Raw genomic sequence first — 114,228 nt, forward strand, 5'->3', positions numbered from 1 at the left:
GATTGGCAGGTAGTCAGGGCTAGTGCAACGGAACGCCGCACGGCCTTCCAAGTGTTGCGGATCCAGGGCGCTGGCATCCAGGCGCTCCACCAGATCCAGGGAAATTTCTTCCAGCATCTGCAGATTGCCGGCGTGCTCCGCCGCGGTAGGGGTCAGGTCGTCGCTCTTGAAGTCGAAACTGGCGCCCAAGGTGTGCTCGCCCAGCCGTACCGGGGCCACGTAGCCTTCGGCGCAGACCACGGTGCGCAGGCTCTGGCTGCGGGCGGTCTGTGGCAGACGAGTGATTTGCCCGCGAATGCGCTTGAGGGGCAAATCGGCGGCGGGTTCGAAGCGCTTGATCTCGGCGGCGCTGGCGAGGATCACTACCGGCGCGCTGGCCAGGCAACGTTCGCCGTCCCAGGCCTGCCATTGGCCGTCGACGCGGCGCAATTGCAACACTTCATGATGGGGCTGCACGTCAATCATCGGCCCCGAGGCCTGCCAGCGACACAACGCTGGCGGATGCACCCAGCCACCTTCGGGATAAAACAAGCCGCCACACGCCAGGCCGATGCCGGAGCGTGCCTCGGCGTGTGGCTGATCGAGTGAATGCAGCAAGTCTTCTGGAAACGCCGCGGCCAGTTGCGCCTGGCGCTCGGCTTCCTTGGGGTTGAAGGCCAGTTGCAAGACCCCGCAAGCGTCCCAGTCTACGCCGCGTTGCAGATGCTCCAGCATGCGCCGGGTGTAGCCGAAACCGCTGAGGATCATTTGTGACAACGCCGTACCGTGGGCGGAAAGCTTGAGGTACAGCACGCCCTGCGGGTTGCCGGACGCTTCCTCGGCCAATCCGGCGTGACGCTCCAGCAGCGTCACTTGCCAGCCACGGGCCGCGAGGCTCGCGGCGCTGGCACAGCCGGCCAGGCCGCCGCCGATCACCAGCGCCCGGCGCTCGCCAGTCAGCGCCGTGGGGCGGGCGTACCAAGGTTTTGCCGGGGCCGGCACGGGAAGCAGGTCCGGCCAGCCGAGAAACACGCCGCGCAGGATTTCCCATTTGTGCCCGATACCAGGCGTGCGCTTCATCTTGAAGCCCGCCGCGTTCAGCAGTCGCCGCACCCAACCGGTGCTGGTGAAGGTGCTGATGGTCGCGCCGGGTGCCGCCAGCCGCGCCAATTCAGCGAACAGTTCGGCGGTCCACATCTCGGGGTTCTTCGCTGGCGCGAAACCGTCCAGGAACCAGGCGTCGATCTGCGCGTCCAGTTGCGGCAACTGCGCCAGGGCATCGCCGATCAACAAGGTCAGCGTCACTCGCCCACCTGCCAAAGTCAGACGCTGGAACCCCTGGTGGATCGCCACGTACTGCTCAAGCAATTGATCCGCCTGCTGCTTGAGTAGCGGCCACAGCGCCAGTGCCCGGCGCAGATCCTGCGGGCTCAAGGGGTATTTCTCGACACTGACAAAATGCAGCCGCGCCCCAACCGGAGCGCACTGTTCGAACAACTGCCAGGCGCAGAGAAAATTCAACCCGGTGCCAAATCCGGTTTCACCGATGACCAGCCGCCCGTCATCCGGTAGCGCGGCAAAGCGCTCGGCCAGGTTGTTCTGCTCAAGGAACACATAACGAGTTTCTTCCAGGCCCGATTGATCGGAAAAATACACGTCGTTGAACACCCGCGAACGCGGGCGACCCTGGTCATCCCAGTCGAGTTGGGCGTGGTGCTGAATGGGTGTCATGGCAGGCTCGGTGAAAACTGGGAGGGCATTCTAGCCCATTGGTATCGGCTTGCTTGACCCATCGCAATGGAGCGTGCGTCTGGATGGAATCTGCTGCCCAGGGTCGCGTCCAATCCGCTAGTCTTGCCCCAATCCCTGGAAGGAGCTGTCCATGTTCGAATCCGCTGAAATCGGCCACGCCATCGATAAAGACACCTTTGAGGCCGAAGTGCCGGCCTTGCGTGAAGCGTTGCTTGAGGCTCAATTCGAGTTGCAGCAGCAAGGTCGGTTCCCGGTCATTGTGCTGATCAATGGCATCGAAGGCGCGGGCAAGGGCGAGACGGTGAAGTTGCTCAACGAGTGGATGGACCCGCGGCTGATCGAAGTGCGCACCTTCGACCAGCAGACCGACGAGGAGCTGGCGCGGCCCCCCGTCTGGCGTTATTGGCGGATGCTGCCAGCGAAGGGGCGCATGGGGATTTTTTTCGGGAACTGGTACAGCCAGATGTTGCAGGCGAGGGTCCATGACCAGATCAAGGACCCCCGGCTCGACCAGGCGATCAACGCCGCCGAGCGCCTGGAAAAAATGCTTTGCGACGAAGGCGCGCTGATCTTCAAGTTCTGGTTCCATCTGTCCAAGAAGCAGATGAAAGCCCGACTCAAGGGGCTCAAGGACGATCCGCTGCACAGCTGGCGCATCAGCCCGCTGGATTGGCAACAGTCCCAGACCTATGACAAGTTCGTCAAATACGGCGAGCGAGTGCTGCGCCGTACCAGCCGCGATTACGCGCCGTGGCATGTGATCGAAGGCATGGATTCCTGTTATCGCAGCCTCACGGTCGGGCGGATCTTGCTCGAAGGGTTGCGCCAGGCCTTGGGCCGATCGAAGATCAAGGCGGAAAAGGTCAACGTGGCGCCGCTGCCTGCGCTGGACAGCCAAATCACGCTGTTAGACAGCCTGGACATGACCCTGCGCCTGGACAAGGCCGATTACGAAGAGCAACTGATCACCGAGCAGGCGCGGTTTTCCGGCCTGCTGCGGGACAAACGCATGCGTCAGCATGCCCTGGTGGCGGTGTTCGAAGGCAACGATGCGGCGGGCAAGGGCGGGGCGATCCGGCGGGTCGCGGCGGCGCTCGATCCGCGCCAATACAGCATCATACCGATTGCCGCGCCCACCGAAGAAGAGCGCGCCCACCCCTACATGTGGCGGTTCTGGCGGCATATTCCGGCACGGGGCAAGTTCACTGTGTTCGACCGTTCCTGGTATGGCCGGGTGCTGGTGGAGCGGGTCGAGGGGTTTTGCAGCCGGGCTGATTGGCTACGGGCTTACGGCGAGATCAACGATTTCGAGGAGCAGATAGCCGATGCCGGCGTGGTGGTGGTCAAGTTCTGGCTGGCCATCGACAAGGAGACCCAGCTGGAGCGTTTTCAGGAGCGCGAGGATATCCCGTTCAAGCGTTTCAAGATCACCGAGGATGACTGGCGTAACCGGGACAAGTGGGACGCTTACCGGGCAGCGGTGTGCGACATGGTGGACCGCACCAGCACCGAGATTTCTCCCTGGACCCTGGTGGAGGCCAACGACAAACGCTGGGCGCGGGTCAAGGTATTGCGCACCCTCAATGATGCGTTGGAGGCTGCGTTCGAGCGTACCGAGAAACAGGCGCGCAAAAAGAAGAGCAAGAAGTAGGCGATGGGGTTGCATACGCGGGGTGAATGATTGTCGCAGTCGCTTATGCAGTGGATCTATGCTCGATTCACACCTAACCGACTACAACAATGAGGTACAGCCATGCGTGAAGTGGTGATCGTCGACAGCGTACGGACCGGCCTGGCCAAGTCTTTTCGCGGCAAGTTCAACATGACCCGTCCGGACGACATGGCGGCTCACTGCGTCAACGCCTTGCTGGCACGCAATGACATCAACCCGGCGAGCGTCGAGGACTGTATCGTCGGCGCCGGCTCCAATGAAGGCGCCCAGGGCTACAACATCGGTCGTAACGTGGCGGTGCTCTCGCAGTTGGGCATCGGCACCGCCGGCATGACCCTCAACCGCTTCTGTTCCTCGGGTCTGCAAGCCATCGCCATCGCGGCCAACCAGATCGCCTCCGGTTGCAGCGACATCATCGTCGCCGGAGGCGTGGAGTCCATCAGCCTGACGATGAAAAGCGTCAACACTGACAACCTGATCAATCCGCTGCTCAAGGAGCAAGTGCCCGGGATCTATTTCCCCATGGGCCAGACCGCCGAGATCGTTGCTCGTCGCTATCAGGTCAGCCGCGAGGAGCAGGACCGTTACGCCTTGCAGAGCCAGCAGCGCACCGCCCAGGCCCAGGCGGCCGGGTTGTTTGACGACGAAATCGTGCCGATGGCGGTCAAGTACAAGGTCGAGGATAAGAACAGCGGTGCGGTGCAGATGCTCGATGGTGTGGTTGATCGCGACGACTGCAATCGCCCTGACACTACTTATGAAAGCCTGGCCGGCCTCAAACCGGTGTTCGCCGAAGACGGTTCGGTGACGGCGGGCAATTCATCACAGTTGTCCGACGGCGCCTCGATGACCTTGGTGATGAGCCTGGAAAGAGCCCTGGCGCTGGGGCTCAAGCCCAAGGCGTTTTTCCGCGGGTTTACCGTGGCCGGTTGCGAGCCGGACGAGATGGGCATCGGCCCGGTGTTTTCGGTGCCCAAGCTGCTCAAGGCCAAGGGCTTGCAGGTGGCTGATATCGACTTGTGGGAGCTCAACGAGGCTTTCGCTTCCCAGTGCCTGTACAGTCGCAACCGGCTGGAAATCGATCCCGAAAAATATAACGTCAACGGCGGTTCGATCTCCATCGGCCACCCGTTCGGCATGACCGGCTCGCGGCAAGTGGGGCATCTGGTGCGCGAGCTGCAACGGCGCAACCTGCGCTACGGCATCGTGACTATGTGCGTGGGCGGCGGGATGGGGGCGACGGGGTTGTTCGAGGCGGTGAGATAAGCGCGACTGCGTTGGTTGTATGACGCTTATGGCGTCAGAGGCTTTTGTGGCGAGGGAGCAAGCTCCCTCGCCACAGGTAATCCCTCGCTACAGGGGCTACCGATGAACCGCATTCAGCTGGCAACCTGAGTCAGCTGTCGCATCCGCCCGACATACGCTTCTATCTCCCGTTCTGCAGCCTCGCGGCTGGCGAACGGACCTTCCTGGGTGCCTTCGCGGGTATTGAAATAAAACTCACCGTTGACCCGGCAGATCCGGTCGCTGCGAAAAATCGTCGTGGGGGCGGGATCCTGGGCGCGTTTGCCAAGCATGGCGGGTCTCCAAAAAGGGCGGCGAGGTTGTCTCAAAATTGAGCATATGTGTTGTCCCTGATTTGCGCCCGGCGAGCCGATCGACGGCAGCGACCCATACAATCTCATGGGCGCCCCATGCCCAACTGTCCCTGTGTCGTGCAGCGATAGACGCCTAGAATGGCCGTTCATGTCTTGAGCTTTGAGGGTCGCATGCACATTTCGTCCGGTCGCTGGGTCTATGGCCTGTTCCTCGCCCTGTTGACCGCCCTGCTGTGGGGCATCCTGCCGATCAAGCTCAAGCAAGTGCTGCAAGTGATGGACCCGGTCACCGTGACCTGGTTTCGCCTGCTGGTGTCCGGCGGCTTGCTGTTCATCTACCTGGCGGCTACCCGGCGCCTGCCCAGTCGCAAGGTGCTTGGCCCCCGTGGCGGCTGGCTGGTGGCGATGGCGGTACTCGGGTTGGTGGGCAACTACGTGTTGTACCTGATGGGCCTGAACCGCTTGAGCCCCGGCACGGCACAGTTGGTGGTGCAGATGGGGCCGATCATGTTGCTGGTTGCCAGCCTGTTTGTGTTCAAGGAGCGGTTCAGCGTAGGGCAGGGCATTGGCCTGGCGGTGCTGTTGATCGGCTTCACGCTGTTTTTCAACCAGCGTCTGGGCGAGTTGCTGACCTCCCTGAGTGACTACACCGCCGGGGTCTTGATGGTCTTGCTGGCTTCGACGGTCTGGACCTTCTATGCCTTGGGCCAGAAGCAACTGTTGACGGTGTGGAATTCGTTGCAGGTGATGATGGTGATCTACCTGTTCTGTGCGTTGCTGCTCACGCCTTGGGTGCACCCGTTGGAGGCACTGCAATTGAGCCCTTTGCAAGGCTGGCTATTACTTGCCTGCTGCCTCAACACCCTGATTGCCTACGGTGCGTTTGCCGAGGCCTTGGCCCATTGGGAAGCCTCGCGAGTCAGCGCGACCTTGGCGATCACACCGCTGGTGACCTTCGCCGCAGTGGCGCTGGCCGCCTGGTGGTGGCCAGACTATGTACATGCCGAGCAGATCAATCTGCTGGGGTATGGCGGGGCGGTGCTGGTGGTGCTGGGATCGGCGCTGGTGGCGCTGGGGCCGTCGCTGATGGCCGGGCTCAGGGCCCGGCGTGAGCGGATGGCGGTAGGGCGTTAACAACACAGAGCGAGTGCCTGACACAAAGCTACTGTGGGAGCGAGCTTGCTCGCGATGGCGGCCTGGCAGTCGATGAAGATGTCGAGTCGACCGGCCCTATCGCGAGCAAGCTCGCGATGGCTGATGCTCAGTCCATACAAGACTCAGCCCTGGCTACCAGCCTCCAGCATATTCTCCGGCCTTACCCAGGCATCGAACTCTTCATCGGTCAGATACCCCAGTTGCAGCGCCGCTTCACGCAGGGTCAGCCCTTCGCCGTAGGCTTTCTTGGCGATTTCGGCGGACTTGTCGTAGCCGATGTGCGGGTTCAGCGCGGTCACCAGCATCAACCCGCGCTCCAGGTGCGCGGCCATCTGCTCGGCGTCCGGCTCGAGCCCGGCGACGCAGTGCTGCTGGAAGTTGCTGCAGCCATCGGCCAGCAGGCGGATCGATTGCAGCAGGTTGTGGATGATCACCGGTTTGAACACATTCAACTGCAAATGGCCCTGGCTGGCGGCGAAACCGATGGTCACGTCGTTGCCCATGACCTGGCAAGCCAGCATCGACAGGGCTTCGCACTGGGTCGGGTTGACCTTGCCGGGCATGATCGAACTGCCCGGTTCATTGGCCGGCAATTTCACCTCGGCGAACCCGGCCCGTGGCCCGGAGCCCAGCAGGCGCAGGTCGTTGGCGATTTTCATCAGGGTCACGGCGAGGGTTTTCAGCGCGCCGGACAGGGCGGTCAGGGGCTCATGGCCGGCCAACGCGGCGAACTTGTTCGGTGCGGTAACGAACGGCAGGCCGGAAAGTGCCGCCAGTTCAGCGGCGATGGCTTCGCCAAAACCATGGGGCGAATTGAGCCCGGTGCCCACCGCCGTGCCGCCCTGGGCCAGCTCGCAGACCGCCGGCAGCGCGGCGCGGATCGCCCGTTCGGCATAATCGAGTTGGGCAATGAAGGCCGACAGTTCCTGGCCAAACGTGATCGGCGTGGCATCCATCATGTGGGTGCGGCCGGTCTTGACCAACTTCATGTGGCGCGCCGCCAGTTCCGCCAGCCCGCCGGACAACTCGCCGATGGCCGGCAGCAATTGCTGCTGGACGGCCTGGACGGCGGCGATGTGCATGGCGGTCGGAAAACAGTCGTTGGAGCTCTGGGAGCGGTTGACGTGGTCGTTGGGGTGCACCGGGCTCTTGCCACCGCGCGGGTTGCCTGCCAGTTCATTGGCGCGTCCGGCGATCACCTCATTGACGTTCATGTTGCTCTGGGTTCCGCTGCCGGTCTGCCAGACCACCAACGGGAACTGGTCGTCGTGCTGGCCGTCGAGCACTTCGTCGGCGGCCTGTTCGATCAGGCGGGCGATGTCGGCGGGCAGGTCGCCATTGCGGTCATTGACTCGCGCGGCGGCTTTCTTGATCAGCGCCAGGGCGTGCAGCACCGACAGCGGCATGCGTTCGTTGCCGATGGCAAAGTTGATCATGGAGCGCTGCGTCTGGGCACCCCAGTAGGCGTCATCCGGGACTTCAACCTGGCCAAGGCTGTCGGTTTCGATACGGCTCATCGGGTCAAACTCCTGTAGGGCTGAATGCGCAGTTTAGGCCCTGATGGGCGGCACCAGTTCCCTCAATCTAGGGGTGGCCGGTCCGGTCCGTCAATCGGACCCGGCAAGCTTCGGGGTTGAGGCGCGGCGTTTTTTAGGCGCAGAATGGTCGCCCTTGGGGTTTTACCTCGCCAGCTATGAAAGGAAACTCGATGACCCGTCTTCGTGCCATCTGTACCGCAGTTGCTCTGGTGTGTGCCAGCGGCCCTGTTTTCGCCGATACCGCCAGCCACAACGCCAGTGCCGAAGCGTTCCTGACCCTGGCCCACGCTGACAAGCTGGGTACCCCGGTGTACATGCAAGTGCAGCAGATGTTCGCCCAGCGCTTTGAACAGACCAAGGCCCCGGAGTCGAAAAAAGCCACCCTGGAAACCTACCAGGCCAAGGCCAATGCCGCGCTGGACCAGGCCATCGGCTGGAACAAGCTCAAGCCGGACATGGTCAAGCTCTATACCAGCAACTTCAGCGAGTCTGAGCTCAAGGACCTGGTGGCCTTCTACCAGTCGCCACTGGGCAAGAAAGTCCTGGAGAAAATGCCGCAGCTGACCCAGCAATCGGCCCAGCTGACCCAGGCCAAGCTTGAAAGCGCGGTACCGGTGGTCAACAAGCTGCTGGCCGACATGACGGCCGAGCTTGAGCCAAAAGCCGCGGCCCCTGCCAAGAAAAAGCCGTAAGCGGAGCCAGGTATGAGCATGCAACAACGTATCGAATCGACCCTCGGGCTCTTGCAACCCGAGCACCTGCAAGTGCTGGATGAAAGCCACATGCACAGCCGTGGGCTGCAGACCCACTTCAAGGCCGTGGTGGTCAGCCAGCAGTTCGAGGGGCTCAATCGCGTCAAGCGTCACCAGAAGGTCTACGGCACGCTGGGCGAGCTGATGGGCGAATTCCATGCGTTGGCGCTGCACACCTACACCCCCGAAGAATGGGCACAGATCGACGCAGCCCCGGCTTCGCCGACCTGTGCCGGTGGCAGCAAGCACTGATTTGAGATGAGCGCTGTTTGTGGCAAGGACGCTTTTGTAGCGAGGGAGCTTGCTCCCGCTGGACCGCGAAGCGGTCCCCCTGGTACTGATCCAGACGCCGGCTTCGCCGCCGAGCGGGAGCAAGCTCCCTCGCCACAGTTGATCCGGCCACGGAGCGTGCTGCTCCTAAAGCCACAGTGTATTTGCTAGAATCCGCAACGCGCCGCTCACCCGGCGCGTTTTTTTTCGCATCCGGTTCACCCTTTACGAGGGTAGCCACCTGGAGAAATACCCATGACACAACCCATTGTCGTGGCGGCACTGTATAAGTTCGTCACCCTTGAAGATTACGTCGAGCTGCGTGAGCCCTTGCTCAAGGCCATGCTCGACAACGGCATCAAAGGCACGCTGCTGATCGCCGAAGAAGGCATCAACGGCACGGTCTCCGGCACCCGTGAAGGCATCGACGGTTTGCTGGCCTGGCTCAAGAACGATCCGCGCATGATCGACATCGACCACAAAGAGTCGTACTGCGATGACCAGCCGTTCTACCGCACCAAGGTCAAGCTCAAGAAAGAAATCGTCACCCTGGGCGTCGAAGGCGTGGACCCGAACAAGCAGGTCGGCACCTATGTCGAGCCGCAGGACTGGAACGCCCTGATCAGCGATCCGGAAGTGCTGTTGATCGACACCCGCAACGATTACGAAGTGTCCATCGGCACCTTTGAAGGCGCGATCGACCCCAAGACCACCAGTTTTCGCGAGTTCCCTGAGTACATCAAGGCCAACTTCGACCCGGCCAGGCACAAGAAAGTCGCGATGTTCTGCACCGGCGGCATTCGCTGTGAAAAAGCGTCCAGCTACATGCTCGGCCAGGGTTTCGACGAGGTCTATCACCTCAAGGGCGGCATCCTGAAATACCTCGAAGAGGTGCCTCAGGAAGAAACCAAATGGCGCGGCGACTGCTTTGTGTTCGATAACCGTGTGACTGTTCGCCACGACCTCAGCGAAGGCGACTACGATCAATGCCACGCCTGTCGTACTCCGGTCAGCGTCGAAGACCGCGCCTCGGAGCACTATGTGCCGGGCATCAGTTGCCCCCATTGCTGGGATAAGCTGAGCGAGAAGACCCGCCGCAGTGCCATTGACAGGCAAAAGCAGATCGAACTGGCCAAGGCCCGCAACATGCCGCACCCGATCGGTTACAACTACAAGCAGTCATCTTCCGAGGCTTGAACCATGGCGCCACGCCTGCTCTATGTGATGGACCCGATGTGTTCCTGGTGCTGGGGCTTTGCGCCGGTGGCCGAGGCGCTGGTCGGGCAGGCGCAGGCCGCCGGGGTGGAGTTGCACCTGGTGGTGGGCGGTTTGCGCACCGGCAGTGGTTCGGCCCTGGAGCCGACCACTCGGCGCTACATTCTGGAACACTGGCAGGCCGTCACCCAGGCCACCGGCCAGCCGTTCAAGCTGGAAGGGGCGTTGCCGGACGGTTTTGTCTACGACACCGAACCGGCCTGCCGGGCGGTGGTGACGGCCCGCAGCCTGGCGCCGGACCTGGCCTGGAACCTGGTAAAGCTGATCCAGCAGGCTTTTTATGTGCAAGGCCGCGACGTGACTCACGCCAGCATTCTGGTGGAGTTGGCCGAACAGGCCGGGCTGCCACGCATCGAGTTCGCCGCGGCATTCGACCGCGCCGATCAGCATGCTGCCACCGCCGCGGATTTCACCTGGGTGCAGGACTTGGGTATCGCCGGGTTTCCCACACTGTTGGCCGAACGTGACGGCCAACTGGCCTTGCTCACCAACGGCTACCAACCCCTGAGCCAATTGTCTCCCTTGCTGGGTCGCTGGCTGGAGCGCGCGGCCTGTGCCTGAGCTGTCGGATGATGCACCGGCGACGCGACACATCGATCGGCTGAGCTGGGCAGAAATCCGCAGGCTGGCCCTCAAGCACAAAAAAGCCCTGTGGATCGCCAACGGCGTCGCCGTGCTGGCGACGCTGTGTAGCGTACCCATCCCCTTGCTGTTGCCGCTGCTGGTGGACGAAGTGTTGCTGGGCCACGGCGACGCGGCCTTGAAGGTCATGAACCAGGCGCTGCCCACGGCTTGGCAGAGCGCTGCCGGCTATATCGGGCTGATGCTGCTGGTGACCCTGGTCCTGCGCTGTGGCGCATTGCTGTTCAACGTATTGCAGGCGCGACTGTTCGCCAGGTTGGCCAAGGACATCGTCTATCGCATTCGCATCCGCCTGATCGAACGTCTCAAGCGCATTTCCCTGGGCGAATACGAAAGCCTGGGCAGTGGCACCGTGGCTGCTCACCTGGTCACCGACCTGGACACCCTCGACAAATTCGTCGGTGAAACCCTCAGCCGCTTCCTGGTGGCGATGCTGACCCTGGTGGGTACCGCCGGCATTTTGCTGTGGATGCACTGGGAGCTGGCGCTGCTGATCCTGTTGTTCAACCCGCTGGTGATCTACGCCACGGTGCAGTTGGGCAAACGGGTCAAGCACCTCAAGAAGCTGGAGAACGACAGTACCTCGCGGTTTACCCAGGCCCTGACTGAAACCCTGGACGCTATCCAGGAAGTACGTGCCGGTAACCGGCAGGGCTTTTTCCTTGGGCGTTTGGGCGCGCGTGCCAAGGAGGTGCGCGACTACGCCGTGAGTTCACAGTGGAAAACCGATGCCTCTAACCGGGCCAGTGGTTTGTTGTTCCAGTTCGGTATCGATATTTTCCGTGCTGCGGCGATGCTCACCGTGCTGTTTTCCGACCTGTCCATTGGCCAGATGCTGGCGGTGTTCAGTTACCTGTGGTTCATGATCGGTCCGGTGGAGCAACTGCTCAATCTGCAATACGCCTTTTATGCCGCCGGTGGCGCGCTGTCGCGGATCAACGAATTGCTGGCCCGTGCCGACGAGCCGCAATACGCCGGCGGCGTCGACCCGTTCAAGGGGCGCGACACCGTGGGTATCGACATCCAGGGATTGAGCTTTGGTTATGGCGAGGAGCTGGTACTCAATCAGTTGAACCTGTCCATTCTGCCTGGCGAAAAGGTCGCCATCGTCGGAGCCAGCGGCGGTGGCAAGAGCACCCTGGTGCAGCTGTTATTGGGGCTCTACACGCCGCAGTCGGGCAGTATCCGTTTCGGCGGCGCCACGCAGCAGGAGATCGGCCTGGAGACCATTCGGGAAAACGTCGCGGTGGTGCTGCAACACCCGGCGTTGTTCAATGACACGGTGCGCGCCAACCTTTCCATGGGTCGTGAGTGCAGCGACGAGGCCTGTTGGCAAGCATTGGAAATTGCCCAGCTCGATGTCACCGTGCGGGCGTTGCCCCAGGGGTTGGAGAGCATTGTCGGGCGCTCCGGCGTGCGGCTCTCGGGCGGACAGCGTCAGCGGCTGGCCATCGCCCGCATGGTATTGGCCGACCCCCGGGTGGTGATTCTCGACGAAGCCACTTCGGCGCTGGATGCCGCCACTGAATACAACCTCCACCAGGCCCTGGCGCGGTTCCTGAGCGCACGCACCACGCTGATCATCGCCCACCGGTTGTCGGCCGTGAAACAAGCCGATCGGGTACTGGTATTTGACGGTGGTCAAATCGCAGAGGACGGTGATCATTTGCAGCTGATTGCCGAGGGTGGCTTGTACGCTCGACTTTATGGGCACTTGCAACAGATACAGCAGCCTTGAGTTTCCTAAGCTTTTCTGTGCTTAGTATCTGAAAAAACTCAGGGAAACGTCCCGACTTCCTGCGAATTTCCAGCCAAAGCCTGTCGATCCTTCATCCGGTCATTCGAAGGGTCGAAAACTAGCCTAGGCTGTGGAGTCAGGAGCGGTACTCTCGCGGATGTTCATCCGGCAGCGCCTGTGCAAGGGACCTCATGAAGCAAAAGCAGACTCTCGCATCACCACGGCTGCTGGGCATCGTCTGGCCCTTTATTGCCGTTGTGTTATTTCAAGCCTTGCTTGGAGGCGTCAGCCTTTACGTATTATCTGCGGTTCGCGGCTATGTGGCGGGGGAAAGTCTCTGGTCCAAGGGCCAGAAGGACGCCATTTATTACCTCAATCTCTATGCTGACAGCCGTGATGGGGCGATTTTCCACAAGTACCAGCGCGCCATCGCCGTACCCGAGGGCGGCCATGAGCTGCGGGTGGCGCTGGATCGCGAGCCGCCGGATCTGGAAGCGGCAAGGGTTGGCATCCTCAAGGGCGGCAATCACCCGGACGACGTTTCCAGCCTGATCTGGCTCTATCTGAATTTTCGTCACTTCAGTTACTTGGAAGAGGCCATCGATCTATGGACGGTGGGGGACGGTTATCTGATCGAACTGGATAACGTTGCCCGACAGATGCACAGCAGCATCACCGCGGGCGAGGCTTCGGAGGCCGATATCCGCGGCTGGAAAGCAAAGATTTTAGCGATCAACGATTCCGTTACCCCGGCCGCCAAGGCGTTCAGCGATGCGCTCGGCGAGGGCTCGCGTTTTATCTTGCGCCTGTTGCTGGTGACCAACTTCGCCACGGCGCTGGGGTTGATCGTCCTGGCGTTATTGCGTACCCATAAATTGCTGGCCCAGCGGCAGGTTTTTGCCAATGCGCTGCAACTGGAGAAGGAACGGGCGCAGATCACCCTGCAATCCATTGGTGATGGGGTGATCACCACCGACGTTGAAGGCGCCATTGCCTACATGAACCCCGCCGCCGAGGCGATGACCCACTGGAAAGCCGAACACGCGACGGGATTGCCCCTGGCCGCGCTGTTCAATCTGCTCGACGACAATGCCCAGACCGAGGGCCCGACCCTGATCGAGCACATTCTCAGTGGTCGGCTCAGTGGCGCCAGCGAACATTCCAAACTGATCCAGCGCCTGGATGGCAGCACGGTGTCGGTCACCCTGGTGGGGGCGCCGATCCGGCATGCAGGCAAAGTCAGTGGCGCCGTACTGGTGTTGCACGACATGACCCAGGAGCGCCAATACATCGCTAACCTGTCGTGGCAGGCGACCCATGACGCCCTGACGGGCCTGGCCAACCGTCGGGAGTTCGAATATCGCCTCGAGCAGGCTTTGCACAACCTTACTCGTCAGGTCGGGCGCCATGCCTTGATGTTTCTTGACCTGGACCAGTTCAAGTTGGTTAACGACACCTGCGGCCACGCGGCGGGTGACGAGTTGTTGCGGCATATCTGCGCCCTGTTGCAATCGGGCCTGCGGGAACATGACACCCTGGCCCGGCTGGGGGGCGATGAGTTCGGTATTTTGCTGGAGAATTGTTCGCCCGACGCGGCGGAGAAAATCGCCGAAGGGCTGCGCCAGACTGTGCAGAACCTGCATTTTGTCTGGAAGGGCCGGCCATTCGTGACCACGGTGAGCATTGGTCTGGTGCACATCGCCCAGAGTCCGACGACCCTGGAGGCGTCCCTGCGCGCCGCCGATATGGCCTGCTACATGGCCAAGGAGAAGGGCCGTAACCGGGTCCAGGTCTATCACGCTGACGACTCGGAGCTGTCCCTGCGTTTTGGCGAGATGGCCTGGGTTCAGCGCTTGCATATGGCCCTGGAGGAAAACCGTTTCTGTCTCTACGCCCAGGAAATCGCCGCGCTGGGCCCAGGCGATCATGGCGGTGGGCATATTGAAATCCTGTTGCGCCTGCATGACGAGGCCGGGCGGATGATCCTGCCGGACAGTTTTATTCCTGCGGCAGAACGCTATGGCCTGATGACGTCCCTGGATCGTTGGGTGGTGGAAAATGTCTTCAAGATCATCCGTCAGTGCCTGAATGAATCGCGACAGGCGCCCATGGCCATGTGTGCGATAAATCTGTCAGGTACTACTATCGGAGATCAGGCGTTTCTCGACTTTCTGCGTAAACAGTTCGCGGCCTACTCGATCCCACCAGAAATGATTTGTTTTGAAATTACCGAAACCAGCGCCATTTCCAATTTGGGTAGCGCGATCCGCTTTATCAATGAACTCAAGAGCTTGGGTTGTTATTTCTCGTTGGATGACTTTTGCGCCGGAATGTCTTCATTCGCTTACCTGAAACATTTACCTGTAGACTTCCTGAAGATCGATGGGAGTTTCGTAAAGGATATGCTGGACGACCCGATTAACCGTGCAATGGTCGAAGTGATCAATCACATCGGCCACGTCATGGGTAAGCGCACAATTGCCGAGTTTGTTGAGACCGCCCAGATCGAGCAGGCATTGCTGGAGATTGGTGTGGATTACGCTCAAGGGTATGTGATTGAACGCCCGCAATTGTTTACCTGTGACACGTTGCAATGTAGGCCGGCCCGACCTCAGCCGTTGTTGTTCAAGGCCCCCGGCACGTTCCGCTGAACCTCTTGTTGATCCGGAAAAATCACAATCAAAAGGAGCCCGACAGTGATCGACACATTCAACCGAACAGGCCCGCTCATGGACGCCATTAGCTATCCGAAATGGGCACAGCAGCTCATTACCGATTGCAGCGAGAGCAAACGCCGGGTTGTCGAACACGAGCTGTATCAGCGCATGCGTGACAATAAGCTCAGCGCCAAGACCATGCGCCACTACCTCATTGGTGGTTGGCCGGTCGTTGAACAGTTCGCTTTATACATGGCACAAAACCTCACCAAGACTCGCTTTGCCCGCCATCCCGGCGAGGACATGGCGCGTCGCTGGCTGATGCGCAACATCCGTGTCGAACTCAACCATGCCGATTACTGGGTCAACTGGAGCGCCGCCCATGGCGTAACCCTGGAAGATCTGCAAGCGCAGCAGGTGCCGCCCGAGCTCCATGCGTTGAGCCATTGGTGTTGGCACACCAGCTCCTCGGATTCGCTGATCGTGGCGATCGCCGCGACCAACTATGCCATCGAGGGTGCGACTGGAGAGTGGTCGGCGCTGGTGTGTTCCACCGGCGTCTACGCCTCGGCTTTCGCCGAGGAAGATCGCAAGCGCGCCATGAAATGGCTGAAGATGCATGCCCAGTACGACGACGCCCATCCTTGGGAAGCCCTGGAAATCATCTGCACCCTGGCAGGCATGAACCCAAGCAAAGCCCTGCAAATGGAGCTGCGCCAGGCCGTGTGCAAGAGCTACGACTACATGTACCTGTTCCTGGAGCGCTGCATGCAACTGGAACAGTCGGAGTCCGTGGGCAAATCTTCTTCCACCCGTGAGCGCCTGGCGCTGGCCGGGAGCTGATTTAATCCGCTTCGAATAAGCAAACCCAGATGGGAGCGAGTCAGCTCGCGAAGAGGCTAGCAGTCAACGGGAGAGGTTGATTGGCAGGTCGTCATCGCGAGCAGGCTCGCTCCCACAGTGAGTTCGCGGTTGTTTTCAGCCCGCCATCGCCAACCGATTACGTCCTTCGCGCTTGGCCACGTACAACGCGCTGTCGGCGCGCCGCAGCAGGCTTTCGGCAGATTCCCCCGGCAGCAGGGTTGCGCAACCCAGGCTGACTGTCAGTTCAATCCTTGTTCCGGCAGCGAAATAATCCTGCACCTGGGCGGCATAACGCAGTCGTTCACCGACCAGGGCTGCGGCATCGCGGCTGGTGTTGGAGAGCAGGATCAGGAACTCTTCACCGCCGAACCTGAACACCATGTCGACGTTGCGCAGTTGATGCTTGATCGACTCGGCAACGGATTTAAGCACCTCGTCGCCGACGCCGTGCCCATGGCTGTCGTTGATGCGCTTGAAATGATCGATGTCGAGCATCAGCAGCGACAAGGGTTGCAAGTGACGCCTGGCCATGTCGATTTCACGCACCAGGGTCTGGTCCATGGCAATGCGGTTACCCGTGCCGGTCAGCGGGTCGCGCAGGGCGCTCTGGGTGGCGGCCCGGTAAAGCAGGGCATTGCGCAGCGGGTACAGCAACGTCGAGAGCACCGACTCCAGGTCGCCCTGTTCCGCTTCGCTGAAGCGTTGGTTGCGGCGGAATACCAGCTCCCCCAGGTGTTCGCCTTCATGGCTGAGGGTGTAGCTGAGGCTGTGATGTCCGCGCTGACCGAATTCGAGACGCAGATCACTGGGCTTGTGCTGATAGGCCAATGCATCCAGGGGCACCAATCGCTGAACTTCCCGGAAAAACAGGCCCAGGATGCGTTGTGGCTCCAGGCTGGTCTGCAATTGTTGGCCCAGTTGCTGGCGCAATTGCGAAAGGCTGACCGAGCGTGCCACGAGCGGCGACGGCTGGCCGAAGCCCAGGCGCTGCAACTTGGCGCTGTCGAAGTCAATCGCGTTGATCTGGGTGGGCGTTTTCATTTGGCGTTAGCCCCTAAGCTAATCTGTCCTGCCGGGCTGGGTGATGCGGCTTTGGGCTGCGTGTCGTACTGGTCCTTCAGTCCCGTAGGACATCTGATCTGAGTTTAGTCCGCTTTCCCTGGCAGGCGTAAGACTCGTCTCAACGTCCGTTCCCCGCCGAACATGGCGTGTTTGAGGATATTTAGAGCGAAAGTCGTGCCATTCAGTTCATAAGAATAAAAAATCGATTGGAATCAATTGGTTGAGTCATGATCGGAAGTGTCGCGCAATCATTTTGGCGACGTGGACTTGGCGGTTCGCTTGGCTGGGTATCGAAGGCGCCCGCGTCGCGACGGGAAATCGTCGCGACGCGGGGGGGATTATTGCGCGTTGAAGGCTTGGCCGTTGACGCCGGTGCTGTCCGGTCCCATCAGGTACAAGTAGACCGGCATGATTGCTTCAGGCGTCGGGTTGTTGAGCGGGTTTTCCCCCGGATAAGCCTGGGCGCGCATGCTGGTGCGGGTGGCGCCGGGGTTGATGCTGTTGGCGCGCACCGCTGCGACGGTATCGACTTCGTCGGCCAAGGTTTGCATCAGCCCCTCGGTGGCGAACTTGGACACGCCATAAGCCCCCCAGTACGCCCGGCCCTTGCGGCCGACGCTGCTGGAGGTGAAGACCACGGACGCGTCCTGGGACAGCTTGAGCAGCGGCAGCAGGGTGCTGGTGAGCATGAACATGGCGTTGACGTTTACATGCATCACCCGCATGAAGTTCTCGCCGGACAATTGCTCAAGTGGCGTGCGTGGACCAATGATCGAGGCGTTGTGCAGCAGGCCGTCCAGATGACCGAATTCGCTTTCGATCATGGCCGCCAGCTCATCGTACTGATGGGGCAGGGCGGTTTCGAGGTTGAACGGAATCACCGCCGGTTGCGGATGGCCGGCCGCCTCGATTTCATCATAGACCTGGGTCAGGTTGGCTTCGGTCTTGCCCAGCAACAGCACAGTGGCGCCGTGGGCGGCGTAGGCTTTCGCTGCCGCGGCACCGATCCCGCGACCGGCGCCGGTGACCAGAATGACCCGGCCATTGAGCAGGTCGGGACGGGCGGAATACTCAAACATAAAAAACCTCAACAATTAAAGCAGCACAGTACCTGCGGCACAGGGCTGTCATGGCAAGTGAGCTTTTTGTGGCGAGGGAGCTTGCTCCCGCTGGACCGCGAAGCGGTCCCTGAGTCAGCGGGCGACGGCTTTGCCGTCGAGCGGGAGCAAGCTCCCTCGCCACAAGAGCGTTAGCGCCGATTCGGTCAGCTCAACAGCCGCACAGCGCGTTATCCAGCACTTTGCGCAGCGCCGAGGGGTGATCGATGACCACATCCGCGCCCCAGTGCCTGGGGTTGTCGTCCGGGTGGATGTAGCCGTAGGTCACCGCGCAGGTCTTGGTGCCGGCGCTGCGGCCAGACTCGATGTCCCGCAGGTCATCGCCGACGAACAGTACGCTGGCCGGGTCCAGGTCGAGCATCTTGCACGCCAGGGTCAGGGGCTCCGGATCGGGCTTGCTGTTTTTCACATGGTCAGGGCAGATCAGTACCTTCGAGCGCTCGGCCAGGCCCAACTGCTGCATGATCGGCTCGGCGAAGCGCACCGGTTTGTTGGTGACCACGCCCCAGATCAGGTTCGCCGCTTCAATATCGGCCAGCACCTCGGCCATGCCGTCGAACAGGTGACTGTGGACTGCGCAACCCTTGAGGTAGCGGTCGAGGAATTCCTGGCGCAGTTCCTCGAATCCCGGTGATTCCGGGTCCATGGAAAAGGTCACCGCGACCATCGCCCGGGCACCGCCGGAAATTTCGTCGCGAATGTGCTGCTCGTTCATGGCTGGCAAACCACGGTCGGCACGCATGGCCTGGCAGATGGCGATGAAGTCGGGCGCGGTGTCGAGCAACGTGCCGTCCATGTCAAAGAGAACCGCTTTGAGACGCATCGACTTATTCCTCGCGCAGGGTCTGGATCATGTAGTTGACGTCAACGTCGGCGGCCAGCTTGTAGTGCTTGGTCAGCGGGTTGTAGGTCAGGCCAATGATGTCCTTGACGGTCAGCCCGGCCATGCGGCTCCAGGCGCCCAGCTCGGAAGGCCGGATGAATTTCTTGAAGTCGTGGGTGCCACGTGGCAGCAGCTTCATGATGTATTCGGCGCCGATGATCGCGAACAGGTACGCCTTCGGGTTGCGGTTGATCGTGGAGAAGAACACCTGGCCGCCGGGCTTGACCATGCGAAAGCACGCGCGGATGACCGATGACGGGTCCGGCACGTGTTCGAGCATTTCCAGGCAGGTGACCACGTCGAACTGCTCGGGCATTTCTTCGGCGAGGGCTTCGGCGGTGGTCTGCCGGTATTCCACGCTGACGCCAGACTCCAACTGATGCAGTTGCGCAACCGCCAGTGGCGCCTCGCCCATGTCGATGCCCATCACCGTGGCGCCGCGCTGGGCCATGGCCTCGCTGAGGATGCCGCCGCCACAGCCGACGTCGAGGACCTTCTTGCCGGCCAGATTGACCCGCTCATCAATCCAGTTGACCCGCAGCGGGTTGATGTCGTGCAGCGGTTTGAATTCGCTTTCACGGTCCCACCAGCGATGGGCCAGGGCTTCGAATTTGGCGATTTCGGCGTGGTCAACGTTGCTCATGTGCAGATCCTCGAAAAACTTGAAAAATCGTGTACCCCGAGCCATGGCTCCAGGGGCATGGTTATTCGTTGTGGCCGCTGATGCGACGCCCCCAGGCCTGGGCCGAGGCGGTCAGTTGCGACTCGTCCAGGCGCGTCAGCCGGCCATCTTCGAGCAGCGGCTTGCCGGCCACCCACAGGTGTTTCACGCAGTCGCGGCCCGTGGCGTAGATCAGTTGCGACACGGGGTCATAGACTGGTTGCTGCGCCAAGCCCGACAGGTCGAAGGCCACCAGGTCGGCGGCCTTGCCGACTTCCAGTGAGCCCACCGTTGCCTCGATGCCCAGCGCCCGGGCGCCATTGAGCGTGGCCATGCGCAGCGCCCGGTGCGCGTCCAGGGCTGTGGCCGAACCGGCGACCGCCTTGGCCAGTAGCGCAGCGGTGCGCGTCTCGCCGAGCAAATCCAGGTCGTTGTTGCTCGCCGCCCCATCGGTGCCGACCGCCACATTGACCCCGGCTTGCCACAGGCGCTCCACTGGGCAGAAACCGCTGGCCAACTTCAGGTTCGATTCCGGGCAATGGATCACGCTGCAGTTGCTTTCTACCAGCAACGCCTGGTCTTCATCGCTGACCTGGGTCATGTGCACGGCCTGGAAGCGCGGCCCCAGGAGCCCCAGTCGGCCCAGGCGGGCCATGGGCCGCTCACCGGTGTTCTCCACAGCCTGCTGCACTTCGAAGGCGGTTTCGTGAACATGCATATGAATGGCCGCGTCCAGCTCTTCGGCGATCACGCGGATTTTCTCCAGGTTCTCGTCGCCCACGGTGTACGGCGCATGGGGGCCGAACGCAACTTTGATCCGTGGGTGGTGCTTGAGGTCGCCAAAAAGCTCGATGCCCTGACGAATGGCGTCGTCGGCGCTGGCGGCGCCTGGGATAGGGAAATCGAGGATTGGGATGGCGATTTGCGCGCGGATTCCGCTGTTATGCACGCGTTCACTGGCAACCTTGGGGTAGAAGTACATGTCAGAGAAACAGGTGATGCCGCCCTTGATCTGTTCGGCGATCGCCAGGTCGGTGCCATCGCGTACGAAGTCTTCATCGACCCATTTGGCTTCAGCTGGCCAGATGTGCTGTTCGAGCCAGGTCATCAGGGGCAGGTCGTCGGCCAGGCCACGGAACAAGGTCATCGCCGCATGGCCGTGGGCGTTGACCAGGCCCGGGCTGAGCAGCATGCCCGGCAACTCACGGACCTGGGCCGCGTCACACTTCAGGGCTTCTGCCCGTGGGCCGATGAACACGATGCAACCGTCGCGGATGCCCAGGCCGTGATCCTTGAGCACCACACCGGCGGGTTCGACAGGCACCAACCAGGTCGGCAGCAATAATAAGTCGAGCGCAACGGCAGGCTTGGGCATCGTGGAACGGTTCCATGGGTTATAAAGGATGGCGAAGTATACCCGAGCGTCTTCGCGGAGGGATCGCTATAATCGGCGGCTTTTGTTCATGAGTGCGGGGTGAAGGATGCGCGATCGACTGTTGGCTGCGGAGAAGGTGAAGGCCATCGATTGGCGGGATGGCGCCCTGTACCTGCTGGATCAGCGTATTTTGCCGTTCGAGGAAAACTGGATCGCCTGCACCAGCGCGGCCGGTGTGGCCGAGGCGATTCGCTCGATGGTGGTACGTGGCGCGCCGGCCATCGGTATCAGTGCGGCCTATGGTGTGGTGCTTGCGGCGCGAGCCAGGATGGCCGAGGGCGGTGACTGGCAAGCGGCGCTGGAAGCTGACTTTGCCTTGCTGGCCGATTCCCGGCCGACAGCGGTGAACCTGTTCTGGGCATTGGACCGCATGCGTGACCGACTGGGGCGCTTGAAAGAGCATGCCGAGCCGTTGGTTGCCCTTGAGGCCGAAGCTATCGCGATCCATGAAAGCGACCGTGAAGCCAACCTGACCATGGCCCAGCTCGGTGTTGACCTGATCCGCAAGCATCAGGGCAACGCCCAGGCCATCCTGACCCACTGCAACACCGGCGCCCTGGCCACCGGCGGCTTCGGCACGGCCCTGGGGGTGATTCGCGGTGCGTTCCTCGAAGGCATGGTCGAGCGCGTCTATGCCGACGAAACCCGGCCATGGCTCCAGGGCTCGCGCCTGACGGCGTGGGAGTTGGCCAACGAAGGCATCCCGGTGACCCTCAATGCCGATTCCGCTGCGGCCCACATCATGAAGACCAAAGGCGTGACCTGGGTGATCGTCGGCGCCGACCGCATCACCGCCAACGGCGACGTGGCGAACAAGATCGGTACTTATCAACTGGCGGTCTGCGCCATGCACCACGGCGTGCGCTTCATGGTGGTGGCGCCGAGCTCGACCATCGACATGAACCTGGCCAGCGGGGACGATATCCCGATTGAAGAGCGCGACGGACGCGAGCTGCTGGAAGTCGGCGGCAAGCGGGTCGGGGCGGATGTGGAGGCCTTCAACCCGGTGTTCGACGTCACCCCGGCGGACCTGATCGACGTCATCATTACCGAGAAGGGCATTGTCGAGCGGCCGGACACGGCGAAGATGGCGCAGTTGATGTGTCGCAAGCGGTTGCACTGACGATTTGTATTGCCTGGTCTATCGCCTTCGTGAGCAAGCCCGCTCCCACATGGTGACCGTGTCGTTCGTGTGATTGATGCACGACACAGGTCCAGTGTGGGAGCGAGCTTGCTCGCGAAGAGGCCCCAACAGTCAACAAATACCTTGCATTTACCCTTCCAATCTTCATTCACCCCGCCTCTAAGCCCCTCTCGTCCTCTATCAGCCTGTCACCGGTCAACTAACTATGCTCCATGCGCATCAGGGGGATAGGTGCGTGGCGGCTCTTGTGATAACATCCGGCGGTTTCCAGGGCTGCCTCGCGAGGTGGCCTTTACTGCGCAGATCCAAGGCATAACTCGTTGATTTGTCGTAAGTCGCTGCATGGCACTTGTTCTGCAGCGGCGAGCTTCGTTCGTCCCATCTGGATGTGACGAGGTTTCACCAGAAAAAGGAATCAGGCTTCTCATGGGCGAACTGGCCAAAGAAATCCTCCCGGTCAATATCGAAGACGAGCTGAAACAGTCCTACCTCGACTACGCAATGAGCGTAATCGTCGGGCGGGCGCTGCCGGATGCGCGCGATGGCTTGAAGCCCGTGCACCGGCGCGTGCTGTTCGCGATGAGCGAGCTGGGCAACGACTTCAACAAGCCGTACAAGAAATCCGCCCGTGTCGTCGGCGACGTGATCGGTAAGTATCACCCCCACGGTGACACCGCCGTGTACGACACCATCGTGCGGATGGCCCAGCCATTTTCCCTGCGCTACCTGTTGGTAGACGGCCAGGGCAACTTCGGTTCCGTGGACGGCGACAACGCCGCAGCCATGCGATACACCGAAGTGCGCATGACCAAGCTGGCCCACGAGCTGCTGGCCGACCTGCACAAGGAAACCGTGGACTGGGTGCCGAACTACGACGGCACCGAAATGATCCCGGCGGTCATGCCGACCCGTATCCCCAACCTGCTGGTCAACGGCTCCAGCGGTATCGCCGTGGGCATGGCGACCAACATCCCGCCGCACAACCTCGGTGAAGTCATCGACGGTTGCCTGGCCCTCATCGACAATCCCGAGCTGACGGTCGATGAGCTGATGCAATACATCCCCGGTCCGGACTTCCCGACCGCCGCGATCATCAACGGTCGTGCCGGCATCATCGAAGCCTACCGCACCGGCCGTGGCCGCATTTACATGCGCGCCCGTTCGACCATCGAAGACATCGACAAGGTCGGTGGTCGCCAGCAGATCGTTATCACCGAGCTGCCGTACCAGCTGAACAAGGCCCGCCTGATCGAGAAGATCGCCGAGCTGGTGAAAGAGAAGAAACTCGAAGGCATCACCGAGCTGCGTGACGAGTCCGACAAGGACGGTATGCGCGTCGTGATCGAGCTGCGCCGTGGCGAAGTGCCTGAGGTGATTCTCAACAACCTCTACGCCCAGACCCAGCTGCAAGCGGTGTTCGGTATCAACATCGTGGCGCTGATCGACGGCCGTCCGCGGATCCTGAACCTCAAGGACCTGCTGGAAGCCTTCGTGCGTCACCGTCGCGAAGTGGTCACCCGTCGCACCGTGTTCGAGCTGCGCAAGGCCCGCGAGCGTGGTCACATCCTCGAAGGCCAGGCCGTTGCCCTGTCGAACATCGACCCGGTCATCGCCCTGATCAAGGCCTCGCCAACGCCGTCGGAAGCCAAGGAAGCGCTGATCAGCACGCCTTGGGAGTCCTCCGCGGTGGTGGCGATGGTCGAGCGTGCCGGGGCCGATTCGTGCCGTCCGGAGAACCTCGATCCGCAATACGGCCTGCGCGAGGGCAAGTACTTCCTGTCCCCGGAACAGGCCCAGGCCATCCTGGAACTGCGTCTGCACCGCCTGACCGGCCTGGAGCACGAGAAACTGCTGGCCGAGTACCAGGAGATCCTCAACCAGATCGGCGAGCTGATCCGCATCCTCAACAGCGCCACGCGCCTGATGGAAGTGATCCGCGAAGAGCTGGAAGTGATCCGCGCCGAGTACGGCGACGTGCGCCGCACCGAGATTCTCGATGCGCGTCTGGACCTGACCCTGGGTGACATGATCCCGGAAGAAGAGCGCGTGGTGACCATTTCCCACGGTGGCTACGCCAAGACCCAGCCGCTGGCCGCCTACCAGGCCCAGCGTCGTGGCGGCAAAGGCAAGTCGGCGACTGGCGTCAAGGACGAGGACTACATCGCTCACCTGCTGGTCGCCAACAGCCACACCACGCTGTTGCTGTTCTCCAGCAAGGGCAAGGTGTACTGGCTGAAAACCTACGAAATCCCTGAAGCGTCCCGTGCGGCTCGCGGTCGTCCGTTGGTCAACCTGCTGCCGCTGGACAGTGATGAATACATCACCACCATGTTGCCGGTGGAGGAATACACCGAAGGTCACTTCATCTTCATGGCTACCGCCAAAGGCACCGTGAAGAAGACCCCGCTGGAATCCTTCAGTCGCCAGCGCAGCGTTGGCCTGATCGCTCTCGAATTGGACGAAGGCGATGTGCTGATTTCCGCCGCCATCACCGACGGCGAGCGAGAAGTCATGCTGTTCTCCGACGGCGGCAAGGTCACCCGCTTCAAGGAATCCGACGTCCGTGCCATGGGCCGTACCGCCCGCGGTGTGCGCGGCATGCGCCTGCCGGAAGGCCAGAAGCTGATTTCCATGCTGATCCCCGAAGAAGGCAGCCAGATCCTCACCGCTTCGGCGCGTGGTTATGGCAAGCGCACCGCTATCAGCGAGTTCCCTGAGTACAAGCGTGGCGGCCAGGGCGTGATCGCCATGGTCAGCAACGATCGTAACGGTCGTCTGGTTGGCGCTGTCCAGGTACTCGATGGTGAAGAGATCATGTTGATCTCCGACCAGGGCACCCTGGTGCGCACGCGAGTCGCCGAAGTGTCGAGCCTGGGGCGTAACACCCAGGGCGTGACGCTGATCAAGCTGGCCAGCGATGAAACGCTGGTAGGGCTTGAGCGGGTCCAGGAGCCATCGGAAGTCGAAGGCGAGGAACTGGAAGGCGAGGAAGGCGTGGCGTTCGACGGCACCCTCGGTGCCGATGTCGACGACATGACTGGCGACCAACCGCTCGACGCTGCTGCTGACGAAGAAGAACCGCAGGACTAAGCGGACGCGCAAGGGGGCGGATGAGAATTCGCCCCCTTGTTGTTTGTCCCGTTTGAAAATTTGCGACACTGCACGTCCTATCCTTTGTGGAAGTGGGCTTGCTCGCGAATGCGGTGTGTCAACCAGTCAGATGTCGACTGACACACCGCATTCGCGAGCAAGCCCGCTCCCACATGGATAGATGTGTTGAACAAGATTTATGTGACCACCAGATCAGAGCGAGATTGGATGTGAGCAAGAGAGCCTATAACTTCTGTGCCGGCCCGGCGGCGTTGCCTGAAGCGGTCCTGAAACGTGCCCAGGGTGAACTTCTCGACTGGCATGGCAAGGGCCTGTCCGTCATGGAAATGAGCCATCGCAGCGATGAGTTCGTGTCCATTGCCACCAAGGCCGAGCAGGACCTGCGTGATCTGCTGAACATCCCGTCCAATTACAAGGTGCTGTTCCTTCAGGGCGGCGCCAGCCAGCAGTTCGCCCAGGTTCCGCTGAACCTGCTGCCGGAAAGCGGCACGGCTGACTACATCGACACCGGCATCTGGTCGCAGAAAGCTATCGAAGAGGCCTCGCGCTACGGCCACGTCAACGTTGCCGCCACCGCCAAGCCCTACGACTACTTTGCCATTCCCGGTCAGAACGAGTGGAAGCTGTCCAAGGATGCGGCCTACGTTCACTACGCGCCGAACGAAACCATCGGTGGCCTGGAATTCAACTGGATTCCGGAAACTGGCGACGTGCCCTTGGTGGCCGATATGTCTTCGGACATCCTCTCGCGCCCTGTGGATATCTCCCGTTTCGGCATGATCTACGCCGGTGCCCAGAAGAACATCGGCCCGAGCGGCATCCTGGTCAGCATCATTCGTGAAGACCTGCTGGGGCGCGCCCGTTCCCTGTGCCCGACCATGCTCAACTACAAGGTCGCGGCCGACAACGGCTCGATGTACAACACCCCGCCGACCCTGGCCTGGTACCTGTCGGGCCTGGTGTTCGAATGGCTGAAAGAGCAGGGCGGTGTCGAAGCCATCGGCAAGCTCAATGAAGTGAAGCAGCGCACGCTGTACGACTTCATCGACGCCAGCGGCCTCTACAGCAACCCGATCAACAAAACCGATCGGTCGTGGATGAACGTGCCGTTCCGCCTGGCCGATGACCGTCTGGACAAGCCATTCCTGGCCGGCGCCGACGAGCGCGGTCTGCTGAACCTCAAGGGCCACCGTTCGGTCGGTGGCATGCGCGCCTCCATCTACAACGCCGTCGACATCAATGCGGTCAATGCGTTGATTGCCTACATGGCAGAGTTCGAGAAGGAACATGGCTAATGTCTGAGCAAGAACTCAAGGCGCTGCGCCTGCGCATCGACGCCCTGGACGAAAAAGTCCTGGAACTGATCAGTGAGCGCGCGCGCTGCGCCCAGGAAGTCGCCCGGGTGAAGATGGCCTCCCTGGCTGAAGGCGAAGTGCCGGTGTTCTATCGCCCTGAGCGTGAGGCGCAGGTGCTCAAGCGCGTCATGGAGCGCAATAAAGGGCCACTGGGCAATGAAGAAATGGCGCGGTTGTTCCGCGAGATCATGTCTTCGTGCCTGGCCCTTGAGCAACCGCTGAAAGTCGCCTACCTGGGGCCGGAAGGGACCTTCACCCAGGCCGCGGCCATGAAGCATTTTGGTCACGCGGTGATCAGCAAGCCAATGGCAGCCATCGACGAAGTCTTCCGTGAAGTGGCGGCCGGGGCTGTGAATTTCGGCGTGGTTCCGGTGGAGAACTCCACTGAAGGCGCCGTCAACCACACGTTGGACAGCTTCCTCGAGCACGACATGGTGATTTGTGGCGAAGTCGAGCTGCGCATCCACCATCACCTGCTGGTGGGCGACAACACCAAGACCGACAGCATCAGCCGGATCTATTCCCACGCCCAGTCCCTGGCCCAGTGCCGCAAGTGGCTGGACGCGCATTACCCGAACGTCGAGCGCGTGGCGGTATCGAGCAACGCCGAGGCGGCCAAGCGGGTCAAGGGTGAGTGGAACTCGGCGGCGATTGCCGGTGACATGGCGGCCGGCCTCTACGGCCTGACGCGCCTGGCCGAGAAGATCGAGGATCGTCCGGACAACTCCACGCGATTCCTGATGATCGGCAGCCAGGAAGTACCGCCGACCGGCGACGACAAGACGTCGATCATCGTCTCCATGAGCAACAAGCCCGGCGCGCTCCATGAACTGCTGGTGCCGTTCCACGACAACGGTATTGACCTGACCCGGATCGAGACCCGTCCGTCGCGCAGCGGTAAATGGACTTACGTGTTCTTCATCGATTTCGTCGGCCACCACCGCGATCCGTTGGTAAAAGGTGTGCTGGAAAAAATCAGTCAGGAAGCAGTGGCACTCAAAGTGCTGGGTTCCTACCCCAAGGCAGTTCTTTAAGGGCGGATAGCAAATGAGTGGCAACTTCCTCGCCCTGGCACAGCCAGGCGTGCAACAACTCTCGCCTTACGTTCCGGGCAAGCCTGTGGATGAGCTGGCTCGTGAGCTGGATCTGGACCCGGCCAGCATCGTCAAATTGGCCAGCAACGAAAACCCGCTGGGCGCGAGCCCCAAGGCGCTGGCGGCGATCCGCGATGAGCTGGCTGAGCTGACCCGTTACCCTGATGGCAACGGTTTCTCGCTCAAGAGTCTGCTGGCCGAGCGCTGTGGCGTGGAGCTGAACCAGGTGACCCTGGGCAACGGTTCCAATGACATCCTCGAGCTGGTGGCGCGGGCCTATCTGGCACCGGGCCTCAATGCGGTGTTCAGCGAGCACGCGTTTGCGGTCTACCCGATCGCGACCCAGGCCGTCGGTGCCGACGCCCATGTGGTTCCGGCCAAGAATTGGGGGCACGATCTGCCGGCCATGCTGGCTGCCATCGACGCCAACACCCGTGTGGTCTTCATTGCCAACCCGAACAATCCGACTGGCACTTGGTTCGACGCCCAAGCGTTGGACGATTTCCTGCAGGATGTGCCCGAGCACGTGCTGGTGGTGCTGGATGAGGCCTACATCGAATACGCCGAAGGCAGCGACTTGCCCGATGGCTTGGACTTCCTCGCGGCCTACCCGAACCTGCTGGTCTCGCGCACCTTCTCCAAGGCCTATGGCCTGGCCTCGCTGCGAGTCGGCTACGGCCTGTCCACCGCTGTGGTGGCCGATGTGCTGAATCGCGTGCGCCAGCCGTTCAACGTCAATAGCTTCGCCTTGGCCGCTGCCTGCGCCGCCTTGCAGGATGACGCCTATCTGGCCGAAAGCCGTCGTTTGAACGAGGCTGGCATGCAGCAACTGGAAGCCGGGTTCCGTGAGCTGGGCCTGAGCTGGATTCCATCCAAAGGCAATTTCATCTGCGTCGACCTCGGGCGTGTCGCGGCGCCGGTGTTCCAGGGCTTGTTGCGCGAAGGCGTGATCGTGCGTCCGGTGGCCAATTACGGCATGCCGAACCACCTGCGCATCACCATTGGCCTACCAGCGGAAAACAGCCGTTTCCTTGAGGCGTTGAGCAAGGTTCTGGCTCGTGGTTGATGTCACTTCACTGCAACCTGTTGCCCCTATGATCGGTCGCCTGGTAGTGGTCGGCCTGGGGTTGATTGGCGGTTCGTTTGCCAAGGGGCTGCGCGAAAGCGGCCTGTGCCAAGAGGTGGTCGGTGTCGATCTGGATCCGCAGTCGCGCAAGCTGGCGGTGGAGCTGGGGGTGGTGGATCGTTGCGAAGATGACCTGACGATCGCTTGCCAGGGCGCAGACGTGATTCAGCTGGCGGTGCCGATCCTGGCCATGGAAAAGTTGCTGGCGCGCCTGGCTACCATGGACCTGGGGCGCGCCATCCTCACGGATGTCGGCAGCGCCAAGGGCAATGTCGTGCGCGCCGCCACCGAAGCCTTCGGCGGCATGCCGACGCGCTTCGTGCCCGGTCATCCGATTGCCGGTTCGGAGCAGAGCGGGGTGGAAGCCTCCAACGCGGAACTGTTTCGTCGTCACAAAGTGATATTGACGCCGCTGGAGCAGACCGACCCGGCTGCGCTGGCGGTGGTGGACCGGTTGTGGCGCGAACTGGGTGCCGATGTCGAGCACATGCAGGTCGAGCGCCACGATGAAGTGTTGGCCGCCACCAGTCATTTGCCGCACCTGTTGGCATTCGGCCTGGTGGATTCATTGGCCAAACGCAATGAAAATCTTGAGATCTTCCGTTACGCTGCCGGCGGTTTCCGCGATTTCACGAGAATCGCCGGTAGCGACCCGGTCATGTGGCACGACATCTTCCTTGCTAACCGCGAAGCTGTCCTGCGCACACTCGATACATTTCGCAGCGACCTCGACGCCTTGCGCGACGCGGTCGATGCAGGGGACGGGCACCAATTGCTGGGCGTTTTCACACGCGCCAGGGTGGCCCGCGAGCATTTCAGTAAAATCCTGGCCCGTCGGGCCTATGTGGACGCTATGAACTCCAATGATCTGATTTTCCTGGCACAACCTGGTGGCTCCCTGAGTGGGCGTATTCGTGTACCGGGCGATAAATCGATTTCCCACCGTTCGATCATGCTCGGCTCCCTGGCCGAAGGCGTGACAGAAGTGGAAGGCTTCCTCGAGGGCGAAGACGCCCTGGCGACGCTGCAAGCGTTTCGCGACATGGGCGTGGTCATCGAAGGCCCGCATCACGGTCGCGTGACCATCCATGGTGTCGGCCTGCACGGCCTCAAGCCTGCCCCTGGCCCGATCTACCTGGGCAACTCCGGTACTTCGATGCGCCTGTTGTCCGGCCTGCTGGCCGCGCAGGACTTCGACAGCACCCTGACCGGTGACGCCTCGCTGTCCAAGCGTCCGATGAATCGTGTCGCCAACCCGTTGCGGGAAATGGGTGCGGTCATCGAGACCGCGGCCGAGGGCCGTCCGCCGATGACTATTCGCGGCGGCAACAAGCTCAAGGGCCTGACCTACACCATGCCGATGGCCAGCGCCCAGGTTAAGTCCTGCCTGCTGTTGGCGGGGCTCTATGCCGAAGGCAAGACCACTGTCACCGAGCCAGCTCCGACCCGCGACCACACCGAGCGCATGTTGCGCGGCTTTGGCTACCCGGTCACAGTCAACGGTGCCACCGCTTCCGTCGAGTCTGGCAGCAAACTGACCGCGACCCACATTGAAGTGCCGGGCGATATCTCCTCGTCGGCATTCTTTCTGGTGGCCGCCTCGATTGCCGAAGGTTCCGACCTGGTGCTCGAGCATGTCGGCATCAACCCGACCCGCACCGGCGTGATCGACATCCTGCGTCTGATGGGTGCTGACATCACCCTGGAAAACCAGCGTGAAGTCGGCGGCGAGCCGGTGGCAGACTTGCGCGTACGAGCAGCTAAACTCAAGGGTATCGAGATTCCCGAGGCGTTGGTTCCGCTGGCCATCGATGAATTCCCGGTGCTGTTCGTGGCGGCCGCGTGTGCCGAAGGGCGTACCGTGTTGACCGGCGCCGAAGAGCTGCGGGTCAAGGAATCGGATCGTATCCAGGTGATGGCGGACGGCTTGCTGGCCCTGGGCGTCAAGTGCCAGCCAACGCCGGACGGCATCATCATCGACGGCGGCCAGATCGGCGGTGGCGAAGTCCATGGTCACGGTGACCACCGCATCGCCATGGCCTTCAGTGTTGCGTCGTTGCGCGCCAGTGCGCCAATTCGCATCCATGATTGCGCGAACGTCGCGACGTCGTTCCCGAACTTCCTGACGCTGTGCGCGCAGGTTGGTATTCGAGTAGCACAAGAGGCACAGTCGTGAACATAAAGGCACCGGTCGTCACCATCGATGGCCCAAGTGGCTCGGGCAAGGGGACCGTCGCCGGGATCCTGGCCAGGCAACTGGGCTGGAACCTGCTCGATTCGGGTGCCTTGTATCGCCTGCTGGCATTCGCCGCCGCCAATCATGGCGTCGACCTGACCAACGAAGAGTTGCTCAAGGCGTTGGCCGCGCATCTGGACGTGCAGTTCATCGCGGCGACCGACGGTCAGTTGCAGCGCATCATTCTGGAAGGTGACGAAGTCAGCGATGTCATCCGGACCGAAAGCGTTGGCGCCGGGGCTTCCCAGGTCGCCGCGCTGCCGGCGGTGCGCGAGGCGTTGCTGCAACGCCAGCGCGCCTTCCAGGAGCCACCGGGGCTGGTGGCCGACGGTCGCGACATGGGCACGGTAGTGTTTCCCGATGCGCCGCTGAAGATTTTCCTGACCGCCAGTGCAGAGGAGCGGGCGCGTCGCCGATATTTGCAGTTGAAGGGCAAAGGCGAGGATGTTAGTCTGTCGAGTCTGCTAGATGAGATCCGTGCACGCGACGAGCGTGACACCCAGCGCGCAGTAGCCCCGCTCAAGCCGGCGGCTGACGCGATACAGCTGGATTCCACGGAGTTGTCCATCGATCAGGTGTTGCAACGCATCATGAGCGAGATCGCCATTCGCGATATCGCCGGGTGACCAGGAAGCTCCGCAGGGGACCAGTCATAGTCCTGTGGTGCTTCTTTTATATGAAACTAACCCACACCGTCTGGGGTGTGGAGGCGGGCGTATTCTTCGCCCTAATCAACAGGAATTAAAATGAGCGAAAGCTTTGCGGAACTCTTTGAAGAAAGCCTGAAAACCCTGAACCTTCAGGCAGGCTCCATCATCACCGGTGTTATCGTTGATATCGATTACCAAGCTCGCTGGGTAACCGTTCACGCTGGTCTGAAGTCTGAAGCACTCATCCCGCTTGAGCAGTTCTACAACGACGCTGGCGAACTGAACATCAACGTAGGTGACGAAGTTCACGTTGCGCTGGACTCGGTTGAAGATGGCTTTGGTGAAACCAAGCTGTCCCGTGAAAAAGCCAAGCGCGCTGAATGCTGGATCGTTCTGGAAGCGGCTTTCGCAGCTGAGGAAGTGGTCAAGGGCGTTATCAACGGTAAGGTTAAAGGCGGCTTCACTGTCGACGTTAACGGCATCCGTGCGTTCCTGCCAGGTTCCCTGGTTGACGTCCGTCCAGTGCGCGACACCACGCACCTGGAAGGCAAAGAGCTGGAATTCAAGGTCATCAAGCTGGACCAGAAGCGCAACAACGTTGTCGTTTCCCGTCGCAGTGTCCTGGAAGCCGAGAACTCCGCCGAGCGTGAAGCTCTGCTGGAATCGCTGCAGGAAGGCCAACAGGTCAAAGGTATCGTCAAGAACCTCACCGATTACGGCGCATTCGTCGATCTGGGTGGCGTCGATGGCCTGCTGCACATCACCGACATGGCCTGGAAGCGTATCAAGCATCCTTCGGAAATCGTCAACGTTGGCGACGAGATCGATGTCAAGGTTCTGAAGTACGATCGCGAGCGCAATCGTGTTTCCCTGGGCCTCAAGCAACTGGGCGAAGATCCATGGGTTGCTATCAAAGCCCGTTACCCAGAAAGCACTCGCGTCACCGCTCGTGTTACCAACCTGACCGACTACGGCTGCTTCGCTGAGCTGGAAGAAGGCGTTGAAGGCCTGGTACACGTTTCCGAAATGGACTGGACCAACAAGAACATCCACCCTTCGAAAGTCGTACAAGTCGGCGACGAAGTGGAAGTCATGGTTCTGGACATCGACGAAGAGCGTCGTCGTATCTCCCTGGGCATCAAGCAGTGCAAATCTAACCCATGGGAAGATTTCTCTGGCCAGTTCAACAAGGGCGATAAAATCTCCGGCACCATCAAGTCGATCACCGATTTCGGTATCTTCATTGGTCTGGACGGCGGCATCGACGGCCTGGTTCACCTGTCCGACATCTCCTGGAACGAAGTGGGCGAAGAAGCCGTACGCCGCTTCAAGAAGGGCGACGAGCTGGACACCGTTATCCTGTCGGTTGACCCAGAGCGCGAGCGCATCTCCCTGGGTATCAAGCAACTGGAAAGCGATCCGTTCTCCGAGTACGTTCAAGAGAACGACAAAGGCGCAATCGTTAAGGGCATCGTGAAGGAAGTTGACGCTAAAGGCGCCATCATCACCCTGGCCGACGATATCGAAGCGACTCTGAAAGCCTCCGAAATCAGCCGTGACCGCGTTGAAGACGCGCGTAACGTCCTGAAAGAAGGCGAAGAAGTAGAAGCCAAGATCATCAGCGTTGACCGCAAGAGCCGCGTAATCCAGCTCTCCATCAAGTCGAAAGACGTTGAAGAAGAGAAAGAAGCTATCCAGAGCCTGCGCGACAAGCCGGCTTCGGACACAGCTGCTCCTGGTCCTACCACTCTGGGCGACCTGTTGCGTGCACAAATGGAAAAACAGAACTGAGTTCTGTCAGACCATAGAAAAAGGGCGACTTCGGTCGCCCTTTTTTGTGCCTGCGATTTATCTGAATTTTTCCTCCGCGTCCGCGAGTACTGCAGTCTCTCACGTTCAATATGAAACCAATCCCGTTGCCAGGGTGTCTGTTTTGTTAAGCAGATCAATCATCTATTCAAGTCTGGCCGGCCTGAGATAAATCATCGGATCGAGCCTCTTGTACCAAGGATGTGAATGAACAAATTATTTTGGGTAATGGTCGTGCTGGCGCTGGCCGGCTGTGCCACAAGCGCCAAGACCCATGCAGTGCGGGGCGTCAGTGGTATCGAGATCGATTGTTCAGGATTGGGTTCCGGCTGGGAGAAGTGCCATAAGAGGGCTGTCAGAGAGTGCAAGGGCGCAGGCTACAAGGTGATTACCCGATCCGACGACGCGAAGGATGAAGATCAATACCCCTTTGGTTTCAATCCGGCAGGTTATCTGACGCGTACGATGCTGGTCATTTGTCGCTGAGTACATCCAAATGCAGCGCGTGCGCAGAAATGGGGCAAATACGACACCGAGAAGATATGTCAATACTCGGGCTGTTCAAAATCCTCCGGTCATGCTAAAACCTTTGAAGCGATTTTCCTAGCTGCTTGAAAAAGAAGGGAAAAATATGACGAAGTCGGAGTTGATCGAACGAATTGTCACCCATCAAGGGCTACTCTCATCCAAGGATGTAGAGCTGGCTATCAAGACCATGCTTGAGCAAATGTCCCAATGCCTGGCTACGGGAGATCGTATCGAGATCCGTGGCTTCGGCAGCTTCTCCCTCCACTACCGCGCCCCGCGGGTAGGTCGTAATCCAAAAACCGGTCAGTCCGTTAGCCTTGATGGGAAATTTGTTCCTCATTTCAAGCCGGGTAAAGAGCTTAGGGACCGGGTGAATGAGGAAGAGGAGGGGGATGACCTTTAACGGGATGTACAGAAGAAGGGATATTCATGTGGAACTTTAAACGTCTGGCGCTAGCCTTGCTCGTGATGCTGGTGGCTTCAGCTGTTGTTCTGTTCGTGCTTGAAAATAATCAGTCTGTCGCTCTGATGATTTTTGGTTGGGGCGCACCATCGCTGCCAGTTGCGGTACTGGTGCTAGGTGCCTTTTTGGCTGGCCTCACGCTGGGGCCTTTACTGGGTACCTATATTGCGCTGCGGGAGAGGCGTCGTACGCGCAAGACGGCTGTTTGAGCGACCTTTTTCTATAACTAGGTTGTTGACTACAGGTATAGGTCCGGAGCTCCTGACCGTTACGTCATGCATTTAGAATGCAATCATGGCGTTGTGGCTCGAATGGCTCATTTCATCGCTGCTCACCATGGCGTTACGTGTGGTGTCAGTAGCTATTGTCGTGATTATTCTCCGAGCTTTCGGCCAAACCTGGTCCTTCGTCCTCAAGATGCTATCGAAACCTCTGGAGAGTGTCTGACACCAGGGTTGTCGTACGCCATCGAGATGGGCTAACCCATCGTCGCTACTCTCTAGCAGGCCACGTCGCACGTCCTGTGCTTGCCTGTAAATGTAGGGAACAGCATGACCTTTTAGTCCCGTTGATCTGCAACCTAATTCAGGATTCGCTTGTCGAAGTGACACATTGATGCGGTATTTTGTTCAGAATAGAGCCAAAGTACGCTGGTGTTGGAGTTTTGTGGCCTGCAATTGTGCAACATTTAGGAAAAACTGCAGCAACCGCATAAGTCCAAGCTACGCTCAATGTGAGGCTGGAAGGATGTGTTGCGTCGGCGATATGCGAATTGCGGGTAGTATGCATATTCTGGATTTTTGATATTAAATTAGTGGCTCTATGCCACTCAGTAAAACCGATGCTCTACTCCCCTGAAGTGCCATTATTCCAATATCAAAGGATGGATAACGTGTGGAAAGAACGGCCAAGCGTCGACAATTGTGGTGGTAGCAGCCAAAATGTTGCTTAACGACATTACATTTTGCTGAAGTGATTGGGATGTTGAAGGATTGGAGTTCAGCACCTAATGTTTTAGTGATACTTAGACATAATTAGAAGCATGGATTTTTTCGTAGTGTCAGCGGCACGTGCGAATTTTGAGGAGAGCGAATGTTGAACGGGACTACAGCTGCATCTGAGTTTTTCCCTTTGGATGATCGCTCGAGCGTTAATCACGTCGCTACCGTAGCCGTACTGCTGTGTACAAGAAATGGCGAACGTTATCTGGCCGAACAAATGATCTCGTTGGAAAGGCAAACTTTTCAAAACTTTAAGGTCTTTGTTTCAGATGATGGTTCGAATGATGCAACAGTTGCAATGCTCAAAGAATATGCTGACCGTTGGGGGCATGATCGGATATCAATATACGAGGGGCCGCTGAAAGGTTTTGCTCGAAATTTTCTCTCAATAAGCTGCAGGCAAAATGTCGAGGCGGACTATTATGCTTGGTGTGATCAGGATGATATCTGGAACAGTGACAAGTTGGAAAAAGCAGTTGGCCAGTTGTCGAGAGTGCCTCGTAATGAACCCGCATTGTACTGCTCGCGGACCGAACTTATCGATGAGAGTGGCAAGCATATAGGCTTTTCTCCGTCGTTTTCTCGTCCTGCAAATTTTCGCAATGCACTGGTTCAAAATATCGCGGGCGGTAATACCATGGTATTCAATCATGCGCTAATGAACCTACTGCGTGAGGCGGGGGCGGAAGTGCCGGCAGTTTCTCATGATTGGTGGGCGTATATGATCGTAAGCGGCTGTGGTGGAAAAGTCCTGTATGATGTTGCCCCGTCTGTCCGTTATCGGCAGCATAGTGCCAACTGTGTAGGTTCGAATACGGGAATTTTTGAAAAAAGTAAAAGAATTAAACAGTTGTTACACGGTCGCTTCCGCTTCTGGATGGATCAGAATCTTGTAGCCTTGCAGGCGATCAGTCATCGTTTTACTTCTGAGAATATACAGACGTTGGAGAAGTTTGGTGCCGCTCGTCAATATAGGTTACTGCGCAGGGTGTTGGAAATTCAGCGAGCCGGAGTCTACAGACAGACGTTCCTGGGAAATCTGGGGTTGACAGTTGCCACGTTGATACGTCGTGTATAACTGCTGAACACTGTACTTAAAAATTTGGGAGGACTCGATTTCAGTGTAACGAAAGCGAGTCATCCCCCGTCCCGTTAGAACTTAAAGCTTGCTGGCCGCAGATCTTCTTTTTGAACATTTTTCAGTGTGATGGAGTCATCGGTTGTCAAAGTGATGATGATGTCCTCATCCACTTGGGTCGTCGCTTCCATTACTTCCTCGTAGGAGTGGAAGGCGCCTGCAAAGTCGACGATGTCCTGCTCAGTTGTACTCACTGAAAAGTCCCCAATGGTATCGTGGTCGATGCCCGAGCGTTTCCAGAAAGCAAAGGTGTCCACATCGGGGCCGCCCCACATTACGTCGTTACCAGGCCCACCGTCGAAAAAGTCATTTCCCTTAGCCCCCCATAACTCGTCGTCTCCTTCATCTCCGAAGAGGTAGTCATCGCCTTCGCGACCGTCTATACGATCATTCCCCAGTCCACCCGCAAGCAGGTTCGTTTTGTCATCGCCTTGCAGGACGTCTTCGTAGGGAGTGCCTTGAGCGCCTTGAATATTGATCAAGTGATCGGTTTCGCAGCAGTTCCAAGCCCTGCCAGTTGCCAGGTCGACATAGATCGGGTGTTTTGCTCTACCCGGGTAGAGTGGATGCCAGTAGTCCACCATATTGGCAGCGTTTTTACCTTCAATGGTTTTTTGGCCAACCCTGGTTTTGCTGACCGGTAGAAAGGCCGGCGACATCAACCGGTGTAATGGGGACAAATAGGTGGATATGGGGGGTTCAACAGTTTCGACCTGCCCTGGGGTTGCGCGACCTGGTTTCAGTAATAGATTCTGCTCATCGGATGAGTTGCCACCCAAGTCTCTTACGCGGGTTCTCTTGTGATTATCCGGTAGATAATAAGGAATGAAGGATGCTGTAACATTATTTCCTCCAAGGGCGCCAGACTCTGAGCGTTTGAAAGTAATGCCCTGTTGGAAGTTCTTGATAGTGTTATCGGCCACTAGTACATCGCTGATGCCATCACCACCCACCCATATGCCGTAGCTGGAGCGTGAGCGGGTAGTCCAGCCAGGTGAGTCGGTAGGGATTTCAAGGGAATTGTTGGTGATCCGATTGCCTTTCACGATGCTCCCGCTACCAAAGCGTGTGAGTGAGATGCCTACGCCTTCTCCTATGTCCGCTGCTCCTGTCCCGCGTACCTCTTCAACCTGATTGTTGAGGATCAGCGTCTTTTCTCCATAGGTTTCGATGCCCATGGCATAAGCGTTGTCGCTGGTCATATCGCCACCGACATTACTGATTTTATTCTCGCGAATTACAGTGTTCTGCCCTTCGGTACGAATCCCCCTGAAACTGCTTTGGCTTATGCTTAGGTGTTCAATGACGTGTCCGCCAGGGCCGAGGTCTTTCGACGTTTGAGCTTTGTCGGCATAGCCAGATAAATAGACGCCGTGCTGAAAGCCGCGAATCTTACCGTTTCTTATTTCAATGTGATGGTGGCCAAAAGAGACGATGCCAGACGATGTGGTGTCGGTAGTCAGAGGGCCGGTGATGGATTGCCCATTCAGGTCAATTATCACATTGTCGGCGGCAACAGATATACCGTCGGTAGTAGTGTCCAGAGAGGTGGCCAGTTTGTAGTGGCCACTTTTCTCAATCGTGTAAGGCAGCGCATTGATGTACCGGGGTTCGGTTTGTGGGTGAGGCGTTGTCGGCTGTGCGATGCTATGAGTGGGAATGAATCCTAAGGTGATAATAATCACCGTGTTTAATGCCGTTGCTCCAGTTTTCTTGATTTTTACTTGCATGGAATTATCTATTCAGAAGAGGGGGATTTCTGCAGGATCCGGCTGTTTGCAGAAATCATGTAATTTCGGTAGGCCGGGTTGAAATACCGGTTTATATGTTCTTGCGTGAGGGCGTGTTTCGTACGGGCGCCGGGGATGCGAGAAAAAAGAGCTGATGCCGAGGAAACTGAAATTACTTCGCAGCAGTGATGAAGTTTGGTAAATAACTCAATGGGTATGTGTTCAAGTTCACTCGGGAAGGCTGCAGCACAATACTCCTCCAGTGTGACTAAAAGCTTGCCCATGAATGCCTGGCTTGTTCCAGCATGCTTTTTTATATAGATATGGTCACCTGGCTTCAGATTGGCCCTGCAGATGGCTTTATACAGGGCCAGTTCGTCGTTTTGGCTGGTCAGCTTGCTGTTGGTGAAGTTGCTGAGGATCAGAATGGCCTTGTTGGCATTGTTAGGCTGCTTCGAAAGATATCGCTCGAAGTTTGCGATCTCGGGAAATGCGGCTTTCAATGCTGCAAGGGTGCGATTGAATGTAGCGTCGGGGATGACAACGGGAAGGGGCAGACCGCATTCTTTTTCCCACTCGCCGAAGTCAACAGCAATCATGGCTGATTCAGCTGCCAGCCAAGGCGTGACATCGCCAATACGAGAAAACCAGAAGAGCTCCTTGAGCCAGCGTAAGCCCAGTGGCAAAGGTGTTCTGACTGGTTTTGTCGAAGGATAGAGAAAGCCCGGGGCATCGCCATAGCATATGTTTTTTTCGGCCTGCAGCGCCTGCATGAAGGCTTGGGCTGTGTGGTCCGCACTTGCATCGTGGGCATAGTAGAAGCTGAGCCGCTCTGAGCCCGAAATGCCAAGTGCTTTTCGTATCCAGTTCGCCCGGGAAGTCAATTTTCGGTAGGGCGAAAGTGCGAATCTGCGCTCGTGGCGCGAAAGGAATAGGCATTCGATGTGGGGATAATTGCGCAACGCCGAGTCGAAGAACTGGCGGGCACGGGAGCCTGGTTCGTGGTCGCTTTCTTGATATGACCACACGACAAGCAACGCTCTGGTATCAAGAGCTATGCCTCTGCCTGCCCTGTCATGCTGAAGCGCGCAGAGGGCGTGTAAAAGTTGATGCGGGAATGAGATCATCATTACCGCGCATCCAGGTGAAATATGACATGACGAGGCGCTTTGCATTTGTCTGTTCAAAGCAATCTGCGATTTACCGGTGATTGAATATCCCACGGAAGATGTGGGCGAAGCAGGCAACTGGGCCAAGCATTTGGCCAATTTCCGCGAACGCCTTCGGCAGCGCTGTCATCGACTACGGTAAAACTCAATGCCGCCATTTGAATGATGCGATGATCGACTTCCGAGCCAGGCCACAATTCAATGTCGAAGCGATAGTCTCCAACGTTGAGTAGCGGTGATTGGATAGTGCAGCGTTCGACGTACTGTCCCGCGGGTCGGAGACCTGAGTGTGCATGGTGGTTATCCATGCCTACCAGAATATAGTGGCCTGCCAAGTCCTTAAGGTGGATATGGACGTTCACCGGCCATTTTTCCTTCAGTACGGTGAACTTGACTTCAACGATGAAGCTTTGCTTTACGTCGAATTGGGATGTCACTTGTCCGTCCAGATCAACGATTCTCGCAGCGTCCAACCTTATACAGTCATCGAAAACCGGGGCTTCGGCTTCCGCCCACACCATCTCGGGTGTTAGCTGTATGCCTGAACGGATATATGATCGGGTAATGTCTGAGACGGTCTGAGTTGACTGGCTAGGCGCCGAGCTTGACTGCTCTTTTTCGATCTTGCTGTCATTTATGACTCGGCCATGTGCCATATGCACTGCGCGATTACAAATACGATTCACTGCATCCATATCGTGGCTGACGAAAAGCAGTGTGCGTCCTTGGTCTGCGACTTGAAGCATTTTTTCGGTGCATTTCCGTTGAAACGCCGCATCGCCCACAGCCAGGACTTCGTCCACGATCAGAATCTCTGACTCAAGGTGCGCAGCGACTGCAAAGGCCAGGCGTACATACATGCCGGAGGAGTAGCGCTTGACTGGCGTATCGATAAGCTCGCCCAGTTCAGAAAAGTCGATGATTTCCTCAAGCCGACGGCTAATCTCCCGCGGCTTCATGCCCATGATCGAGCCGTTAAGGAAGATATTCTCTCGACCCGAGAGATCACCATGAAATCCGGTTCCAATCTCCAGGAGGCTTATTAGTCGGCCGCGAAAGCGAAATAGCCCGGACGAAGGCGCTGTAATGCGTGAAAGAATCTTGAGTAGAGTACTTTTCCCGCAGCCGTTCGGGCCAATGATGCCTACCCGATCGCCTTGATTGATTTCCAGGCTAACGTCTTTTAGCGACCAGAAGTGATTGGCTGGCGCGTGTTGGGTTTGAAGCTCGTTCAAAATTGTATGAGCGGGGGGGGCGCTTGCCAGCGAGTCACCGCCCGACGGTTTGCTCAACGGTCTGACGACGCGGCCAAGCATCCATTTAAGTCGCTGATTGATCATTTCCGCAGCGGTCACATTGGACTTGCCGATTCGGTATAACTTTGAAATTTCCTCGCAACGAATGGCCCAGCTCATAGTGTATCCACCACATTCTTGTCGAAATGCTGAAAAACCAGTACCCCAGCGGAGAAGCACACGATGGCGATGGCTATCAGCGTCAATAGCGTGCTCTGCGCGGGCCAATGGCCTTGCATGGCGTCACGGTACCCGGTAATGACCAGCGATAGCGGGTTGACGGCGTACCACGGCTTGGCCCACGACGGGACTGCAGAAACTGGATAGATTGCCGGTGTCGAGTAGTAGAACAGTTGCAGCGCGAGCGGGACAAGGTGCTTGACGTCCCGGTACTTGGCGTTCAGGGGGGCGAGCATCAAGCCGACACCAAGACCGGTCATCAGCGTGCAGGCCAGAAGTAATGGCATCACCAGCAGAAGTTGCGGCGTCCATACGCCATATCCGATCGCAAAAGGGGTAATGAGCAATGTGTAAGCAATCAGGAAGTCCACGGCAGCCCCCACCGCATACGACCCACCTATGAGGAGTCTTGGAAAGTAAACTTTGCTTATCAGGCCCGCGTTACCCTCGATCATCTGGACCGAAGGGTTGAGCACGTTCATGAACGCGTACCAGGGGATTACCGCTACCAAATAAAACATGATGGTCGGTAGCCCGTCTGTGGGTACCTTTACCATCACGCCGAACACAATGACGAATACCCCAACGGTAATGAGTGGTGTGAGGATAACCCAGCCCAGCCCGAATATGGTTTGTGTATAACGGCCTTTCAGGTCACGTTTGCAAAATACCCAGAGCAGTAAGCGAAAGTCCCAGAGGTTTTTGAGCAAGGCCAGAAGATTGAACTGGCTATTGTTATTGACCACCGTTTCCTTGAGGGCAGGGCGGTTTTTTCCGTCGTTACTCATTGGCATGAAATTCTGATGGAGAGGTGGATTTGGATGGGGGGCCGGCCAGTTCATCGATCAGGTTGATGATGCGTTCCATGGAGCGTCCATCCTGCATGCCCCATTCCTTGGCACAGGCCATCTGTTTGGTGCGAGCTTCTTCATAAACTGTCTTGTTTTCAGTCAAGCGTTCAACCAGCGACACAAAAGTACTGTACCGATTGGTTGTGAATAGACCTTCGGCACCGTTGAAGTCCGTGTAGCCGTAGTCATAACAGTCATAGTTGATCGCCGGAATTGCGCAGGCAGCAGCCCAGCGCAAGGTTGAGGACACGCAGGCAACAAACAGATCACAGGCTGGAACCAGGTCCAGTGTGTCGATATCTGTCACGCGATGATGTAGGCGATAGGGACGTAGGACCTCCATCAACAGGTTGGGGTCGGTGACCGGATGTGGGCGGATCACGACATTGAAGTCGCTAAAGCGACTCGCCGCAGCCAGTGTCTTGGCCCAGGCCATGCACAATGCCTTGTAGTTGGGGAACTCCAGCGGTATATCGCGCGAACCATATTGGTCGGTCGGCCAGGCGCATACTAGCAATGGCTTGTTCGGGTCGAGCCTGAGACGGCGGAAAATCAAGCTTCTCGCAGTATCGGATTTGCGTGCAGTGTAGAGAATGTCGTCATAAGCCGCACCGGTGACCCTCAATTGGCTCGGTGGGAAGAGCATGCGCTGGTAGTAGCGTTGCATCTCCGGACTTTCTACCCCGATGCAGGTGGTGCGGCTATTGTTGGGGATCCAAGGGTGCTCTGGCGCAATACCGAGTGTCTCGAGCAGGAAGATTTTCTGTCCGGGCAGGCGCAGCAGTTTTTTCGACGCGTAGTAGTTGACCCAGTGCGGGAATAGCGATGCAGCGAGTTTGTTGATGATATTTCGTTCAGCGTCGTAAGGCGGCTTGTCGGAAAGGCTCTCAACCATTTCCTTGGCGGTACCCACGGCGAACGGAATAATCAGCGTCGGGACATTGTCTCTGTTGCACAACTTGGTCAGGAGCGAGTTGACCGAGCCGGGAAACTCCTGGCCATAGATGACGAGCGCCGGAGTGATGTGTTTATAGACGAGGCGTGCATAGTTGAATGGCTGGAGAGTCCGCGCATGTTTCCTCTTCTTGCGAGCATCTATTACACCAGCGGTGCGCTCAGTCAGTGCCAGCAGGGGGGTTGCTAAGGCTGAGAGCAAGAGTGCGGCACCAGTGGCGAATGGGCGCTTGGGTTTCCTTTCCTGGCGCAGCGAATGCGGGATATAACCGTTTTCCAGCCCGTCGGCGATTTCCTGATACTGCTTCGACTGCAGCGAGCGCCTCAAGGAGCGGCCGGGGAAATAATCATCGAAACCATTCAGGCGGCAGGAGGCGCGATCCTGCTTGAGATTTATATATCCTTGTTGGGCGAAAAGGAACGCGACGCCATAACCTGCATCTTTCGCGGCCAGGGCAACTCGGCGGAGTTCTACGAACTCACCAGCTTCATTGACGACAAAAAGTATTTTTTTGTCGGGGGAGGGAGAACCGAATTTCATCCACCACCTCTTGCGCGCATTTTGTTTGAATCTCCGTTCTGAAACATTAGAGGAAACAGCCTGGGGGTCAGCCCATCCTGCTGATTCCGGAGCTGGTCCAGCAGCCTACCATAGCGATCATGCAGCAGAGCCGCGTCAAGCCTTAAAGGGGTTAGTCTTGATCCGGGCGGGAGATTCACTCCCGTCCACTGCCTACTTTTGCTTGGCGTCAGCGAGCGCGCTAACTGCCCGCAATCTTGCGTTTTCGGTTTTTTCAGCCGCATCGCGTAGGACTTCTGAGCTCGGTGATGCGGCAGCGATTGCAGCCGTCAATTGGGCGTAGGAGGTCAGTTTCAACATCGCTGATTCGGGTGAGATTTGAAGTTCGCTCAGTGCTTGCTCGGCTCCCTCGAGCGCCGCTTGAGCCACCGACTCGGGAGCTTTTGCTGCCATTTGAGCCGCCGATTCCGGTGAGGAAAGGGACATCTCAAGCACCTGACTCGCAATGACTTGAGAGGGGGTAGCGACCTGCTCAGGTCTGCCCACTACATTGTTCTGCGGCTGCGATGATTCGTCGCAACCGGTTAGCGTGACGCTGGCAACAGCGAGTGTTCCGAGGAACAAGACGATTTTTTTCATGAGGTCGCTCATTTTTTGAGTATTTTGCAATGGACTTCGATGTCTGGGGGGCGGCTTGAGTTCAAGCGATGTTTCCCGTGTGGGAAGGCCATTCATGCTGGGCTCGCTCGAACTCTTCCATCCGACCGATGTCCAGCCAATACTCTCGAAGAGGAAAGGCTGCTGTCGTTTCTTCGGCCGCGATCAATTCTTCGAAGAGGGTTGGCATGTCATAGAACGTATCCGATGGAATTCGGTCAAGCGCGCTGGGTGATATTGCGTAAATCCCTGCGTTCACATAGAAGTTATGAACGGGCTTTTCATCAATGCAGGCGATTTTTGATCCATTCATCCTCACGACGCCATAAGGTACTTGGAAGTCGTACTCGCGCACCGTCATGGTTGCTGCGGCGTCATGCTCGGAGTGAAACTGTAAAAGGCCATCGAAGCGCGCTTGTGTAAGCAAGTCGCCGTTCATTACGAGAATTGGATGCTCAGGGCGCGTGGTCAGTAGTGACAGTGCACCTGCTGTCCCCAAACGCTTGTTTTCTTCCAGGTATTGAATGCGAACCCCCCATCTGCTGCCATCGCCGAAGTGGTCGCGTACGACATTGGCCAGATAATTCACTGACAAGAAGAAATTACGGAAACCCTGTTCGACGAATTTTTCGAGGATGCATTCAAGGATGGGCTTGCCAGCGATCGTCAGCATCGGTTTTGGGCAGCTTTCGGTCAGTGGGCGCAGACGTTCGCCTAGTCCGCCAGCCATGAGGACTACCCAGTTGGGGCGCTCGATGATGCCGGTGAGTGCATCGAGTGTAGAAAGGCCGACGACGTGCTGCTGCTCATCCAGTAAAGGAAGATGGTGTATTACATTGCGGCGCATCAGTGCCAACTGTTCGCATTGCGAGGACGAGGCGCGTGCGGTTATGGGGCATCTATTCATGACTTGCGCAACAGGAGTGTCCAGGCTCACATCTCGAAGAACGGCCCGGCGCACATCCCCATCGCTCAGGGTGCCGACCAGTTTCTGCTGTGCGTCCAGCACCAAGGCCAATTGCGTCGCGCAGTTGTCAATGCGAACGATGGCATCACGTAGGGAGGTCTCTGCGGCAACTACTGTGTCTCTCCAATCCATCACTTAATGATTTCCTAATCTGATCTGGTTGCCGAGGACAGAAATGTCCTGTTGTATCAAGCCTAGCGGTACAGTATGGCTAATTGATATTGTTTTTTTGGTGGTGAGTATGGCGAAGTGATATTAATTTTTTGCGTCTGCGGTGATCTCGTATGGGTGGCGGTAAAAGCGTCTATTGTCTCTGATCTCAACAGGTTGATCTAGATCTATTACGGTGACTGGTCAAATGGAGTGTTTAGTTGCCCGTGCGAGGCGGGTTCAAGGTGGGCTTGTCCTTGCTGTGGATTCGGGTTGATGGCATGCGAGATAGTTGGTCTGAAGCTCGGTTATAATCCGTCTGCTTTGAATAGGGAGGAGCCTGTGTTGCAAAATGTTTAGTTAAGCAGGGTATGGCATTTGGCGCATTGCAATTGCGGGCTTTTCAGGCAAACTCTTTGGCTTGTGTGGGTGTGCGTAAGGTCCTAATGTATAGTGCCGGGGCGGTACGCCTTTAAGGTGCGGGTCGTCAAGAGTGGAGCTGGTCATGCTCGGCCGGAGGCAGGTGCTTCGCTATCTTGGTCGTCGTGCTCGATGCCTGGCATTTTTTGGCATGATGGTCTGGATAGGGTGGGATGCTCTGGGATCCAGATTGCGATAAGGCGGGCTGGGCGTGAAAGCTTGGTCGAGTGGATCGTTTTGGTATGCGTCAAAGCCAGGTCGCTGTGTTGTGTCAGTCTGTCGATGTTGCAGGGGTGTCTACGAACTCTCAGTTTGCGGGTCTGTTTGGCGTACTCTAAGATTTTCCGATAGCCTCGATGATGCCTTGAAATTTTCGAGGTGCAGTAAGAGTGCTTTTGCAGTGAATGGCATGGATTTGGTGTAAGAATAGTCCTATTTATTTTTTGGTGGCCCTTTGGCTGTTGTGGTCTAGGGAACGTTAAGGGTTGAGCGATGACTACAGTTTTGGTAACCGGCGCCGATGGATTTATTGGTTCGCATTTGACTGAAATGCTGGTGCGTGAGGGCTACAAGGTCAAAGCGCTTTCCCAGTATAATTCGTTCAACTACTGGGGTTGGCTGGAAGATGTAGACTGTCTGTCTCAGATTGAAGTGCTTAATGGGGATGTTCGTGATCCGCATTATTGCAAGCATATTACCAAGGATGTGGATATTGTCTTTCATCTTGCGGCTCTGATTGCGATTCCTTATTCATATGTCGCACCTGATAGTTACGTTGATACGAATGTCAAAGGGACGTTGAATATTTGCCAGGCCGCTCTGGAAAACGGCGTAAAGCGTGTTATTCATACGTCGACCAGTGAGGTTTACGGTACCGCGCAGTACGTGCCGATCGACGAGCTCCACCCGCTGCAAGCGCAATCCCCTTACAGTGCATCGAAAATTGGTGCAGATGCGATGGCCATGAGCTTCTTCAATGCGTTCGATTTGCCGTTGACTATTGCGCGCCCATTCAATACTTATGGCCCGCGTCAGTCGGCCCGTGCGGTTATTCCGACGATCATCAGTCAGATTGCTTCGGGTCAGAAGCAGATCAAATTGGGCGATGTGACGCCGACGCGAGACTTCAACTATGTTACTGATACTTGCCGTGGCTTCCTGGAGCTGGCGCGTTGTGAGCAGGCTGTTGGTGAGACAGTCAACATTGGCTCGAATTTCGAGATTTCGGTAGGTGATACCCTCAACCTGATCCGCGAGCTGATGGGCAGTGATGTCGAGTTCCTTACCGACGAGCAGCGGATGCGTCCAGGAAAGTCCGAAGTTTTCCGTTTGTGGTGTGATAATTCCAAAATCAACGGACTTACCGGCTTCAAACCTGAGTACTCAATCCGCGATGGCTTGGAAAAGACTGTTGAATGGTTCACTCAGCCACAGAACCTTGCAAAGTATAAAGCCAATATCTACAACGTTTGAGGCTCGGTATGTTTGATTCCCTTGTCAGGTTTGTGCGCGAGCAATACGGCACGCAGGATTTCATCCCGCTGCATGCTCCGGTATTTGCAGGAAACGAGCAAAAGTATCTGGCCGATACCATCGTCTCGACTTTTGTTTCGAGTGTGGGAGCGTTCGTCGACCGATTTGAGCATGACATGCAGGCCTATACAGGCAGTGCGCGCGCGGTCGCTACTGTCAATGGTACGGCGGCACTCCACGTGGCACTGCTGCTTGCCGGCGTCAAGCCAGGTGAGTTGGTGATCACGCAATCATTGACGTTTGTGGCTACCTGTAACGCTATCACCTATTGTGGCGCTCAGCCGGTCTTCGTCGATGTGGATCGCGAAACGCTCGGTTTGTCACCTGTTGCGCTGGAGGCTTGGCTTGAGCAGGAGGCTGTTATCGATGCTGATGGTGTCTGTCGTCTACGCAGTGATGGTCGGGTAGTACGTGCCTGTCTGCCGATGCATACATTCGGCCATCCAGTCGCGCTGGACGAGTTGATGTCTGTGTGCTCGCAATGGGGGCTGGCGCTCGTCGAAGATGCCGCCGAGTCATTGGGTAGCACCTACAAAGGTCGTCATACGGGTACCTTCGGCCTCATTGGAACGCTGAGTTTCAATGGCAATAAAGTGATCACTACCGGCGGCGGCGGCATGCTGCTGACCAATGCAGAGTTGGGTGCGCGGGCGAAACATTTGACCACGACCGCCAAGCAGCCACATCCCTTTGAATTCGTTCATGACGAAGTCGGGTTCAATTACCGTTTACCTAACCTGAATGCGGCACTGGGATGTGCGCAGCTTGAGCAGCTCGATGGATTTCTGGCTGCCAAGCGCGAACTTGCGCTGAATTACCAGCAGGAGCTGCTGGCCAGCGACCTGCAATTTGTAGTTGAGCCGCATGAATGTCGCTCCAACTATTGGCTTAACGCGGTTATTTGCCAGGATCGCGGACATCGTGATGCCTTGCTTGAGGCGACAAATGGAGCGGGTGTCATGACGCGCCCTATTTGGGCTCTGATGAACCGTCTTCCTGCCTTTAAGGAATGTCTCAAGGGTGATTTGAGCAACGCCGAGTGGCTGGAGGCGCGAGTTGTCAACCTGCCGAGCAGTGTGCCTTCGAGACAGGCTTCATGACGCGTCGTGTTGCCGTTTTCACGGGCACTCGAGCAGAGTATGGCTTGCTCTATTGGTTGATGAAGGAGATTGAGGGCAGCGCGCATCTGGAGCTCCAAGTCATTGCCAGTTGCATGCATCTATCTCCGGAGTTTGGAGAAACCTGGCAGCAAATCGTTCAGGACGGCTTCCAGATCGACGCAAAAGTCGAGATGTTGCTCTCCTCGAATACCGATGTCGGTACTGTCAAGTCGATGGGCATCGGTACGTTGGGTTTTGCCGATGCGCTGGATCGGCTGCGCCCAGACCTGTTGGTCGTGCTAGGTGATCGGTTCGAGGCGCTGAGCATTGCCCAGGCGGCACTGATCATGCGGATCCCGATTGTTCACCTGCACGGCGGGGAATTGACCGAGGGCGCTTATGACGATGCTATTCGTCACGCGATCACCAAAATGGCGTATTTGCACTTTGTGGCGGCGGAGCCCTACCGCGATCGTGTGATTCAGATGGGTGAGTCGCCGGAGCGTGTGTTCAACGTGGGGGCCGTGGGTCTGGATCATCTCGCACGAACGCCTCCCATGTCGCTTGAGGCATTACGTGAAAGCTTGGACTTCGACCTGAGCAAACCGTTTCTGCTGGTCACTTATCATCCAGTGACAGTCCTTAACGAAGATCCAGTGAATAGTTTTGAGGCGCTGCTTCAGGCGCTGGAAATGTTTCCGGCTTATCAAGTGGTAATTACGTATCCGAACGCTGACAACGGAGGTCGCGCGATCATTCCGATGATCGAGAAATTCGCGGTGCTGCATAAAGAAAGGGTTCTGGTCGTACCATCTTTGGGGTTCCGTCGTTATCTCAGCGTGGCGGGGCGGGCTGCGGCAGTTGTGGGTAACTCTTCCAGTGGTGTGATTGAGGTGCCTTCGTTTGGTGTTCCAACCGTGAACATAGGTAGTCGTCAGGCTGGTCGCCTATGTGCGGACTCGATAGTTCACTGCGAGGCGGATAAGCAGTCGATCGTGGGGGCGTTGAGCAAGGTTCTGGAGGAGTCTTTCACTCAAGCCAGCCGGAAAACCGTGAACCCTTATGGGCGGGGCGATGCCGCGAGGAGCATCGTGGGTATACTCGAAAACTGTGACCTCTCGGGGCACAAATCATTTCACGATCTGAGTTGATCTATGAAACCAGAAAACAAGGATTCCGTGTACATCATCGCCGAGGCGGGGGTGAACCATAACGGTCAGCGTGATCTGGCATTCAAGCTGGTGGAGCTGGCGGCGGCGGCTGGCGCCGACGCGGTAAAATTTCAGACCTTCGATGCGCGCAAGCTGGCGTCAACGACTGCACCCAAGGCGCGTTATCAGCAGCAAACCACGGATGCCGCTGAAAGTCAGTTGGCAATGCTTCAGAAGCTCGAGTTGCCGCGAGATTGGCATGCGGAGCTGCAGGCCCATGCCAGGGCGAACGGCATAGAGTTCATCAGTACCGCGTTCGACGGCGATAGCCTGGAGTTCCTCTGCTCATTGGGTATTCCATTCTTCAAGGTCCCTTCCGGTGAGCTAACCAATGGTCCATTGTTGTGGCAGTTTGCCCGCACGGGCAAGCCGCTGATCGTATCCACTGGGATGGCAACGTTGAGTGAGGTGGAGCAGGGGCTTGCCATCATTTCTCATGCGCTGACCAATGATCGTGAGCCTGCGAGCATGGACGAGGTGTGGCGCTGCTGGAGCGATGAGCAGGCACGTAACCATTTGCACGGACATGTAACGCTGCTGCATTGCACCTCCCAGTATCCTACGCCGTTCACGGAGGTGAACCTGCGTGCAATGGACACCTTGCGGCAGGCGTTCGGACTGGAGGTCGGCTATTCGGACCATACGGAAGGGCTGCTCATCCCGCTGGCGGCAGTTGCTCGCGGGGCTTGTGTCATTGAAAAACACTTCACCTTGGACCGCAGCATGGCAGGTCCTGATCACAAGGCCTCTCTGGAGCCAGCCGAGCTGGCCGAAATGGTCGTAAAGATCCGTGGGTTGCAAGGCGCGTTGGGCGGTGCTGCCAAAGCGCCACAGCCGAGCGAGTGGGACACCCGCACCGCTGCCCGACAGCAGGTCGTGGCGGCTTGCGATATTGCGGCCGGCAGCCGCTTCTCGCGAGAGCATTTGACGACTGCTCGTTGTGGTGGCGGGCTTCCGGCCGTCGCCTTGTGGGAGCGCGTTGGCGCCGTTGCGGGCAGAAACTATCGGTCTGGCGAGGCGATTGAGTGACTTTGTCGGGCTATGGTTTCAGCTCCCCTCCCTTGATCGTTCTTGGTGCTGGAGGGCACGCGAAAGTTGTGGTCGCCTTACTCAGGGCGCTCGGTGCTGACGTGAAGGGGGTGTGTGACCCCGGCCTGGTGTCGACGTCGATCACATCCTGGCGTGGCCTTGAGGTATTAGGCGGTGATGAGGTTCTTCAGCGCCATGACGCAGGGAGCGTCGCATTGGTCAACGGTCTCGGGCAGGTCGTTGGGTCTTCCCGGCGCAAAGATATGTTTTTGGAGTTGAAGGCACGGGGATATCAGTTTCCTTCGTTGGTGCATCCGACGGCCTGGGTCGATCCGAGTGTCGAACTGGGTGAAGGCGTACAAGTGATGGCGGGGGCGGTCATTCAGCCAGACGTCACCATTGGTGAGGATACGATCATAAATACCGGATCCAGAATTGATCACGATTGTATAATCGACCGTCATGTTCACGTTGCACCTGGTGCTGTCCTCTGTGGTGCTGTGCGCGTAGCATCCGATGTCTTCATTGGTGCGGGTTCCACAATCATCCAGGGCCTGTCGGTGGGACAGGGAGCCATAGTGGGAGCCGGGGTGACGGTCATAAGAGACCTGCAAGCGAGGCGCGTGGTGGTGAGTTCACCCGTGCGAATCCATGAATCCAAGTACCCAATTCAGCCGAAAAAATCATGAAACCACTTGATCAGAAAATTTGGCGAAAAGTGTTGCTTTCCCCTGCTGCAACCATTCAGCAGGCTATCAGTAACCTGGACGAGTCCGGACTACAGATCGTGCTGGTGGTCAATGCTGAAGGCTTGTTGCAAGGAAGTGTGACCGACGGCGACGTTCGGCGTGGTCTGCTGCGCGGGCTGAGTCTGAACAGTCCGGTAGACCAGATCATGTCAGTGAATCCTTTGGTCGTGCCGCCGGAAATGGGACGCGACATGGTGCTGCATCTAATGCACGCCAACAAAATTCACCAGATCCCGGTCGTTGACACGAGCCGTTGTGTCACTGGTTTGCACTTGTGGGATGAGGTTCTGGATACGAGCGAGCGTACAAACACGATGGTGATCATGGCGGGAGGCCTTGGCAAGCGTTTGCTTCCGCTGACAGAGGACTGCCCAAAACCCATGCTTTCTGTGGGGGGCAAGCCGATACTCGAACTGATTATCGAGCGTGCAAAGGCTGATGGTTTCGTAAACTTCGTACTGTCTGTGCATTACCTGGGGCACATGATCGAAGAGTATTTTGGTGACGGTCAGAGATGGGGGGTCAATATAAGTTATCTTCACGAGGACTCCCCGTTGGGTACAGCAGGCGCAATCAGTCTGTTGTCGCCTCGACCTACCTTGCCGTTTCTAGTAACCAATGGCGATGTCCTCAGCGACATTCGTTACGGAGAAATGCTTGATTTCCACTTACGACATGGAGCGTTGGCAACAATGGCAGTAAGGCTCCACGAATGGCAGAACCCGTTCGGGGTAATCCGCACGGATGGAATCAGGATTACCGGCTTCGATGAGAAGCCCGTTTATAGGACTCATGTAAACGCTGGTATCTATGTTCTGGACCCGATGGTGCTCGATGAACTGGTTGTCGGCGCACAATGCGACATGCCAACCCTGTTCGAACGAGTGCAGCAGAAAGGTGAAGGCACTATTGCCTATCCCATGCACGAGCCTTGGCTGGATGTGGGGCGCCCGGACGATCTGCAGCTGGCTCGTAATAAGTACCCTGTTTGATTGTTGATTTTGAATTTGGAGACCGGTTTTGAAAATTTCCCCTAGCTCATCTGTAGATCTTTCGAAGTTTGCCAAGCCTCACAGTGAACTCGAAGTGTTTTATGGGTTACCTCGTGATGTTAAGTTTTGCAAAGTCTGCAACATGTCGAACCAGCAGCCAATGTCGAGCAACGAGTATGCCCACAGCAATAGCTCGAAAAAATCGACATTGAGCTTCGATGAGCATGGCGTCTGCCATGCTTGCAATTTCAATAAGCTCAAGGAAGATGGCGAGATCGACTGGGATGAGCGCGAGCGCGAGCTGGTCGAGCTGTGCGACCGCTATCGCAAGTCCGATGGTACCTACGACTGCATCGTTGGCGGCAGTGGTGGTAAGGACAGTGCCATGCAGTCTCACCTGCTCAAATACAAGTATGGTATGAATCCTCTTACCGTTACTTGGTCTCCACACCTGTACACGGATATTGGCTGGAAGAACTTTCAGAATTGGCTGCACGTGGGGGGGTTCGACAACTTCCTGTACACGCCGAACGGCAAGATTCATCGGCTGCTCACTCGTAACGCCACCATCAATCTGCTGCATCCCTTCCAGCCCTTCATCCTGGGGCAGAAGACCTTCGTCGCGAAGATGGCTGCGCAGCTCAATATTCCCTTGATTTTCTACGGGGAAATGCCAGGCGAGTACGGCGAGAAAATTTCGCACAAGACGTCGAGCTATGCCGCCAAGGATCAGGAAGTCGAGAGCGAGGGCTTCTCTCTGGACTATTTGGGCGACAAGGACGTGCGTGATGTTTATCTGGGTGGCAAACAGATTGGTGAATACCTGGACGAAGGCATTCCGCTGGTCGATCTCACGAGCTACCTGCCGATGGCGCCGGATGTGCTTGAGAAGAAAGGCATCGATTTCAAATACCTTGGCTACTACAAGAAGTGGGTACCGCAAGAAGCCTACTATTACGCAGTTGAGCACACGGGCTTTGAAGCCAACCCTGTTCGCACCGAAGGTACGTACTCGAAGTACAACAGCCTTGATGACAAAGTCGACGGTTTCTTCTATTTCACTCGCTGGATCAAGTTCGGTGTCGGTCGGACGATGATGGATTCCGCTCAGGAGATTCGTAACCATCATATCGACAAGCAGGAAGCGATTGCGCTCATGCAGCGTTATGAAGGCGAATACCCATCGCGCTACGAAAAAGAGTTCCTCGATTACATCAGCATGACGCGTGAAGAGTTTCTGGCCACTTGTGACAAATTCCGCTCTCCGCACTTGTGGCATGTTGTCGACGGTGAGTGGAAGCTGCGTTATACCCCGTGGGACCAAGCTGAATGAGTAATACGCGACTGATTGCCCGCCTGGATGTAAAGGGGGCCAACCTGATCAAGGGTATTCATCTAGAGGGGCTGCGCATCATTGGCTCCCCCGCCGAGCATGCCCAGTTTTACTACGATCAGGGTATTGATGAGTTGATATATATGGACTGCGTGGCGAGCCTGTACGGTCGCAACAGTCTCGGCGAGTTGATCAAGAAGACGGCTGAGAACGTCTTCATTCCCATGACTGTCGGCGGGGGCGTTCGTTCGATTGAGGATGTTGCTCATCTGCTGCGCTGCGGTGCCGACAAGGTTGCAGTGAATACCGCTGCCGTTGGCAACCCACAGTTGATTACTGAAATTGCGCGCCGCTTTGGTAGTCAGTGCATGGTGCTCTCGGTGGAAGCAAAGCGAGTCGGGAATCAGCGTTGGGAAGTGTTCACCGATAACGGTCGCGAAAGTACGCAGCTGGATGTCGTGGAATGGGTCCGTAAAGCTGCTGCTCTCGGAGCTGGCGAAATACTGCTGACTTCGGTCGATCGCGAAGGAACGCGAAAGGGCTTTGATTTGGAGTTGGTTGAGGCGGTCGCCGAGGCTGTTGAAATCCCGATTATAGCCAGCGGTGGCATGGGCAAGACGCAGGACCTCGTCGACGTGGTGGGGCGTGGCGCAGACGCCGTTGCAATGGCTGATATTCTGCACTACAAGCGGGCCTCTTTGAATGACATCCGGGCAGGCGCTTTGGCTGCCGGGATTCGAGTGCGTACTTATGAGTAATGTTGTGGCTGTTGTTGATTACGGCGTAGGCAACCTGTTCAGTGTCCAGAGAGCGCTGGAGCATTGCGGTGCCACCGTCGTTCTGGTGGATGATCCGGAGAAGCTGAAACAGGCTTCCAAAGTCCTGTTGCCAGGGGTCGGGGCATTTCCGGATGCCATGGCGGCTCTGAGTCGCAACGGTATGGATCAGGCTATCAAGGAGTATGCCCGCTCGGGTGCGCCGCTGTTCGGAATCTGTCTTGGTATGCAGATGCTGCTCGACAGCAGTAACGAGTTTGGATTTGCCAGCGGCTTGAGTTTGATCCCGGGTACTGTCGAGCCGATCCCGACGCGTGATGAGTCCGGCAAGCGTTTCAAAGTGCCGCATATTGGTTGGTCCGATCTTGTCTATCCCGAAGGGCGGAGCTCGTGGGATGGCACGTTGTTGTCCTCAATCGACTTGAGCAACAATGCCGTTTACTTCGTGCACTCGTACATGGCTGTTCCGGTGTCCCGTGAGCACCGTATTGCTGATTGTCGGTATGGCGATACTTCTGTTGCGGCGGTTATCGGGAAAGATAACGTATGGGGGGCTCAGTTCCATCCGGAGAAGAGCGGTAAGGTGGGCCTGTCCATGCTGCATAACTTTGTGAATCTGGTATGAGGATCCTGGCAATAGTCCCCGCGAGGGGAGGCTCCAAGCGCTTGCCTGGCAAGAATGTAAAAATTCTTGGCGGGCGACCGCTGATCGCCTGGACGCTCCAGGCTGCGTTGGACAGCCAGGTTATTCTGGAAACGCTCGTTTCCACGGATGATCCAACTATTGCCGAGGTTGCTCAGCGTTATGGCGGTGTGGTGCCGGGTTTGCGCCCGGCCCATTTGGCCACGGATACAGCGAGCAGCGTGGACGTTGTGCTGCATGTGTTGAATGACTTTGAAACTCAACATGGTGCAGTGGATGGTGTCATGCTGCTTCAGCCCACTTCTCCGTTTCGAACGGCGGAGTCGATCAGGCAGGCGGTCGCATTGTTTCATCAGGACCGCTCTCGCCCTGTTGTCAGCGTGTGTGCTGCCAGCATCCATCCTGCCTGGTGTTTCAGGTTTGAAAATGGCGCAATGGAACCCTTTATGGGGTGGGAGCCACTTGTCCAACGGTCACAGGATCTGGAGCCTGCCTTTACCCTCAACGGCTCCATTTACCTGATCGCACCGCAGGTATTGCGTGAACAACAACGATTCCTGTGCCCCGGTACGGTTCCGTTGGTAATCCCTGATGGGGTCGAGTCATTGGATATTGATACGGCGGACGATTGGGACGCGGCGGTGAATGCTGTTGATGAGCTCCGCAGCCGCTGATGTTGTTTGATCGATGCTCTGATGTCCTGAGAAATTCTAGTTCCTGGGTTTCCGCTTTTCGTATCAAAACCAAGCTGAATGGGCGGTCCCTGTAATGAGTTTGAAGCGGGTCGGTGGTACGGCAATTATCTATGCGGTATCGAATGGCGTCGGGGCCGCAGCCCAATTACTGCTGATCTTGTATTGCGCCTATGTTCTCCCAGGTAGTGCCCTGGGTATTTTGACGCTCTTCAGTGCCATTGTTGCCCTCGCCACACAAATGTTGGGCTTGGGGTTGGTGGCAGCTTTTCAGCGTGATTTTTTCACCGCCCAGGCTGATGCTCGAAGGAAACAATTGTCGTCTGTCGTGTGGGCGGTGGTAGGAGCCGGTGGTGCTCTCTTGCTGCTGGTTTGCGTCCTGCTACCGATCGTTGGATATGATTCCCAGGCCCTGCCTTCGGGACTCGTCGTGACCGCGTTGGCAGGTGCATTGGGGCAAGCCTTGCAACAATTCCTGCTGGTGACGTGGCAGTCAGAAGGCAAGTCAGCAACCTATGCCAGATACATGCTTGGCATCTGCATTCTGCAGGTGATCGTCCCCATGACCTTTCTGCAGATGGTGGGACATGATTGGGAAAGCGCGGTGTATGGGCAGGCGTTGGTGTTCATCTTTGGGGGGGGGTATTCCCTCGTCGTCCTGCGTTCGCTCGGATATCTTCAGTTCTCGGTCGATAGGGCTTATTTGAGGCAAGCGCTAGGTTTCAGCTTGCCTCTTGTTCCCTACCAACTGGCTGGCTGGGGAATGGCTATGCTTGATCGCTTCATCATCACAAGCTTTTGTGGTGTTGCCATTGCGGGCTACTATGCCTTGGCGTTTCAGGTGGCGCAGGTACTGAATATTCTATCCGGCGGCTTCACCCAGGCGTTTACGCCTTGGCTTTATGCCTTGCTGGCAAGGCGTGATGTTCGTGCCAATGGGCAAATCGCAATCGTGGTTATAGGCTACGCCGGCGGAATGATGGCTATGTGCTTGCTAGGCTATTTGTCTTTCAGCGTCGCGGTCGATATCCTTGCTAAGGAAAGCTATCAACAAGCGCTTGTTTTTGCTCCCTGGCTGTTCTTGGCGATGCTGTTCAACGGTTTGTATCGAGTGGCAAGCAGTTTTGTTCTTTTCTATGGCAAAACAGCCATGCTGGCTCTGGTGCTGGGAGCCGTGGCTGTGTTGAGCTGTGGTTTGAATTACCTCTTCGTTCCTGTCTATGGCGCAATCGCTTCGGGATGGATTGTGGCGTTCTCTTTCGGCTTGCTGTTCGCTACAACGTCATTGATGGTGGTCAAGCGTCGCGGTGGACAGACCGCGCTTGGTGCGCATCAATGCTAATTTTGGTTGGTCTAGGCTAGCGTTCTGCTCGCCGGACTACCGCCGTTTTTCATAGCCAGCTGTCGGCGAAGCGTCACCATCAGTACGCAAGCTTGAGGTGAATCCATTGAATACTGAACACGTCCTGCTTGCAGGAGGGCGAGTCATACCGTTTTCCGATATTCGTTCACGCTACTCGTTGAGCATTTTTCAAACTGAACTTTTTTATACGGTTTGCGAGTATATGGCCAAGCAGGCTGGCGCTCGCGACGTTGCCTACAAGGTCCTGGCCAACCTATACGCATTGAAGTCTTCACGGGTTAAGGACTTGGTCTCGCTGCTTTATTTTCTCAAGGAGGAGGGGCATAGCTGTATACAGATTCGTGGCTACGAGGATGCCGTCAATCTGCTTGATGAGTTTCATCACGAGATCATGCCTCGCGTCGTTTCGCTTGGCTCCAATCACATACCCTACCTCGCACGCTCCACCACCTTATTCATCGTTTTGAAGATCGCTCTCCATCGATTGTTTCGGATTTTTTCTGGGCGCTCGATAGGTGCAACTTCGATTGTACGTGGCTGGGTCGAAGTGACCGACTCGATGTACAAGGATCGGCTAGCGTCCTCGGTGTTGCTGCTTTATCCGTTTCCTTACGGCATCGCACGACAATTCAGATTTTTTCGTACCTGCAAAAAGAGTGGCTTGCGCGTACGCTTGGCCGGCCTGCCCTATAGCTGGCGGCATTTATCCGGACTTTTGTTTCACCCGTGCGATTCGGCGCTGCGAGTGGTCGAGGCGGAAGTGCAGGCATACGTGGACTATGCGGACGAATTGCTCGCGCAGGGAGTGAGGACGGTATACACCAGTGATGAGTTCGAAGTTGCGTCAGTGGCTTTGTATGAGCGTCTGATTGCAAACGGAGTCAAGGTCGTCAATACCGCGCATGGTGTTGGGCTGTACGCGCCGTTCGTTGCATATTCCGAATTTCGCGGAGTTAATTTTGCTCAGGCGGATTTCTATCGCCGTCGCTGTCCTGATCTCACGCCAGTTGTACGAGAGGGCAAGAACACTCAGCTTGCATTGGCTCGCGCGGAGGATGCCCTCGATTTGCCGCCAGCTGTGGTGCTGCTAGACCAGAATTTTCTGGATTTTCAGTGTCTTGCTGAGGATCGCGCCCTCAAATCGACATATGAAACGCTTGAGACCTTATGCGCGCGTGATGGCTTGCCGCTGTTTGTGAAGATTCATCCGAATAGTAAGGATGACAGTGCGTCCAAGGCCTCCGGCTCGGTGAGACGAGTCAGGCGCTGGGAGGATATCAACGGCGTGAGACCCATTTTCGTAACGGTCAACTCTACGGCGTTCTACGACGTTCAGGGGCATGGGCCGATACTCATCTGTGACGAGCGATCATTTTTTCCTGAGATCTATTTTGGTGAGAGGCTTATGACCTACACCTTGGACAACCTTGAGCTGAGCATCGAAAAGTTGGTCGACAGTGCCAATTGGATGGCTGCGGCCAGGCTGCATGAACAACGGGGGCGCTAGGTTTGTGATGAAGTACTTGATAGTCAGGTTGTACACAGCATTACAGCTACTTTTTTGCTATCGGTTTCGTTCGGTTGGCCGCCAGCCCAGGTTAGGCCGCAGGCTGTTCATATTTCCGAAAAAGGTGACATTGGGGGATCATTGCTACATTGGTGCTGGGAGTTATCTGGACGGTGATATCACCATTGGAAACCACTCCATGCTGGCCAATAACGTCGCCATCGTAGGCGGCGATCATGCGTTCGACAGGCCAGGGGTGATGATGCGTGATGGTGGCCGAGAGGAGTGGTTGCCGACGATACTGGGCAGAGATGTCTGGATAGGCCATGGCGCGATCATTCTGAATGGCATTTCCGTGGGCGATGGAGCAATCGTCGCAGCCGGCTCGGTGGTAACCAAAAATGTTGCCGCATTTTCAGTGGTTGCTGGTAACCCGGCCCGGCACATAAAATGGCGTTTTGATGAGGCGGGCCAAAGCGTGCATTCAGCAGTGTTGGGTGGGGGTTATAGCGGTGTTTAAGGCAAAAAAACTCCTTATTACAGGGGGAACGGGGTCTTTTGGTAATGCTGTATTAAAGCGGTTCCTTCACACTGATATTGCAGAAATTCGCATTTTCAGTCGCGATGAGAAAAAACAAGATGACATGCGTAAGCGTTATGCCAATAGCAAACTCAAGTTTTATATAGGCGATGTGCGCGATTATCAAAGTATTCTCAATGCCAGTCGTGGCGTCGACTATATATTCCATGCGGCTGCTCTGAAACAGGTTCCTTCGTGTGAGTTTCATCCGATGGAGGCGGTGAAGACTAATATCTGTGGTACGGAAAACCTTCTCGAGGCCGTCATCCAAAATGGTGTGAGACGTGTTGTCTGTTTGAGTACCGACAAGGCGGTCTATCCGATCAATGCGATGGGCATATCCAAAGCCATGATGGAAAAAGTCATGGTGGCCAAGTCCCGCGGCCTTGATGACTCCACTACTGTTATTTGCGGCACGCGTTACGGCAACGTGATGGCGTCCCGCGGTTCGGTCATTCCGCTATTTGTCGAACAAATACGTGAAGGACAACCATTGTCAATCACTGACCCGAACATGACCCGTTTCATGATGACGCTTTCCGATGCCGTGGACTTGGTTCTTTACGCATTTGAGCACGGTCGAAATGGTGATCTGTTTGTACAAAAAGCACCGGCCGCCACAGTACATACGCTCGCCAAAGCCTTGACATATATGATGGGCAAGCCCGATCACCCTATTCAGGTGATCGGCACCCGACATGGTGAAAAACTGTACGAAGCCCTGTTGAGTCGTGAAGAAATGGCGTGTGCCGAAGACCGTGGCGGTTATTATCGAATCCCGCCTGATTTGCGCGACTTGAACTACAGCAAATTTGTGGAGCAAGGTGAGGAGAGAATTTCGCGTGCCGAGGATTACAACTCACATAACACTGAGCGTTTGGACGTCGATGGTATGCAACGCCTGTTGCTGAAGCTGGATTTCATGCAGGCCATTCAGCGTGGCGAGCATGCCACTCCAGAGGAGTGAGGGGCATGAAAGTTCTTATTACCGGGGCCAATGGCTTTGTCGGCAAGAACCTTACAGCCTACCTGCATGAACGCCACGACGTTCAGATCGTTCGATTTGGTCGCGAGGATGCGCCGTCCACTCTGTTGTCGATGTTGGAGGGTGTGGACTTTGTGTTTCATTTGGCCGGGGTCAATCGACCCCAGAATGTTCAGGAGTTCGGAGAGGGAAATACCGGCCTCACTGCAACATTGTGTGCCGCCATCAAGGCCACCGGTCGATCGATACCTGTGATTTACACCTCATCCATACAGGCGCAGGTCGATAATCCTTATGGGACGAGTAAACGGGACGCTGAGCAAGTTTTGCTTGATCTATCAAAACAGCAAGGCTCACCAGTTTACCTTTATCGTTTGCCCAACGTTTTCGGAAAATGGGCACGACCTGACTATAATTCGGCTGTAGCGACGTTCTGCCATAATCTGGTTCGAGACCTACCGATTACCGTTAATGATCCCGCTGCGCCACTACAGTTGGTTTATATCGACGATGTCATCCAGAGCTTTATCGACGTGATGGATGGTGGCCTCGCAGAAGGTCCCTATCTGGATGTGCAACCGGTCTATGCCACAACGGTGGGAGCGTTAGTCGATCAACTGCAGGCGTTCAAGCAAAGCCGCGACACCCTGATCACCGAACGGGTTGGGACGGGGTTGGTCCGTGCTTTGTACTCCACTTATCTGAGCTATTTTACCCCGGCAGTTTTCACCTACGAAGTGCCCAAGCATGGTGATGCGCGAGGCGTCTTCGTTGAAATGCTCAAGACCCCGGACTCCGGTCAGTTCTCCTACTTCACGGCCCACCCGGGTATCACACGGGGAGGGCATTACCATCACAGCAAAACCGAAAAGTTCCTGGTTATTAAAGGTCAGGCCTGCTTCCGTTTCCGGCACATCGTCAGCGGAGAGTTCTATGAACTCTTCACTGATGGTGAAACGCCCAAGATCGTGGAAACCGTGCCCGGTTGGAGTCATGACATCACCAACATTGGCGAAACTGAAATGATCGTAATGCTGTGGGCTAACGAAATTTTTGATCGTGAGCGGCCAGACACGTACGCCATGCCTGTTGTTACCCAGGCCTGAGGGATTGGTCATGAATACTGTATTGAAGAAGTTGAAAGTTGTCACCGTGGTGGGTACTCGTCCTGAAATCATCCGTTTATCGCGGGTCATGGCGGCATTGGATAAGTACTGTGAGCATGTACTCGTGCACACCGGTCAGAATTACGACTATGAGTTGAACGAGATTTTTTTCCAGGACTTGGGTATCCGCAAGCCCGACTACTTCTTGAATGCTGCTGGCAGCACCGGCGCAGAAACCATTGGCAATGTGATCATCGCCGTGGACCGGGTGTTGGCGACTATTCAACCTGAGGCCTTGCTGGTGTTAGGTGACACTAATAGTTGCATGGCAGTGATTCCCGCCAAACGGCGTAAAATCCCCACGTTCCATATGGAAGCCGGAAACCGTTGTTTTGACATGCGCGTCCCTGAAGAGATCAACCGACGCATCGTTGACCACACAGCTGACATCAATCTGACCTATAGCTCAATTGCCCGCGACTATTTGCTCAGTGAGGGCTTGCCCGCCGATCGTGTGATTAAGACCGGCAGTCCGATGTTCGAGGTGCTTGGTTATTACCGCGATAGCATTTTGGCGTCGGATGTTTTAACGCGACTTGATTTGGAAGCGGGCAAGTTCTTTTTAGTCAGTGCACACCGTGAAGAGAATGTCGATTCGGACAAAAATTTCCTGAAGTTGGTCGAGGTGCTCAACACGGTTGCCAGCACATTTGGCCAGCCCGTTATCGTTTCCACACATCCGCGTACCCAAAAGCGTGTCGATGCCATGGGCATCGTGTTCCATGAAAATGTCCGACTGCTGAAGCCGTTGGGGTTTATGGATTACAACAAGCTGCAACTAGAGTCTCGTGCGGTATTGTCTGACAGCGGTACCATCAATGAAGAGTCCTCCATTCTCAACTTTCCAGCTTTGAATCTGCGTGAAGCCCATGAGCGACCAGAAGGTATGGAGGAGGCAGCGGTGATGATGGTTGGTTTGGAGGTTGAGCGAGTCCTGCAAGCACTGAATATTCTCCAATCGCAACTATCAGGCACCGAGCGCAGCTTGCGTCTGGTGGCGGACTACAGCATGCCTAACGTTTCCGAGAAAGTAGCCAGGATTGTGCACAGCTATACCGACTACGTGAACCGTGTTGTGTGGAAACGGTACTGAGTCGAGCCTTGAATATGCCTGAGAGTAAGCTAAGTATTTTGGTGGTCACGCAATACTTCTGGCCGGAAAACATGCGCATCAACGATCTGGTGCGTGATTTTACTGAAAAAGGGCATTCGGTTACGGTGCTCACTGGAGTGCCTAATTATCCGGAAGGGAAGGAGTTCGAGACGCATAAGTCCGCACCTGAGCAGTTCGTCGAATATTATGGTGCGCGTATCGTCAGGGTCCCCATGGCTCCGCGCGGGAAACGCAGTATTCAGTTGGTTTTCAACTATCTTAGTTTTTTTACCAGCGCTTCCACCGTCGGCGCTTATGCGCTTCGCGGGCGTGCTTTCGATGCGATCTTCGTCTATGCAGTGTCGCCTATCATGGCGGCTATCCCGGCCTTGGTGATCGGTCGCTTGAAGAAAACTCCCGTTTTCATTTGGGTACTGGATTTGTGGCCGGAAACATTGAGAGCGGTGGGCGTTCTGAAGAAACCGGCGCTGCTGTCCTTGGTTGGCCGAATGGTGTCGCGAATCTATAACCGCGCTGACTACCTTCTACTGCAATCAAGTGGTTTTTTTGAGAACGTTAGAGGTTACTGCACTCGGCCTATAGATCCGCAACGCCTGATCTACTTCCCCAGTTGGGCTGAAGACGACTTTTCCGGGCCTTCGGATCACTCGGTCTCGATACTCGCGCGCGATGAGTCGGTATTTACCGTGGTTTTTGCGGGTAATTTGGGCGAGGCACAGGATTTTCCTGCCGTGCTGGATGCCGCAGAACAATTGCGTGGGAAAGTCGCGGTGCGTTGGGCCATCGTGGGGGATGGCCGGATGAGTAAATGGCTGAGTCAGCAGGTGAGCGCACGTGGCTTGGATAATGTTTTGCTCCTCGGTAGACATCCGCTGCAGGCTATGCCGACCTTGTTCGCGAATGCTGATGCTTTGTTGGTTTCGTTGAAGACCAACGATGTGTTTGAAAAAACCATACCCGGCAAAGTTCAAGCTTATCTAGCCTCAGGCAAACCTCTGCTGGGTATGATCAATGGTGAAGCCGCGCGCGTAATCAACGAGTCAGGTGCTGGCTTTACTTGTGCGTCGGGCGATGCCAAAGGCTTGGCGCGCATCACTCAAGCCCTGGCTGATACTTCCCCATCCCAACGTAAAGTCATGGGTGAAAACGGTCGTGACTATTACCTTCAGCATTATTCCAAAAAGCAATTACTGGCGCGTTTGGAAGACCTCTTCAGAAAAGCCACGCTACGCAAGGTGAGCCACCGATGAAGCACAATATCCTGGTGACTGGAGCGAGTGGGTTTGTAGGTGGGGCGGTAATCGAACGACTGCAAGCAGACGGTGAGAAGTCTGTAATCGCAGTCGTTCGCGGTGAAGGGCGTTTATCGGCGCCCGTCAGCATTGCGCGGATCGAAACATTTTCTCCGCAAACCCAATGGCAACCACACCTGCTCAACGTGGATACCGTTATTCATTGCGGTGCTCGTGTGCATGTGATGAATGATACCGAAGCTGACCCACTTGGCGCCTTTCGGCGGGTCAATGTGGAAGGAACGATCAATTTTGCAAGGCAGGCAGCTGCGGCCAACGTGCGTCGTTTTATTTTTATCAGCTCTATCAAAGTCAATGGTGAAGGTACATTGCCTGGCAATCCTTACACCGCTGCTGATGTACCTGCGCCTGCGGACCCCTATGGCATTTCCAAGAGCGAGGCGGAGCAAAGCCTGAAGCAGATCGCGCAGATGACGGGAATGGAAGTGGTCATTATCCGCCCTGTCTTGGTATATGGGCCGGGGGTGAAGGCTAACTTTTTGAGCATGATGCGTTGGTTGGACAAAGGCGTACCTTTGCCATTCGGTGCGATTAATAATCGCCGCAGTCTGGTGAGCATCGACAATTTAGTCGACCTGATCGTGATATGCATCGATCACCCGCAAGCGGCGAATCAGACGTTTCTGGTTAGTGATGGGGAGGACCTGTCCACCACGGCGTTACTTAGTCGTATGGCCCGCTCGCTGGGTAAGCCTGCTCGACTTATTCCAGTTCCCAGCTGGATCCTGGAGTGTGGTGCCAAGGCGTTGGGTAAAGCCACATTGTCTCAGCGTTTGTGTGGTTCTCTGCAAGTCGATATCGAAAAGACCCGGGCACTCTTGAATTGGACCCCTCCCGTGAGCGTCGATGACGCACTGGACAAGACAGCGCGGCACTTCAGGATGAACCCAACGAAATGATGTACTTCTGGTTATTTGTCTCTGTCGCGACGGTTTCGCTGTTCTTGACAGCGGCGCTGCGACGCTACGCCATGGCGCGTAGCATCATTGACGTTCCCAACGCACGCAGCTCGCATAGTATCCCGACGCCCAGAGGCGGCGGTGTCTCCATTGTCGTGGCGTTCCTGCTGACGTTGGCTTTGCTGGGTCAACTGGGCTTGGTTCCGCTCGAATACGCCGTAGCGTTGGGTGGTGCAGGTGCATTGGTCGCCATCGTTGGGTTCATGGATGACCATGGGCATATTGCCGCGCGGTGGCGACTGCTTGGGCATTTTAGTGCGGCTGTTTGGGCATTGTTATGGCTAAAGGGTTTGGCGCCCTTGAGACTGTTTGGTGTGAGCTTCGATTTATCTTGGCTTGGGCATGTCCTCGCGGCTTTTTACCTGGTCTGGATTCTAAACTTATATAACTTCATGGACGGTATTGACGGTATCGCCAGTGTAGAAGCGTTGCTGGCATGCTTGAGCGCAAGCCTGCTCTATGTGCTGACGGGCTTCACTGATCTGGTCTGGCCACCGCTGATGCTGGCGGCTGCAGTGCTGGGTTTTCTGTTTTGGAATTTCCCGCCCGCGAAGATTTTCATGGGGGATGCGGGCAGTGGTTTCTTGGGTATAGCTCTTGGGGTTATCTCTCTGCAGGTAGCTTGGGTATCTCAGGACTTGTTCTGGGCCTGGCTTATTCTGCTGGGTGTCTTTATCGTCGATGCAACTGTCACTTTGCTTCGGCGCCTGATACGAGGCGACAAGGTCTATGAGGCTCATCGCAGCCATGCCTATCAGTTTGCTTCGCGTCAGTATGGTCGGCATCTGCCGGTGACGCTGGCGGTGGCTGCAATCAATTTGTTCTGGTTGTTGCCTCTGGCGGCATGTGTCGTGTTGTGGCAGCTGGATGGCGCGTTGGCTTTGATAGTGGCTTACGTGCCGTTGGTGCTGCTGGCCCATAGGTTTCATGCTGGCGGGCTTGAGAGCGCCTGATTTCAGGGTAAGGTTTCCGGCTTCCGTTTTTCCCACATTGATGATGTGACCGCGTGCATCAGGAATGGATTTGTTTAGGAGCGGGTCAAGGTGCGTGAAGGGTTTATAGATAAGTTAAGAGCCGCTTTGTTGGGATTGCCAAGACGCCATAAACGCGCGATCCAAGTGGCGACAGATATCATATTGGTCTGGATTGCCCTGTGGCTGGCGTTCATTGTTCGACTGGGGGTCGAGGTATTGGCCAGCCCTATCGCAACACATCTTTGGCTTTTCGCATCGGCCCCACTGGTTGCCATTCCGATTTTCATTCGCTTTGGCATGTATCGCGCCGTCATGCGTTATTTCGGTAACGACGCGTTGATCACCATCTGCAAGGCGGTGAGCCTCTCCGCTTTGTTACTGGCGCTCGTGGTGTACTGGTACAGCAACCATAAAACCGTGGTACCTCGCTCGATCATATTCAACTATTGGTGGCTGAGCCTCATCATGATTGGTGGCTTGCGCCTGGTGATGCGGCAATATTTCCTCGGCGACTGGTTTACCGCAGCCCAGCATGTCCCGTTTACCAATCGTGACGATGGCCTGCCCAAGGTTGCTATTTATGGTGCCGGGGCCGCAGGTAACCAACTCGTGGCCGCATTGCGTATGGGGCGGGTGATGCGTCCGGTCGCGTTCATTGACGATGACCGCAGCATCGCTGACCGCGTTATTGCAGGGTTACAGGTCTACCAGCCCAAACATATCCAAAAGATGATTGATGCAACTGGTGCGCAGGAAATTCTGCTGGCGGTACCTTCTTCATCCCGAGGCCGTCGTCGAGAGATATTGACGCTGCTTGAAAGGTTCCCGCTGCATGTGCGCAGCGTCCCGGGCTTCATGGATCTGGCCAGCGGCCGGGTCAAGGTCGATGATATTCAGGAAGTCGATATCGCGGACCTCCTCGGGCGCGATGCAGTGCCAGCTCAAGCCGATTTGCTTAAACATTGCATCACAGGACAGGCCGTTCTAGTGACCGGGGCCGGGGGATCCATCGGCTCTGAACTTTGTCGGCAAATCCTGACGCTAAAGCCAACAACGCTGCTGCTTTTCGAGCATAGCGAATTCAATCTATATAGCATCTTGTCAGAACTTGAGCCTCGTATAGTTCGAGAGTCGTTATCTGTTCGGTTGTTGCCTATCCTGGGGTCCGTAAGGGATCAGGACAAGTTGCTGGACGTGATGAAAACCTGGAATGTCGACACGGTCTATCATGCCGCCGCCTATAAACATGTTCCGATGGTTGAACACAACATCGCCGAAGGTATCCTGAACAATGTGATTGGAACGTTGAATACCGCGCAGGCTGCGTTGCAGGCAGGTGTGTCCAACTTCGTCTTGATCTCCACAGACAAGGCTGTGCGCCCGACCAATGTAATGGGCAGCACCAAGCGACTCGCTGAACTGACCTTACAGGCCCTCAGTCGCGAGCTGGCGCCCGTGCTGTTTGGCGACAAAGCCAACGTATCCCGCGTTAATAAAACCCGTTTTACGATGGTCCGGTTCGGCAACGTACTGGGCTCGTCCGGGTCGGTTATTCCGCTGTTCCATAAACAGATCAAGTCCGGTGGGCCACTGACCGTCACCCATCCGAAGATCACGCGCTATTTCATGACCATTCCCGAAGCTGCTCAGCTGGTGATTCAGGCAGGCTCCATGGGCTTGGGCGGGGACGTGTTTGTGCTGGATATGGGCGAGCCGGTAAGGATTGTCGAGCTGGCGGAAAAAATGATTCATTTGTCTGGTTTGAGTATCCGCTCGGAGAAAAATCCCCACGGCGACATCTCGATCAAGTTCACGGGCCTGCGTCCAGGCGAGAAGCTTTACGAGGAGTTGCTGATTGGCGACAACGTCGTTGCGACCCAGCACCCGATGATCATGAGTGCCAACGAAGATCATCTGCCTTGGGATGTGCTCAAGGCCAGCCTGTCGGAGCTGCTCGCTGCCATTGAGCACGATGATTACGCCAGAGTCCGCCAGTTGCTTAGGAACACGGTCAGCGGCTACGCCCCGGACGGGGAGATTGTCGACTGGATCTATCAGCAGCGCCGCCTTGATCCCTGATTGTTACACATACTGTAACGTACACATTTTTGACAGTGATTCATCATCGCCTAAGTTTGAGAGGCAGCTTCGGAAAAGCTGCTTCTCTCTCAACGATGTCATGGAGCGTCACTTATGCGTACAGGCTATTTCTACTCTCTGCTTTTTGCCCTTCTGACCAGCGCCTCTATAGCGGTTATCGCTGCGCCTACGGTCAAAATCGAGACGGCAGTTGCGCCTCCGGCAACGGAAGTATCGGCAAAGCCGCAGGGCGCCAAGGTGGATCTTAACGGGGCAGATGCCGCTACGCTGCAACGCGAGTTGGCGGGGATAGGTGAGGCCAAGGCCAAGGCGATTGTTGCGTACCGTGAGAGTAATGGGGCCTTCTCGTCGGTGGAGGAATTGCTGGAGGTCAAGGGGATTGGCAAGGCGCTTCTGGACAGGAATCGTGACAAGCTGGAAGTGAACTGAGGCGAGATAGTGAGGAAGGCCGGTCGAGATGACTGGCCTTTTGCGTTCTGGCGGATGGAAAACTACGGCAACGATTGTGGCGGGGATCCAGTTTCGGGATATTGGCATGCCGATATGGCACAAATCGTGATTACTCATTGCCAAACGATTGTTGAACAATCTCGAGCCCCCGACCATGAACAGCGAACTCTCATTAGCCGACCACATCACCCTCGAACTACGTGCCGACATCATCGGCGGTCGCTTGCTGCCCGGCATGGCCTTGGTGGAAAGCGACCTGGTGTCGGCCTACAACGTTTCACGCAATACCATTCGTGAGGCGTTGCATCGTCTGGGGCAGGAGGGGTTGACTCGTTATGTGCGTAACAAGGGGGTGATGGTCCGCAGGTTGAACGTTGGTGATGTGCAAGACTTGTTCAAGGTCCGTCGCACTCTGGAGCTCCAAGCCATCCTAGGCAGTCAGCCTCTGCGTGAGTATCAATCCGACCGAATGCTCGAAGCCCTCGAGGCAGCCGAGCTGGCTCGGGAGCGTGAGGACTGGCGTGCGGTCGGTACTCATGGCTTGGCGTTCCATCAACACGTCGTTGGGTTGATGGGCAGCCCGTTACTCAATGAGTTTTTCACCAACGTAGTTGCGCAATTACGCCTGGTGTTTTGCGCCGCGCCCGATGAACCGCGCTTCCAGGCACCGTGGTTATCCCGGGATCGCGACATTCATGACTGGCTGGCCGAAGGCGACAAGGGCGCGGCCTATGAAGCGATGAGTCTTTATCTCGACGATTCCGAGCAACAGCTTCTGCAGTTCCTGACCCCATCGATCCACCACTGATCAAGGATCCGCGCCATGTACAAAGACTACCCAGCCGCCTACCAGGTCAGCAAAGGCTCAGCCCTGCAGGTGGACAAACCCTTCTACGACCGCATCCGTGCCGAGCAGGGCCAGCGCACACTGATCGAACAGTTCGAAGTGCCAATCCGCACGGGGAGGGCGTGGCATGTGCCGGCTGGGCATGTGTTTCGTGTCACGACACCTGTAGGCCCGCAGGTGGGCGACTTCAACGTCTGGAACGCCCACGATCCGCGGGAGCGCCTGTGGGCGGCGCGCACGCGTCAGCTTCAGGGCGCCCACGTCAGCACCTATGATCGGTTGTGGTCGAACCTGCCATTCCTCAGGCCATTGGTGACGATCACTGATGACAGCCTCGCTGGCTACGGAATTGATGAGCATGGCGGGCGGTTGCACGATTTGCTGGGGACCCGCTGTGACCCCTACGTGAACAAGATGCTCACCGGCGAGGACTTCCACCATCACTGCCACTCGAACCTGACCCGTGCGGTGTTGCCCCATGGCTTGACGGAGTTCGATGTGCACGACGTATTGAATATTTTCCAGTGCACCGGGCTCAATCATGACGACATGTACTTCATGAAGGCTTGCCCGGCACAGAAAGGTGATTACCTGGAGTTTTTTGCCGAGATCGATTTGCTGTGTGCTTTGTCTACTTGCCCCGGCGGGGACTTGTCGTTGGCGATGTGGGGGCCGGATGCGCAGGATCCACTCAGTGTCTGTCGTCCGCTGGGGGTGGAGATCTATCGGTTGGAGGATTCATTGCTGGAAGGCTGGAGCCAGCCTGAGCGGGCGGCGTACAAGGGGTTGCATGGGTTGCACATTGCCAAGGCGGATTGGGAGAAGTAACGCTGCGCGGGCTGTCTATGTGCAGACCCTTGTGGCGGGGGATAAATCTCCTCGCCACAAAAGTGTTGGGCAGGTCAGCAATCAGCGATCCTTGGCCTCCTTCGCATCCATCTCCGCATTGCGCTCGGCAACACGCTTACGCTGTTCATCGGTCAGCTCAACCTTGTTGGCGGTGTCGCGCAGCATCATCAAACCACCAACGATCGAGCCGATTGCAACAATCAGAATCAACCAGGCATACCAGGGCATAGGGCTCTCCTTGAGGGGGCGATGGACGAACGAACATTTCGCCGGTCCATCGCCCCTACCACTTATGAGCGAAGGTTGTTCGCAGTGGTTCCATACTACGCCCGTTGCGCCGGGTTCACCTTAAAGCCCGGTGAGCATCGCATCGGCCGGGGCATCGGCGCGTAGCTGTGCGGTGAGCATGAAATACAGGAAACCTACCGCCATGAAACCGAGGAAGATCAGCCCGATCAGCGCGTTGAACCAAGCCATTGCCGCCAGGCACACCACGGCCAATACCAAGGCGATGCCGGGTACAAGCGGATAACCCGGCGCCCGGAAGGTGCGTTCCAGGTTGGGTTCGGTTTTACGCAATTTGAACAGGCTGAGCATGCTCATGATGTACATGACGATGGCGCCGAACACGGCCATGGTGATCATCGCCGCCGTCAGGGTCATGCCGCCGAGGTTGATCAAACCGTCGCTGTAGATCGCCGCGATGCCGATCAGCCCGCCGGCGATGATGGCCCGGTGCGGGGTCTGGAAGCGGGACAGTTTGGCGAGGGAGGCGGGCAGGTAGCCGGCGCGGGCCAGGGCGAAGAATTGCCGCGAGTAACCAAGGATGATGCCGTGGAAACTCGCCACCAGGCCGAACAGGCCGATCCATACCAGCATGTGCAACCAGCCGGAGCTTTCGCCAACCACGGTTTTCATGGCTTGGGGCAGCGGATCGTTGATGTTCGACAGCGTGCGCCAGTCGCCAACACCGCCGGCGAAGAACATCACGCCCATGGCCAGGACCACCAGGGTCAGGATGCCGCTGATGTAGGCCTTGGGAATCGTACGTTTTGGGTCCTTGGCTTCTTCAGCGGCCATCGCAGCGCCTTCGATAGCCAGGAAGAACCAGATGGCGAAGGGAATTGCCGCGAACATCCCCGCAATCGCCGGCGCGCCGAACACATCGGAGCCGGCCCAGCCGTTCAAGGCAAAGTTACTGAAACTGAACGCCGGGGCCACGACGCCCATGAACACCAGCAGTTCGGCCACCGCCAATACGCAGACGATCAGCTCGAACGTCGCCGCCAGTTTCACCCCGAGGATGTTCAGGCCCATGAACACGATGTAGGCACCGACCGCCGCGTGTTTCGGGTCCAGGGCCGGGAACTGCACGTTCAGGTAGGCGCCGATGGCCAGGGCAATGGCCGGTGGGGCGAAGACGAATTCAATCAGTGTCGCCAGCCCGGCGATCAAGCCGCCTTTCTCGCCGAAGGCGCGACGGCTGTAGGCAAACGGTCCGCCGGCATGAGGAATGGCGGTAGTCAGTTCGGTGAAACTGAAGATGAAGCAGGTGTACATGGCCGCGACCATGAACGATGTCACCAGAAAGCCCAGCGTCCCGGCAACGCCCCAGCCGTAGCTCCAGCCGAAATACTCGCCGGAAATTACTAAGCCGACGGCGATGCCCCATAAATGCAGGGTGCCCAGGGTCGGTTTGAGTTGTGTGTTCATCGGTGGCTCCCCTTTGATCTATAGCAAAAGCGCTGGAAGGGGGCATTGCAGTGGGCGTGCCAGGGTAGCGGGAGCCGTCGTAAAGGCTGAAATCGTGTCGTATCGGGGATGTTCGCTGCCGGATCGCTCGGTTTTGTGCTCCAGTTCAGGGCATCAGTGGCTGGGCTGGCCTCATCGCGAGCAAGCTCGCTCCCACGGGGGATCTTCAGTGGCCACAGACTTTCTATTCACAACAGGTCAAATGTGGGAGCGAGCTTGCTCGCGATGAGGCCATCCCAGTTAGCCGAAAAAACCATTCTTTACACATTCTTTATCACCCAAGCCCCCCTTAGATCTCGTTCCTTTACAGCCTCCCTGCCGACAATCACTCCACACACGGCACGACGCCGTACCACGGAGAAATCCCATGAGCCTTCTGGACGGGGTGTCGCTGCTGCTGGCAGTGGCGCTGTTCATTTATCTACTGGTCGCGCTGTTGCGCGCGGATCGGAACTAGGAGCGGCTATGCACGGTTATGACTACGGGCTGATCCTCGCCTTTTTCGCGTTGGTGCTGATTCCGGCCCCATTTCTGGGGCGTTTTTACTACCGGGTGATGGAAGGCCAGCGCACTTGGCTTTCACCCATTCTTGGCCCGCTGGAGCGTGGTTGCTATCGCCTGGCAGGGGTCGATCCCGCTGTTGAGCAGAGTTGGCAGAAATACACCCTGGCCTTGCTCGCCTTCAACCTGGCGGGTTTTTCGCTGTTGTTCGCAATCCTGCTGTTGCAGGGCCATTTGCCTCTCAACACTGAGAAAGTGCCGGGCATGGAGTGGACCCAGGCCTTCAACACTGCCGTCAGTTTCATGACCAACACCAACTGGCAGTCCTACAGCGGCGAAGCGTCCCTGAGCTACCTGAGCCAGATGATCGGCCTGACGGTGCAGAACTTCGTCAGTGCCGCCACCGGCCTGGCCGTGCTGGTGGCGCTGTGTCGCGGGATCGGGCGCAAATCCACCGCAACGCTGGGTAACTTCTGGGTCGACATGACCCGTGCCACCCTCTACGGGCTGTTGCCTCTGTGCCTGCTGCTGGCGCTGTTCCTGGTGTGGCAGGGCGTGCCGCAAACTTTCGCGCATTATGTGCACGGGGTGACGATGCAGGGCGTGGATCAGGTGATCCCATTGGGTCCGGCCGCCAGCCAGATCGCGATCAAGCAACTGGGCACCAACGGCGGCGGTTTCTTCGGCGTCAACTCGGCGCACCCGTTCGAGAACCCGACGGCCTGGAGCAATCTGTTTGAAGTCGCGTCGATCATCCTGATCCCCGCCGCGCTGGTGTTCACCTTCGGTCATTACGTCAAGGACCTGCGCCAGAGCCGGGCGATCATCGCCTGCATGCTTGTGCTGTTTTTGCTCGGCGGCGTCACGTCACTGTGGGCCGAATCCCAGCCCAACCCGGCGCTGAACAACGCCGCTGTGGAGCAGACCGCGCCACTGGAGGGCAAGGAGGCTCGCTTTGGCACCACCGCCACGGTGCTGTGGTCGGTGACCACCACGGCGGCGTCCAATGGCTCGGTCAACGGCATGCACGATAGCCTCAACCCGCTCAGCGGCATGGTCTCGCTGGTGAACATGATGGTCGGCGAAGTGATCTTCGGCGGCGTCGGCGCCGGTCTCTACGGGATGTTGCTGAACGTGCTGATTGCGGTGTTCCTGGCCGGGTTGATGATTGGCCGCACCCCGGAATACCTGGGCAAGAAGCTCGGGGCCAGGGAAGTACAACTGCTGGTGGTAACCCTGCTGGTGATGCCCGTGAGCGTGCTGGTACTCGGTGCTATCGCCGCGAGCCTGCCCGGGCCGGTCGCAGCGGTGAGTAACCCTGGCGCCCATGGTTTCAGCCAGTTGCTGTACGCCTATACCTCGGCGGGGGCGAACAACGGTTCGGCCTTCGCAGGTTTCGGCGCCAACACGCCCTTCCACAACCTGATGCTGGGCCTGGGCATGTTGATCGGTCGTTTTGGCTACATCCTACCGGTGCTGGCGTTGGCCGGCAGCCTGGCGCTGAAGAAAACCGCGCCGATCGGCCAGAACAGCTTTCCCACCCACGGTCCGTTGTTTGTGACCTTGTTGACCGTGACCATCCTGCTGGTGGGCGGCCTGACCTTCCTGCCGACCCTGGCCCTGGGCCCGATCGCCGAACACCTGAGCCTGGGCTTCTGAGGGATATGAAGATGAATATGCCGATGAGCAAAACCGTCGTCGCCAAGGCGCCGGAGCAACCGAAAACCGCCATCTCCGCCCTGTGGCGGCCAGCCCTGGTACAAGCCTTCGTCAAGCTCGACCCGCGCCAATTGCACCGCGCCCCGGTGATGCTGGTGGTGGAGTTGACCGCGATCCTCACCACGGTATTGTGCTTCATTCCTGACAACGCCGTGCCGACCTTTGTTGCCGCGCAGATCGCCCTGTGGCTGTGGTTCACCGTGCTGTTCGCCAACTTCGCCGAAGCCTTGGCCGAGGGGCGCGGCAAGGCCCGGGCTGACAGTCTCAAGGCCGGCAGCGAAGGGCTGAGCGCACGTCGCCAGACCGCCGACGGTTTTGAAGATGTCCCCGCTACCCGTTTGCGCAAAGGCGATGTGGTGCGCGTCGCAGCCGGGGAGATGATCCCCGGCGACGGTGAAGTGATCGAAGGCATCGCTGCGGTCAACGAGGCGGCGATCACTGGCGAGTCGGCACCGGTCATCCGCGAATCCGGCGGGGATCGCTCGGCCGTCACCGGCAATACGCGGCTGGTCTCCGACTGGTTGCTGATACGCATCACCAGCAACCCTGGCGAGTCCACCCTGGACCGCATGATCGCGTTGGTCGAAGGCGCCAAGCGCCAGAAAACCCCGAATGAAGTGGCGCTGGATATCCTGCTGATCGGCCTGACGCTGATCTTCCTGCTGGTGGTGGTGACGCTGCAACCGTTCGCCCATTTCGCCAACGGCAACCTGCCGCTGGTGTTTCTGGTGGCGCTGTTGGTGACGTTGATTCCCACCACCATCGGCGGGCTGCTGTCGGCCATCGGCATTGCCGGGATGGATCGGCTGGTGCGCCTGAACGTGATCGCCAAGTCCGGCCGCGCGGTAGAGGCGGCGGGGGACGTGCATGTGTTGATGCTGGACAAGACCGGCACCATCACCTTTGGCAATCGTCGCTGTGCAGCGGTCTATACCGCCCCTGGTGTGAGCACCAAAGAGCTGGCCGAAGGCGCGCTGTTCGCTTCGCTGGCCGACGACACGGCTGAGGGCAAGTCTATCGTCGAGTACCTGCGAGGCTTGCATGCGCAACCCGAACCAAGCCATGAGGCGTTGACCGCCGTACCGTTCAGTGCTGAAACCCGGTTGTCGGGTGTCGATTATCAGGGGCGCATTTACCGCAAGGGCGCCGTGGATTCGCTGCTGAGCTTTATCGGCCTGGCAAAAACCGAGTTGCCGCCAGCGTTGGCCCGGGAGGTCGACAAGATTGCCCAAAGCGGCGGTACGCCATTGTTGGTCTGTGTTGACGGCAAACTGTTGGGTGCCATTCATCTGAAGGATGTGGTCAAGCCCGGTATCCGCGAGCGTTTCGCCGAGCTGCGCAAGCTGGGGATCCGTACCGTGATGGTCACCGGCGACAACCCGCTGACCGCCGCTGCGATTGCTGCCGAGGCGGGTGTCGATGACGTGCTGGCCGAGGCCACGCCGGAGAAAAAACTGGCGCGCATCCGTCATGAGCAGAACGACGGTCGGCTGGTAGCGATGTGCGGCGACGGCGCCAACGACGCTCCGGCCCTGGCTCAGGCGGATGTCGGCATGGCGATGAACGACGGCACGCAAGCGGCGCGGGAGGCGGCCAACATGGTCGACCTCGACAGCGACCCGACCAAGTTGCTGGACGTGGTGCAGATCGGCAAGGAGTTGCTGGTGACCCGTGGCGCGCTGACGACGTTTTCCATCGCCAATGACATCGCCAAGTACTTCGCGATCCTGCCGGCGCTGTTCGCCTCGATCTATCCACAGCTCGGGGTGTTGAACGTGATGCACCTGAGCAGCCCGCAGAGCGCGATCCTCTCGGCCATCGTCTTCAACGCTTTGATCATTGTGGTGCTGATCCCCCTGGCTTTGCGTGGCGTCCGGGTGCAAGCGGCGAGCGCGGCGGCGCTGTTGCGGCGCAATCTGTTGATCTATGGCCTGGGTGGGATCGTGGTGCCGTTCGTGGGGATCAAGGCGATCGACATGTTGCTGACGGCGTTGGGGCTGGTTTGAGCCTGTTAACGACACCAACTTTTGACGTTGTTGCGAGGGGATTTATCCCCTCGCCACAGATGTGTTTTCAACTGAGGAAATTTGGATGTTCACATTAATTCGTCCGGCCTTGAGCCTGCTATTGCTGATGACCCTGATCACCGGCGTCGCTTACCCACTGCTGGTCACTGGCGTGGCGCAAGTCGCCTTTCCCTCCCAGGCCAACGGCAGCCTGATCGTCGATGCCGCCGGCAAGGTTCGTGGCTCGACGTTGATTGCCCAGGATTTCACTGGCGATGCCTGGTTTCATCCACGGCCATCGGCCGGGGCCTTCGCCACGGTAGCCAGCGGCGCCAGCAACTATTCTCCGAGCAACCCGGCCCTGGCGACGCGGGTGATCGAAGACGCCGGCAAACTGCAAGTGCCCGGTCAGGGCCCGGTACCGCTGGCGCTGTTGACCACCTCCGGCAGCGGGTTGGACCCGCACTTGCCACCGGCCGCGATTGCCTATCAACTGGCGCGTGTCGCCGCGGCGCGTAACCTGCCGGTTTCGACGGTGCAGCAATTGCTCGATGCCCACATCGAGCAACCCCTGGTGGGGCCGCCGGTGGTGAATGTGCTGGCGTTGAATCTGGCCCTGGAAAAACTGTAAACCTGTGGAAGTAGAGCCTGTGGGAGCAAAGCTTGCTCGCGATCAGGACGACACGGTTCAACGGCAGAACCGCGTTATCGTTCATCGCGAGCAAGCTTTGCTCCCACAGGGTGATTGAACATATTCGAAACAAGAGATCCCCCAGCATGAGCGACTCCGGCCGCGCCGACGCACTGTTAGCCAATCTGCCCCGCAACGACCGTGGCCGGCTCAAGGTTTTCCTTGGCGCGGCGCCCGGTGTCGGCAAGACCTTCGCCATGCTGCAAGCAGCCCACACTCAACTGCGCCAAGGCGTGAAAGTTGTCGCCGGTGTGGTGGAAACCCACGGTCGTGCCGAAACCGAAGCGCTGCTGGGCGGCCTGGTGCAGCAACCGTTGGTGCGTTCGGAGTATCGCGGGGTGATGCTCGAAGAGATGGACCTCGACGGCTTGCTCGCGGCCCGGCCGGCCCTGGTGCTGGTGGACGAACTGGCCCACAGCAACGCCCCCGGCAGCCGCCACGCCAAGCGCTGGCAAGACATTCAGGACCTCCTCGCCGCCGGCATCGATGTCTACACCACCGTCAACGTCCAGCATCTGGAAAGCCTCAACGATCAGGTCCGCGGCATCACCGGTGTGCAGGTTCGCGAGACACTCCCGGACTGGGTCTTGCAGGAGGCCGATGAACTGCTGCTGATCGACCTGCCATCGCGCGAGCTGCTGGAGCGTCTGCGCGATGGCAAGGTTTATGTGCCGGAGCAGGCGCGGGCGGCAATCGATGCGTTTTTCACCCAGACCAACCTGACCGCGTTGCGTGAACTGGCCATGCAAACCGCCGCGGCTCAGGTCGACAACGACCTTACCCAGGGTTATCGACAACTGGGCCAGGCCGCTCCGGCGGTGCGCGGGCGACTGCTGGTGGGGGTCGACGGTGACGTTCAGGCTGAACGTCTGGTACGCCACGCCAGCCGCGTTGCCCAGCGCCGACATCTGCCGTGGAGCCTGGTGCATGTGGACAACGGTGGCGCGCGGGACGAGTCGTCGCGCCAATACCTGCAAAGTGCTCAGCAACTGGCTGAGCGTCTCGGCGGGGAAGTGGTGCTGCTGCGGGCCGGCGAAGTCGCCAAGACCTTGATCCAGCACGCCACCGAGCGACGCGCGACGTTGGTGCTGGTGGGGCAGTCGCGGCCACGCCTGCGCAGGCGGCTGTTCGGTGGCGGCCTCGCTTCACGCCTGCTGCGCGATGCACGGGGCCTGGAAATCAATGTGCTGGACAGCGATGAACAACCGCGTCCCGCTCGCGTGCGTTCAAGTGCGGTGCAGACGGGGTTTGACTATGTGCTGGCGCTGCTGGCGACCGTGGCGGCCAGCGCCTTGGCCTGGGGCGTTTCGGGGTTGCTGGCGTTGCCCAATATTTCCCTGGTGTTTCTGATGGCGGTGTTGCTGGTAGCGGTACGCAGCAGCCTCGGCCCGGCGTTGGCCTGCGCGGCGCTGTCGTTCCTGGCTTATGATTTTCTGTTCATCCCGCCGAATTTTTCCCTCACCATCCAGCGTGAGGAAGATGTGCTGACGCTGGTGTTTTTCTTGCTGATGGCCGCCCTGACCGGCAACCTCGCGGCCCGTCAGCGCCGCCAGTTGCAGGCCCTGCGTGATACCCAGCAGGAAACCGGTGAGTTGCTCGATCTGTCGCGCAAACTCACTGCCGCCACCGACCGCCAGGCAGTGGTCAGCGCCGCCGCGCAGCACCTCAACAGCTTGCACGATTTGCAGCTTTGCTTGCTTAACCGCGACAGCCAGGGCAGTTGGAAGGTCGAGACCGGCGAGCCGTTGACCTTCACCGAAGCCGAACGTGCGGCGGCCGACTGGGCCTGGCAGCACGATCAGCCGGCCGGGGCTGGCACCGGGACGCTGCCGTCCGGGCGCTGGTGGTGGTGGCCGTTGTCGGCGGAGGGTGGGCCGCTGGCGCTGCTGGGCGTGTGCCCGAACGAAGGCAAGCCGCTGAGTGGCCAGCGACGCCGCTTGCTGGCCGCCCTCAGTCAGCCCCTGGCCCAGGCGCTGGCACGGGCGCAATTGGCCCAGGACCTGGAAGCGGCACGCTTGCATGGCGAGACCGAGCAACTGCGCAGCGCCTTGCTGGCGTCGGTGTCCCACGACTTGCGCACGCCGCTGACGTCCATGCGCGGCAGCATCGACAGTCTGCTGGCGCTGGGGGAGGCGATCCCGCTGGCGGATCGTCGTGAACTGCTCGAAGGCACCCGCGATGAGGCCGAGCGGCTGGATCGCTACATCCAGAACCTGCTGGACATGACCCGTCTCGGCCACGGCGCCCTGAAGCTGGCGCGGGACTGGGTGGCGCCGGCCGATATCGTCGGCAGCGCGCTGAACCGTCTGCGGGCGGTGCTGGCACCGCTGGCGGTCGGCGTCGAAGTGCCTGCCGAGTTGCCCTTGCTGTATGTCCACGCGGCGTTGATCGAGCAGGCCCTGGTCAACGTACTGGAGAACGCCGCGCGATTTTCACCGGCCCACGGGCGGTTGCTGCTGAGCGCCGGCACGACCGACAGCGAAGTGTTTTTTGCCGTCGCCGATGAAGGGCCGGGGATCCCTCAGGAAGAGCGGGAGAAAATCTTTGATATGTTCTACACCGCCGCCCGCGGCGATCGGGGTGGGCAGGGCACCGGGCTGGGGCTGGCAATCTGTCAGGGCATGGTCGGCGCCCACGGTGGACGAATCAGCGTCGACGACGGCCTCGACGGGCGTGGCACCTGCATCACGTTGCACCTGCCGTTGCAGCCTCAGCCGGGCATGGACGATGAAGCCTGAGCGGCGCTGCGTTATTCTCTTTTCACCTGATTGCCTTGAATGGACCCCATGAGCCAGACCGCGACCCTTTTGGTCATCGATGACGAACCGCAGATCCGCAAATTCCTGCGCATCAGCCTGACTTCCCAGGGCTACAAGGTGCTGGAAGCCGGCACCGGTACCGAAGGCCTGGCCCTGGCGGCGCTGAATAAGCCCGATTTGCTGGTGCTCGACCTGGGCCTGCCAGATATGGACGGCCAGCACGTGCTGCGCGAGTTTCGCCAGTGGTCGACGGTGCCGGTACTGGTGCTCTCGGTGCGGGCCAGCGAAGCGCAGAAGGTCGAGGCGCTGGACAACGGCGCCAACGATTACGTGACCAAGCCGTTCGGCATCCAGGAGTTCCTCGCCCGCGTCCGCGCACTGCTGCGCCAGGCCCCGGCAGGCGAACCCCAGGAAGCGGCGCTGCGGTTCGGCCCGCTGACGGTGGACCTGGCGTATCGCCGGGTGCTGTTGGACGGCGCCGAAGTGGCCCTGACCCGCAAGGAGTACGCGGTGCTGGCGCAACTGGCACGACACCCGGGGCGGGTCATCAGCCAGCAGCAATTGCTCAAGGACATCTGGGGCCCAACCCACACCGAAGACACTCATTACTTGCGGATCGTGGTCGGTCATCTGCGTCAGAAACTGGCCGACGATCCGACCCGGCCGAGATTCATTGCGACCGAGGCGGGGGTGGGGTATCGGTTGTTGGAAGAGGGTGGCAGTTAGTTTTTCACTGCCTGGGCTGCCGCCATCGCGAGCTTGCTCGCGATGAGGCCTGCGCAATCAATCGAGATTTCCCGGATTCAGTTCTGCTCACTCTCATACCGATCCAACGTATCACTGGCAATCTCCCGCCCAAGGGCGATCAACTCCGGCGCCTTGTAAAACTCAAAAAACCGACACACCCGTTTCGGCACGTTGATCAGTACGTCCGGCGGATAACCGGCGATTTTGTACTGGGCCAGCGATGTCTGCATCACCTCGAAACTCTGGTTGATCAAATCCAGTAGCGAAGCCGGGCCGACGTTATCGATGATGAACGAGCCGGTGGCGGATTTTGGTGCGCCTTCGGTTTGCGGCGCGGCGGCTGGTTGCTGGCCTTCAGGTTCGGCCGATTCGATCCACGGGTTGATCTCGGCGGCCTCGGCCTTCAACGCTTCCTGCTCCAGCAGCAACAATTGCTCGGCCTGCTTGCGGCGAAACGGCAGGCGCGAGCCCAGGGAACTGACGAGGGTGTCGAAGCGGCGCCTGAACGCGGCGGGGCGCGGGATCACCGGCAGTCTGTACTGTTTCTGGTTGGTGGCATTGAGATTGACCGCGATGATCAGGTCACAGTGGCTTGATACCACTGGCACGATTGGCAACGGATTGAGCAGGCCGCCATCTACCAGCATGCGGTTGCCCTGCATCACCGGCGTGAACAGGCTGGGAATCGCTGCCGAAGCCCGCATCGCTTGATGCAGGCAACCTTCCTGGAACCAGATTTCCTGCTGATTGGTGAGGTCGGTGGCCACGGCGGTGTAGGGAATGCGCAAGTCCTCGATATTGATGTCGCCGACGATCTTGTGGATCTGCCCGAAAACTTTCTCACCGCGAATAGCCCCCAGGCGAAAGCTGACGTCCACCAACCGCAGGACATCCAGGTAGTCCAGGCTCTCGATCCAGTCGCGGTAATCCTTGAGCTTGCCCGCGGCATAGATCCCGCCCACGACCGCGCCCATGGAGCAACCGGCGATGCAGGCAATGTCGTAGCCTCGTCGTTCGATTTCTTCGATCACCCCGATATGGGCATAGCCCCGGGCGCCGCCCGAACCCAATACCAATGCGACACGTTTTGTCATGATCCGGCCTCTTGTCGAACAGACTTCAACAATGCACTCATCGACGGCTGGGCTCAATCGTTCTGGCGAGGGCGTCGTTTTTTGACACGCCGTGGCGGCATTTGCGTATGCTCGGCCACACATGAATTTCCGTGGTCAAGCCAAGGCACTTTTCGCCTTTGCCACCGTCTTAACAGCACGACTGTTTTCTGACTTGAGGTGTAATCGATGAAAGCCCGGATCTGCCTGCCCCTGGTGGCGTCCCTGATGGTTCTGGCCCTGGCCGGTTGTGCAGGCAAAACCGCTTACCGCGACAGCTGCGGCAGCCAGCTCGACAGCGCCTGGCGTGAACTTGACCTGGCCAAGGCCGAAGGTTTTGCCGGCACCGTCAGCTACTCAAAGGCCCTGTCGTTGCTGACTGGCGCTAAGACCCAACAACAATTCGAAGCGTTCGAGGGCTGCTCGAAGAAGGCCGAGAAGGCGCGTTTCTACATCCGCGAATCCCGCGCAGGACGATAGAAACAGCGGCAAGCTGCAAGCTTCAAGCTAAGGGTGCACACTGCTGCTCACCCGAAGCTTGAAGCTGCGTACGGAGTACGTCCCCATGATTGATCGGCTAGTGGCCCAAATACTGGGCCTGGAAGTCCGGTTGCTGGCCTGTCAGGCCCGCTTGAATGCCCATACCGACAGCGAAGCACTGCATGACCTGCGGACCACGGTACGCCGATTGCGCAGCCTGCTGCGCCCTTTGCGCGGGTTGCCCGGCGTCGAACAGCTCGAAGCAGCCGCTTCGGCAGTCGGCACCCTGACCACGCCCTTGCGCGACCGGGAGGTGCTGGCGGCTTACCTTGAGCAGCACGGCAAAAGTGAAGCGGCGAAGCGGCGTCAGGTGCAAATGGCCGATGCTTATCCCGCCGTAGCCGCCAGCCCGGAATTGGCGCAGTTGCTGATGTTCCTCGATGCGTTTCCCCGTTTCATTCGCGCCGCCCAGCGCGAGGGACTGCTCAGGGGATTGCGCCAGCGCATCGAAAAGCGCCTGGATAAACAGTGGAAAAAGCTCGGTGAAGCCCTGCGCGATCCGGCCCATGACCGTCACCGGTTACGCCTGCTGATCAAGCGCGTGCGCTACGCCATCGAAGCTTATCCTGAACTCGACCGCCTGCCTGAAGCGGCCATGCCACGACTCAAATCCGCCCAGGGCGCATTGGGCGACTGGCACGATTGCTGGCAATGGTTGGCCAGGGCCGAGGAGGAGGCCGATCTGCAATCTTGTGTGCTGGTCTGGCAGGTCACCATGGAAAAGGCCGAGTCCAAGTCCGATAAGGTGCTCGATAAGCTGATGGCGAGCTGCTTCGAAAAATCCTGAGTTCGCTCCCACAGGGACTCATGGTGGATTCAAGGTTTGCGGCCTATCTGTCAGTCTCTTTGGCCGGAATGAGCGCTGTGCCGCCTGCCCGGGCTGGTTAAGATCCTTCCATCTTGTTCCCCTGTTTTCGAGGTCGTCATGCGCTTTTCCGATTTGATCGATGCTGTGCGCCGTCAGCCAGACGCCGTGACCATCGCGCCTGAATGGGGCCAGGGCCGCGCCAGTTTTGGCGGGTTGGTGGCGGCGTTGCAATATGAGGCAATGCGTGCCCGGGTGCCGGCGGATCGTCCGGTGCGCTCGCTGGCGATTACCTTTGTCGGCCCGGTCGAGCCCGACGTGCCCGTCAGTTTCGAAGTCGAGGTGGTGCGTGAAGGTAAGGCCGTCAGCCAGGTCTTGGGGCGTGCCGTGCAGAAAGGTCAGGTGGTGACCGTGGTGCAAGGCAGCTTCGGCGCATCGCGTCCCTCCGTGGTGGCGGTGCCGGCCGATCCCGCGCCTGAATTCAAAAGCGTGGAGCAATGCCAGGAGCTGCCTTACATCAAGGGCGGCACCCCGGAGTTCATGCGTCACCTGGCGCTGTGCTGGAGCGTCGGTGGCCTGCCGTTCACCGGCAATAAATCCCGGAGCATGGGCGGCTGGGTGCGCTTGCGCGGGGACGTGAAGGAGGAGCCGTTGAACGAAGGCCACATTCTGGCATTGGTGGATGCCTGGCCGCCGGCATTGTTGCCGCACCTCACGCAAATGGCCCCGGGCAGTACGCTTACCTGGACCATTGAGTTCGTCCAGCCGCTGCTGGAGCTTACGACACTGGACTGGTGCAAATACCTGGCCGACATCGAGCACGCCCAGGACGGTTACGGCCATGTTGCTGCGAAGTTCTGGAGTGCCGACGGCCGCTTGATCGCCATGAGCCGGCAGACGGTGACCGTTTTCGGCTAAGGCTCTGCGTGACTGTGGTGCTGCAACCCGAGTGCGGCGACCACGCCGATAATGCCGATGGCGACATCGGCCAGACTCTGGCTGAACACTCCCGACACCATCAGCACAAACGCAATGATGAACAGCGGAACGGCCATCAGGTACGACGCCTGGTGGGTCGGCTGGCGATGATTTCCAGGGTGGGCGCGCCATTGCCAGGCCGCAAGGTTGGGGTGACGTTTGCCCATGATGCTGATCCTTGAGTTCATGAAACTGAATGACCCAAGAATAGGCTTGGCCGGGCAGGGCGGCGAATCACGGTTGGCTATCGACGCGATAGGTGGCGATAGCTCTTTCACCCTCGTGGCAGGCACTGTTTTTGTGGCGAGGGGATAAATCCCCTCGCCACAAGAGCTGCTGCGCGGTTCTACAGCTTGAGCTGTCCGATCGCCCTGTTCAACTCACCGGCCAAGGTCGCCAGTTCATGGCTGGTGGTGGCCGAGTCCACTGTCTGGCGCACGGTGTTTTCGGTCACGTCGCGAATACTCACCACTGCCCGATTCATCTCCTCGGCGACCTGGCTTTGTTGTTCGGCCGCGACGGCAATCTGGGTGTTGCTCTCGCGCATCTGCGCCACAGCCCCAGTAATCTGCTCCAGTGCCTCGCCGGCCTCGCGGGCCTGTTGTACGCAATCGTCGGCCTTGTGCGAGCTCTCCTGCATGAAATCCACTGCGTCTTTGGTTCCGGCCTGCAGTGCCGAGATCATGGTGGTGATTTCATCCGTGGAGATCTGCACTCGCTTGGCCAGGTTACGTACCTCGTCGGCCACCACGGCAAAGCCCCGGCCCATCTCGCCAGCGCGAGCGGCTTCAATGGCCGCGTTGAGGGCCAGTAGATTGGTTTGTTCGGCGATGCTGTGAATCACACTGACCACGCTGTTGATCTTCTGGCTGTCTTCAGCCAGGCGCTGGATCATCTCGGCGGTCTGCTGCACGCCCGAAGACAGCCCGGTGATCGACTGTTGCACGCGGCCGACCACTTCGCGGCCATTCCCGGCCAGGGCGTCGGCGGTTTTCGACAGGTCACGGGTGGCGCCGGCATGTTGGGCGATGTGATAAACCGTGGTGGACATTTCATTGATCGCCGTGGCCGCCTGATCAGTTTCGCTTTGCTGGCCGAGCATGCCGTGGCGAACATCGTTCATGCTCGACGCCAGGCGCGCCGCGCCGCTGTCGAGTTGCCGGGCAGTGCTGGCGACGGTGTCCACCACACGTTGATATCCGGCCTGCATGGCATTGAATGCGGCGGCCATCTGGCCCACTTCATCCTTGCAGGCCAATGGCACGCGGGCGGACAGGTCACCGGTTTTTTCCACGTGCAGCATCACGTCCTTCAGGGTGTTGAGCTGGCTGAGCAGAAAACGGATCAATAACTGCGACGCCCCCAGCATTGCCAGCATCAGCACGAACACTGCCACGGCGTATTGGCTGAAGCGCTCGCCGAACACTTGGCTCAGGCTGGCGCCATGGGCCAGTACGGCGAGGCGTTGGTCGTCGCCTCGACGGATCACTTCGGCGCCCAGCAGGGGATCGTCGCCGAACAGCGCTCCGGCGTTCAGTTCAACCCAACCATCGGCCTGCACCAACGAAGGCAATGGTTGTTCGTTGAAAACGGGGGCCTGATCACGCTGGAACGTCAGGAGGTAGTCGGCCGTGGGCAAGGGTTGCCCGGCAGGCCAGGCGTTGAGCAAGTGAGCCTGTGCCTGGGCGTTCGCCTGGGCCGCATGGTTGCGCGCTTGTTGCTCCAGATGCACGGCGTAGAGCACCAGCAGCAAGGTGGTGACAAAGGCGACCGCATTGACCGCCCAGAATTTGTACTTCAGTGAGATATTGCTAAGCCAGGCACCCATGGAAGGTCTTCTCTGATAGCGGAAACAGCATTGGCAAGGTGCCATTATTGTGCCGCTACTCAGGTGCCGGGATTTTGATGTGGGTCAACAGACACCGCAGATCCTCTAATGTGAGAGCGAGCAAGCCCGCTCCCACAAGGGGGATGTGTGTTTAATCGGAAATGATGGGCAACCCAAAAAACGCCCGGGCACAGGCCGTGCTGTGGGCCGCCAGGTCTTCCTGGGTTTCGCCTCGATGCACGGCGACTTCACGCAAGACCTCTGGCAGGTAGGCCGGCTCATTGCGACCGTTCTTCGGTTTGGGTCGCAGCGTGCGGGGCAGCAGGTACGGCGCGTCGCTTTCGAGCATCAGCCGACCGCGGGGTATTTCGCGCACCAACGGATGCAGGTGCGTGCCTCGGCGTTCATCGCAGATCCAGCCGGTGATGCCGATGTGCAAATCCAGATCGAGGTAGCTGAACAGGGCCTTTTTTTCACCGGTAAAGCAATGCACCACCGCAGCAGGCAACTGGTCGCGAAATTCCCGGAGGATTTCCAGCAGGCGTTGATCGGCGTCCCGTTCGTGGAGGAAGACCGGCAGTTGCAATTCCACCGCCAGGGCAAGATGTTCCTCCAGGACTTTTTCCTGCTGCGGTCGGGGGGAGAAGTCCCGGTTGAAATCCAGTCCGCACTCACCCACGGCGCGGACGCGGCTTTGCCTCAGCAAATCCTTGAGGTGCCTGGCACTGTCGGCAGTCCAATCGCTGGCGCTGTGAGGGTGAATGCCAGCGGTGGAAAACAGCCGCTCTGCGCTGTCGTCGAGGCGTTCGCACAGCGCCAAAGCCTGTTCGCTGCCCTCGATGCTGGTGCCAGTCAGGACCAGTTGGCAGACCCCGGCTTCATTGGCGCGCTCAAGCACCGCCTGGTGTTTGTCGGCAAAACTGGGGTTGGTCAGGTTGACGCCGATATCGATGAGTTGCATGGTGCTACCTCGGCCCAAAGGCCGGAAAGCATATCAGAGCTGTAGATTTATAAGAAAAGCCAAGAACTACAACGAGTTGAGGCTGTCTGTTGAGGCCGCGAGACACGTCAGGTTGGTATAAACGCCATCACTGTGCCAGTCTTGCGCACTTTTTCAGCGCCCCAGGTGCTCTGTTTCTGTCGACCCAGCCTGGTTTTCAAGGAGGCGGTCCACAGTATTCCTTCCGGAGAGTGGATGACACGTCCCCAGGTGTTGCTACTGTTATGTTGTTCGCTGTTGCTGCCGATGCCGGCCGAAGCGCGGCTGCCTGGCCCGGTGCAGGCCGTGGCGCCGGGCACGGTGCGCGATCTGGCGCAAATCCGCAGCAGCCGGGTGCTGAAGGTTCTGGTCAACCAGAGTCGCAACAGCTCCGGTGAAGTCCAGGGCCAACCCATTGGGGGCGAATACCATCGGTTGCGAGCGTTCGAGCAATACCTCAACGGCCACGCCCGGGATGGCCAGGAAATCACCCTCAAGATCATTCCCATGGCCAAGGACCAGCTACTTGGCGCCTTGCGGCGCGACGAGGGCGACCTGGTGGCGCCCGGTGAGTTGCTCGATCCCCTGACTGGCCATGGGGTCAGCGCCAGTGATCCGATCCGTACCGACGTGCCGTTGTTGCTGGTGGGCATCAAAGGCGAGAAGCGCTACACACGAGTAGAGCAGTTGTCCGGCAAGACCCTGGCCCTGCCTAACGGCAGTGCGGCGGGGGATGCGGTAAGCCAGATCAACCAGAAGCTCGCGTTGCTCAAGTTGCCACCGGTGAAGGTCGAATGGGTTGACCCAACCCTGGCGGTGGAAGATGTGTTGGAAATGGTCCAGGGTGGAATTTTCCACCTGACGATCGTCGAGCAGCCCATCGCCGAACGCTGGGGCAAGATCCTGCCCAAGCTGCGCTTTGATCGCCAGGTGCTGATCGGTGAACCGGCTGACGAGTATTGGTTCGTTCGTCGCGACGCTGCCATGCTACGGGCGAGCATCGACCAGTTCCTGGCGATCTACAAGGTACCGGCCAACCAGGATGCTGCGTTCCTGCGCATCTACCGCCGCTTGTACCAGGTTCACTATCCGCTGGCCCGGGCTGATCGTCAGCGCCTGGAGAAGCTGCGTCCGGTGTTGCAAAAACATGCCGAGGCCCAGGGCATGGACTGGCTCAACCTGGCGGCCCTGGCATTCAAGGAGTCAGCCCTGCAACCCAACGCCCGCAGCGGCAGCGGCCCTACCGGCCTGATGCAGATTACCCCGTCGGCGGCCCAGCGAGTCGGGGTCAATAACATTCAGAACCTGGATGCCAACGTGCAGGCCGGCGCCAAGTACCTGGCCCTGATCCGTCGCAAGTTCTTTGCCAGCCCCAAGCTTAACGAGCGCGAACGCATGGCTTTCGTGTTGGCGGCCTACAACATGGGGCCTGAGCGCGTCCAAGGCATGCGTGCCGAGGCCCGGCGACGAGGGTTGAACCCCAACCAGTGGTTTTTCCAGGTCGAGCGCATTGCCATGGAGCAAGTGGGAATGGGCGCCGTCAGCTATGTTAATAGTGTGAACAAATACTATCTGGCGTTTGATCGTGAGCGGGAGTCGCTGGAACCGAAGGAGCAAAAGGTTGCATTGCGTAAGTGATCGAATAAACTGATTGGTATCACGGAATTATTCCGCTTTTAACATGAGTTTTATTGATTAATATGGCGGCCAACCCAACACATCCCAAGGAATGCACCTTATGAGCACTCTCATCAACAAAGTTCTGTTCACCCGCGCCGGCTACGGCCTGACTGTCCTGCGCATCGTTGTCGGTATCATTTTCGCCGCTCACGGCTCGCAGAAACTCTTCGGCCTGTTCGGTGGCTACGGTCTGGCGGGGACCGCGCAGTGGATGGAAAGCATCGGCCTGACCCCAGGTTATGTGATGGCGACACTGGCGGGCGGTACCGAGTTTTTCGCCGGCCTGGCGCTGATCATTGGCCTGTTGGCCCGTCCAGCAGCATTGGGCCTGGCCTTCCTGTCGCTGGTGGCGATTTTCTCCGTGCACATCGGCAACGGTCTGTTCATGGCCAACAACGGTTATGAGTTTGCCCTGGCGTTGCTGGCCGGCAGCATTGCGGTGTTGATCGAGGGGGCTGGCAAACTGTCGGTCGATCGTGCCATCGCCGGTTGATTACCTGATTTGATCCCGAGGCCCGTCTTGCACGGGCCTTTTTTGTCGGCGTCGATTCTTGACACTGGCCGGTCAGCTTCTCTAGGATGCTGCTCATGCGCCGATTTAAACAGCTACTTGCGGGGCGCCAGGTGACTGATCCAGTTGCCGACAGAAGCCGGAAAGCCGGGCTTCGAAATACCGCTAAAGCGCTGGTTCGGTGTTGCCTCTCACCTGCCATGCAGACTTTTGAGGCAGAGACACGACACGATGAACGCACCCAGCCCCCTTGTACGTCTTGCGCCGATCACGGCGAACCTTCTGCAGCGCAATCCAAAAATTCTCCTGGGCGGTACCCACCAGCCAACGCTGTTGCGCTATCTCGATGGCTGGCCACGACGCAGTCACGGGCCGGCTGCTTTCCTGATCCAATTCATAGAAGACGGTGAGTCCCTGGCACGTTTCGCCGACGACAGTTTCGACCTGGCCGTCATCCAGTCCCCCAGTGCCGCGCAAGCGCCTGAAATGATCCGGCAACTGACCCGTGTTGCACGACAGGGCTTGATCACTCGTCGTTGAGGTGATCGGCTCTTACGAATGCAGGTTACGGATAATTGATATCCACGATGTAAACCTGCTTTTCTCCGGTCGGTGTCTGTACTTTGACCTCAGCGTCCAGGGCCTTGCCAATCAGGGCCCGTGCCAACGGTGAATCGATGCTGATCAGGTTCTGCTTCAAATCGAGCTCGTCCGGGCCGACGATGCGGTAGCGTGATTCTTTGCCATCCTCGTCTTCGACCGTGACCCAGGCGCCGAAATACACTTTGTTTGGATCGCTGGGTTTTTCACTGACTACTTTGAGCGCTTCAAGGCGCTTGGTGAGGAAGCGCACGCGACTGTCGATTTCCCGCAGCATTTTCTTGCCGTAGGTGTATTCGGCATTTTCCGAACGATCACCCTGGGCCGCCGCCTCGCTGACTGCCTGGGTCACTTGCGGACGGCGCACATGCCACAGTTCATGGAATTCAGCACGCATCCGCGCCTCACCCTCGGGGGTGATCAGCGCGGTGCCGGCGGTGCGGGGTGGACGATAACGGCTCATGGCAACTTCTTGTCAGGGTGAAGTCGGAGTCTATCAACCCTCGCGCAACACTGTCAGCGGGCTGGCATTGAGCGCACGACGGGTGCCAAACACGCCGGCGGCGCCGATCAGCAAGGCGCCCACCAGCGGCAATACCAGCAGCCACGGATGCGGATGCCAGGGCAGGTCGAAGGCGTAACGGTAGAGCACCAGGCTCACCAGTTCCGACCCCAGGGCCGCGAGCAGGCCGCTGACCGCACCCAGCAAGCCGAACTCGATGCGCCGGGCCTTGACCAGCAATGGCCGCTCGGCGCCCAGGGCACGCAGCAGCGCACCTTGGCGAATCCGTTCGTCGAGGGTGGCCTGTAGACCGGAGAAGAGCACGGCCATCCCCGCCGCCAGCACGAACAGCAACACATACTCCACGGCCAGCGTCACCTGGGCCAGGATGCTGCGCAGTTGTTCCAGCAAGGCTTCGACCTGCAGGATCGTCACCGCCGGGAAGGATCGGGCCAGGTCGACAATCTGTTGGTCGTGACCGGCCGCCAGATAGAAACTGGTGAGGTAGGTGGCTGGTAGATCCTTCAGCGTGCCCGGCTGGAAGATCATGAAGAAGTTAGGCTGGAAGTTGTCCCAGTTGATCTCTCGCAGGCTGGTGACCTTCGCTTCACGGTTGACGCCACCTACGCTGAAGACCAGGCGATCGCCCAACTTGATCTTGAGGTTCTCGGCCACTTTGCCTTCTACCGAAACCCCTGGAATATCGTCCGTTGGTTGCTGCGACCACCAGGTCCCGGCCGTGACGACATTGCCCGGCGGCAGGTCGGCGGCCCAGGTCAGGCTCAGGTCGCGCTGCAGCGCCCGGTCGCCCGCCGAGTCCTTGGTGACAAACTCCTTGGCCGGTTCGCCGTTGATGCTGATCAGCCGCCCCGGGACAACGGGGTAGAGCGGCGCCGATTGCGCCGACAACGCCAGCAGCTTGTCGGTGAAGGCCTGCTTGTCGTTGGGCAGGATGTTCAGGGCGAAATAGTTCGGGGCATTTTTCGGCAACTGGTTTTGCCAGGTGTCCAGCAATTCGCCGCGCAACAGCGCGATCAGCGCCATGGACAACAGAATCAGGCCGAATGCCAGTGCCTGTCCGGCCGCCGCCAAGGGATGGCGCAGCAACTGACCGAGGCCCAGTCGCCAGGGCAATGAGGCGCGGGCCAGCATGCGGCGCAGGCTCTGGAGCAGCAACAGCAGCAGGCCGCCGAGGACCAGCGCCGCCACGACGCCACCACCGAGCAGGGCGAAGGTGAGTACCAGGTCCAGGCTCAGACGCCACATGATCAGGCCAAGGGCACCCAATGCGGCACCGTAGATCACCCAGGAGCTGGAAGGGATCGGCAGCATGTCCCGGCGCAGCACGCGCAACGGCGGTACCCGGCCCAGCGCGGCCAGTGGCGGCAGGGCGAACCCCGCCAGCGCCACCAGCCCGGTGCCGATCCCGGCGATCGCCGGCAGCAGGCCACCCGGCGGTACGGTGGTGGGCAACAAGTCATGCAACAGGGCGAACAGGCCCAACTGGGCGATCCAGCCAAGCAGGGCGCCGCTGATGCTGGCCAGCAGGCCCAATATGGTCAATTGCAGGCTGAACAACACCATGGTTTCCCGGCGTGACAGACCCAGGCAGCGCAGCAGGGCGCTGGCATCGAAACGCCGGGTGGCAAAGCGATTGGCCGAGAGCGCGACGGCGACGCCGGACAGCAACACCGCCACCAGGCTGGCCATGTTCAGGTAGCGCTCGGCCTTGCCCAGGGCACCACCGATCTGCCGGTTGCCGTCGCGGGCATCCTGCAGGCGCTGGTTGGCCTCCAGGCCCGGCTTGATCAGGTCGCGGTAGGTCTGCAGTGCGGTCGCCGGGCCGCGCCACAGGTCGCGATAGCTGACGCGGCTGCCGGGCTGCACCACGCCAGTGGCGTCCAGGTCCTTGAGGTTGATCAGGACCCGGGGTGTAAGGCTGTAGAAATTACCGGCGCGATCCGGTTCATACGTCAGCACCCGGCTCAGGCGCAGGGTTTGATTGCCGACGTCGATGCTGTCGCCGATCTTCAGGTCCAGGGCCGTCAGCAGCCGTGCTTCGACCCAGGCCTCGCCAGGGTTCGGTCGGCCGCCGGTTTCTTCCGGGGCGAATGGTGCAGGGGCGCTTTTCAGTTCGCCGCGCAGTGGGTAGATGTCGTCGGCGGCCTTGACGCTGGAAAGCTGGATGCCATTGTCGGTGGCGACGACGCTGGAAAACTCCACGACCCGGGCATGTTCCAGGCCCAGCTCGGTGCCACTGCGGATTTGTTCGGGACGGGCGGGCGAGCTGCCTTCGAGCAGCAGGTCGGCGCCAAGGAATTCGGTGGCGCGCATCATCATCGCGCCGTTGAGGCGGGCACCGAAATAACCGATGGCGGTGCTCGCCGCCACCGCCACCAACAGGGCGAAGAACAATACGCGCAATTCGCCGGCGCGGGCATCGCGCAGCAATTGACGGACAGCGAGACTGAACAGGCGCAACAGCGGCAAACGTGCCATCAAGGCTCCAGGGGCGCGACCATCTGGCCCGCTTCAAGTCGGATCAGGCGCCGGCAGCGATGGGCCAGGCGTTCATCATGGGTGACCAGCACCAGGGTCGTGCCGCTTTCCTTGTTCAGCTCGAACAGAAGATCGCTGATGCGCTCGCCGGTGTGGCTGTCGAGGTTGCCGGTGGGCTCGTCGGCGAACAGCACATCGGGCTCGGCGGCAAAGGCGCGGGCGATCGCCACGCGTTGTTGCTCGCCACCGGAGAGCTGGCGGGGCGAGTGGGTCAGGCGCTGGCCCAGGCCGACCCGCTGCAGCAATTCCGTGGCGCGTTCGCGAGCGTCGCGGCGACCGTCCAGTTCCAGCGGCAGCATGACGTTTTCCAGTGCGTTGAGGCTGTCGAGCAATTGGAACGACTGAAAGACAAAACCGACATGTTCGGCACGAATCCGCGCCCGCTGATCTTCATCCAGCGTGCTGAGGGCCTGGCCGGCGAGGGTCACTTCGCCGCTGCTGGGCAGGTCGAGGCCGGCCAGCAAGCCCAGGAGGGTGGATTTGCCGGAACCTGATGCGCCAACGATGGCCAGGCTGTCGCCCTTGTTCAGTTCCAGGCTGAGTTCGTGCAGGATGGTCAGTTCACCTTCCGCGCTGGGAACCACTTTGCTAAGGTCCTTCGCGGTGAGAATGCTTGAGCCCATGGAGAATCCGATGCGTGTGTGGTTTTTGAGTGCCGGCCTGGCCTTGATGTGCATGGCCCAGAACGCAGCGGCGGGTACAGTCCTGATCGTTGGCGATAGTATCAGCGCGGCTTTCGGCCTGGATACCCGGCAAGGTTGGGTATCGTTGCTCGAGCAACGGCTCAAGGCCGAGGGTTTCGACGACAAAGTGATCAATGCATCGATCAGTGGCGACACCAGCGCGGGAGGCCAGGCGCGCCTGCCAGCGCTGCTTGCAGCCCATAAACCGGAACTGGTGATCCTCGAGTTGGGGGGCAACGATGGCTTGCGCGGACAGCCGCCAACACAATTGCAACAAAACCTTGCAGCGATGATCGACAGCTCCCGCGCCAGCGGTGCCAAGGTGCTGTTGCTGGGCATGCAACTGCCGCCCAACTATGGGCGTCGATACACCGATGCCTTTGCCCGGGTCTACAGCACTCTGGCCGAGGAGAAACAGGTGCCGCTGGTGCCGTTTTTCCTCAAGGACATCGGGGGTGTCCCCGGGATGATGCAAGGCGATGGCCTGCACCCGTCCGTCGCGGCCCAGGGCAAGTTGCTGGAAAATGTCTGGCCGACGCTCAAACCGCTGCTTTGACGCTTTTCTACAGGCGGTCTTTCGGCTAATGTGGCGCCCCCGATTTGGAGCCCCTGATGCCGCGTCCCGCCTGGTCCCTGTTTGCCTACCAACTGATCGAGCCTGACGAGCAGCTGGACCTGTTCGCCTGCCAGGAAGTGCGGGTGCATCTGGTGACCCGGCAGTTGGAACTCGGCGGCTCGGCCGACCGGACCCTCTGCGGCAGCCTGCTACCGGCCCAGCCGCGATGGTCGAGTGTCGACCGCAAGATCTTCCAGGATCATCGCCTGTGTTCATTGTGCCGGGCGATTCTGGAGTCGCAGAAACGCGGCACCTCGCCGATCTGGCCGGAGTTGCGGTTCGAGTTGTAGCGCACTGATTCGAAGCCCGCCTCCACAGGAGTTTGTGGTGGATGCCAATCCGGTGAATGCCTCAAAAAATGCTGCGCATCGGACGCCTCATTGCCGCCCTCCCCGAAATAACAGGTGGCGGTGTACAATCGCCGTTTTCATACCCTCTGTTCGTTTTGCGAAGGATTTCCGGATGTTGCCGCGCTTGCCTGCCGTCGCCCGCTGCTTGTCTCTTGCCGCCCTGTGTATGGCTGGCCCCGTTGCAGCATTGGAGCTGCCCCTGCCACCGCCGGGTGAAGACATCATCGGCCAGGTGCAGGTCATCAAGGCCAAATACGAAGACACCTTTGCCGACCTGGGCACTGCCTACGACCTGGGCTATACCGAGATGGTCGCCGCCAACCCGGGCGTGGATCCGTGGTTGCCGGGCGCCGGCACCGAGATCGTGCTGCCGACCCGGTTCATTCTGCCGCCGGGCCCGCGCCAGGGTATTGTGATCAACCTCGCCGAGTACCGTCTCTACTACTTCCCCAAAGGCCGCAACGTGGTCTACACCTTCCCACTGGGGATTGGTCGGGAAGGCTGGGGTTCGCCGATCGCCCACACCAGCATCATCGCCAAGACCCCGAACCCGAGCTGGACCCCGCCGGCCTCGATCAAGGCCGAGCATGCCGCCGACGGCGACCCGCTGCCTAACGTGGTGCCGGCTGGCCCTGATAATCCGCTGGGGCCGTTCAAGTTCACTTTGGGCACCCCGGGCTACCTGATCCATGGTTCGAACAAAAAGTTCGGTATTGGCATGCGCACCAGCCATGGTTGCTTCCGGATGTTCAACAACAACGTCCTGGAAATGGCCGGCATGGTGCCGGTAGGCACTTCGGTGCGGATCATCAACGACCCGTACAAGTTGGGTTTGAGCGGTGGCAAGGTTTACCTGGAAGCCCATACACCGCTGGACGACAAGGGCAACCCGTCGGTGGTGGACAAGCACACCGCGGTGATCAACGCGATGCTCAAGCGTGAAGACATTACCAGTAACCAACGCATGAACTGGGATGTGGTGCGTGACGTGGTGGCTGCCGAAGACGGCCTGCCAGTCGAGATCGCTGTTCCGAGTACTTCCGCACCGATGGTCTCAAGTGCACCGCTTGATCTGCAGCAATAAAGGCTGATTAGAGCCCGCCGATGTTTTGCGACGTCGGCGGGTTTTTTATTGCCTGGGTAAACACCGGGCAAAAAAAAGCCGACCCAAAAATGGGTCGGCTCGATAACAATCCCGAAGGACTATTACTTGCGGCTAGCTTTGTCCAGCATGCGCAGAGCACGCTCGTTAGCTTCGTCAGCAGTCTGTTGTGCTTTTTGAGCAGCAGCCAGAGCTTCATCAGCTTTACGGTAAGCTTCGTCTGCACGAGCCTGGGAGCGAGCTGCTGCGTCTTCGGTAGCAGTCAGACGTGCTTCGGTTTCTTTCGATGCGCTGCTGCAACCGGTAGCCAGAACTGCGGCCAGGGCCAGAGCAGAGAATTTCAGAACGTTGTTCATCGTGTTCCCCTTCAAGGACTTTCTATTAGTGACTGTCTCCTCAGACTGAGGAGTTAGCCGGCGTACATACTACCCATTACTCGTAGTAAGTAAACTGACGTAGCGCAAGAAGCAAAAAAATTGTAGGCGGTGATTCTTTTTCGAGCAACTTTTCTGAGGATTGTTTGAAAAATATACAGCCTCGAGCCCCTGGCGGGAGCGCGCGGATGAAGGAAAGTTCCGCTTGCAGGAGAACACTTCCAACCCGCGCTAACGTCGTTGTTTATTGATTCAGATGCACTTTTGTACAAAATTTGCTCAATGCCTCAAGCATCTTTATTGGTTATTGGCGGTGACTTTAATAACGGGCGCTCGTCTCAAGACTCAACAACTGGCGATGTTCAGCTATTGCACCTTGGCCGACTACCGCACGACGGTGGCGCTCAATCGATAAACCCGAGAGGGTTTCCCCTTCAATGACGGGCGTGCCTTGAGCATTTGCGTCATTGGTGCCTACTATTCACGACGTGCTCGGGTTTGAGCGGCTGGGTTTTTGACGCTCGGTGACCAGACAGGCACGGGGTGGCGTAGATGTTCCTTCGCCGGAAAAACATCGGTAAGGTAGGGGTCAGCATTCAGACCCGCGAGGAGTAGTGATGAGCGAGGCGTTGTCCATCCACCATGACCAGGCTGGTCATCAGTTCGAGACCAATGTGGACGGTCATCGTGCTTATCTGACCTATATGGACCTGGGCAAACAGACCTTGGATATCTATCGCACTTTCGTGCCCAACGCCTTGCGCGGCAGAGGCATTGCGGCGGCGTTGACCGAAAGGGCGTTGCAGTATGCCGAAGAAATGGGCTACACGGTGATCCCATCCTGCTCCTACGTGGAGCGCTACATGGAGCGTCACCAACGGCACGCGGCGAAGCTCTGACACAACGGATTCCCCAATAAAAACGCCGGACTGAAAAGCCCGGCGTTTTTTTATGCGTTGCTTTTTATGCGTTGAAGCAGGCCGATCAGCTGCGCTGGCGCTTGGGCAGCACGTCCTTGAGTTTGGCGTGCATGCTACGCAGGGTGTTCTCGGTTGCGCTCCAGTCGATGCAGGCATCGGTGATGGAGACGCCGTATTGCAAGTCGGCGAGATCCTTGGGGATCGCCTGGCAGCCCCAGTTCAGATGGCTTTCGACCATCAGGCCGATAATCGACTGGTTGCCTTCCAGGATCTGGTTGGCCACGTTTTCCATCACCAGCGGTTGCAGCGCCGGGTCCTTGTTGGAGTTGGCGTGGCTGCAGTCGACCATGATGTTCGGCTTGATCTTGGCCTTGTTCAGCGCCTGTTCACACAGGGCGACGCTGACCGAGTCGTAGTTCGGCTTGCCGTTGCCACCACGCAGTACCACGTGGCCGTAGGCGTTGCCCTTGGTGGTGACGATCGACACGCCACCTTCCTGGTTGATACCCAGGAAACGATGTGGGCTGGAAACCGACTGCAAGGCGTTGATCGCCACGGTGAGGCCGCCGTCGGTGCCGTTCTTGAAGCCCACGGCCGAGGACAGGCCGGAGGCCATCTCGCGGTGGGTCTGGGATTCGGTGGTGCGCGCGCCGATGGCCGACCAGCTGATCAGGTCCTGCAGGTATTGCGGGGAGATCGGGTCCAGGGCTTCGGTGGCGGTGGGCAGGCCCATTTCGGCCAGGTCCAGCAACAATTGGCGGCCGATGTGCAAGCCGTCCTGGATCTTGAAGGAGTCGTCCAGGTACGGATCGTTGATCAAGCCTTTCCAGCCGACGGTGGTGCGCGGCTTTTCGAAATACACCCGCATCACCAGGTACAGGGTGTCGGAGACTTCCGCGGCCAGCACTTTGAGGCGCTCGGCGTATTCGTGGGCGGCCTTGATGTCATGGATCGAGCAGGGCCCGATGACCACGAACAGGCGATGATCGGTGCCGTCGAGAATGTTGCGAATGACTTCCCGGCCCTTGGTCACGGTGCGCAGGGCAGCATCGCTCAAGGGAATATCGCGCTTGAGCTGGTCAGGCGTGATGAGGGTCTCGTTGGAGGCGACGTTAAGGTCGTTGATCGGTAAATCAGCCATCGTGTTACTCGTCAGGTCACGGGTGCCGGCCGCCAGCGATCCCCGCGCGGCGGTGCACAGCGGATTTTAAGCGCGTCGGGGAGCCGAACCTTATCGCGTTACGAGGCTGCTCGACAATGGGCAAGGGCGGGTTTAATCCCCTATTGACTGGGTAAAAGCCTTTAAGGGGGGGCTGCAAGAGATTCGTGAGCGGATGTAATGAAGATTGCGCGGCGCGCCGCTCACGCTGATAGTGTGCAGGGGCCGTTTACCAGAGGAGGTTGCAAAGATGCAGGCAGGCGTTAAACCGCGGATCGGGATGATCGGCACGGGGGCGATTGGCGGATTCTACGGCGTGATGCTGGCGCGCGCTGGTTTCGACGTGCACTTCTTGCTGCGCAGCGAATTTGGTGCCGTGGCCGACGGCGGCCTGCAGGTCGACAGCGCGGTTCATGGCGCGCTGACCCTCAATCCGGCCCAGGCATATCGCTCGGCGGCCGACATGCCGCCTTGCGACTGGTTGCTGGTCGGCGCCAAGACCACCAGCAATGCCGACCTGGCCCCGGCCATCATCCAGGCTGCCGCTGACGGTGCAAAAGTCCTGTTGCTGCAGAACGGCCTGGATGTCGAGGACGAGCTTCGCCCGTTGCTGCCGGACTCTCTGCATTTGCTGGGCGGCCTGTGCCTGATCTGCGTGCATCGTGTTGGCCCCGGCGTCATCGCCCACCAGGCCCTTGGCGCGGTCAACATTGGGTATCACAGTGGTCCTTGCAATCATCAGGCTGAGCGCATGGCGATTGTCGAGCAAGGGGCGGGGCTGTTCCGCAGTGCCGGTATCGACTCCCAAGCCATGCCTGACCTGCAACAGGCCCGTTGGCAGAAACTGGTGTGGAACGTGCCGTACAACGGCCTTTCGGTGCTGTTGGGCGCCAGCACCACGCCGTTGATGGCTGACGATCACAGTCGTGGATTGATCCAGGCGCTGATGGGGGAAGTGGTGCGCGGCGCCCAGGCGTGCGGCCACCATGTTGCGCCGGGCTACGCCGAGTATCTGTTCGCGATGACCGAAAAGATGCCCGACTACTGGCCGAGCATGTATCACGACTATTCCCACAAACGTGCGCTGGAGCTGGAGGCGATCTACGGCCGGCCATTGGCGGCGGCGAAAGCTGTGGGGTGTGAGCTGCCGAAAATCGAAGCCTTGTATCAGGCGTTGGCGTTCATCGATCGACGCAACCGCTGATCGGGCGAAAGGGGAAGCGACATGGCAAATAACATCGACGACAAACTGGTGCTGGCGATTTCGTCGCGAGCGCTTTTCGATTTGAGTGAAAGCCACAAGGTGTATCTGTCCAGCGGTGTCGAGGCCTATCGGCAATACCAGATCGAGCATGAAGACGAAGTCCTGGCCCCCGGGGACGCGTTCGCCCTTGTGCAAAAGCTGTTGAACCTCAACGAACATTTGGGCCGGGCCCGGGTCGAGGTGATCCTCGTCTCGCGCAACAGTGCCGATACCGGTCTTCGCGTGTTCAACTCGATTCATCACTATGGCCTGGCGATCTCCCGTGCGGCGTTCGTCGGTGGGCGCAGTCCTTATCCTTACCTCAAGGCGTTCGGTTGCGACCTGTTTTTGTCCACTCATGCCGAGGATGTGCGCAGCGCACTGGATGCCGGGTTTGCCGCGGCGACCATTCTGTCGGGTGGCGCCAGCCGCGCCGCCAGCGAAGAATTGCGCATCGCCTTCGACGGCGATGCGGTGCTGTTTTCCGATGAGTCCGAGCGGGTCTACCAGACCGGTGGTCTGGAAGCGTTCCAGGCCAGCGAGCGCCAGGCTGCACGCGAGCCGTTGCGAGGCGGACCGTTCAAGGGTTTCCTGGCGGCGCTCAATGCGCTGCAACGCGAGTTTCCCGAGGACGCCTGTCCGATCCGCACGGCTTTGGTTACTGCCCGTTCGGCGCCAGCGCACGAGCGGGTCATCCGCACGTTGCGCGAGTGGGATATTCGCCTGGACGAATCGCTGTTTCTCGGCGGCCTGACCAAGTCGGCGTTCCTCGAAGCCTTCGCCGCCGATGTGTTTTTCGACGATCAGACGGGCCACTGCGAACTGGCCCGCGAGGTGGTCGCCACGGGGCACGTGCCCCATGGCATCAGTAATGAAGTGAAGCTCTAACTGCCCGTTGTTCAGGACGTTACACCGCACGTCACGCTCCTCTAGGCACTGCTAAGCTGAATCAATCTCCGCCATCTTGGCACGCGAGGAGGTCACATGATTCGTTCGATGCTGTACGCCACAGACCTGGGGCTCTATGCCCCCTATGTGATGCAGCATGCCTTGGCGCTGGCACGGACGTTTGAAGCCGAGTTGTATGTAGTGCATGCGGTGGAACCGATGGGGCTGTTCGCCGAATCGGTGTTGCAAAGCTATCTCGATGAGCAGGCGCTGAACGAATTCCATAGCCAGGGTCTGAATACGGTGATGGCCAATATCGAACAGCGGGTGCTCGACAGCTTTCGAGAGGAGTTGGGGGAGGGGCAGCAGGACTTGAAGCTGATCAAGTCGGTGAGGGTGTACCAGGGCGATCCTTCGCAAGTCATTCTCGAACAGGCTGCGAAACTCTCCGTCGATTTGCTGATCGTCGGCAGCCATTGCCAGGGAGCAAGTGGCGAGAGCCCCTTGGGTAGGACCGCCGCACGGGTATTGCAGTTATCCCGGGTGCCGGTCTACCTGGTGCCGTTGGTGCAGCGCCGACGGCAGGGGGAGGCTTGAGGCTAAATAATAGTGTCTTATAAAAAGTTCTAGATTTATTGTCTAAACCTTCCATATAGTTATATACCGTCGCTGATGCCCGTGGCGTCCAACTGCTTTGAGGGATACATATGAAGCTTCAACAACTGCGCTACATCTGGGAAGTGGCGCACCACGACCTCAACGTTTCCGCTACTGCCCAAAGTCTCTACACGTCGCAACCCGGCATCAGCAAGCAGATCCGCCTGTTGGAAGATGAACTGGGCGTCGAAGTCTTCGCCCGCAGCGGCAAGCACCTGACCCGCGTGACCCCGGCCGGTGAGCGCATCATCACCACGGCTGGCGAGATCCTGCGCAAGGTCGAAAGCATCAAGCAGATCGCCCAGGAATTCTCCAACGAGAAAAAAGGCACCCTGTCGATTGCCACCACCCACACCCAGGCCCGTTATGCGCTGCCTCCGGTGATCAGCAACTTCATCAAGCAATACCCGGACGTGGCGCTGCACATGCACCAGGGCTCGCCGATGCAGATCGCCGAAATGGCTGCCGACGGTACGGTGGATTTCGCCATTGCCACCGAGGCCCTGGAGCTGTTCGGTGACCTGGTGATGATGCCGTGCTATCGCTGGAACCGCTGCGTCGTCGTGCCCCAGGGCCACCCGCTGACCAAGCTGCCAAAGCTGACCCTCGAAGCCTTGGCCGAGTACCCGATCGTCACGTACGTATTTGGTTTCACTGGCCGTTCGAAACTCGACGAAGCCTTCAGCCATCGCGGCCTGACTCCGAAAGTGGTGTTCACCGCCGCCGACGCCGACGTGATCAAGACCTATGTTCGCCTCGGGCTGGGCGTGGGCATCGTGGCGAAAATGGCCGTTGACACCAAGCTCGACAGTGACCTGGTGGTGTTGGATGCCAGCGAGTTGTTCGAGTCCAGCGTGACCAAGATCGGCTTCCGTCGTGGCACCTTTCTGCGCGGTTTCATGTGCGACTTCATCGAGAAGTTTGCCCCGCACCTGACCCGGGAAGTCATGGCCAAGGCCATCCAGTGCCACAACAAGCAGGAACTCGAAGAGCTGTTCGACGGTGTCGAACTGCCGGTGCACTAAGGCCCAACCCTTCTAGATCGCCTCGGTGACAGCGAACTGTTGCCGGGCGCCCGCTACGACGATCTCCACCTCATCCCCTTCGAATTTGCCCAACAGGCCTCGGCCCAGTGGCGAGCGAGGGGTGATGACCGTGATCGGCTGTCCCACCAGCGAAACCTTCAACCCCGCCGCATCGGGCCCCAGAAACAGCCATTGCTGGCGACCCTCCTCGTCCTCCAGCCCGATCAACGTGCCCACCTGAATGCCGCGCTGATCGTCGTATGGCCTGAGCGTCAGGTTTTGGCAAAGGGTCAGGGCCTGGCGGATTTCTTCCACGCGCCTGGCTTGTCCGGCGGCGAGGTAAGACGCTTCCAGGCCCAGGGTGTCGTACTTGTTCTCGGCGATGTTTTCCTCGTGGGTCGCGGTTTCGTAGGCGGTCTGCGCGGCGCGCTCGGCGATGTCGAGATCAATCTTGAGCTTGTCGAGAATCAACTGGTGGACGGTCTGTTTGTTCATGATCATTCACAGAATTGCAAAACGTTGGCGCGGCTTTTTTCGCTGGGCGCGTTCTGGTCCTGTTGCAACCAGAACTGGCACTTGGGGTTGGACAGGTTGCGCGGGTTGCTACGGACCTGATCGAGCGCCTGGCGCTGCTCGTTCCTTTGCAGGTTTTGCTGATACTGCTCGAACATCGGCGTTGGCGGTTCGGGGGGCGGTTGCACGGCCGGTGGTTGCGCCAGTTGATGGACGGCGGCGGCCACCGGGGCCAGTTGTTCGTTGAACGGGAATCTGGACAGCAGCCAGCCGGTCAACACGATGGCGAGGAACCCCAGCCACAGGCCCAGGGCAACGCTGACGGTCAATTGCAAGGCTGAGAGACGCGGGGCTGGCGGGTGATCAGGCATGGCTGCATCCTGGCAGGGGCACGGGGAGGCGATGATTGTCGCATGAAGATTAATCGCCGTCGGCTCTTCTGCATCATCGGTTTATTCGGGACAATCGGAGCTTTGCCACAAGGAGTCGGGAATGACCGTGCGTTGGGATATTTTTTGCACCGTCGTCGATAACTTTGGCGACATTGGCGTTACGTGGCGCCTGGCTCGGCAATTGGTAGCCGAGCATCAATGCACGGTGCGGTTATGGGTCGATGACCTGCGGGCCTTCGAACGGCTGTGTCCGGAAATCGACGTCAGCCTCGGCGAGCAATGGCAGCAAGGCGTGCAGGTGCGTCACTGGCCCAAGGAATGGTTGCCTACCGAGGCGGCTGATGTGGTGATCGCTGCGTTTGCCTGTCAGTTGCCGAGCGCCTACATGGATGCAATGGCCGAGCGCCAGACCACGCCATTGTGGATGAACCTCGATTATCTGAGCGCCGAGGATTGGGTGGTCGGCTGCCATGGCTTGCCGTCGGTCAAATACAAGCATGTGCAGAAGTACTTCTTTTTCCCCGGCTTCCAGGCGGGGACAGGTGGCCTGCTGCGTGAGGCAGGTCTGCTGGAGCGCCGTCGGCAATTTCAACAGAATGCCCAGGCGCAACGAATATTCCTGCAAGGGTTGGGTGTCGATCGGGAGGCGGATGCCTGTCTGATTTCGCTGTTTGCCTACGAAAACGCCGGGCTGGCGAGTTGGTTCGACGCCATGGCAGCCGATACCCAGGCATTTCACGTGCTGGTGCCCGAAGGGCGGGTACTGGGCGATGTCGAGCGTTGGCTTGGGGTCGATGGCCTGAAGGTGGGGGCGCTGCATCGGCGCGGCGCACTGACGGTGCAGGTACTGCCGTTCGTCCGGCAGGATCAGTACGATCAACTATTGTGGTGCTGCGACTTCAACGCCGTGCGTGGCGAAGACTCCTTTGTGCGCGCCCAGTGGGCCGGTCGACCGCTGCTCTGGCACATCTATCAGCAGGAAGAAGACGTTCATCTGGAAAAGCTCGAGGCATTTCTCAGGCTCTATACCCAGGGGCTTTCGCCGGCGGCGCAAAAAGCGATCAGCGGTCTTTGGCGGGCCTGGAATGCCGGCCAGGACATGACCGAACACTGGAAAGCCACCCGCCAAGAGCAGCAGGAACTGGCCGAGCATGCCCAGGCGTGGTGTCTGGAACAGGCCTCGCGAGCCGATCTTGCCGCAGCGCTGGTGAAGTTTTATGGAAATTGGATATGATACGCGGCCTAGATTTTTGTAAATCCCATCCAAATTCGGATATTCGCAATGAAAACTGGTAAAGAACTGAAACCCGGGACCGTGATCCGTCTCGAAAACGATCCTTGGCTGGTTCAGAAAGCTGAGTTCACCAAGTCGGGTCGTAACAGCGCGATCATGAAGACCAAGCTGAAGAACCTGCTGACCGGTTACAAGACCGAGATCGTCTACAGCGCCGATGACAAACTGGACGACGTGATCCTCGACCGCAAAGAAGCGACCCTGTCCTTCATCAGCGGCGACACCTACACGTTCATGGACACCACTGACTACACCATGTACGAGCTGAACGCCGAAGACATCGAAAGCGTTCTGCCGTTCATCGAAGAAGGCATGACCGACGTCTGCGAAGCCGTGTTCTTCGAAGAGCGCCTGGTTTCCGTAGAGCTGCCGACCACCATCGTGCGTCAGGTTGACTACACCGAAGGCTCCGCTCGCGGTGACACTTCCGGCAAGGTGATGAAGCCTGCCAAGCTGAAGAACGGTACCGAGCTGTCGGTTGCTGACTTCATCGAAATCGGCGACATGATCGAGATCGATACCCGCGAAGGCGGTTCCTACAAAGGCCGCGCTAAATAAGCGAAGTCTTGTGTATGAAAAAGCCCGACCATTGAGTCGGGCTTTTTTATTTGCACTGTCTCCTGTTAGACCGGGGGACAGCGGGAGCTTGTGTGGGAGCAAAGCTTGCTCGCGATATAGGCACCTCGGTTCCAGAGGCACCGCGTCGCTTTCATCGCGGGCAAGTCTTGCTCCCACAGCCCTCGCCACAAAGGCTTTGGCCTGCAGTCACTTCAGGTGTTGCTTGAGCTCTTCGGACGCCTGCAACATCGCCGAACGCACCGCTGGCACCTGGCTCACCACGTTGAGTAAACCGTAGTCGTGGATCATGCCGTTATAGCGCACGGCGGTGACGGGCACCCCGGCCGCGTCCAGTTTGCGGGCATAGGCTTCACCCTCATCGCGCAACACATCGGCCTCGGCGGTCTGTACCAACGCTGGCGGCAGGCCCTTGAGTTGTGCGGTCGTGGCCCGCAACGGCGAGGCATAGATCTCGTTACGCTGCCCGGCATCGGTGGTGTAGTTATCCCAGAACCACTTCATCATGTTTTTGCTGAGGAAATGTCCTTCAGCGAACTGGTTGTAGGACGCGGTCTCGAAGCTGGCGTCGGTCACCGGCCACAACAGCGCCTGGAAACGGATCGCCGGCGTGCCTTTGTCCTTGGCCATCAGCGCCACGACGGCCGCCATGTTGCCACCGACGCTGTTGCCTGCCACGGCCAGGCGCTTGCCATCGACGTTGATTTGCTTGCCGTGTTCGGCCACCCATTTCGTCGCGGCGTAAGCCTGGTTGATCGCCACCGGATAGTGCGCCTCGGGTGAGGGCGTGTAGTTGACGAACACCGCGACGGCGCCCGAACCCGCCACCAGATCCCGAACCAGCCGTTCATGGGTCGGGAAGTCTCCCAGGACCCAACCGCCGCCGTGGAAAAACATGAACGCGGGCAGCTCACCCTTGACCCCGGCCGGCCGGACGATGGTCAGGCTGATCGGCTGGCCATCGACCTGGATGGTTTTCTCGCTGACGTCAGCCTTGGGCAAGGTCAGTTTCACACCTGCCTGGGCGCCGACCAGGACGGCGCGGGCGTCCTTGGGCGACAGCTGCTCCAATGGCTTGCCGGTGCCGGCATTCAGCGCATCGAGAAACGCCTGGGTGTTGTGTTCGACGATGCCGTCGGCGAAGGCGCTGCTGACGCTGAGCGCGAGAAGGGTGCCGGTCAGGGCTTTGCTGAGCGTGTTCATGTGCATCTCCTTAAGTTCGGGTCCAAGGTGGGTGGTTAGACGGTGACGTGCAGGCGCACATCAACGTTGCCGCGGGTGGCGTTGGAGTACGGGCAGACTTGGTGAGCCGCATCCACCAGGCTTTGCGCGTCGGTCTGCTCCAGGCCTGGCAGGCTGATATGCAGGTCGATGTCGAGGCCGAAACCGCCGGGGATCTGGCCGATGCCGACATGGGCGGTAATCGAGGCGTCGTCGGGGATTTTGCGTTTGCTTTGGCTGGCAACGAATTTCAGCGCGCCGATGAAGCAGGCCGAGTAGCCCGCGGCGAACAGTTGCTCAGGGTTGGTCGCCGCACCACCGGCACCGCCGAGTTCCTTGGGCGTGGCGAGTTTGACGTCGAGGATGTTGTCGCTGGAGATTGCGCGACCGTCACGGCCGCCGGTGGAGGTTGCGATTGCGGTGTAGAGAGTTTGCATGGTGAGAGCCTCGCTTTGGGTTGGTGTTTTCGCGCTAAATGTTTGCGCGCTAAGTAGGTGTGAAGCGAATGTATAGCGCTAATATTTTGCGCGCAAGTTAAATTTTCGAAATGAGTTGAGTTTGAGAAGCTGAAAGGGCGTGTAACCCTTGAGCTAGAGCTGTTTCAGAGGGTTGAATTTTTTTCAGTGACGCCAGGCTGAACGCAACATTCAGGCTCGCCACAATTCTCCTGTGGGAGCGGGCTTGCTCGCGAAAGCGGTGGGTCAGTCAGAGATAATTCAGGATGTGCCGCCGCCTTCGCGAGCAAGCCCGCTCCCACATTGGATTTGTGGTGTTCACAGCGTTTGGGTTTGACTCAGGTACCTGTGGGAGCATCGCTCCCACAGGGAAAGTCAGAGGCTGCCCTGCAAATTCCCGCGCAGTGCCTGCAGGTCCAGTTGCAGTTTTTTCAACTGCTCCAGGGTCTGGCCGCTGGCGGCGAGGATGCATTGGGGGATGTCGAGGGCCTTTTGCTGCAGGGCGCGGCCCTGTGCGGTGAGTTCGACAATCACCACGCGTTCGTCTTCACGGCTGCGGGTGCGGCTCAGCAGGCCTTCGGCTTCCAGGCGCTTGAGCAGCGGGGTCAGCGAACCGGGGTCAGTGAGCAGGCGTGTGCTGATTTCACCGACGGTCAATCCGTCCTTTTCCCACAACACCATCATCGCCAGGTATTGCGGATAAGTCAGGCCGAGGGCCTGTAGCAGCGGCTTGTAGACTTTGGTCATCAGCAGCGATGTGGAGTGCAGGGCGAAACAGACCTGGTTGTCGAGCAACAGGGCTTCGCAGGCTTCGGGGGTGTCGCGCGGGGTGCTCATGGCAAAAACCTTCAATCAATGATCGTGACAAATCTAGCGGGCGAACCTTTAATGCGCCAGATAATTTTGACGTTCTGATCAGATGTTACGTTCCCCCGCTGGCGCCGACTGCGTAGGATAAGCGTCCTGATGAAAGGGGAATCGTCTGTGATCGAATTTGTAATTTTTGTGGCGTTCGGTGCCGTGTTAGGCACCCTTGGGGGATTGTTCGGCATTGGTGGCGGCTTGATTGCAATTCCGGTGCTGGGCGTTTGGTTCGGCCTCGACCAGCAACTCGCCCAAGGTACGGCCCTGGTCATGGTGGTACCCAACGTGATGCTCGCGTTGTGGCGCTATCACCAGCGCAATCGCCTCGAGTTGCGCCATGTGCTACCGCTGGCTTGCATGGGTTTTTGCTTTGCCTGGTTGGGTTCGATCTGGGCCGTGGGTATTGATGCAGAAAGCATGCGTATTGGCTTCGTGGCGTTCCTGATTGCCTTGACGATCTACAACCTTGTACGAATGTTCGCGGCCACTGCCCCCGTGTCGGCGCAGATGCGTTATGGCTGGCCATGGCTCGCCGTGTTGGGAGCGGCATCCGGGACCATGGGCGGTTTGTTTGGTGTGGGTGGGGCCGTTGTCGCGACACCGATCCTGACCAGTGTGTTCGGCACTACCCAGGTGGTTGCCCAAGGCTTGTCCCTGGCGCTGGCCTTGCCCAGTACCGGCGTGACCCTCGCCACTTATGCGTTTCATCACGAGGTGGACTGGAGTATCGGCCTGCCGCTGGCGGTCGGTGGCCTGCTGAGCATCAGTTGGGGGGTGAAAGTTGCCCACGCGCTGCCGGAGCGACTGCTGCGCGGGCTGTTCTGCGGTTTCCTGGTGGTCTGCGCGGTGCTGCTCGCCTTTAAAGTTTGAAGCCTTCGACGATGTGTTCGGCCAGGCACTCGGTGATCGGCGACGGATTATGCAGGTTGCGGATCAACATGATGCTGGCCTCGGGCAGCTCCGGGAGGTCTTCGGCTTCGCCGAGCACGCGCATGTCCGCGGGCAACAGGCTTTCCAGTTGTGCGGTGATCGCCAGGCCCGCGCCCACCACTGCCATGAGCGCCGACAAGCTGGAGCTGTTGTACGCCACGCGATAATCGCGGCCCATGGCATCCAGCGCATTGCAGGCCCATTGCCGACAGAAGCAGTCACTGTTGAACATCGCCAGTGGCAGCGGTGTTTTTTCATGGACGTTGAAGCAGGCGGCTTCGGCCCAGACAAAGCGTTCCTTGCGCAGTAACTGGCCGATTTCGTCCCCCGGTTTACGGGTGACGATGGACAGGTCCAGGTCTTGGCGCTGCAGCAGCTGCTTGGACGATTCGCAGTGCACTTCAATTTCGATCAGCGGGTAGAACTGGGCGAAACGCTGGAGGATCCCCGGCAGGAACCGCATCACATAATCGTCCGGCGTGCCGATGCGCACCGTGCCGACCATGTGCGGCTCGCGCAGGGTATTGAACACCTCGCTGTGCAGTTTGAGGATCCGCCGGGCGTAACCCAGCAGCACCTGGCCTTCGGCGGTGAGCTTGACCTGGCGACCGTCGCGCTCGAACAGCCGGCGCTGCAGCACATCTTCTTCCAGCCGCTTCATCTGCATGCTGACGGCCGACTGCGTGCGATTGACCAACTCACCGGCCCGAGTGAAGCCGCCCTGGTCAGCGATGGCGACAAAGGTGCGCAGTACTTCGGTATCGATGCTCGGGTAACTCGACAATTGATCAATCTCCGAGATGTATTGCATAAGAAACATTCGTTGGATTGATCTTAGCGTTAGCGTGAGACTTGAGCCATCCCCAACGGAGGACATCACGATGAAAGGTCAAAAAGGATATCTACTGATAGACAAACTCTCCCACGGCTTTTCGGTCAGCGCCCTGCTGCACAAGTTTAGTCGCTGGTACGAATTGCACCATGAACGCGAACTGCTCGCCGGAATGAGCGACGAGGCGCTCAAGGACATTGGTGTCAGCCGTGCCGACGTGGAGCAGGAAGTGGTTCGGCCATTCTGGGATGACCCAATGCACAAATGAGCCATCCTTTCCTACACAAACCCCTTATTGGTGAGGTAGGTTGCGAGCAGACAAGGAGATCTTCATGCCCGCGACTCAGTCCTTTACCCTCAAACAGGCCCGGCGTCTGGCGTTGTCCGCCCAAGGATTCGATGGGCGGTCATCGCCGGCTTCGGTGCAACCGGCGCGCCTCAACCGTCTGATCGAACGCCTCGGTGTCGTGCAGATCGACTCAGTCAATGCGTTGGTGCGCTCGCACTACCTCCCGCTGTTTTCCCGTCTTGGTCACTACAACCCCGATTTGCTCGATCAAGCTGCCTGGAGTCAGGGCCGACGTCGCACGCTGTTCGAATACTGGGGCCATGAAGCGTCGCTGCTGCCAATGTCCATGTATCCGCTGATGCGCTGGCGCATGAATCGTGCGTCCCGTGGCGAAGGTATTTATCAGCAGTTGGCGCGTTTTGGTCATGAACGCCGGGATGTCATTCGCCGCGTCCTGGCTTCGGTCCAGGAGCAGGGCGCCATTGGCGCGGGCAGCTTGTCCACGCGCCAGGAAAAGGCCGGACCCTGGTGGGACTGGAGCGTCGAAAAACACGCGTTGGAATGGCTGTTCGCCGCAGGTGAAGTCACGGTGGCGGGGCGGCGGGGTTTCGAGCGGCTCTACGATTTGCCGGAACGGGTACTCCCGGCCGCAGTCCTGCAGCAAGCGCTGCCCGACGAGGCCCAGGCTCAACGCGGCTTGCTGCTGCATGCCGCTGACGCCTTGGGCGTTGCCACCGAGAAAGACTTGCGCGACTACTTTCGCCTCGCTCCGGCTGACTGCCGTGGACGACTGGCCGAACTGGAAGAGGCCGGTGATCTGTGGCGTTGCCAGGTGCAGGGTTGGAAGCAACCGGCCTGGTGTCGACCCACCGTGAAAATCCCGCGCAAAGTGACGGCCAGCGCCTTGCTGTCGCCGTTCGATTCGCTGGTCTGGGAGCGCAGCCGTACCGAGCGGCTTTTCGATTTTCGCTATCGATTGGAGATTTACACCCCGGCTGACAAGCGGGTGTACGGCTACTACGTCTTGCCGTTCCTGCACAACGAACGCATCGCGGCGCGGGTCGATCTGCGGGCAGAGCGAGCCCTCGGGCGATTGGCGGTGCATGCCGTGCATGAGGAGGAGCCGGGGCTGGACGAGGAGGGGATACAGGCGTTGGCGATAAACCTGCGGCGCATGGCTGACTGGTTGGGGTTGGCGCGGGTTCAGTTGAATTGCCGGCGGGTGAGTGGGGTTCGGTTGGCGGTGGCGTTGGCTGAGATTGGTGGTGACTGAACTGGCCTCTTCGCGAGCAAGCCCGCTCCCACATTGACTGCGTCGTTCACAAATATTGTGTTCACCAGAGATCAAATGTGGGAGCGAGCTCGCTCGCGATAGCAGTCCAACAGCCGACGAATGCCTTACTGACTCACCGCCGAACCTGCTTCAACGTCTCGGCAATCAAGAACGCCAATTCCAGCGACTGATCGGCGTTCATCCGCGGGTCGCAGTGGGTGTGGTAGCGGTCCGATAGTCCGTCTTCGGTGATCGGTCGCGCGCCGCCGATGCATTCGGTGACGTTCTGCCCGGTCATCTCGATGTGAATCCCGCCGGCATAGGTGCCTTCGGCCTGGTGGACCTGGAAGAACTGCTTCACTTCGCCGAGGATCTGCGCGAAGTCCCGGGTCTTGTAGCCGCTGCTGGCCTTGATGGTGTTGCCGTGCATCGGGTCGGAGCTCCACAGCACCTGCTTGCCTTCGCGCTGCACGGCGCGCAACAGCGGCGGCAGGTGCTCGCCGACCTTGTTTGCGCCCATCCGCGCGATCAGGTTCAGCCGGCCCGGGTCGTTGTCCGGGTTGAGCACGTCGATCAGGCGGATCAGATCGTCGGGGTCCATGGTCGGCCCGACCTTGACCCCGATCGGGTTGTTCACCCCACGCAGGAATTCCACATGGGCACCGTCCAATTGACGGGTGCGGTCGCCGATCCACAGCATGTGGGCCGAGCAGTCGTAGTATTCGTTGGTCAGGCTGTCACGGCGCACGAAGGCTTCTTCGTAATTGAGCAGCAGCGCTTCGTGGGCGGTGAAGAAGCTGGTCTCGCGCAGTTGCGGCGAGCTGTCCATGCCGCAAGCGCGCATGAAGGCCAGGGTTTCGTCGATGCGGTCGGCCAGGTGGCTGTACTTTTCCGCCAGGGCCGAATTGGCGATGAAATCCAGATTCCACTTGTGCACCTGGTGCAGATCGGCGAACCCGCCCTGGGCGAACGCTCGCAACAAGTTCAGCGTGGCAGTGGACTGGTGGTAGGACTGCAGCAGCCGCTCCGGGTCTGGTACACGGCTTTTCTCGTCGAAACCGATGCCGTTGACGATGTCGCCCCGGTAGGCCGGTAGGGTCACACCATCAATGGTCTCATCGTTGGCCGAGCGCGGCTTGGCGAACTGGCCGGCCATGCGCCCAACCTTGACCACCGGGCAACCGGCGGCAAAGGTCATGACGATCGCCATTTGCAGCAACACCTTGAAAGTGTCGCGAATCTTCGCCGCCGAGAACTCGGCAAAGCTTTCGGCGCAGTCGCCGCCCTGTAGCAGGAAGGCCCGGCCCTGGGTCACCTCGGCGAACTGACGGCGCAACTCCCGGGCTTCACCGGCAAACACCAGTGGCGGATAACTGGCCAGGGTCTGCTCCACCTGCAACAGATGCGCTGCATCGGGGTACCGGGGTTGTTGCTGGATCGGCAGGGCGCGCCAGCTTTCAGGGCTCCAGGGTTGGCTCATCATGATCTCTAAGGTGATTTAAGCTCGGGTGGCCATGTTATCAGCAATTAGTGCGTGACCTGTTTGTGTCGCTTCGCGGACAATTGCACCTTTGCCCAGTTTGCGCATAGGTTCAACGGGTTGCTGCAGTCGTCCGGTTACCATCAGGAGATGAAATGACAGAGGAGCGCGTCGAGCATCTGCTCGCCGAGGTGCATGACGAGTTCGGCATGATCCGCGTACTCGAAGTGGCCGATTACCGGTTTCTTGAATTCGGTGATGCCATCGAGCAGAGCTGCGTGTTCACGGCTGATCCGAGCTGGCTCGAATACGATTACACCCGTGCGATGCTGATCGGTGCGCTGTGCCATGAGCAGCCGGAGAGTGCGTTGTTCCTGGGGCTGGGGGCGGGGACGCTGACCCAGGCCTGCCTCAAGTTCCTGCCGCTGGAAGATGTCGAGGCCATCGAACTGCGCCCCGATGTGCCGCGCCTGGCCATCGAGTACCTGGGGTTGGACGACGATCCGCGGCTGTACATCCGCGTCGGCGATGCCCTGGAACTGCTGGAAACCGCCGAGCCGGCGGACCTGATTTTCGTCGACCTTTATACCGATGTGGGCCCTGGCGTCGGGCACCTGGCCTGGGGTTTCCTGGAAAACTGCCAGAAACGCCTCAACCCGGGCGGCTGGCTGGTGATCAACCAGTGGGCCACCGACGATGGCAAACCGTTGGGCGCGGCATTGCTGCGTGGCCTGTACCATCGTCATTACTGGGAGCTGCCGGTGAAGGAGGGCAATGTGATCCTGATCGTGCCGGCTGACCTGGACCAGTCGCTGGACATGCAAGGCCTGGTGGCCCGGGCTGAAGGGCTGGCACCGCGATTGGGTTATTCGCTGCAGTCGTTGATCAAGGCGATCCGGCCGGCGACTTGAAACACGTTCAGGGTGTGACAACCCCACTGTGGGAGCAAAGCTTGCTCGCGCGCAGACACTGCGATTCCCGCAAGTACTGAGTTGAGTTCATCGCGAGCAAGCTTTGCTCCCACAGGTAAAGATGAACCGTTTTAGCATCCCGCCCCCGCAGCGCCGGGCCTTTGCGAAACAGACGATTCTGCAGTGATCCCCAAAGCCTGTGGCAGAGAGCCATATACCGGGCTTTTCCGATAAAAAAAGCTCCCTTTTTGGGCAAATTCCGGTATAGTGCGCGCCGGCCTTTAGCCGGGCCGCGTCAAGGTAGCGCAATTCCCCGAAGCCAGCTTCGGTTGCATGTCCGCACAACGGATGCTTCCACGACGTTCTTATTCATTCATTCGTTTTCGCAAATCCCCGCCGACAAAGCAGCCAGGGCGACTCTTGAGTCTCAACACGGCACGCGCAGCTTTGGAGCATGGGTCTTTGCGGATGCACTTAGAGGCAGACCCATGACCCAGGAAACCGGCGGCTTCGCCGCTTTTAATCTTAATCCGAACATTCTTGCAGCCGTCACCGCGACCGGCTACGAAGAACCTTCGGCGATTCAGCAGCAATCGATCCCGATCATCATGGCCGGCCACGACATGATTGGCCAGGCGCAAACCGGTACGGGTAAAACCGCTGCGTTCGCCCTGCCGATCCTGCATCGCATCGATCCTGCCAAGCGCGAGCCGCAAGCCCTGATCCTGGCGCCAACCCGCGAGTTGGCGCTGCAAGTAGCAACCGCTTTCGAAACCTACGCCAAGCAAATGCCCGGCGTTACCGTTGTGGCCGTCTACGGTGGTGCCCCGATGGGCCCACAACTGAAAGCCATCCGTAATGGCGCCCAGATCGTGGTCGCCACTCCGGGTCGTCTGTGCGACCACCTGCGTCGTGACGAAAAAGTTCTGGCTACCGTGAACCATCTGGTTCTCGACGAAGCCGACGAAATGCTCAAGCTGGGTTTCATGGATGACCTGGAAGTCATCTTCAAGGCCTTGCCAGCGACCCGTCAGACTGTACTGTTCTCGGCCACCCTGCCGCAGTCGATCCGTGCCATTGCCGAGCGCCACCTGCGCGATCCGCAACACGTGAAGATCCAGACCAAGACCCAGACCGTTACCGCGATCGAGCAGGCTCACCTGCTGGTTCACGCTGACCAGAAGACCTCGGCTGTATTGAGCCTGCTGGAAGTCGAGGATTTCGACGCCCTGATCATGTTCGTGCGCACCAAGCAAGCGACCCTGGACCTGGCCAGTGCCCTGGAAGCCAAAGGCTACAAAGCCGCTGCGCTGAACGGTGACATCGCCCAGAACCAGCGTGAGCGCGTGATCGAGTCCCTCAAGGATGGCCGTCTGGACATCGTTGTGGCAACCGACGTCGCCGCCCGCGGCCTGGACGTTCCGCGCATCACCCACGTGTTCAACGTGGACATGCCGTACGATCCGGAATCCTACGTTCACCGTATCGGCCGTACTGGCCGTGCCGGTCGCGAAGGTCGTGCACTGCTGCTGGTCACCCCGCGTGAGCGCCGCATGCTGCAAGTGATCGAGCGTGTGACCGGTCAGAAGGTGGCTGAAGTTCGCCTGCCGGATGCCCAGGCCGTTCTCGATGCCCGCATCAAGAAACTGACCAACAGCTTGTCGCCGCTGGTGGCTGACGCCGAATCGACCCACGGTGATCTGCTCGATCGCCTGACCGCCGACATCGGTTGCACCCCGCGTGCCCTGGCCGCCGCACTGCTGCGCAAGGCCACCAATGGCCAGGCGCTGACCCTGGCTGCGATCGAGAAGGAACGTCCTCTGGTGCCGAACAACGCACCGCGTGGCGACCGTCCTGAGCGTACCGGTGACCGTCCGGACCGTGGTGATCGCGAGCGTCGTGCGCCGATCCCGCTGGCCGAAGGCCGTGCTCGTTGCCGTACCGCGCTGGGTGCCCGTGACGGCATCGCAGCCAAGAACCTGCTGGGTGCCATCCTCAACGAAGGCGGCCTGGCGCGTGAAGCCATCGGTCGCATTCAAGTGCGTGAC

At 58.7% G+C, this 114,228-nt stretch carries 104 protein-coding genes and 1 pseudogene (2 of these 105 cut by a window edge); 72 read left to right on the plus strand and 33 right to left on the minus strand.

All coding sequences use genetic code 11. The features are described from left to right. On the minus strand, positions 1–1,710 hold the 5' portion of the coding sequence (gene mnmC / locus EPZ47_RS08285; RefSeq protein ID WP_135844336.1) for a bifunctional tRNA (5-methylaminomethyl-2-thiouridine)(34)-methyltransferase MnmC2/FAD-dependent 5-carboxymethylaminomethyl-2-thiouridine(34) oxidoreductase MnmC1. 273 nt of this gene lie to the left of the window's left edge; the window shows 1,710 of its 1,983 coding nt (coding positions 1–1,710); its start codon is at positions 1,708–1,710; its stop codon lies beyond the left edge, outside the window. Between the two features lie 151 nt (positions 1,711–1,861). Here mnmC and pap point away from each other — a divergent pair, with 151 nt between their 5' ends. After that, a complete protein-coding gene (gene pap, locus EPZ47_RS08290; protein WP_135844337.1) occupies positions 1,862–3,382 on the plus strand; it encodes a polyphosphate:AMP phosphotransferase in 1,521 nt (506 codons plus the stop codon). 102 nt (positions 3,383–3,484) lie between these two features. Next, on the plus strand, positions 3,485–4,669 hold the full coding sequence (locus EPZ47_RS08295; RefSeq protein WP_135844338.1) for a thiolase family protein: 1,185 nt from the start codon (positions 3,485–3,487) through the stop codon (positions 4,667–4,669). 113 nt (positions 4,670–4,782) lie between these two features. Here EPZ47_RS08295 and EPZ47_RS08300 read toward each other — a convergent pair whose 3' ends face one another. Further along, the gene (locus tag EPZ47_RS08300; RefSeq protein ID WP_135844339.1) at positions 4,783–4,980 is read right to left on the minus strand and encodes a DUF6316 family protein; all 198 of its coding nucleotides are present in this window, start codon (positions 4,978–4,980) and stop codon (positions 4,783–4,785) included. A gap of 192 nt (positions 4,981–5,172) precedes the next feature. On the opposite strand from EPZ47_RS08300, the gene EPZ47_RS08305 reads away from it, so the two are divergent. Beyond that, complete coding sequence (locus EPZ47_RS08305) at positions 5,173–6,135, plus strand: DMT family transporter (RefSeq protein ID WP_135844340.1); 963 nt, start codon at positions 5,173–5,175, stop codon at positions 6,133–6,135. 143 nt (positions 6,136–6,278) lie between these two features. On the opposite strand, the gene EPZ47_RS08310 is transcribed toward EPZ47_RS08305, so the two are convergent. Further along, positions 6,279–7,673, minus strand: coding sequence for a class II fumarate hydratase (locus EPZ47_RS08310; RefSeq protein ID WP_135844341.1), 1,395 nt, complete (start codon positions 7,671–7,673; stop codon positions 6,279–6,281). A gap of 191 nt (positions 7,674–7,864) precedes the next feature. Here EPZ47_RS08310 and EPZ47_RS08315 point away from each other — a divergent pair, with 191 nt between their 5' ends. The 7 genes from EPZ47_RS08315 (at position 7,865) to EPZ47_RS08345 (ending at position 15,871) form a co-directional block, all read left to right on the plus strand. Further along, entirely contained in the window at positions 7,865–8,386 is a 522-nt protein-coding gene (locus EPZ47_RS08315; protein ID WP_042732949.1) for a DUF2059 domain-containing protein, read from the plus strand. Positions 8,387–8,398: 12 nt separating this feature from the next. Further along, a complete protein-coding gene (locus tag EPZ47_RS08320) occupies positions 8,399–8,698 on the plus strand; it encodes a BolA family protein (RefSeq protein WP_014337210.1) in 300 nt (99 codons plus the stop codon). A 273-nt stretch (positions 8,699–8,971) separates the two neighbouring features. Further along, positions 8,972–9,913, plus strand: coding sequence for an oxygen-dependent tRNA uridine(34) hydroxylase TrhO (gene trhO, locus EPZ47_RS08325; RefSeq protein ID WP_135844342.1), 942 nt, complete (start codon positions 8,972–8,974; stop codon positions 9,911–9,913). A gap of 3 nt (positions 9,914–9,916) precedes the next feature. Further along, a complete protein-coding gene (locus tag EPZ47_RS08330; protein WP_135844343.1) occupies positions 9,917–10,552 on the plus strand; it encodes a DsbA family protein in 636 nt (211 codons plus the stop codon). A 31-nt stretch (positions 10,553–10,583) separates the two neighbouring features. Further along, a complete protein-coding gene (locus EPZ47_RS08335) occupies positions 10,584–12,371 on the plus strand; it encodes an ABC transporter ATP-binding protein (protein WP_420825047.1) in 1,788 nt (595 codons plus the stop codon). Positions 12,372–12,562: 191 nt separating this feature from the next. Further along, positions 12,563–15,022, plus strand: a complete 2,460-nt coding sequence (locus EPZ47_RS08340; protein WP_135844345.1) for an EAL domain-containing protein — start codon at positions 12,563–12,565, stop codon at positions 15,020–15,022. 78 nt (positions 15,023–15,100) lie between these two features. Next, positions 15,101–15,871 (plus strand): iron-containing redox enzyme family protein, encoded by a 771-nt coding sequence (locus EPZ47_RS08345; protein WP_406550128.1) that lies wholly within the window; start codon positions 15,101–15,103, stop codon positions 15,869–15,871. 135 nt (positions 15,872–16,006) lie between these two features. On the opposite strand, the gene EPZ47_RS08350 is transcribed toward EPZ47_RS08345, so the two are convergent. From EPZ47_RS08350 to EPZ47_RS08370, 5 genes are all read right to left on the minus strand, one after another. Then, the gene (locus tag EPZ47_RS08350) at positions 16,007–16,933 is read right to left on the minus strand and encodes a GGDEF domain-containing protein (protein WP_135844347.1); all 927 of its coding nucleotides are present in this window, start codon (positions 16,931–16,933) and stop codon (positions 16,007–16,009) included. A 359-nt stretch (positions 16,934–17,292) separates the two neighbouring features. Next, positions 17,293–18,033: a YciK family oxidoreductase gene (locus EPZ47_RS08355; RefSeq protein ID WP_135844348.1), complete on the minus strand. Its 741-nt coding sequence runs from the start codon at positions 18,031–18,033 to the stop codon at positions 17,293–17,295. A 190-nt stretch (positions 18,034–18,223) separates the two neighbouring features. Further along, a complete protein-coding gene (mupP, locus tag EPZ47_RS08360) occupies positions 18,224–18,895 on the minus strand; it encodes an N-acetylmuramic acid 6-phosphate phosphatase MupP (protein WP_135844349.1) in 672 nt (223 codons plus the stop codon). A gap of 4 nt (positions 18,896–18,899) precedes the next feature. Next, positions 18,900–19,598, minus strand: a complete 699-nt coding sequence (gene ubiG, locus EPZ47_RS08365) for a bifunctional 2-polyprenyl-6-hydroxyphenol methylase/3-demethylubiquinol 3-O-methyltransferase UbiG (protein ID WP_135844350.1) — start codon at positions 19,596–19,598, stop codon at positions 18,900–18,902. A gap of 61 nt (positions 19,599–19,659) precedes the next feature. After that, the gene (locus tag EPZ47_RS08370; RefSeq protein WP_135844351.1) at positions 19,660–20,991 is read right to left on the minus strand and encodes a TRZ/ATZ family hydrolase; all 1,332 of its coding nucleotides are present in this window, start codon (positions 20,989–20,991) and stop codon (positions 19,660–19,662) included. 106 nt (positions 20,992–21,097) lie between these two features. Between EPZ47_RS08370 and mtnA the strand changes: the two genes are divergently transcribed. The 12 genes from mtnA (at position 21,098) to EPZ47_RS08430 (ending at position 36,646) form a co-directional block, all read left to right on the plus strand. Further along, positions 21,098–22,174 (plus strand): S-methyl-5-thioribose-1-phosphate isomerase, encoded by a 1,077-nt coding sequence (gene mtnA, locus EPZ47_RS08375; protein ID WP_135844352.1) that lies wholly within the window; start codon positions 21,098–21,100, stop codon positions 22,172–22,174. Positions 22,175–22,621: 447 nt separating this feature from the next. Continuing rightward, complete coding sequence (gene gyrA, locus EPZ47_RS08380; RefSeq protein WP_025212561.1) at positions 22,622–25,285, plus strand: DNA gyrase subunit A; 2,664 nt, start codon at positions 22,622–22,624, stop codon at positions 25,283–25,285. A 230-nt stretch (positions 25,286–25,515) separates the two neighbouring features. After that, positions 25,516–26,601, plus strand: a complete 1,086-nt coding sequence (gene serC, locus EPZ47_RS08385; protein WP_135844353.1) for a 3-phosphoserine/phosphohydroxythreonine transaminase — start codon at positions 25,516–25,518, stop codon at positions 26,599–26,601. Continuing rightward, positions 26,601–27,695, plus strand: a complete 1,095-nt coding sequence (gene pheA, locus EPZ47_RS08390; RefSeq protein WP_135844354.1) for a prephenate dehydratase — start codon at positions 26,601–26,603, stop codon at positions 27,693–27,695. The genes serC and pheA overlap by 1 nt, the downstream gene beginning before the upstream one ends. Positions 27,696–27,708: 13 nt before the next feature. Next, on the plus strand, positions 27,709–28,821 hold the full coding sequence (gene hisC, locus EPZ47_RS08395) for a histidinol-phosphate transaminase (RefSeq protein ID WP_135844355.1): 1,113 nt from the start codon (positions 27,709–27,711) through the stop codon (positions 28,819–28,821). A gap of 28 nt (positions 28,822–28,849) precedes the next feature. Then, positions 28,850–31,057 carry a bifunctional prephenate dehydrogenase/3-phosphoshikimate 1-carboxyvinyltransferase gene (locus EPZ47_RS08400; RefSeq protein WP_135847961.1) on the plus strand — a complete coding sequence of 736 codons (2,208 nt, stop codon included), beginning with the start codon at positions 28,850–28,852 and terminating at the stop codon, positions 31,055–31,057. Further along, on the plus strand, positions 31,054–31,743 hold the full coding sequence (gene cmk / locus EPZ47_RS08405) for a (d)CMP kinase (protein ID WP_135844356.1): 690 nt from the start codon (positions 31,054–31,056) through the stop codon (positions 31,741–31,743). The genes EPZ47_RS08400 and cmk overlap by 4 nt, the downstream gene beginning before the upstream one ends. A 120-nt stretch (positions 31,744–31,863) precedes the next feature. Then, positions 31,864–33,558, plus strand: coding sequence for a 30S ribosomal protein S1 (gene rpsA, locus EPZ47_RS08410; protein WP_007939922.1), 1,695 nt, complete (start codon positions 31,864–31,866; stop codon positions 33,556–33,558). 225 nt (positions 33,559–33,783) lie between these two features. Continuing rightward, complete coding sequence (locus EPZ47_RS08415; RefSeq protein WP_135844357.1) at positions 33,784–34,062, plus strand: hypothetical protein; 279 nt, start codon at positions 33,784–33,786, stop codon at positions 34,060–34,062. 145 nt (positions 34,063–34,207) lie between these two features. Further along, positions 34,208–34,507 carry an integration host factor subunit beta gene (gene ihfB, locus EPZ47_RS08420; protein WP_135844358.1) on the plus strand — a complete coding sequence of 100 codons (300 nt, stop codon included), beginning with the start codon at positions 34,208–34,210 and terminating at the stop codon, positions 34,505–34,507. Between the two features lie 26 nt (positions 34,508–34,533). Further along, positions 34,534–34,776, plus strand: a complete 243-nt coding sequence (locus tag EPZ47_RS08425; RefSeq protein WP_135844359.1) for a lipopolysaccharide assembly protein LapA domain-containing protein — start codon at positions 34,534–34,536, stop codon at positions 34,774–34,776. 883 nt (positions 34,777–35,659) lie between these two features. After that, positions 35,660–36,646 (plus strand): glycosyltransferase family 2 protein, encoded by a 987-nt coding sequence (locus EPZ47_RS08430; protein WP_135844360.1) that lies wholly within the window; start codon positions 35,660–35,662, stop codon positions 36,644–36,646. 74 nt (positions 36,647–36,720) lie between these two features. On the opposite strand, the gene EPZ47_RS08435 is transcribed toward EPZ47_RS08430, so the two are convergent. From EPZ47_RS08435 to EPZ47_RS08465, 7 genes are all read right to left on the minus strand, one after another. Next, on the minus strand, positions 36,721–38,436 hold the full coding sequence (locus tag EPZ47_RS08435; protein ID WP_135844361.1) for a hypothetical protein: 1,716 nt from the start codon (positions 38,434–38,436) through the stop codon (positions 36,721–36,723). A gap of 8 nt (positions 38,437–38,444) precedes the next feature. Further along, complete coding sequence (locus EPZ47_RS08440; RefSeq protein WP_135844362.1) at positions 38,445–39,566, minus strand: hypothetical protein; 1,122 nt, start codon at positions 39,564–39,566, stop codon at positions 38,445–38,447. 53 nt (positions 39,567–39,619) lie between these two features. Next, entirely contained in the window at positions 39,620–41,020 is a 1,401-nt protein-coding gene (locus EPZ47_RS08445) for an ABC transporter ATP-binding protein (protein ID WP_135844363.1), read from the minus strand. Next, the gene (locus EPZ47_RS08450; RefSeq protein WP_135844364.1) at positions 41,017–41,868 is read right to left on the minus strand and encodes an ABC transporter permease; all 852 of its coding nucleotides are present in this window, start codon (positions 41,866–41,868) and stop codon (positions 41,017–41,019) included. The genes EPZ47_RS08445 and EPZ47_RS08450 overlap by 4 nt, the downstream gene beginning before the upstream one ends. Next, positions 41,861–43,426 (minus strand): hypothetical protein, encoded by a 1,566-nt coding sequence (locus tag EPZ47_RS08455; protein WP_135844365.1) that lies wholly within the window; start codon positions 43,424–43,426, stop codon positions 41,861–41,863. Before EPZ47_RS08455 ends, EPZ47_RS08450 begins: the two co-directional genes overlap by 8 nt. Before the next feature lie 192 nt (positions 43,427–43,618). After that, positions 43,619–44,044 (minus strand): hypothetical protein, encoded by a 426-nt coding sequence (locus tag EPZ47_RS08460; RefSeq protein WP_135844366.1) that lies wholly within the window; start codon positions 44,042–44,044, stop codon positions 43,619–43,621. A gap of 61 nt (positions 44,045–44,105) precedes the next feature. Then, on the minus strand, positions 44,106–45,161 hold the full coding sequence (locus EPZ47_RS08465; RefSeq protein ID WP_202879086.1) for a nucleotidyltransferase family protein: 1,056 nt from the start codon (positions 45,159–45,161) through the stop codon (positions 44,106–44,108). 930 nt (positions 45,162–46,091) lie between these two features. Here EPZ47_RS08465 and EPZ47_RS08470 point away from each other — a divergent pair. The 23 genes from EPZ47_RS08470 (at position 46,092) to EPZ47_RS08580 (ending at position 69,843) form a co-directional block, all read left to right on the plus strand. Continuing rightward, complete coding sequence (locus tag EPZ47_RS08470) at positions 46,092–47,072, plus strand: NAD-dependent 4,6-dehydratase LegB (RefSeq protein ID WP_135844368.1); 981 nt, start codon at positions 46,092–46,094, stop codon at positions 47,070–47,072. 8 nt (positions 47,073–47,080) lie between these two features. Beyond that, a complete protein-coding gene (locus tag EPZ47_RS08475; protein ID WP_135844369.1) occupies positions 47,081–48,232 on the plus strand; it encodes a LegC family aminotransferase in 1,152 nt (383 codons plus the stop codon). After that, a complete protein-coding gene (neuC, locus tag EPZ47_RS08480; RefSeq protein WP_135844370.1) occupies positions 48,229–49,383 on the plus strand; it encodes a UDP-N-acetylglucosamine 2-epimerase in 1,155 nt (384 codons plus the stop codon). Before EPZ47_RS08475 ends, neuC begins: the two co-directional genes overlap by 4 nt. Before the next feature lie 3 nt (positions 49,384–49,386). Beyond that, positions 49,387–50,472 (plus strand): N-acetylneuraminate synthase, encoded by a 1,086-nt coding sequence (neuB, locus tag EPZ47_RS08485; RefSeq protein ID WP_135844371.1) that lies wholly within the window; start codon positions 49,387–49,389, stop codon positions 50,470–50,472. After that, a complete protein-coding gene (locus tag EPZ47_RS08490; RefSeq protein ID WP_135844372.1) occupies positions 50,469–51,161 on the plus strand; it encodes an acetyltransferase in 693 nt (230 codons plus the stop codon). The genes neuB and EPZ47_RS08490 overlap by 4 nt, the downstream gene beginning before the upstream one ends. Further along, on the plus strand, positions 51,158–52,213 hold the full coding sequence (locus EPZ47_RS08495; RefSeq protein ID WP_135844373.1) for a nucleotidyltransferase family protein: 1,056 nt from the start codon (positions 51,158–51,160) through the stop codon (positions 52,211–52,213). Before EPZ47_RS08490 ends, EPZ47_RS08495 begins: the two co-directional genes overlap by 4 nt. Positions 52,214–52,241: 28 nt before the next feature. Next, positions 52,242–53,546, plus strand: a complete 1,305-nt coding sequence (locus tag EPZ47_RS08500; protein ID WP_135844374.1) for an N-acetyl sugar amidotransferase — start codon at positions 52,242–52,244, stop codon at positions 53,544–53,546. Next, positions 53,543–54,304 carry an imidazole glycerol phosphate synthase subunit HisF gene (gene hisF, locus EPZ47_RS08505; RefSeq protein WP_135844375.1) on the plus strand — a complete coding sequence of 254 codons (762 nt, stop codon included), beginning with the start codon at positions 53,543–53,545 and terminating at the stop codon, positions 54,302–54,304. Before EPZ47_RS08500 ends, hisF begins: the two co-directional genes overlap by 4 nt. Further along, positions 54,297–54,947: an imidazole glycerol phosphate synthase subunit HisH gene (gene hisH / locus EPZ47_RS08510; RefSeq protein WP_135844376.1), complete on the plus strand. Its 651-nt coding sequence runs from the start codon at positions 54,297–54,299 to the stop codon at positions 54,945–54,947. Before hisF ends, hisH begins: the two co-directional genes overlap by 8 nt. Continuing rightward, the gene (locus EPZ47_RS08515; RefSeq protein WP_135844377.1) at positions 54,944–55,639 is read left to right on the plus strand and encodes an acylneuraminate cytidylyltransferase family protein; all 696 of its coding nucleotides are present in this window, start codon (positions 54,944–54,946) and stop codon (positions 55,637–55,639) included. Before hisH ends, EPZ47_RS08515 begins: the two co-directional genes overlap by 4 nt. A 94-nt stretch (positions 55,640–55,733) precedes the next feature. After that, positions 55,734–56,999, plus strand: a complete 1,266-nt coding sequence (locus EPZ47_RS08520; protein WP_135844378.1) for a lipopolysaccharide biosynthesis protein — start codon at positions 55,734–55,736, stop codon at positions 56,997–56,999. 106 nt (positions 57,000–57,105) lie between these two features. Beyond that, a complete protein-coding gene (locus tag EPZ47_RS08525; RefSeq protein WP_135844379.1) occupies positions 57,106–58,527 on the plus strand; it encodes a hypothetical protein in 1,422 nt (473 codons plus the stop codon). A 7-nt stretch (positions 58,528–58,534) separates the two neighbouring features. Continuing rightward, positions 58,535–59,047 (plus strand): acyltransferase, encoded by a 513-nt coding sequence (locus tag EPZ47_RS30580; RefSeq protein WP_272949228.1) that lies wholly within the window; start codon positions 58,535–58,537, stop codon positions 59,045–59,047. After that, positions 59,040–60,074, plus strand: coding sequence for a polysaccharide biosynthesis protein (locus EPZ47_RS08535; protein WP_135844381.1), 1,035 nt, complete (start codon positions 59,040–59,042; stop codon positions 60,072–60,074). Before EPZ47_RS30580 ends, EPZ47_RS08535 begins: the two co-directional genes overlap by 8 nt. 5 nt (positions 60,075–60,079) lie before the next feature. Next, entirely contained in the window at positions 60,080–61,198 is a 1,119-nt protein-coding gene (gene wbjC, locus EPZ47_RS08540; protein WP_135844382.1) for a UDP-2-acetamido-2,6-beta-L-arabino-hexul-4-ose reductase, read from the plus strand. Between the two features lie 22 nt (positions 61,199–61,220). Then, positions 61,221–62,351, plus strand: coding sequence for a non-hydrolyzing UDP-N-acetylglucosamine 2-epimerase (gene wecB, locus EPZ47_RS08545; protein ID WP_135847962.1), 1,131 nt, complete (start codon positions 61,221–61,223; stop codon positions 62,349–62,351). Positions 62,352–62,365: 14 nt separating this feature from the next. Then, entirely contained in the window at positions 62,366–63,622 is a 1,257-nt protein-coding gene (locus tag EPZ47_RS08550) for a glycosyltransferase family 4 protein (RefSeq protein WP_178084242.1), read from the plus strand. After that, positions 63,619–64,584, plus strand: a complete 966-nt coding sequence (locus EPZ47_RS08555) for a UDP-glucose 4-epimerase family protein (protein ID WP_135844384.1) — start codon at positions 63,619–63,621, stop codon at positions 64,582–64,584. The genes EPZ47_RS08550 and EPZ47_RS08555 overlap by 4 nt, the downstream gene beginning before the upstream one ends. Then, positions 64,581–65,597, plus strand: a complete 1,017-nt coding sequence (locus EPZ47_RS08560) for an MraY family glycosyltransferase (protein WP_135844385.1) — start codon at positions 64,581–64,583, stop codon at positions 65,595–65,597. The genes EPZ47_RS08555 and EPZ47_RS08560 overlap by 4 nt, the downstream gene beginning before the upstream one ends. A 105-nt stretch (positions 65,598–65,702) precedes the next feature. Continuing rightward, a complete protein-coding gene (locus tag EPZ47_RS08565; protein WP_135847963.1) occupies positions 65,703–67,697 on the plus strand; it encodes a polysaccharide biosynthesis protein in 1,995 nt (664 codons plus the stop codon). Between the two features lie 114 nt (positions 67,698–67,811). After that, positions 67,812–68,147, plus strand: a complete 336-nt coding sequence (locus EPZ47_RS08570) for a ComEA family DNA-binding protein (RefSeq protein ID WP_135844386.1) — start codon at positions 67,812–67,814, stop codon at positions 68,145–68,147. Positions 68,148–68,322: 175 nt separating this feature from the next. Further along, on the plus strand, positions 68,323–68,976 hold the full coding sequence (locus tag EPZ47_RS08575; RefSeq protein ID WP_135844387.1) for a GntR family transcriptional regulator: 654 nt from the start codon (positions 68,323–68,325) through the stop codon (positions 68,974–68,976). A 15-nt stretch (positions 68,977–68,991) separates the two neighbouring features. Continuing rightward, the gene (locus EPZ47_RS08580; protein ID WP_135844388.1) at positions 68,992–69,843 is read left to right on the plus strand and encodes an urea carboxylase-associated family protein; all 852 of its coding nucleotides are present in this window, start codon (positions 68,992–68,994) and stop codon (positions 69,841–69,843) included. A gap of 81 nt (positions 69,844–69,924) precedes the next feature. Here the strand turns inward: EPZ47_RS08580 and EPZ47_RS08585 are convergent, their stop codons facing one another. Together EPZ47_RS08585 and eat are read right to left on the minus strand one after the other, a co-directional pair. Beyond that, entirely contained in the window at positions 69,925–70,092 is a 168-nt protein-coding gene (locus tag EPZ47_RS08585; RefSeq protein ID WP_003183831.1) for a DUF2897 family protein, read from the minus strand. A 120-nt stretch (positions 70,093–70,212) separates the two neighbouring features. Further along, on the minus strand, positions 70,213–71,577 hold the full coding sequence (gene eat, locus EPZ47_RS08590; protein WP_135844389.1) for an ethanolamine permease: 1,365 nt from the start codon (positions 71,575–71,577) through the stop codon (positions 70,213–70,215). A gap of 406 nt (positions 71,578–71,983) precedes the next feature. On the opposite strand from eat, the gene kdpF reads away from it, so the two are divergent. From kdpF to EPZ47_RS08620, 6 genes are all read left to right on the plus strand, one after another. Further along, positions 71,984–72,073 carry a K(+)-transporting ATPase subunit F gene (gene kdpF, locus EPZ47_RS08595; protein ID WP_123414586.1) on the plus strand — a complete coding sequence of 30 codons (90 nt, stop codon included), beginning with the start codon at positions 71,984–71,986 and terminating at the stop codon, positions 72,071–72,073. A gap of 8 nt (positions 72,074–72,081) precedes the next feature. Continuing rightward, on the plus strand, positions 72,082–73,776 hold the full coding sequence (gene kdpA / locus EPZ47_RS08600; RefSeq protein WP_135844390.1) for a potassium-transporting ATPase subunit KdpA: 1,695 nt from the start codon (positions 72,082–72,084) through the stop codon (positions 73,774–73,776). A gap of 11 nt (positions 73,777–73,787) precedes the next feature. After that, entirely contained in the window at positions 73,788–75,842 is a 2,055-nt protein-coding gene (kdpB, locus tag EPZ47_RS08605) for a potassium-transporting ATPase subunit KdpB (RefSeq protein ID WP_135844391.1), read from the plus strand. 85 nt (positions 75,843–75,927) lie between these two features. Further along, on the plus strand, positions 75,928–76,473 hold the full coding sequence (gene kdpC / locus EPZ47_RS08610) for a potassium-transporting ATPase subunit KdpC (RefSeq protein ID WP_135844392.1): 546 nt from the start codon (positions 75,928–75,930) through the stop codon (positions 76,471–76,473). Between the two features lie 146 nt (positions 76,474–76,619). Further along, entirely contained in the window at positions 76,620–79,271 is a 2,652-nt protein-coding gene (locus EPZ47_RS08615; protein WP_135844393.1) for a sensor histidine kinase, read from the plus strand. A gap of 48 nt (positions 79,272–79,319) precedes the next feature. Next, entirely contained in the window at positions 79,320–80,018 is a 699-nt protein-coding gene (locus tag EPZ47_RS08620; RefSeq protein WP_135844394.1) for a response regulator, read from the plus strand. A gap of 77 nt (positions 80,019–80,095) precedes the next feature. Here the strand turns inward: EPZ47_RS08620 and EPZ47_RS08625 are convergent, their stop codons facing one another. Continuing rightward, positions 80,096–81,133 (minus strand): patatin-like phospholipase family protein, encoded by a 1,038-nt coding sequence (locus EPZ47_RS08625; protein WP_135844395.1) that lies wholly within the window; start codon positions 81,131–81,133, stop codon positions 80,096–80,098. 207 nt (positions 81,134–81,340) lie between these two features. Here EPZ47_RS08625 and EPZ47_RS08630 point away from each other — a divergent pair, with 207 nt between their 5' ends. The 3 genes from EPZ47_RS08630 (at position 81,341) to EPZ47_RS08640 (ending at position 83,414) form a co-directional block, all read left to right on the plus strand. Beyond that, the gene (locus EPZ47_RS08630; RefSeq protein WP_135844396.1) at positions 81,341–81,631 is read left to right on the plus strand and encodes a hypothetical protein; all 291 of its coding nucleotides are present in this window, start codon (positions 81,341–81,343) and stop codon (positions 81,629–81,631) included. Positions 81,632–81,716: 85 nt separating this feature from the next. Further along, positions 81,717–82,478 carry a CHAD domain-containing protein gene (locus EPZ47_RS08635; protein ID WP_135844397.1) on the plus strand — a complete coding sequence of 254 codons (762 nt, stop codon included), beginning with the start codon at positions 81,717–81,719 and terminating at the stop codon, positions 82,476–82,478. A 138-nt stretch (positions 82,479–82,616) separates the two neighbouring features. After that, positions 82,617–83,414, plus strand: a complete 798-nt coding sequence (locus EPZ47_RS08640; protein WP_135844398.1) for an acyl-CoA thioesterase — start codon at positions 82,617–82,619, stop codon at positions 83,412–83,414. A 5-nt stretch (positions 83,415–83,419) separates the two neighbouring features. Here EPZ47_RS08640 and EPZ47_RS08645 read toward each other — a convergent pair. The 3 genes and pseudogenes from EPZ47_RS08645 to EPZ47_RS08655 all read right to left on the minus strand — a co-directional run. After that, a pseudogene (locus tag EPZ47_RS08645) lies at positions 83,420–83,641 on the minus strand (terminase); the annotation flags it as partial. Between the two features lie 179 nt (positions 83,642–83,820). Beyond that, positions 83,821–85,302, minus strand: a complete 1,482-nt coding sequence (locus EPZ47_RS08650) for a methyl-accepting chemotaxis protein (RefSeq protein ID WP_135844399.1) — start codon at positions 85,300–85,302, stop codon at positions 83,821–83,823. Between the two features lie 151 nt (positions 85,303–85,453). Then, a complete protein-coding gene (locus EPZ47_RS08655; RefSeq protein WP_135844400.1) occupies positions 85,454–86,263 on the minus strand; it encodes a TatD family hydrolase in 810 nt (269 codons plus the stop codon). Between the two features lie 234 nt (positions 86,264–86,497). On the opposite strand from EPZ47_RS08655, the gene EPZ47_RS08660 reads away from it, so the two are divergent. The 3 genes from EPZ47_RS08660 (at position 86,498) to EPZ47_RS08670 (ending at position 89,012) form a co-directional block, all read left to right on the plus strand. Beyond that, positions 86,498–87,919, plus strand: coding sequence for an MltF family protein (locus tag EPZ47_RS08660; RefSeq protein WP_135844401.1), 1,422 nt, complete (start codon positions 86,498–86,500; stop codon positions 87,917–87,919). A 100-nt stretch (positions 87,920–88,019) separates the two neighbouring features. After that, the gene (locus EPZ47_RS08665) at positions 88,020–88,454 is read left to right on the plus strand and encodes a DoxX family protein (protein ID WP_135844402.1); all 435 of its coding nucleotides are present in this window, start codon (positions 88,020–88,022) and stop codon (positions 88,452–88,454) included. A 249-nt stretch (positions 88,455–88,703) separates the two neighbouring features. Continuing rightward, positions 88,704–89,012 (plus strand): class I SAM-dependent methyltransferase, encoded by a 309-nt coding sequence (locus EPZ47_RS08670; RefSeq protein ID WP_135844403.1) that lies wholly within the window; start codon positions 88,704–88,706, stop codon positions 89,010–89,012. Between the two features lie 25 nt (positions 89,013–89,037). Here the strand turns inward: EPZ47_RS08670 and greB are convergent, their stop codons facing one another. From greB to EPZ47_RS08685, 3 genes are read right to left on the minus strand one after another with little or no spacing between them, the layout of a single operon-like run. Then, positions 89,038–89,535, minus strand: coding sequence for a transcription elongation factor GreB (gene greB, locus EPZ47_RS08675; protein ID WP_135844404.1), 498 nt, complete (start codon positions 89,533–89,535; stop codon positions 89,038–89,040). Positions 89,536–89,568: 33 nt separating this feature from the next. Then, positions 89,569–92,073, minus strand: a complete 2,505-nt coding sequence (locus tag EPZ47_RS08680) for an ABC transporter permease (protein WP_135844405.1) — start codon at positions 92,071–92,073, stop codon at positions 89,569–89,571. After that, complete coding sequence (locus EPZ47_RS08685) at positions 92,073–92,756, minus strand: ABC transporter ATP-binding protein (RefSeq protein ID WP_135844406.1); 684 nt, start codon at positions 92,754–92,756, stop codon at positions 92,073–92,075. Before EPZ47_RS08685 ends, EPZ47_RS08680 begins: the two co-directional genes overlap by 1 nt. Before the next feature lie 10 nt (positions 92,757–92,766). Here EPZ47_RS08685 and EPZ47_RS08690 point away from each other — a divergent pair, with 10 nt between their 5' ends. From EPZ47_RS08690 to EPZ47_RS08700, 3 genes are all read left to right on the plus strand, one after another. After that, complete coding sequence (locus tag EPZ47_RS08690; protein WP_135844407.1) at positions 92,767–93,372, plus strand: arylesterase; 606 nt, start codon at positions 92,767–92,769, stop codon at positions 93,370–93,372. 56 nt (positions 93,373–93,428) lie between these two features. Then, positions 93,429–93,722, plus strand: a complete 294-nt coding sequence (locus EPZ47_RS08695; protein ID WP_003199347.1) for a hypothetical protein — start codon at positions 93,429–93,431, stop codon at positions 93,720–93,722. A 172-nt stretch (positions 93,723–93,894) separates the two neighbouring features. Then, positions 93,895–94,866: a L,D-transpeptidase family protein gene (locus tag EPZ47_RS08700; RefSeq protein ID WP_135844408.1), complete on the plus strand. Its 972-nt coding sequence runs from the start codon at positions 93,895–93,897 to the stop codon at positions 94,864–94,866. A 122-nt stretch (positions 94,867–94,988) separates the two neighbouring features. Here EPZ47_RS08700 and oprI read toward each other — a convergent pair whose 3' ends face one another. After that, complete coding sequence (gene oprI / locus EPZ47_RS08705; RefSeq protein WP_003199355.1) at positions 94,989–95,240, minus strand: outer membrane lipoprotei OprI; 252 nt, start codon at positions 95,238–95,240, stop codon at positions 94,989–94,991. A gap of 635 nt (positions 95,241–95,875) precedes the next feature. Here oprI and EPZ47_RS08710 point away from each other — a divergent pair. Next, complete coding sequence (locus EPZ47_RS08710) at positions 95,876–96,157, plus strand: GNAT family N-acetyltransferase (protein ID WP_003183779.1); 282 nt, start codon at positions 95,876–95,878, stop codon at positions 96,155–96,157. A gap of 85 nt (positions 96,158–96,242) precedes the next feature. Here the strand turns inward: EPZ47_RS08710 and EPZ47_RS08715 are convergent, their stop codons facing one another. After that, a complete protein-coding gene (locus tag EPZ47_RS08715; protein ID WP_003183777.1) occupies positions 96,243–97,319 on the minus strand; it encodes a 3-deoxy-7-phosphoheptulonate synthase in 1,077 nt (358 codons plus the stop codon). 268 nt (positions 97,320–97,587) lie between these two features. Between EPZ47_RS08715 and EPZ47_RS08720 the strand changes: the two genes are divergently transcribed. The 4 genes from EPZ47_RS08720 to cysB all read left to right on the plus strand — a co-directional run bounded on the left by EPZ47_RS08720 (position 97,588) and on the right by cysB (position 101,150). Continuing rightward, on the plus strand, positions 97,588–98,541 hold the full coding sequence (locus EPZ47_RS08720) for a putative 2-dehydropantoate 2-reductase (RefSeq protein WP_135844409.1): 954 nt from the start codon (positions 97,588–97,590) through the stop codon (positions 98,539–98,541). A gap of 21 nt (positions 98,542–98,562) precedes the next feature. Then, positions 98,563–99,468 carry a 5'-nucleotidase gene (locus EPZ47_RS08725; RefSeq protein WP_135844410.1) on the plus strand — a complete coding sequence of 302 codons (906 nt, stop codon included), beginning with the start codon at positions 98,563–98,565 and terminating at the stop codon, positions 99,466–99,468. 96 nt (positions 99,469–99,564) lie between these two features. Further along, the gene (locus EPZ47_RS08730) at positions 99,565–100,065 is read left to right on the plus strand and encodes a universal stress protein (protein ID WP_135844411.1); all 501 of its coding nucleotides are present in this window, start codon (positions 99,565–99,567) and stop codon (positions 100,063–100,065) included. A gap of 110 nt (positions 100,066–100,175) precedes the next feature. Next, complete coding sequence (cysB, locus tag EPZ47_RS08735; protein ID WP_003199376.1) at positions 100,176–101,150, plus strand: HTH-type transcriptional regulator CysB; 975 nt, start codon at positions 100,176–100,178, stop codon at positions 101,148–101,150. A gap of 12 nt (positions 101,151–101,162) precedes the next feature. Here cysB and EPZ47_RS08740 read toward each other — a convergent pair whose 3' ends face one another. Then, on the minus strand, positions 101,163–101,645 hold the full coding sequence (locus tag EPZ47_RS08740) for a GreA/GreB family elongation factor (protein ID WP_135844412.1): 483 nt from the start codon (positions 101,643–101,645) through the stop codon (positions 101,163–101,165). Between the two features lie 2 nt (positions 101,646–101,647). After that, positions 101,648–102,034, minus strand: a complete 387-nt coding sequence (locus EPZ47_RS08745; RefSeq protein WP_135844413.1) for a cytochrome b/b6 domain-containing protein — start codon at positions 102,032–102,034, stop codon at positions 101,648–101,650. 121 nt (positions 102,035–102,155) lie between these two features. Here EPZ47_RS08745 and earP point away from each other — a divergent pair, with 121 nt between their 5' ends. Both earP and EPZ47_RS08755 read left to right on the plus strand, forming a co-directional pair. Continuing rightward, complete coding sequence (gene earP / locus EPZ47_RS08750) at positions 102,156–103,289, plus strand: elongation factor P maturation arginine rhamnosyltransferase EarP (protein WP_135844414.1); 1,134 nt, start codon at positions 102,156–102,158, stop codon at positions 103,287–103,289. A gap of 48 nt (positions 103,290–103,337) precedes the next feature. Beyond that, a complete protein-coding gene (locus EPZ47_RS08755; RefSeq protein ID WP_003199385.1) occupies positions 103,338–103,907 on the plus strand; it encodes an elongation factor P in 570 nt (189 codons plus the stop codon). 207 nt (positions 103,908–104,114) lie between these two features. On the opposite strand, the gene EPZ47_RS08760 is transcribed toward EPZ47_RS08755, so the two are convergent. The 3 genes from EPZ47_RS08760 to EPZ47_RS08775 all read right to left on the minus strand — a co-directional run bounded on the left by EPZ47_RS08760 (position 104,115) and on the right by EPZ47_RS08775 (position 106,438). Then, the gene (locus EPZ47_RS08760; protein WP_135844415.1) at positions 104,115–105,128 is read right to left on the minus strand and encodes an alpha/beta hydrolase; all 1,014 of its coding nucleotides are present in this window, start codon (positions 105,126–105,128) and stop codon (positions 104,115–104,117) included. 35 nt (positions 105,129–105,163) lie between these two features. Then, positions 105,164–105,583, minus strand: coding sequence for an organic hydroperoxide resistance protein (locus EPZ47_RS08765; protein WP_135844416.1), 420 nt, complete (start codon positions 105,581–105,583; stop codon positions 105,164–105,166). Between the two features lie 393 nt (positions 105,584–105,976). Then, complete coding sequence (locus tag EPZ47_RS08775) at positions 105,977–106,438, minus strand: MarR family winged helix-turn-helix transcriptional regulator (RefSeq protein ID WP_135844417.1); 462 nt, start codon at positions 106,436–106,438, stop codon at positions 105,977–105,979. Between the two features lie 129 nt (positions 106,439–106,567). Between EPZ47_RS08775 and EPZ47_RS08780 the strand changes: the two genes are divergently transcribed. Continuing rightward, entirely contained in the window at positions 106,568–107,335 is a 768-nt protein-coding gene (locus EPZ47_RS08780; RefSeq protein ID WP_420825045.1) for a sulfite exporter TauE/SafE family protein, read from the plus strand. Here EPZ47_RS08780 and EPZ47_RS08785 read toward each other — a convergent pair. Next, the gene (locus EPZ47_RS08785; RefSeq protein WP_178084303.1) at positions 107,325–108,179 is read right to left on the minus strand and encodes a LysR substrate-binding domain-containing protein; all 855 of its coding nucleotides are present in this window, start codon (positions 108,177–108,179) and stop codon (positions 107,325–107,327) included. The two genes, EPZ47_RS08780 and EPZ47_RS08785, sit on opposite strands and share 11 nt — an antisense overlap. Positions 108,180–108,276: 97 nt before the next feature. Between EPZ47_RS08785 and EPZ47_RS08790 the strand changes: the two genes are divergently transcribed. Continuing rightward, positions 108,277–108,495: a DUF1127 domain-containing protein gene (locus EPZ47_RS08790; protein ID WP_003199394.1), complete on the plus strand. Its 219-nt coding sequence runs from the start codon at positions 108,277–108,279 to the stop codon at positions 108,493–108,495. Positions 108,496–108,559: 64 nt separating this feature from the next. Continuing rightward, positions 108,560–109,789, plus strand: a complete 1,230-nt coding sequence (locus EPZ47_RS08795) for a winged helix-turn-helix domain-containing protein (protein WP_135844420.1) — start codon at positions 108,560–108,562, stop codon at positions 109,787–109,789. 133 nt (positions 109,790–109,922) lie between these two features. Here the strand turns inward: EPZ47_RS08795 and EPZ47_RS08800 are convergent, their stop codons facing one another. Continuing rightward, positions 109,923–111,269: a class II 3-deoxy-7-phosphoheptulonate synthase gene (locus EPZ47_RS08800; RefSeq protein WP_135844421.1), complete on the minus strand. Its 1,347-nt coding sequence runs from the start codon at positions 111,267–111,269 to the stop codon at positions 109,923–109,925. Between the two features lie 155 nt (positions 111,270–111,424). On the opposite strand from EPZ47_RS08800, the gene EPZ47_RS08805 reads away from it, so the two are divergent. Next, complete coding sequence (locus EPZ47_RS08805) at positions 111,425–112,180, plus strand: spermidine synthase (protein WP_135844422.1); 756 nt, start codon at positions 111,425–111,427, stop codon at positions 112,178–112,180. Between the two features lie 488 nt (positions 112,181–112,668). Next, on the plus strand, positions 112,669–114,228 hold the 5' portion of the coding sequence (locus EPZ47_RS08815; RefSeq protein ID WP_135844423.1) for a DEAD/DEAH box helicase. The gene runs 114 nt beyond the window's last position; only the first 1,560 of its 1,674 coding nucleotides appear in the window; the start codon lies at positions 112,669–112,671; its stop codon lies beyond the right edge, outside the window.

Source organism: Pseudomonas viciae, from assembly GCF_004786035.1.
Lineage (GTDB): Bacteria > Pseudomonadota > Gammaproteobacteria > Pseudomonadales > Pseudomonadaceae > Aquipseudomonas > Aquipseudomonas viciae.

Excerpts from the sequence above, each read along its gene's own strand:
- kdpB (WP_135844391.1), top strand. The coding sequence starts at position 73,788 with ATGAATATGCCGATGAGCAAAACCGTCGTCGCCAAGGCGCCGGAGCAA.
- EPZ47_RS08340 (WP_135844345.1), top strand. The coding sequence starts at position 12,563 with ATGAAGCAAAAGCAGACTCTCGCATCACCACGGCTGCTGGGCATCGTC.
- earP (WP_135844414.1), top strand. The coding sequence starts at position 102,156 with ATGACCGTGCGTTGGGATATTTTTTGCACCGTCGTCGATAACTTTGGC.
- EPZ47_RS08470 (WP_135844368.1), top strand. The coding sequence starts at position 46,092 with ATGACTACAGTTTTGGTAACCGGCGCCGATGGATTTATTGGTTCGCAT.
- EPZ47_RS08355 (WP_135844348.1), bottom strand. The coding sequence starts at position 18,033 with ATGTTTGAGTATTCCGCCCGTCCCGACCTGCTCAATGGCCGGGTCATT.
- EPZ47_RS08570 (WP_135844386.1), top strand. The coding sequence starts at position 67,812 with ATGCGTACAGGCTATTTCTACTCTCTGCTTTTTGCCCTTCTGACCAGC.
- EPZ47_RS08425 (WP_135844359.1), top strand. The coding sequence starts at position 34,534 with ATGTGGAACTTTAAACGTCTGGCGCTAGCCTTGCTCGTGATGCTGGTG.
- EPZ47_RS08640 (WP_135844398.1), top strand. The coding sequence starts at position 82,617 with ATGCGCTTTTCCGATTTGATCGATGCTGTGCGCCGTCAGCCAGACGCC.
- EPZ47_RS08755 (WP_003199385.1), top strand. The coding sequence starts at position 103,338 with ATGAAAACTGGTAAAGAACTGAAACCCGGGACCGTGATCCGTCTCGAA.
- EPZ47_RS08585 (WP_003183831.1), bottom strand. The coding sequence starts at position 70,092 with ATGCCCTGGTATGCCTGGTTGATTCTGATTGTTGCAATCGGCTCGATC.
- EPZ47_RS08625 (WP_135844395.1), bottom strand. The coding sequence starts at position 81,133 with ATGACAAAACGTGTCGCATTGGTATTGGGTTCGGGCGGCGCCCGGGGC.
- neuC (WP_135844370.1), top strand. The coding sequence starts at position 48,229 with ATGACGCGTCGTGTTGCCGTTTTCACGGGCACTCGAGCAGAGTATGGC.
- EPZ47_RS08305 (WP_135844340.1), top strand. The coding sequence starts at position 5,173 with ATGCACATTTCGTCCGGTCGCTGGGTCTATGGCCTGTTCCTCGCCCTG.
- EPZ47_RS08685 (WP_135844406.1), bottom strand. The coding sequence starts at position 92,756 with ATGGGCTCAAGCATTCTCACCGCGAAGGACCTTAGCAAAGTGGTTCCC.
- EPZ47_RS08680 (WP_135844405.1), bottom strand. The coding sequence starts at position 92,073 with ATGGCACGTTTGCCGCTGTTGCGCCTGTTCAGTCTCGCTGTCCGTCAA.
- EPZ47_RS08790 (WP_003199394.1), top strand. The coding sequence starts at position 108,277 with ATGAAAGGTCAAAAAGGATATCTACTGATAGACAAACTCTCCCACGGC.
- EPZ47_RS08315 (WP_042732949.1), top strand. The coding sequence starts at position 7,865 with ATGACCCGTCTTCGTGCCATCTGTACCGCAGTTGCTCTGGTGTGTGCC.
- EPZ47_RS08345 (WP_406550128.1), top strand. The coding sequence starts at position 15,101 with ATGGACGCCATTAGCTATCCGAAATGGGCACAGCAGCTCATTACCGAT.
- EPZ47_RS08795 (WP_135844420.1), top strand. The coding sequence starts at position 108,560 with ATGCCCGCGACTCAGTCCTTTACCCTCAAACAGGCCCGGCGTCTGGCG.
- EPZ47_RS08400 (WP_135847961.1), top strand. The coding sequence starts at position 28,850 with ATGATCGGTCGCCTGGTAGTGGTCGGCCTGGGGTTGATTGGCGGTTCG.
- kdpA (WP_135844390.1), top strand. The coding sequence starts at position 72,082 with ATGCACGGTTATGACTACGGGCTGATCCTCGCCTTTTTCGCGTTGGTG.
- EPZ47_RS08300 (WP_135844339.1), bottom strand. The coding sequence starts at position 4,980 with ATGCTTGGCAAACGCGCCCAGGATCCCGCCCCCACGACGATTTTTCGC.
- EPZ47_RS08460 (WP_135844366.1), bottom strand. The coding sequence starts at position 44,044 with ATGAAAAAAATCGTCTTGTTCCTCGGAACACTCGCTGTTGCCAGCGTC.
- EPZ47_RS08630 (WP_135844396.1), top strand. The coding sequence starts at position 81,341 with ATGAAAGCCCGGATCTGCCTGCCCCTGGTGGCGTCCCTGATGGTTCTG.
- kdpF (WP_123414586.1), top strand. The coding sequence starts at position 71,984 with ATGAGCCTTCTGGACGGGGTGTCGCTGCTGCTGGCAGTGGCGCTGTTC.
- EPZ47_RS08690 (WP_135844407.1), top strand. The coding sequence starts at position 92,767 with ATGCGTGTGTGGTTTTTGAGTGCCGGCCTGGCCTTGATGTGCATGGCC.
- EPZ47_RS08580 (WP_135844388.1), top strand. The coding sequence starts at position 68,992 with ATGTACAAAGACTACCCAGCCGCCTACCAGGTCAGCAAAGGCTCAGCC.
- EPZ47_RS08575 (WP_135844387.1), top strand. The coding sequence starts at position 68,323 with ATGAACAGCGAACTCTCATTAGCCGACCACATCACCCTCGAACTACGT.
- pap (WP_135844337.1), top strand. The coding sequence starts at position 1,862 with ATGTTCGAATCCGCTGAAATCGGCCACGCCATCGATAAAGACACCTTT.
- oprI (WP_003199355.1), bottom strand. The coding sequence starts at position 95,240 with ATGAACAACGTTCTGAAATTCTCTGCTCTGGCCCTGGCCGCAGTTCTG.
- trhO (WP_135844342.1), top strand. The coding sequence starts at position 8,972 with ATGACACAACCCATTGTCGTGGCGGCACTGTATAAGTTCGTCACCCTT.
- EPZ47_RS08615 (WP_135844393.1), top strand. The coding sequence starts at position 76,620 with ATGAGCGACTCCGGCCGCGCCGACGCACTGTTAGCCAATCTGCCCCGC.
- EPZ47_RS08515 (WP_135844377.1), top strand. The coding sequence starts at position 54,944 with ATGAGGATCCTGGCAATAGTCCCCGCGAGGGGAGGCTCCAAGCGCTTG.
- EPZ47_RS08450 (WP_135844364.1), bottom strand. The coding sequence starts at position 41,868 with ATGAGTAACGACGGAAAAAACCGCCCTGCCCTCAAGGAAACGGTGGTC.
- EPZ47_RS08740 (WP_135844412.1), bottom strand. The coding sequence starts at position 101,645 with ATGAACAAACAGACCGTCCACCAGTTGATTCTCGACAAGCTCAAGATT.
- EPZ47_RS08620 (WP_135844394.1), top strand. The coding sequence starts at position 79,320 with ATGAGCCAGACCGCGACCCTTTTGGTCATCGATGACGAACCGCAGATC.
- EPZ47_RS08635 (WP_135844397.1), top strand. The coding sequence starts at position 81,717 with ATGATTGATCGGCTAGTGGCCCAAATACTGGGCCTGGAAGTCCGGTTG.
- EPZ47_RS08295 (WP_135844338.1), top strand. The coding sequence starts at position 3,485 with ATGCGTGAAGTGGTGATCGTCGACAGCGTACGGACCGGCCTGGCCAAG.
- EPZ47_RS08720 (WP_135844409.1), top strand. The coding sequence starts at position 97,588 with ATGCAGGCAGGCGTTAAACCGCGGATCGGGATGATCGGCACGGGGGCG.
- EPZ47_RS08710 (WP_003183779.1), top strand. The coding sequence starts at position 95,876 with ATGAGCGAGGCGTTGTCCATCCACCATGACCAGGCTGGTCATCAGTTC.
- EPZ47_RS08560 (WP_135844385.1), top strand. The coding sequence starts at position 64,581 with ATGATGTACTTCTGGTTATTTGTCTCTGTCGCGACGGTTTCGCTGTTC.
- EPZ47_RS08665 (WP_135844402.1), top strand. The coding sequence starts at position 88,020 with ATGAGCACTCTCATCAACAAAGTTCTGTTCACCCGCGCCGGCTACGGC.
- EPZ47_RS08775 (WP_135844417.1), bottom strand. The coding sequence starts at position 106,438 with ATGAGCACCCCGCGCGACACCCCCGAAGCCTGCGAAGCCCTGTTGCTC.
- EPZ47_RS08800 (WP_135844421.1), bottom strand. The coding sequence starts at position 111,269 with ATGAGCCAACCCTGGAGCCCTGAAAGCTGGCGCGCCCTGCCGATCCAG.
- EPZ47_RS08520 (WP_135844378.1), top strand. The coding sequence starts at position 55,734 with ATGAGTTTGAAGCGGGTCGGTGGTACGGCAATTATCTATGCGGTATCG.
- EPZ47_RS08310 (WP_135844341.1), bottom strand. The coding sequence starts at position 7,673 with ATGAGCCGTATCGAAACCGACAGCCTTGGCCAGGTTGAAGTCCCGGAT.
- wbjC (WP_135844382.1), top strand. The coding sequence starts at position 60,080 with ATGAAAGTTCTTATTACCGGGGCCAATGGCTTTGTCGGCAAGAACCTT.
- EPZ47_RS08725 (WP_135844410.1), top strand. The coding sequence starts at position 98,563 with ATGGCAAATAACATCGACGACAAACTGGTGCTGGCGATTTCGTCGCGA.
- ubiG (WP_135844350.1), bottom strand. The coding sequence starts at position 19,598 with ATGAGCAACGTTGACCACGCCGAAATCGCCAAATTCGAAGCCCTGGCC.
- EPZ47_RS08475 (WP_135844369.1), top strand. The coding sequence starts at position 47,081 with ATGTTTGATTCCCTTGTCAGGTTTGTGCGCGAGCAATACGGCACGCAG.
- EPZ47_RS08440 (WP_135844362.1), bottom strand. The coding sequence starts at position 39,566 with ATGATGATCTCATTCCCGCATCAACTTTTACACGCCCTCTGCGCGCTT.
- gyrA (WP_025212561.1), top strand. The coding sequence starts at position 22,622 with ATGGGCGAACTGGCCAAAGAAATCCTCCCGGTCAATATCGAAGACGAG.
- cysB (WP_003199376.1), top strand. The coding sequence starts at position 100,176 with ATGAAGCTTCAACAACTGCGCTACATCTGGGAAGTGGCGCACCACGAC.
- EPZ47_RS08555 (WP_135844384.1), top strand. The coding sequence starts at position 63,619 with ATGAAGCACAATATCCTGGTGACTGGAGCGAGTGGGTTTGTAGGTGGG.
- EPZ47_RS08805 (WP_135844422.1), top strand. The coding sequence starts at position 111,425 with ATGACAGAGGAGCGCGTCGAGCATCTGCTCGCCGAGGTGCATGACGAG.
- EPZ47_RS08655 (WP_135844400.1), bottom strand. The coding sequence starts at position 86,263 with ATGCAACTCATCGATATCGGCGTCAACCTGACCAACCCCAGTTTTGCC.
- greB (WP_135844404.1), bottom strand. The coding sequence starts at position 89,535 with ATGAGCCGTTATCGTCCACCCCGCACCGCCGGCACCGCGCTGATCACC.
- EPZ47_RS08415 (WP_135844357.1), top strand. The coding sequence starts at position 33,784 with ATGAACAAATTATTTTGGGTAATGGTCGTGCTGGCGCTGGCCGGCTGT.
- EPZ47_RS08700 (WP_135844408.1), top strand. The coding sequence starts at position 93,895 with ATGTTGCCGCGCTTGCCTGCCGTCGCCCGCTGCTTGTCTCTTGCCGCC.
- EPZ47_RS08780 (WP_420825045.1), top strand. The coding sequence starts at position 106,568 with ATGAAAGGGGAATCGTCTGTGATCGAATTTGTAATTTTTGTGGCGTTC.
- ihfB (WP_135844358.1), top strand. The coding sequence starts at position 34,208 with ATGACGAAGTCGGAGTTGATCGAACGAATTGTCACCCATCAAGGGCTA.
- EPZ47_RS08765 (WP_135844416.1), bottom strand. The coding sequence starts at position 105,583 with ATGCAAACTCTCTACACCGCAATCGCAACCTCCACCGGCGGCCGTGAC.
- neuB (WP_135844371.1), top strand. The coding sequence starts at position 49,387 with ATGAAACCAGAAAACAAGGATTCCGTGTACATCATCGCCGAGGCGGGG.
- EPZ47_RS08650 (WP_135844399.1), bottom strand. The coding sequence starts at position 85,302 with ATGGGTGCCTGGCTTAGCAATATCTCACTGAAGTACAAATTCTGGGCG.
- EPZ47_RS08350 (WP_135844347.1), bottom strand. The coding sequence starts at position 16,933 with ATGAAAACGCCCACCCAGATCAACGCGATTGACTTCGACAGCGCCAAG.
- EPZ47_RS08430 (WP_135844360.1), top strand. The coding sequence starts at position 35,660 with ATGTTGAACGGGACTACAGCTGCATCTGAGTTTTTCCCTTTGGATGAT.
- hisF (WP_135844375.1), top strand. The coding sequence starts at position 53,543 with ATGAGTAATACGCGACTGATTGCCCGCCTGGATGTAAAGGGGGCCAAC.
- EPZ47_RS08435 (WP_135844361.1), bottom strand. The coding sequence starts at position 38,436 with ATGCAAGTAAAAATCAAGAAAACTGGAGCAACGGCATTAAACACGGTG.
- EPZ47_RS08445 (WP_135844363.1), bottom strand. The coding sequence starts at position 41,020 with ATGAGCTGGGCCATTCGTTGCGAGGAAATTTCAAAGTTATACCGAATC.
- EPZ47_RS08730 (WP_135844411.1), top strand. The coding sequence starts at position 99,565 with ATGATTCGTTCGATGCTGTACGCCACAGACCTGGGGCTCTATGCCCCC.
- EPZ47_RS08715 (WP_003183777.1), bottom strand. The coding sequence starts at position 97,319 with ATGGCTGATTTACCGATCAACGACCTTAACGTCGCCTCCAACGAGACC.
- EPZ47_RS30580 (WP_272949228.1), top strand. The coding sequence starts at position 58,535 with ATGAAGTACTTGATAGTCAGGTTGTACACAGCATTACAGCTACTTTTT.
- mupP (WP_135844349.1), bottom strand. The coding sequence starts at position 18,895 with ATGCGTCTCAAAGCGGTTCTCTTTGACATGGACGGCACGTTGCTCGAC.
- EPZ47_RS08455 (WP_135844365.1), bottom strand. The coding sequence starts at position 43,426 with ATGAAATTCGGTTCTCCCTCCCCCGACAAAAAAATACTTTTTGTCGTC.
- EPZ47_RS08495 (WP_135844373.1), top strand. The coding sequence starts at position 51,158 with ATGAAACCACTTGATCAGAAAATTTGGCGAAAAGTGTTGCTTTCCCCT.
- EPZ47_RS08695 (WP_003199347.1), top strand. The coding sequence starts at position 93,429 with ATGCCGCGTCCCGCCTGGTCCCTGTTTGCCTACCAACTGATCGAGCCT.
- eat (WP_135844389.1), bottom strand. The coding sequence starts at position 71,577 with ATGAACACACAACTCAAACCGACCCTGGGCACCCTGCATTTATGGGGC.
- mtnA (WP_135844352.1), top strand. The coding sequence starts at position 21,098 with ATGCGCGATCGACTGTTGGCTGCGGAGAAGGTGAAGGCCATCGATTGG.
- EPZ47_RS08370 (WP_135844351.1), bottom strand. The coding sequence starts at position 20,991 with ATGCCCAAGCCTGCCGTTGCGCTCGACTTATTATTGCTGCCGACCTGG.
- kdpC (WP_135844392.1), top strand. The coding sequence starts at position 75,928 with ATGTTCACATTAATTCGTCCGGCCTTGAGCCTGCTATTGCTGATGACC.
- EPZ47_RS08320 (WP_014337210.1), top strand. The coding sequence starts at position 8,399 with ATGAGCATGCAACAACGTATCGAATCGACCCTCGGGCTCTTGCAACCC.
- EPZ47_RS08465 (WP_202879086.1), bottom strand. The coding sequence starts at position 45,161 with ATGGATTGGAGAGACACAGTAGTTGCCGCAGAGACCTCCCTACGTGAT.
- EPZ47_RS08745 (WP_135844413.1), bottom strand. The coding sequence starts at position 102,034 with ATGCCTGATCACCCGCCAGCCCCGCGTCTCTCAGCCTTGCAATTGACC.
- EPZ47_RS08550 (WP_178084242.1), top strand. The coding sequence starts at position 62,366 with ATGCCTGAGAGTAAGCTAAGTATTTTGGTGGTCACGCAATACTTCTGG.
- pheA (WP_135844354.1), top strand. The coding sequence starts at position 26,601 with ATGTCTGAGCAAGAACTCAAGGCGCTGCGCCTGCGCATCGACGCCCTG.
- hisH (WP_135844376.1), top strand. The coding sequence starts at position 54,297 with ATGAGTAATGTTGTGGCTGTTGTTGATTACGGCGTAGGCAACCTGTTC.
- EPZ47_RS08670 (WP_135844403.1), top strand. The coding sequence starts at position 88,704 with ATGAACGCACCCAGCCCCCTTGTACGTCTTGCGCCGATCACGGCGAAC.
- hisC (WP_135844355.1), top strand. The coding sequence starts at position 27,709 with ATGAGTGGCAACTTCCTCGCCCTGGCACAGCCAGGCGTGCAACAACTC.
- EPZ47_RS08660 (WP_135844401.1), top strand. The coding sequence starts at position 86,498 with ATGACACGTCCCCAGGTGTTGCTACTGTTATGTTGTTCGCTGTTGCTG.
- EPZ47_RS08330 (WP_135844343.1), top strand. The coding sequence starts at position 9,917 with ATGGCGCCACGCCTGCTCTATGTGATGGACCCGATGTGTTCCTGGTGC.
- EPZ47_RS08760 (WP_135844415.1), bottom strand. The coding sequence starts at position 105,128 with ATGAACACGCTCAGCAAAGCCCTGACCGGCACCCTTCTCGCGCTCAGC.
- rpsA (WP_007939922.1), top strand. The coding sequence starts at position 31,864 with ATGAGCGAAAGCTTTGCGGAACTCTTTGAAGAAAGCCTGAAAACCCTG.